This is a genomic window from Amycolatopsis sp. CA-126428 (assembly GCF_002904335.1).
In the GTDB taxonomy this organism is placed as follows: Bacteria; Actinomycetota; Actinomycetes; order Mycobacteriales; family Pseudonocardiaceae; genus Amycolatopsis.
The window spans coordinates 57,672-139,227 of sequence record NZ_PPHF01000149.1 but is presented as its reverse complement, the minus strand read 5'-3'; the positions used below and the strand labels follow the sequence as shown (position 1 = coordinate 139,227).

The window sequence follows — 81,556 nt, the reverse complement described above, 5'->3', positions numbered from 1 at the left end:
CGGTGCCGACCGCCCCCATCGCGACGGACGCCCAGTCGCCGCTTTCGATGGCCGACTTCAGGTCGTTCGCCGACTCCAGCAGCGAGATGCCCGAATACGCCTTCGTGGAATCCTTCGTCTCCGCCACCAGCGGGTTCGCCACGGCACCACCCTCTTTTCACCGAGTGTTGGCCCAAAATTAGCAGCGCCGGATCGGGCTCCGGTGGTACTCGCACCCCGCTGCCCGAAAATCCGCGATCGCTGTCCGGGGCGGGCAACGGTCTCCGACGTGGAGGTGATCACCACCGGGGCGGGCGGACGAGTGGGCGGTTCTGACCTCTCTTCCCCGCGGAGACCGCTCTTAAAGTCACTCGCGACCCGAAGATCCCCCGACCGGAAGAGGCGCCATGGACGGGCTGATGCAGCCACGGCCGCTCACCCTCGCCCACATCCTGGAGCGTGCCGAGCGGCTCTACGCGCACAAGGAAGTCGTCACGGCCGGCGGCGAGCGGCTGACGTACGCCGAGGTGGCCGGCGAGACCCGGCGCCTCGCCACCGCGCTCGACGCCCTCGGCGTCCCGGCCGGCGCCCGGGTCGCGACCTTCGCGAGCAACCACCGCCGGCACCTCGAGCTCTACCTGGCCGTGCCGGTGACCAAGCGGGTGCTGCACCCGGTCAACATCCGGCTGCCCGCGGAGCACCTCGAGTACATCGTCGAGCACGCCGAGGACGACGTGGTGTTCGTCGATCGGGCGCTGCTGCCGCGGATCTGGCCGAGCGCCGCACGCCTGCCGCGGGTGCGGTACTGGGTGGTGCTGCCGGACGACAGCGACGAGCCGATCCCGGCGGACCCCCGCGTCCGGCACTACGACGACCTGGTCTCCGCGGCGGCGCCGTTCACCGGCTCGTTCGAGGACACCTTCACGCTCGCGGACGAAAACCTCGCGTCCGGGCTGTGCTACACCTCGGGGACGACCGGACCGCCCAAGGGCGTGCTCTACAGCCACCGCTCGACGGTCCTGCACGGCCTCGGGACACTCGCCGCGGGCCTCGTCGGCCTGTGCGAAAGCGACGTCGTGCTGCCGATCGTGCCCATGTTCCACGCCAACGCCTGGGGCCTGCCCTACGGCGCGATGCTGACGGGCGCTTCCCTGGTGCTGCCCGGCCCGTCGGCGGACCCGGACCACCTGCTGCGGCTGATGGCGGCCGAGCGGGTCACGGTCGCCGGCGCCGTCCCCACGGTCTGGACGAGCATGGCCCCCGGGCTGCGGGACCACGACCTGAGCGCCACGCGGTTCCTGCTCGGCGGCGGCTCGGCCGTCCCGTCGGCGCTGTCGGAGACCTACCGCGCCGCGATCGGCGTGCCCATCACGCATTCCTGGGGGATGACGGAGGTCAGCCCGGTCGGGGCCATCGGCGGCACGCGCACCCAGCACCGGGACGCGTCCGCGGCGGACCAGGTGGCCGTGCGGGCCGCCCAGGGCCAGCCGCTGCCGCTGGTGAACGTGCGGATCGTCGACGTCGAGACCGGTCGCGAGCTGCCCCGCGACGGGGACGCCGTCGGCGAGCTGCAGGTCGCGGGTCCCTGGGTGGCGGGCGGCTACTACCGGGTGCCCGCCGACGGCAGCTTCACCGACGACGGGTGGCTGCGCACCGGCGACCTGGCCACCATCGACGCCGAGGGCTACCTGCGGCTGGTGGACCGGATGAAGGACCTGATCAAGTCCGGCGGCGAGTGGATCTCCTCGGTCGAGCTCGAGGGCGCCATCACGGCCCACCCCGACGTCGTCGAGGCGGCGGTGATCGCCCGGCCGGACCCGCGGTGGATGGAACGCCCGGTGGCGTACGTCGTGCTGCGCGAGGGCAGTGCACTGGGGGCCGAGGAACTGCTGGCGCACCTCACGCCGATGGTCGCGAAGTGGTGGCTGCCCGACGAATTCGTCTTCGTGCCCGCGTTGCCGAAGACGGGCACCGGCAAGATCTCGAAGACCGCCCTGCGCGACTCGGTCAGGGTCGGCTGAACCGCCTCAGGACGTGACCGCCCGCAGCTGGTGCAGCCGGAGCCCGAGCTGCAGCTCCAGGTCGTTCTCGTGGCGCCAGTCGGAGCCGAGGACCGTGCCGACCCGGTCGAGGCGCTTGAGCAGCGTGTTGACGTGCAGGTGCAGCGCGCGGGCGGTGGCCGCGACGTTCGCGCGGTGGACGTAGTAGGCGCTGAGGGTGCCGACCAGATCGGTGCCCCGCCGCCGGTCGTACTCCAGGAGCGCGCCGATCGAGCCGGTCAGGAACCGGTCGAGCTCGCCGGCCCGGTCGGGGTCGAACACCATGGCGTACAAGGCGTACTGACGCGTGGTGGCCCCGCCGTCGGTGTGCCCGAGCGCGCGCATCACGGCGCCGCAGCGCCTGGCCAGGGCGAACGCCCGGGCCCAGTCGTGGCCGGCCGCCCGTTCCCCGACGACGAGGACGGGACCGCCCAGCGTCCGCCGCAGTCTGGTGTGGACGTCCGCGACGGTCGCCTCGTCGCCGGCGCCGGGCAGGATCATCGTGGCCCGGCCGAGGTGTTCGCCGGCCAGCCCGGCGCGTTCCCGGGCGACGTCGTGCAGGTGCCGCGCGAGGTCGCCCGGCGGCACCGCGGGGGAGTCCGCGACCAGGACCAGGTCCAGCCGGTCGACGTCGATGGTGCGGGCCCGGGCGCGGGCGCGCTGGGCCGGGCCGATCCCGGGACTGCCGAGCATCAGCTCGGTCAGCAGCTCCCCGCTCAGCCGCTCGCCGGCTTCGGCCACGGCCCGCTCCTTGAGGATGAGCAGGCCGAGGATGTGCGTGGCGCGCTCGAGGGTCCGCAGGTCCGTGTCGTCGCCGGTGCCCGACGGCCTGCTCCACACGAGCGCGCCGAGGTAGCTGTCGCCGGCCTGGACGGCCGCCACGCTGCGGTCGGTCCCGTCGGTGCCGGACGACGTCGTGCAGCGGCCGGTGCGGCGGGCGGCGTCGACGGCGCCGGCCAGGTCCGTCCGGAGTGGACTGTCGGCCCGGTCGAGGAGCGTGATGCTGCCGCCCAGCTGATCGGCGAGGTGCTGCGCCACCTCGCGCGGGGTGCCGCCGTCCAGCACGACCCCGGTCAGCGCTTCGTGGATCGCCTGGGCCCGCTCGATCTTCCCGTACGCGACCCGCAGCTCCCGCAGCGCGGTCCGGCTCGCTTCGTAGAGCCGGGCGTTGTCGAGGGCGACCGCGGCGTGGTCGGCGAACGCGTTCAGCAGCGCGATCTCCTCGGCCTGGAACGACCGTTCGGAGCGGTCCGCGGCGAACAGCGCCCCCACCGCTTCCCCGCGGATGACCAGCGGCACGCCGAGCAGCGCGACCAGCTCCTCGGTGTCGACCAACCGGTCGAAGTTCGGATCGTGCTGGATGAGCGTCGAGGTGGCGTAGTCGCGCACCCAGTGCGGGCTCTTGGACGCCAGCACCTTGCCCCCGAGCCCCACCGTGGCGGGGATGGCCGCCGCGAGGAACTCCGCCGAGATCGTGCCCTCCGACGCGCGGGCCGACAGCCGGCCGTCCGCACCGACCAGCGAGAGGTAGGTGAAGTCCGTGCCGATCAGGTCGTGGGCGTGGTGGACGATCGACTGCAGCACCTCGTCTAGCTCGCCCAGGGCGGTGAGCGACTTGACGGTGGCGTACAACGACGCCAGTTCGCGCTGCCGGCGCGGTTCCGCCGCACTCGTCACGGGGCTGTCCTCCTTCGGCACCGGGTGGGCGAAAGACCCACCGCTGCGGCGGGAGGAGTGGGTGGTCCACACCTCAGGCTGCAGCGTAACGGCGCCCTACCATCACCGCCAGCACCTGCCGGACCTCAGCGACGAAGGCGGCACCCATGGCCATTCCGCTCACCCAGCCCGAAGGGCAGTCCGGCACCGGCGTGCCCGCGACCCCGCGCCGGGCCTTCCGCAAACTGCTGGCGGCCGGGCTCGTCGGCAGCTCGATCGAGTGGTACGACTTCTTCCTCTACGGCACCGCGGCCGCGCTGGTGTTCCCCAAGGTGTTCTTCCCGCACGCCTCGGCGCTGACCGGGACCTTGCTGGCCTTCAGCACGTTCTGGGCCGGGTTCGTGGCGCGGCCGATCGGCGGGGTGCTGGCCGGGCACCTCGGGGACAAGTACGGGCGCAAGCCGGTGGTCGTCGCCTGCCTGGCGGTGATGGGGGCCGCGACCTTCCTGATCGGCTGCCTGCCCACCGCGGCGAGCGTCGGCGCGCTGGCCCCGACGCTGCTGGTGATCCTGCGGTTCGTCCAGGGCCTGGCGACCGGCGGGCAGTGGGGCGGCATCGTGCTGCTGCTGACCGAATCCGCCAGCCCGAAGCGGCGCGGCTTCGCCGGGACCTTCGGGCAGACGAGCGTGCCGGTGGCGGTGATCGTGTCCAACCTGATCTTCGTCGCCACCAGCGGGCTGATGCCGGACGCCGCCTTCCTCAGCTGGGGCTGGCGCATCCCGTTCCTGCTGAGCGTCGTGATGTTCGGGGTGGTGCTCTACATCCAGGCCAAGGTGGAGGACACGCCGGAGTTCCGGCAGCTGCAGGAAGCCGTGGCGGACCAGGACGCCCCGGTGGTCCGGGCGCCGATCGCCCAGGTCCTGCGCAGCAAGTGGGGGACCATCCTGCTCGGCTGCGGGCTGCTCTCGGCCACCAACAGCCTGTTCTACGTCAGCATTTCCGGCTTGCTCAGCTACGGCACCGGCACCCTCAAGCTCCAGCGCGACTCGCTGCTCGCGGTGGTGCTGCTCAGTTCCGCGGCGATGCTCGCGACCATTCCCTGGTCCGGGTACCTCTCGGACAAGGTGGGCCGCCGCCCGCTGATCCTGATCGGCGGCCTGGGTGTCGCCCTCTGGGCGTTCCCGTACTTCGGGCTCGTCGGCACCGCGTCCCTGCCGCTGATCTTCGTCGCGGTGGCGGTGGGGTTCGTGTTCCAGTGCCTCACCTACGGCCCGATCGCGAGCTTCCTCGGCGAGCTCTTCGCCCCCAACGTCCGCTACTCGGGTGCGTCGCTGGCCTACCAGCTGTCCGCGATCATCGTCAGCGGTGGCACGCCGTTCCTGATGACCGCCCTGATCGCCGGGACCGGGAGCACGTGGCCGGTCGCCGTCTACATCACGGCGATGGGGTTGATCACCTTCGCCAGCGCGTGGTTCCTGCCCGAGACGAACCCGGCCGAGGTCCGGGCCGACCCGGACGCCGTCCCGGGCGCGCACCTCCACCAGCCGTCCGACGCGGAGGGGATCCGATGAGGGAGACGCTCCGGCTCGCCGTGACGGCGGCCTTGGTGCTGGCGGCGACCGCCCCCGCGACCGCCGCCGCGGCTCCGGCGGCCCCGGACTGCGCCGGCCTGGCCGGACTGCGGATCCCGGCGTCGGTGCTGAGCCTGCCGACGACCGGCGGGCTCGTCACCGCGGTTTCCGTCGTACCCGGGGAATCCTGCCGGGTCGACGCCGAACTCCACCCGGTCGATCCGGCCGCGCCGGACATCAAGCTGCGCGTCGCCCTGCCCCTGGCGTGGAACCACAAGGCGCTGATGTTCGGCGGCGGCGGGTACAACGGCACGATCCCCGACGTGGCGGCGAACGTGCCGTTCGGCCCCGCCGACCGGCCGACGCCGCTGGCCCGCGGCTACGCGACCTTCGCGAGCGACTCCGGCCACCAGCAGAACCCGGCGTCCCCGCCGTCGCTGGACGGGTCGTTCGGCGCGAACGACGAGGCGTTGATCAACTTCGCCGCGGGCGACGCGTTGAAGAAGACGCGGGACGCGAGCCTCTTCCTCATCCGGCGCGCGTATGCGGCGACACCCACCGAAGTCTTCTTCGCCGGCGGCTCGACCGGCGGCCGCGAGGCACTCGTCGTCGCCCAGCGCTGGCCGTCCGCCTTCGACGGCGTGATTTCCGCCTACCCGGCCTGGAACAACATGGCCGAGATCCTCGACCTGGGCTACCTGACGCAGGTCCTCTCGCGCCCGGGTGCGTTCCCCGGGCCCGCGAAGCAGACGCTGCTCTACGAGAGCGTCATCAAGGCGTGCGACGGCTTGGACGGCGTGACCGACGGAGTCGTTTCGAACCCGGGAGGCTGCCGCTTCGATCCGCGCGTGCTCCGCTGCCCGGGCGGGGCCGACACCGGCCCGGCGTGCCTGTCGGACCCGCAGATCGGGGCGGTGACCGCCATGTCTTCGCCGTTCCGGTGGCCGTACCGGATCGCCAGCGGCGAGACGGAGTACCCGGGCTTCCCGTTCCTGTCGGGGGCGGACATGCGGACGCCGTTCCTCGGCTTCGGCACCACCGCACCGGCCGACCCGATGCCGGTGACCAGCGGGTACGGGATGCAGTACTGGGATCAGTGGGTCAAGTACTTCCTGACCCGGGATCCGGCCCACCGGGCCCTGGACGTCGATCCCCGGCACCCCGGCAAGTGGCTCGGCCGGATCAGCGCGCTGTCGTCGATCGAGGACCGCAACCACGCGGACCTGCGCCCGTTCGCCCGCGCGGGCGGCAAGCTGATCCTCCTGCACGGCGCGGCGGACGAGCTGGTTTCCCCGTACTCGACGAGCGACTACTACGAGCGGGTCCGTTCGGTCGTGGGACCTCGGACGACCGACGGGTTCCTGCGGTACTACGTCGTGCCGGGCGCCAACCACGCCAACTTCGGCACACCGGCATTCGCGGCCGGCTGGGACTCGCTCACGGCCCTCGAGCGGTGGGTCGAGAACGGCCGGGCCCCGGCGGGTCAGGTGGTCACCGACTTGGCCCACCAGCGAACCCGGCCGCTGTGCGCTTATCCGGAGTGGCCCCGGTACCGCGGCGGCGATCCGAACAGTGCGGCGAGTTTCGCCTGCGCCCGTTGACCGGCGGCGCACGGTCAAGTAGCGGGGGGCCGGCCGCCTGATCGGCACGGTGGCGGCGGTCTGCGGGCCCGTCTCGTCGGCACGAGAGCCGGCGGGGCGGGCCTGCGGCCGTTGACCGGCAGCGGGCTTCAAGCTTGTCCGCGCTCCTCGAAGACGGACAAGCCCGTCCCGCCGGCGTGATCACCGGCGGGACGGGACCCCTCGGTCAGCCGATGGCGATCGTGAAGATGTGCATCGCCGCCGTGCCCATGTTCGCTCCGTCGCTGACGTCCGGGAGTGTCACGTACTGCACCGTCTTGCCCGGCTGCAGGGGGATCGGGGCGTAGTACAAGCTCACCTTCTGGTTCAGCTGCCCGCTGCTGTTGTTCAAGTACGGCAACGTGGTGAGGATGTCGCCGCCGGTGGCCGCGTTGGACCACCAGTCCGCGAAACTCACCGAGTGGGACTCGGTCGTTCCGTCCGTGTACGTCACCGTGGCCGTTCCGCTCGGGCTGCCGTAGTCGCCCGCGCCGATCAGGCCCAGCGTGTGGCCGGTGCCGGAGATCGCGATCGTCTGGCCGCCGGCCACGCCGCCCGCGACCACGTTGTCCGGGCTGCCCGGCGGCACGTCCGGCCAGGTGAACGTCAGCCCGTCGTGGGTGAACGTCGCTCCCGGCGTCAAGCTGGGCGTCGCCGCGGCCAGGGCCTGTGCGGAGAAGCTCGCGTTGCCGCCGTCGAAGTTGCCCGCGCCCGGCGTGGCGTCGTCGCTGATGCCCACGTTGTTGTACGCCGCCGGGAACGACGGGTACGGCGGGTGGGGCAGCAGCACGGTCGTCGCGTCCGTCGAGGTGCCCCGCCCGTTGACCGAGGTGAACGCGGCCTGCGCCGACAGGTCGAACTTGCCGGGTTCCGCGGAGGCCGGAACGCCGATCTCCCACGTGGTGCTGACGGTCTGCCCGGCCGGCACGGTGGCGAACGTCGACGGCGAGGTGGCCTTGACGGTCCAGCCGGCCGGCCCGCTCAGCGTCAAGACGACGTCGCGCAGCGGCCGGGCGCCGGCCGGGTTCGGCAGCGTGGTGGTGGCGGTGTACGTCGTGCCCGCCTGCACCCGCTCCGGTGCCGCGAGCGTGAACGGCTGCTCGACCACCACCGGCGTGGTGCCGGTGACGCCGTCGACCGTGACGCTGATCGTCGCGACGCCGGGCGCCACCATGGTCACCTGGCCGGTCCGGCTCACCTCGGCCACCCGCGGATCGCTGCTGCGGTACCCGATCCGGGCGCGCGAAAGGTCGACGAACGACTGGTCGTCGTGCACCGCTTCGACGATGTGGTCGGCCGGCACGTGCTGGCCGGCCTGGGCGGTGTCGTCGGCGATCCACGGGTTCTTCGCGGTCAGGTCGAGCCGCTGACCCGGCGCGAACACGACCTGACCCGGCTGCACGGTCACGTACTGGGTCTTCGGCTTGATCGCTCCGGTGACGGCCACCGTGGCGGTGCCGGCGAGGTGCGCGGAATCGGCGCCGACGCCGAACCGGTAGGGACCGGGGTACACCACTTCGCGGCGCTGGCCCTCGTTCCAGAACGACAGATCGCTGATCCGCACCGGGATGGCCAGGTGCTGCGTCCGGCCGGGGGCGAGCACGTCGGTCTTCGCGAAGCCGGCCAGGCGCTGCCGCGGCAGTTCCACGCCGGGCACGCCGAACGCCGTGGCCGCGTACAGCTGGGCGACGGTGGCACCCGGCGTGCTGCCGGTGTTGGTCACGTCCACGTGCACGGTCACCCGCCCGTTCGCGTCGACGGCCCGGGTGTCCGCGTGCACGCGGGAGTAGGCGAACTTCGCGTAGGAGAGGCCGTAGCCGAACGGGTAGGCCGGCGTGCCGGTGAAGTACTGGTAGGTCCGGCCGAGGCCCCCGGTCTGGGACGGCGTCAGCCCGTAGTTCTTGATGGCGGGCAGCTGCGAGTCGTCGGTGTACCAGGTGAAGTTGAGGTGCCCGCTGGGGTTCTGCTTGCCGAACAGCACGTCGGCCAGCGCGGTGCCCTGGCTTTCGCCGTTGTACCCGCTGAACACGATGCCCGGAATGCCGGCGGCGTGGCCGAGCGAGACGGCGCCGCCCGCCTGGACGGCCAGCGCGGTCCGGGGGTTGCCGGCCGCCTTGACCTGGTCGAGCAGCGAGTCGTAGTTGCCGGGCATGGCGATGGTGGTGCGGTCCCGGCCCTCGGTGGCCACGTTCCCGTCGGTCCCGGCGAACACGACGACCAGGTCGGCCGTCTTCATCGCGGCCAGCGTCTCCGCCGAGCAGCTCGCCGCCGTGGTCGTGCCCGTGGACGTGCCGCACGCGTCGAACGTGACCGTGGCACCGGGGTTCGCCGCCTTGACCGCGGACGTGATGCCCTGCACCGCGTTCACCTGCAGCGCGGGTTCACCGGAGTAGCCGCCGAGGGTGACCTTGCCCGCGAGATCGCCGACGACGACCACGGTGCCGAGCTTGGCCGGATCGGCGGGCAGCAGCGGCGCGGCGGTGCCCGGGACCGGGTCGTTCTTCAGCAGGACCAGCGAGTTGGCGGCGACCTTCGCGGCCAGCGCCTGGTGCTCGGCGCTCTGGATGACGTCCTTGGTGATCTTCGTGTACGCCACCCGGTCCGGCGGGTCGAACTCGCCGGTCTGCATGCGCGTGGTGAACACGTGCACCAGGGCGTTGTCGAGCACGCCTTCGGACAGCACCCCAGTCTTGATGGCCTCCTGGATGTTGGCCACGGTGGCTTCCGTGCCGGTGCAGTTGAGCTGCGTGCCCGCGCGCAACGAGTACGCCTGGCCCCCGGCGGCGCCGGAGACCTGCTGCCCCGACGTGGTGTTCGTCCACTGCGTGCCGCCGCCTGCGGTGGCCGTGGTCCAGCCCGGCGGCGCCCAGTTGTGGCTGCCCGGCGCGTAGACGTCGCCGACCGCGCCGCAGTCGGACGTGGTGTAGCCGTCGAAGCCGTAGGTGCGCTGGGCGATGGCGTTCGCCGTGTACGTGTCGGCCGGCGACGGCGTGCCGTTGATCGCGTTGTACGACGTCATCAGGCCGGAGACGTGCGCGTCCTGGATGAGGTGCCGGAACTGCGCGGTGTAGTAGTCGCGGAGGTTGGCCTCGGTCGTGTCCGAGGAGTCCGCGTGCCGGTCGTTCTCGACGTTGTTGAGCGCGTAGTGCTTGGCGGTGGCCGCGACCTTGAGGTACGGCGTCGTCGGCCGGCCGGACGCGGTCTGGCCCTGGTAGCCGTTGACGAACGCGCCGGCCATCTTCGCGACCAGGTACGGGTCTTCGCCGAACCCTTCGTCGGTGCGGCCCCACCGCGGGTCGCGGTCGAGGTTCACCGTCGGCGCCCAGTAGGTCAGCGAGCCGTAGTTGTTCTTGTCCGGGCCGATGTTGTTCTGCGCGACGCCCCACAGCGACTTGTCCAGCATGCCGCGGGCCTCGTCGGAGATCGCCGTGGTCTCCTGCTGGATCAGCGCCGGGTCCCAGGACATCGTGCTGGCCAGGTTGGTCGGGAAGCTGGTGGCGTGCACCCCGCCGGTCGCCGTGCCGTCGTCGGTGTTCGCGCCGAGCGTGTTGAGGCCGTGCTGGCCTTCGCTCCAGTACGTGTACTGCTGCACGCCGAGCCGCGGGATGGCCGGGGCGCTGTTGGTGCGCAGCTGCAGCACCTTTTCGGGCAGGGTCATGCGGGCGACGAGGTCGGCGGCCCGCTCGGCGAAGCTGTAGTGCGTGTCGCGGTAGACCGGCAGCGCGGCCGGTCGCGCCGGGGCTGCCGACGCTGCCGGGACGAGCGTGGCCGCGGTCAGGGTGGCGGCGAGCAGGGGCACGGCGGTCAGCCGTACCCGTCGCCGGCCGGGGAAGCGCAAGGACATCGGATCTCCGTCGCAGAAGCTCGATGGGCTGGGTGCTCCGGCCGAGCCAGGAGCACTGGCGCGCCGCCGGCCGAGGGAACCGCCGGTTCGCAGGCTGGTCCGTCACCATCGTTCGCAAGGGATCCGGTTCTGGCAAGCAATTCACCACCGGCCAGGTGTCACCGCTGGCCGAGGCCCGGCGGCGGCTGAAAGTTTCACCGGCCGGCCCTCCTGGACGAAGCCGTCAGGCCGGTTCGGCGTCGGCCAGCAAGGTGCGCAGGCGGGTGCCGTGGCCGGCGACCTGGCCGAGCAGGAGGTGCCCGGCCTCGTCGCCCCACAGCTTGCCGACCAGGTGGCGGTACTCCGACAGCCGCGGCAGCTTGCTGTCGAGCCGGAAGAGGATGGCTAGGGGCCGCCGCTGCCACCAGCGGCGGATCCAGTCCACCGGCTGCGTCACCAGCAGAGCGCCGTAGCTCGTCGGCAGCGCGGGGCCGGCGGCGGCTTTCACCGCCTTCTCGGTGAGGTTGAGCATCTCGGTCAGTGACACGGTTTCGCGGTCGGGTCCGCTGGCTTCGGCCAGCAGCGCCTGGTACCGGGCCAGCAGCTTCCGGCGCTCCCGGACGGTGTCGGCGTGGCTCAGCTCGGCCTTGAAGTCGCCGAAGTAGCGGCGGTAGCGGCGGAATTCGTCCCGCACGCGCAGCAGCTGCTCCGGGACGTCGTCGAGCGACGAGGCGCGCGAGAGCACCAGCGCGCTGATCGGCGGGATCGGGATGGTCGACATCGCCGCCCACTCCGCGACGAGCTCGCCGCCGTTGAGCGGCTCGTCGAGCGATTCGCTGACCTCGTCGTAGAGCCGGCGCGGCAGCGAGCGGTACGTCTTCTGCAGCGTGCCCGCCACGAACGGCACCCGGTCGAAGTCCGGGAAGTAGTCCAGGCCGTGCGCGGCGGCCGCCAGGAGGTAGCCGTTCCCGCGGTACATGCGTTCCTTGACCGAGCAGTCCCCGCAGCTGGCGTACCCGCCGAGGGCGTCGACCTGGGCGAGGAGGTTGTTCAGCCCGGTCGTGTAGTCCAGGCCGGTCACCGCGCCGGTCGCGTCGACCGCGTGCCCGGGGTCGTCGGCGTCGAGGGTGATGCGCTTCGCGAGCTCGTCCGGCAGCCGCAGCATGACCCGCCGGAGTTCGTCGGGGGACAGTTTCGGCTGGAACGTGCGGTACAGCCCTTCCTCGCCGAGGTGCCGGCCCAGGAGGGTGACGTGCTCGTCCGCCGCGCCCAGTGCTTCCAGGCGGTCGAGGAGCACCACCGCTTCGCACAGCGCGCAGAGGTCGAGGAAGAGCGGCAGGGTGAGCGCGTCCGGACGGCTCAGGACGGTGCTGGCGTTGGCGACCAGGGTCTGGGTCACCAGCGCCACGTTTTCCCCGGTTTCGGCCACGCCGCTCATCCTATGCTGGGGTGGTGACGTTCCTCCTCGAACTCGGCGCGGCGAGCGTCGAGGTGACCGAGTTCGCCGGCACCGACCTGCCGGCGGTGCGCGAGCTGGTGGAGCGGGGCGAAATCGTGCTCCTGCGCGAGGAAATCCCCGCACCGGGTTCGCTCGACCAGTGGCCGCGGGACGTCGCGGAGTCGATCGGCGAGTGCGCGGTGGTGCCGCTGTCGAGCCTGACCGGAGCGGGCGGCCCGCGCTACCCGCTCGTGGTGGGCCGGCGCGAGAGCATCCGGTTCCTCTGCTCGTACGCCGAAAGCGTGCCGGTTCCCTGCGAGGCCCAGCCGGTGGTGACGGACTACCGCGAGTTCCGGCACCTGTGGCTGGGCGGCTCCCCGGCGGTCGACCCGGACGGCTTCGCGATCGGCATCACGCTGGCCGGGCTGCACGCCCGCAACGTCCTGCACGGCGACGCGCACCGCGGGAACTGGCTGTTCGACCGCGACGGCACGGCGCTGGTGCACGACCCCCGGCCGGTGTTCCTGCACACCCGGCCGAGCGCGGAGCAGTGCGCGACGGACATCCGCCCGCTGCTGCCGGGCCTGACACCGGACGGCTGGCAGAGCTTCCGCCTCGGCTACCGGCGGGCGTGGCCCGAGGAGGGGCGCGTCATCGACCTGATCCAGCTGAGCGACCGGACCGGCTGGGCGGCCGCCTTCCGCACCGGCGAGTTCGCCCGGGCCGGCGAGCTGGCGGCCCGTCAGCTCACGACCGAGGACACGTCGATCGTCCGGGTGATGTTGCTGGCGAACCGGGCCATGGCGCTGAGCCGGACCGAACGGCACGACGAGGCACTGCAGGAGTGTCTCGCGGCCTTGAAGCTGGCGAAGCAGCGGTGCCCGCACGTAGCCGACGGTTTGGGGCTGACGCTCGCCGTCGTGCTTTCGGGCCAGGGACGTCAGGCCGAAGCGGTGGACGCACTGCGCTCGGTGAGCGGGCAGCCCGAGCAGCTGCTCGCCCGGCTGACCCGCCCGGACGCCCAGCTGCCGATCATGAACCTGTGAGCGGGCGCCGGCGCGATCACCTCGGAGACCGTGGCGCACGCTCGCGCCTAGCGGATGACGGTCCAGTAGAGGACGTCGGGAACGACCACCAGCAGGGCCACCGCGAGCCAATAGCCGGCCGCGTTGAGCTGCGGGGCCCGGAAAGCGAACAAGGCGTTCAAGCCGAACACGAGCAGGCCGCCGAACAGCACCGAGACCACACCGAACCCGATCACCAGCCCCGCGCCGTCGTCGACCACCGTGGGGTCGAGCGTGGCCCACCCGAGCTCGCCGGCGACGACTTGCGCCGCCAGCATCGCGAAGGCGACCGGGTAGGCGGCCGGGAGGGCCAGCAGGAGGTTGAGCGGAACGCCGATCAGCCAGACCTGGTGCGGGCGAAGCTCTCGACGGGGCACCCGGCCATTCTGCCGGACCACGCAGTTCTCCGTCGACCAGCTCACGGCCGGCGGTGGATCGTGATGGAGTGGCCGACCTCGTCGATCGGTGTGCTCGTGCGGAGCAGCAACCCCAGGCGGTCGTCCGCCTTGGCCGTGGCGGAATCCGACACGACGAGCAGCCCGTGGACGAGGTCCGGGGGCACGGCGAGCGGGTCCGCGGCGTCGATGCCGTAGTACGACGGCACCCCGCTGCCCTTGTAGACCAGCCACACCCGCTGACCCGGGTAGCGCTGTTCGAGCCGATCGGCCAGCCGGCCCAGGTCCTGGCCCCAGTCGACGTTCGAGTCGTGCAGCTGCCGGTGGGTTTCCGCCGGGCCGCCGAACGCCTCGTTGGCGTACGGCAGGTAATAGGGGAACGTGCGCAGCGAGCTGACCGCCGTGAACGCGACCAGGCCGGCCACGGCGACGCGCGCCCACCGCCGGCGGAGGGCGACCACCCCCGCCGCCGCGACGGCCAGGAACATCGGCACGAAGAGCGCGTACCGGACGCCGAGGTCGCGGCTGCCCGTCATGGCCGCGGCCAGCAGCACCGCCGCCGGGACGAGGACGTACGGTGCCGCCGGGCGCAGCTTCGGGACCGCCACCATCGTGCCGACGCCGGCCGCCCAGAGGGCCAGCGTGCCGAGCGGCGTCTTCACCAGCAACGCGGCCGGGAGGTAGTACCACAGCGCGCCGACGTGGCGGCTGCCGAACAGGAACGTCGTCCACACCTGGTCTTCGAAGCCGAACTGGACGCGCAGCCCGTCGAGGTACGGCCCGGGCAGCGGCAGCAGGCCCGCGAGCGAGCGCAGCCCCTCGAGCGGCGGCAGGCCCGGTGGTGGCACCCAGCGCAGCCGCGGATCGACCACCAGGTACGAACCCACACCACGCCGACCGCGATCAGCGCGACGCCGAGGGCCGCCGCGGCCCCGGCCCCGAGCCGCCGGAGTGTCCGTTGTGGACCGGACGCACAGACCGAGAGCACGACCAGGAGCAGCGCCACCGGAACCGCGGCCAGGGCGCTCATCTTCGTGGCCACGGCCGCGCCCAGGGCCAGTCCCGCGAGGGGAAGGTAGCGGACGGGACGCCGCCGGGCCCGCCACAGCAGCCAGGCCGACGTCACCAGGAAACCGGCCACCGGCACGTCGAGGGTCGCCAGTGACCCGTGCGCGACGAGGTCGGGGGAAAGCGCGTACAGCGCCAGGGCCACCAGGCCGCCGGCCGGGCCGGCCAGATCGCGGGCGAAGGCGAAGACGACCAGCCCGAACAGCAGCGTCAGCACGATCACCGGCAACCGCGCCAGCAGCATCAGCCGGCCCGGGTCGTGGCCCTGCTCGTAGAGCACGGACCGGCCGAGTCCGGTTTGGTCGCCGGCGAAACCGGCGTCGACGTGCACGTCCGCGAAGGCCAGCCCGGTGGCGATGATCAGCTTGCCCAGCGGCGGGTGCTCGGGGTTGAACCGCAGGCTGTGGTGTTCCAGGGAGAAGATCGCCGCGCCGACGTACACCGGCTCGTCGATCGTCGGGGTCTGCGCCACGGCCGTGGTGATCATCGCGGCCGCCATCCCGGCGAGCAGCCCGGCCACGGCGAACGCGGTCAGCCACCGCCGCCACCGGCCGGGAGGACGCCCGCCCGCGGCGGGCGGCCCGTCCTCCCGGGTCGCTTCCGTGATCACCTCCTGAGGGACGTCCGGCGGCGAAGACGGTTGAGCGGTTCCGGGGCGCAAGTAACTTTCACGGATCCGGCCAGGCGGCGTTCACCGATTTCGAAAGTCGGCCGAAACTTTTTGCGTGGTGCTCCGGCGGCGTGCTCTGCTGCTGGTCAAGGGGAACTTCACCGAAGGAGACCACGAATGGCGGAAAGCTCGTCGGACCTGCGCCGCAGGCGCTGGTGGCGGTCGACGACCACTCGAGTGCTGGCGGGCGTGGCGACCGTGGCCGCGACCGCAACCGTGCTGGTGACGGCGCCCGGCGCGGACGCCGCGGCCAGTACCCTGGGCGCCGCGGCCGCGCAGTCGGGCCGGTACTTCGGCACCGCGATCGCCGCCGGCCGGCTCAGCAACTCGGCCTACACCACCATCGCGGCGCGCGAGTTCAACATGGTGACGCCCGAAAACGAAATGAAGCCGGACGCGACCGAACCCAACCAGAACCAGTTCAACTTCTCGGCGGGCGACCAGGTCTACAACTGGGCGGTCAGCCACGGCTCGCGGGTCCGCGGGCACACCCTCGCCTGGCACGGGCAGCAACCCGGCTGGATGCAGAACATGGGCGGCAGCGCGCTGCGCAGCGCGATGATCAACCACATCCAGAAGGTGATGGGCCACTACCAGGGCAAGCTCGCGTACTGGGACGTCGTCAACGAGGCCTTCAACGAAGACGGCAGCCGCCGTCAGTCGAACCTGCAGGGCACCGGCAACGACTGGATCGAGGTCGCGTTCAAGACCGCCCGCGCGGCCGACCCGTCGGTCAAGCTCTGCTACAACGACTACAACATCGACAACTGGAGCTACGGCAAGACCCAGGGCGTCTACCGCATGGTCCAGGACTTCAAGTCCCGCGGTGTGCCGATCGACTGCGTGGGCCTGCAGGCCCACTTCACCGGCGGCAGCTCGGTGCCGGGCAACTTCCAGCAGACGATCTCCAGCTTCGCGGCGCTCGGCGTCGACGTGGCGCTCACCGAGGTCGACGTCACGAACTCGAACACCTCGCAGTACTCGGCGCTGACCCAGGCGTGCGTGAACGTCGCACGCTGCGTCGGCATCACCGTGTGGGGCGTGCGGGACAGCGATTCCTGGCGGTCCAGCGAAAGCCCGCTGCTGTTCGACGGCAACGGCAACAAGAAGGCCGCCTACAACTCGGTGCTGAACGTCCTCAACTCGGCCGGCCCCGGCCCGACGACGACACCGACCACCCCGACCACACCCACGACCACCCCGACGGACACCACGACCCCGACGACCACGCCCACGACACCGGGCGGGGGCAGTTGCACCGCAACGCTTTCGGCGGGACAGTCGTGGGGTGACCGGTACAACCTCAACGTCTCGGTCAGCGGCTCCTCGTCGTGGACGGTCACGATGAACGTGCCGAGCCCCGAGCGGATCAGCACCACCTGGAACATCAACGCCACCTGGCCCAGCAGCCAGGTGCTCGTCGCGACACCCAACGGCAGCGGCAACAACTGGGGTGTCACCATCATGACGAACGGAAACTGGACCTGGCCCAGCGTCAGCTGCAGCGCTTCCTGACCATCTCGGGTCCCAGGCCTCGTGAGTGGTAAGGCGGGTTCTAACCCGCCTTACCACTCACGAGGGCTTTCGCGGCCGGGTCATTCGCGGCGCAGGTGGTCGTGGGCCAGCAGGGCCAGGCGGCAGCACAGCTGGTGGCGGTCGTCTTCCAGGGACGCCCCGGTGAGCTGCTCGAGCTTGCGCAGCCGGTTGAGCACCGTGTTGCGGTGGCAGTACAGCAGTTCGCCCGCGCGGGTGGGGGAGCGGTCCGCGCGGAACCAGGCCCGCAGGGTGTCCAGGAGGACTTGGCGCTCCTCGTCTTCGAGGTCCAGGACGCGGCCCAGGGCCCGGGCCGCCAGCCGCTGGGCCAGCCGCGGACTGGCGACGACCAGCGCCTCGGGCAGCCGGTCGTCGAGCACGGCCAGCCCCGGCACGGCCGGGGATTGCGTGTGCAGCGCGATTTCCGCCAGCTGGTAGGCGATGCCGATCTCGGCCAGGCCGTCGACCTCGCCGGACAGGCCCGCGCGGTGGTGCAGGTGGGGGGCCAGCAGGCCGGCCAGCCGGTCGGCGGTGTTCCCGCCCAGCTCCACCAGCCACACCACCCGGTCCCGGTACGGTGCCACGACCACGCGCACCCCCGCGGCCGCCAGCTCGGGCACCGGCACCATTTCCTCGGCCGCCAGATCGCAGACCACCAGGACCACGACGTACCGGCCGTGCCCGGGCAGGCCGAGGTCGGCCTCGGCGTCCGCGGCCACGGCCGGGTCGACGCCCCGGCCCTCGACGAGCACCCGGACCAGCCGTTCCCGGCGCCGGTTCACCCGGGTCTGCAGCTGGATCTCGCGCGACCGGTACCCCTCGACCATCGCCGTCGAGACGCGGTCGGTCGCCTGCCACAGCACCATCACGCTGTCGACGAACTCGGCCACCTCGTCCGGTGACCGGCGGCGGGCCGCGGTCAGCAGCATCTCCCACAGCAGCTCGGTACCCAGCCGGAACAGGTGCAGCACCGCCTCCAGGGGCACGCCCTGTTCGGCGCGGCGGCGGCCGGTGGCCAGCGGGGCCGCGATCCAGTCGGCCCGCGTTTCGAACCCGTCGGTCATCAGGACCAGCGCGCTGCGGGCGTTGTCCATGAACGACTGCCGCATGTCCGCGGGCGCCACCCAGTCCCCGCGCGCGTAGAACGTCTTCTCCTCGACCGCACCCCGCTCGGTCAGCCGGTCGGCGAACGACGGCAGCTCGGTGAGGACGACGGCGGCCACCTCGCGGATGACCCTCCTGGACGCGTGCGGATGCCCCGGCATCCGCCGACCATAGCCCGGCGGGGTGGGCCGGTGCCGCGAACCGGTTGTGCACGGAGCACAGCCGGGCCGGAATCGGGGCCACCCGTCAGCCGTCGGTCAGCGGCCGTTGCCAGCCTCCTCGTCGTGGCCACCCGGCCCGGTATCCCGCCCCGAACCCACCCGTGAGGTAACTCGTGAGCCCTTCGGACGACGTCGAGCGCACCCTGGCCCAGCTGATCACGAAGGTGTCCGGCACCGACCCGGTGGCGATGGCCGCCGAACGCCCGCTGACCGGCCTGTCGCTGCGCGACGAACTGGACATCGACTCGCTGGCCATGGTCGAGCTGACCGACGAGATCGAGCTCAGCTACGGCCTGACGATTCCCGAGGAGGGCCTGCACCTGCTGCAGACCTTCGGCGACGTCGCCGACTACCTGCGCGCCGCGGCGTGAACAGCCCGCCGCACAACGACATCGAGGTCGTGGTCACCGGCGTGGGCGCGACCACGCCGCTGGGCGGCGACGTGCCCGCCACCTGGCAGGGACTGCTCGACGGCCGGGCCGGGGTGTCCACCTTGGACACCGGGTGGACGCGGGAGTACCGGTTCCCGGTGCGCATCGCCGCGCGGCTCGCCGTCGAGCCCGCCGAGGTACTGGACTACGTCGAGCTCAAGCGCATGGACCGGGCCGAACAGCTGGCCGTGGTCGCGGCCCGGCAGGCGTGCCGGGACGCGGACCTGGGCGAGGACACGGTGGATCCCGTGCGGTGCGGCGTGGTGATCGGCACCGGGATCGGCGGGGCGACGACGCTGGTCACCCAGCACGACGCCCTGCGGGAGCGGGGACTGCGGGCGGTGTCGCCGCAGCTGATCCCGATGGTCATGCCCAACGGGCCGGCCGCGCTGGTCGGCCTCGCGTTGCGGGCGCGGGCCGGGGTGCACGCCCCGATGTCGGCCTGCGCGTCCGGGGCCGAGGCGATCGCCTGGGCGTGGCGGATGATCGTGGCGGGGGAGGCCGACGTCGTGGTCGCGGGCGGCACGGACGCCTGCATCACGCCCGCCATCATGGCGGGGTTCACGCGGGCGCGGTCGATGAGCACCCGCAACGAAAGTCCCGGGACGGCGTCCCGGCCGTTCGACGCGGGCCGGGACGGCTTCGTGCTGGGGGAGGGCGCGGGCATCCTCGTGCTGGAGCGCGCGGAGTTCGCCGCGGCGCGCGGAGCGAAGGCGTACGGCAGGATCGCCGGCGTGGGCATGAGCAACGACGCCCACCACATCACCGCGCCGGACCCGGACGGTGCCGGGCAGTGCGCCGCCATCACCACCGCGCTGCGCCGCGCGGGACTCGCGGCCGGCGACATCGGCCACGTGAACGCGCACGCGACCTCGACGCCGCTGGGCGACCTGACCGAGAGCGTCACGATCCGGCGCGTCCTCGGCGACGGCCCGGTGGTCACCGCGCCGAAGGGGGCGCTGGGGCATCTGCTCGGCGGTTCCGGTGCGGTCGAAGCCATCGCGACCGTGCTGTCCGTCCGGGACGGCCTCGTCCCGCCCACGGCCAACCTGGACACGCTCGACGACCGGATCGACCTGGACGTCGTGGCCGGCGAGCCGCGCCGCGTCACGCTCACCGCGGCGATCAGCAACTCGTTCGGTTTCGGCGGGCACAACGTGACGCTGGCGTTCGCCGGTGTCTAGAAAGGACGGTGTCATGCACGTGGCGATCGGCGGTGTGGCCGCCTACCTGCCCCCGGCGCTGGTCGCCGACCGCGAGATCGAGGCCCGCATCGAGCGCGAGAGCCCCGGCTTCACGCCCCGGCCCGGGGCGATCCGGAAGCTCAGCGGGATCAGGACCCGGCACCGGGCCGCGCCGGGCGAACTGGCCTCGGACCTCGCCGTGGCCGCGGCCGCGAAACTGCTCTCCGATGCGGGGCTGGGCGCGCACGACATCGACCTGCTCGTGTTCGCGTCCGCTTCCCAGGACCTCATCGAGCCGGCCACGGCGCACGTCGTGGCCGCGAAGCTCGGCGCGTCCTGCCCGGTGTTCGACGTCAAGAACGCCTGCAACAGCTTCCTCAACGGGATGCAGGTCGCGGAGGCGCTCATCCGTTCCGGGCAGTACCGCCGCATCCTGGTGTGCACCGGCGAGACCGGCTCCCGGGTGGTCCGGTGGTCGGTAGAGGACCGCGAACAGTTCGTGGACTCCCTCGCCGGCTACACCCTGTCCGACGCCGGTGCCGCGATGCTGCTGGAAGCCTCGGCCGCACCGGGCATCTTCCACCGGGACTTCTCGGCCGATTCGTCCTGCTGGGACGTCGCCTCGATTCCGGGACACGGCGGCGCGAACTCCCGCAATCCGGTCACCGACGGCTACATGCGGGGCGACGGCCGCACCTTGATGGAGTCCGTCGTGCGCGGCATCCGGCCGCAGCTGGACGCGGCACTGGCGCGCACCGGCCTGAGCCGGGACGACTTCGCGCTCTTCTGCGTGCACCAGGTCGGCCTGCCGCACCTGCGGGTGTTCCTCGAATGCAGCGGCGTGCCGGAGGACAAGCTCGTCGTGACGATCACCGAGCACGGCAACGTCGCTTCGTGCAGCCTGCCGCTGCAGCTGAGCCTGGCGCTGGAGTCCGGCCGGTGCGGCCCGGGCGACAAGGTCGCGTTCATCGGGCTCGCCGGCGGCGTCAGCGTCGGCACGGTGTTCGCGGAGCTGACGTCATGACACGACTTTGGGTCGTCATTCCCGCGTACAACGAGGAAAAGTGGATCGAGGGGCCGCTGCGGTCGCTCGCCGCCCAGCGCCACCGCGACTTCACCGTGCTGGTGGTGGACAACGCGAGCACGGACGCGACCGCCGACGTCGTCCGCTCCTTCGCCGAGGCGCACCCCGAGATGGACGTGCGGGTGATCAGCGAACCGCAGAAGGGCACCGGGGCCGCGTGTGACACCGGGATGCGCCAGGCCATCGAAAACGGCGCCACCCACCTGGCCCGGACCGACGCGGACTGCCTCGTCGCTCCACAGTGGACCGAAGCGGTCATGCGCGGCTTCGCGTCCGGGCTGGAGCTGATCGGGGGCCGGTTCAAGGCGCGCACCGACGACTTCGCCGTGCCGAGGACCGAGCGGGCCGTGCTGGCGTTCCTGGTCGGGTTCGGCGGGTACGCCGCGCGGTTCCGCCGCGCCAACCGGGGGCCGGAGTACCTCGGGCCGTACCTGTTGTGCGCGGGCGGGAACACGGCCATCACGGCGAGCCTGTACGAGCGGTGCGGCGGCTATCCGCGCTCCTGCATCGAAGAGGACCACGAGGACCGCACGCTGGTGAACCGCGTCCGGTGCGTCACCCGGGCCTACGGGCGGCGCCGGGACATGGTCGTCTACTGGTCGCAGCGGCGGACCAAGGCGTGGGGCATCCGCAACACCTTCGCCTGGTACACCAGCCACGGCTACCGCGGCGAGACGGTGGACGTCCGATGAGGGCGGCCGCGCAGGAGCTGCGGCTGCAGCTGGCGGCGCACCCGCTCGCGTACCCCGTCGTCCGCGTCCTCGGCCGGCTCGGCCCGGCGGTGCGGGTGCCGGGGCTCGGGGTCGTCGTGAACGAGGCGGCGGTGGCCCGGGAGGTGCTGACCGACACCGAGACCTTCCGCAGCGGCGGCGGCACCGAGGCGGACCTGTGGACCCCGGTCTTCGGCCCGTCGATGCTGGTCAACATGGACGGCCCGGAGCACCGGGCGATGCGGCGCAAGCTCGCCGAGTTCTTCACGCCCGCCTACGTCCGGCAGCTGGTCGACACGGCGTGCACGGAACCGCTGGCCCGCACGGCCGAGGCCCTGCGCGCCGGCCGCCCGGTGGACGTCGTGCGGACGACGAAGGTCGTCGCCGGGGCGGTGACCAGCGCGCTGGTCGGGTTCACCGTGACCGGGTCGACGGCGGAGCGGGAGGCGGCGTACCTGCGGATGACCGGCCAGGCCACCGCGATCATCGGCCTGGTCAAGCTGGGCAAGCTGAGCCTGAGCGACCGGCAGGTCGCCCGGGCCCGGGCGATCGTCGCGGACATCGGCGCCGCCACCTCGCTCGCCTGGGAAAAGGGCGACGAAACCACCGCGGTCGGGCGGATGCGCAGCTTCGGGCTCACCGAAGACGAGGCCCGGGGGCTCGCGTCGGCGTTCCTGATCGCGGGCACCGAGACGATCACCAGCCTGCTGCCCCGGATGGTCGCGGTGCTCCACGACCACGGTGCGCTGGCCGCCGTCGCCGCCGCGTACCGCGATGGTGACACCGGGCCGATGGAGGCCGCGATCCACGAAACGGCCCGCCTGATCACCCCGGCGCCGATCATCCTGCGCAACGCCGTCCGGTCCGGGCGGATCGGCGGGGTCGCCGTGCGCGCCGGGGACCGGGTCGTCTTGTCGACCCTCAACTGCGCCCGGGCGCACGGCCGGTTCGACCTCGCCCGCGCGCACCCGCCGGAGCTGCGGCGGCTGTGGTTCGGGGCGGGGCCGCACTTCTGCCTCGGCTACCCGCTGGCCATGGCCGAGATCCACGCCATCCTCGCCACCCTGGCCCGCCCCGCGGCGCTGCGGATCACCGCCCGCCGGGCCGCGCCCGGGGTGCTCTTCCCCGCCTACCGGCGCCTGGAGGTCAGCCGCGCATGAACGATTTCGTGACCCGATTCCTGAGCACCGCCGGGGAGCGGCCCGGCGCCGTCGCCGTCATCGATCCGGACGGCCGCACGACGACCTTCGGCGAGCTGCGCCGCCTGGCGCTCGAAGTCAGCGCCGGGCTGCGGGCCGAGAGACTCGAGCCCGGTGACGGCGTGCTGTTCGCCGTCCGGAACTCGGCCCGGGCGATCGGCCTGTTCCTGGGGGCGCTGCAGGCCGGCGCGGTGCTCATCTCGGCGGACACCGCCGTCGGCCCGGAGCTGGTGTCGGCGCGGCTGCGGGCCTGCCGCCCGCGCTGGCTGATCGCGGAGTCGCTGTTCTACACGACCAGCGTGGTCGGCCCGGCCCGCACGTTCTGCCGTCGCCGCGGCTGGCCGGTGCCGGACCTGCGGCAGCCGATCGGCGATCCCGGGATCCGGCACGTCCACATCGGACGCCGGCTGCCCGGGGTGCCGCGCGCGGCCCGGTCGCTGAAGGACCTGCTCGGCCGGGAACCGGGCGCGGCTGCGGAACGGGATCCGGACGCACCCGCGCTGATCGTGTTCACCTCGGGCACCACGGAGCAGCCGAAGGGGGTCGTGCACTCGCTGCGGTCGCTCACCGCGGCGGTGACGATGCTGGGCGGGCACCTGCCGTTCGCGCCCGGGGACGTGATGCACGCCGACGGCATCATGGCCGGCCTGCCCGCGCTGCTGGGCGGCGCCCGGCTCTCCCTGCCGAAGCCGTCCGCGCCGCCCGAACGTTTCGCGCGGGACCTCGCGGAACGACGGGTTACCCACGCTTACGGAGTTCCGGTCCACTTGGCCGAGGTGTTCGGCGTCCTCCCGGAATGGCCCGGGCACGTCCGCCACCTCGTGATGGGGTCCGCGCCCGCGGCACCCGCGGTGCTGCGGCAGGCGATGGCCGCGGTCCCCGCCGGGCAGGTGCTCTCGATCTACGCGATGACCGAAGCGATCCCGCTCGCGGTCGCCCGCGCGGAGGACAAGCTGGCGCACATCGAGCGGGGCCTCCCGGGCGACCTGCTCGGCACGCCGTCGCCCGGGGTGACCACCCGGATCGCCGAGGACGGCGAACTGCTGGTGTCGGCCCCCAACGCCTGCCTCGGCTACCTCGGTGCGCCGCCGCTGACCGAGCTGGCCACCGGCGACCTGGCCCGGCTGGACGAGGACGGCCGGATCGTCATGACCGGCCGCAAGAAGGACATGCTGATCCGGGGCTCGTACAACATCTACCCCGGCCTGTACGAGCCGTCGATCGCGCTGCTGGCGGGGGTCCGGGAAGCGGCGATGGTCGGGACGCCCGACCCGGTGACCGGGGACGAGAGCGTGGTGCTGGCCGTCGTGGCCGACGGCGACGACGCCGACCCGGGCCGCCTCGTCCGGCGGCTCCGCAAGCAGCTACCGGAGCTGATCGACGCCGAAGCCGTGCCCGACCGCATCGTCGTCCTGCCGGAGCTGCCCCGCTCGGGCCGGTCCCGCAAGCTCGACCGGGGCCGCCTGCGCGAGCTGATGACCGCGAGCCGGCCGTGAGGCTCGCGGTGACCGGCGCGACCGGGTTCGTCGGCGGCGCGGTCTGCCGGGCCGCCACGGCCGAGGGCTGGCGGGTGAGCGCCTTCGGCAGGCGTGCCGAGGCGGACCCCCGGCACGTCGGCGGGGCCGCGTACCGGCCGTGGGACATCGGGGCGGCCAAGCTCGCCGACCCGCCCGAGGTCGACGCGGTGGTGCACTGCGCGGCGTCGGCGACCGACACCGGCGTGGCCCGCGAGGTGTGGCGGACCAACCTGCTCGGCACCCACCACGTGCTGGCGTCGTTCCCGGAGTGCCGGATCGTCCACGTCAGCAGCGCCAGCGTGTACGACCCGTACCGGCCGACCGTGCGGGCGAAGGAGCACGAAGCTCCGGTCGACCGGTACCTCAACGCCTACGCGGCCGCCAAGGCCGCGGCCGAGCAGCTCGTGCTGGCCATCGCCCCCGACGCGGTCGTCCTGCGGCCCCACGCCGTGTACGGCGCCGGGGACACCACCCTCCTGCCCAGGCTGCTGCAGAACGTGCGGGGTACCCGGCTGCTGGTGCCCGGCACCGGCCGGGTGCTGGTCAGCATGACCGAGGTGGGCGGCCTGGCCCGCGCCTGCCTGCTCGCCGCGACGGCCGAACCGGGGTGGCCGCGGGTGTTCAACATCGCTGACAGCGCCCCGGTGCCGATCGACTGGGCGCTGCGCGGCCTGCTGGCCTCGGCGGGCGTGCGGGTGCGGCCGGTCTACGTGCCGGCGCGCGTGCTGTCCCCGTTCGCCCGCCTGTTTCCGCGCGGGCGGCTGAACCGGTACGTCATCAGCCAGTTCGCGGTGGAACGCACGCTGGACATCACCGCGGCGATCGACCGGCTCGGCTACCGGCCGGCACCCACGGCGTTCCCGGCGCGGTGAGGCGTGGTGGGTGCGGAAGCTGGGGTCCGCCGCACCCACCACGGGACCGGGGCCGGCAGCCGGGGCCGCCGCCGGTGCGGGTACCCGCGCCGACGACAGTAGCGCGGCAACCCGACCGGAGACGGTACGCGGCTGAGGTCGCCCGCACGCTCCTGAGCTGCGGTTTCGGTCGTGCCGGCGAGGATGCCACCGGCAATTTTGCCGGTGGCGGCTCACCGCCGGAGGGCGACGGGCGCCGGACGGCGCGCGACGTCGAGGTACACCCCCTCGAAGGTGTCCACTGTGGACTCCAGGTCGTGCGCGGCGATCAGCTCCAGGCTGGCCTGGCCCATCGCCCTCCGGGCGGGCTCGTCGGCCAGGACGGCGGTGAGCCGGGCGGCCAGGTCCGCGACGTCGCCGGGACGGTGGAGCCAGCCGTTGCGCCCGGGCCGCACGAGGTGCGGCAAGGCCATCGCGTCGGCGGCCACGACCGGCTTGCCCGCGGCCATCGCCTCCATCGTCACCAGGCTCTGCAGCTCGGCGGTGCCGGGCATGCAGAACACCGCGCACCGCCGGTAGGCCCGCACCAGCTCCTCGTCCGGGACGAACCCGTGGAAGGTCACCCGCTCCGCGATGCCCAGCCGGGCGGCCAGCGCCTCCAGCCGAGGGCGTTCGCTGCCGTCGCCGACGAGCTCGACCCGCACGTCCGGGGGCAGCGCGACCGCGGCTTCCAGGAGCTCGTGGACGTTCTTCTCCGCGTCCAGCCGCCCCACGAACAACACCGCCGGCCGGCCGGCGGGCTCGGCGGCCGGCCCGGCGTAGTGCGCGCGGTCGACCCCGCAGGAGATCGCCAGCACCGGCCGGTTCAGGCCGTTGCGTTCGAGCAGCCCGGCGGCCCGGGGCGTCGGGGTGGTGCAGACGGTCGCCCGGTCGAAGACCCGGACGAGATCGCGCCACGCCAGCCGGGCCAGCGGGCGGTGGGTCCAGCGCGGCAGCGGGCCGTAGCCCAGCAGGTTCTCCGGCATGAAGTGGTTGGTGGCCACCACCGGGACACCGGCCGCGGTGGCGGCGCGGACCGCGCTGCGGCCGACGAGGAAGTGCGCCTGGGTGTGCACGACGTCGGGGTCGATGCCGGCGAGCAGCGCCGGCACGGCCCTGGCCGTCCGCCACGGCGGGCAGATCCGGAACGTCGGGTGGAACGGCGTGCGCACCGAACCCAGCCGGTGGACGGTCACCCCGGCCGTCGTCTCGGTGAACGTCTCGACGCTGGGCGACGGGCAGAGGACGTGGACGTCGTGCCCGCGCGCGGCCAGCCCGGATGCCAAGCGGTAGGCGAAGTTCGCGGCGCCGTTGACGTCCGGCGGGAAGGTGTCCGCGGTGATCGCGATGCGCAGCGGGCCATCGCGGTGCGTCCGGCGCGCGGGCGCGGCGGGTGCCGGCAACTCGCGGGCGAGCAGCACGAGCCCGGCCACCGCGACGAACCCGGGCACGGCCAGTCCGGCGAGCTGTCCCGGAGCCAGCTCCCCGTAGGCGAAGACGCCGATGAGGACCGCGCTGAGCGGGTCGGCGACGGTGGTCGCGCCGGCCACGATCGGGGCGGGTCCGCTCGCGTAGGCCTGGTGCAGCAGCCACGCCCCGGCGAGGGTCGCCACCACCGCCTCGGCGACCACGGCGACGGCCGGGCCGCCGGCGAGCGGCGCGACGGCCGCCGCCCGGATCAGCGCCGACGTGAATCCGAAGAGCACCGCCGTGCCGAGCGCGGACAGCAGGGACCGGGCCCGGCCGCGGGCGTACCGGGCCGCCGCGGCCAGTCCGGCGGCGGCGAGCAGCGCCCACTGCGCGGTTCCGAGGGCGGGGGCCGGCAGGGCGGCGTTCGTGGCGGTGGCGGCCAGCGCGACGAAACCGGCCAGCCCGGCGACGCTCATCGCCAGCGCGGCGAGGACGGTCCGGGTGGGCGGGGTGCGGGCGAGCAGGACCGTGAGCACCAGGGTGAGCACGCCGATCGGCTGCACCACGGCGAGTGGCGCCATGGTGAGCGCGAGGACGTGCAGCGCGGCGCCCAGCCCGGCGAGCCCGATCCCGGCGTACCAGCCGGGCGTGCGGAGGATCGCCCGGATCCCGGACAGCCGCAGCGTCGGGCCCGTGGCCGCGCCGCGGACGGCTCGGTGTTGCAAGTGGACGGTGCCGGCGAAGCAGCACGCGCCGGCGGCGGCGAGGCCGATGGCCAGGGTCAGCATGATTTCCTCCCGGAACGCAGGACGGCGAGGGCCGGCTCGCCGAGCAGGACGAGGTAGACGACGAGCACGAGCCGTTCGGCGAGCCCTTGGAACAGCGGGCCGTCGAAGGCGTGCGCCGGCGCGAGGAGCACCGGCAGCTGGCTCAGCAGGAAAACCGTGAGGGCGGCCCACGCCCAGTCGGTGGACCGCTGCAGCCGGGCGGCGAGGCCGTGGTGCACCGGGTGGTTCACGGCGCCGCGGGCGAGGAGCCCGGCCGCGGCCGGCAAGCTGACGAACAGCACCAGGCCCGCGTAGCGGTGGACCTCGGCGGAGAGCGTCATCGGTGCGCCGGTGGGGATGGTCGGGAAGAACGCGCACAGGGTCAGGCCGGCACCCCAGCAGCCGGCCAGTGCGACGACGGGCCGGGTCACCGGCAGCCCGGCCCTGGCCAGCCCGGCCAGCAGGAAGCCGGTGCCGGCCGCCAGCGTCAGCACGCAGACGGCGAACCCGCCGGCGCCGGCGGACAGGGCGTAGTCGCTGATCACCTGCCGCACCGGATCGACCGCGGCGGCCTGGGTGACGTGCAGGACGAGGGCGGTGACCACGGACAGGCCGAAGCACGCGATCGCGGCGGCGGCCCACGGCCCGGCGCCGCGGCCTTGCCGCGGCGCCGCGGGAGCGGGACGGATCGTTTCGACGGAGGACACGATTCGAACTTCGTGTCCGTGGATGAAAGAACCTTAAGAACCGCCGCCGAGGTGATTAAGAAACGCGCTCCGACGGCAGCCGCACGCGCAGTTCGGCCCCGCCGTCCGGGGCCGGGCCCGCCACGACACTGCCCGCGTGGGTCCCGACGATCTGCGCCACGATGGCCAGCCCGAGCCCGGACCCGGGCATCGAACGAGCCGCGGTGGCCCGGTAGAAGCGCTCGAAGACCTTCGGCCGATCCTCTTCGTCGATGCCCGGCCCTTCGTCGGTGACGGTCAGCTCGGCCTGTTCGTCCGTTGTGGACAGCCGGACCCGGACGGTGCCGCCGGGCGGGCTCCACTTCGCGGCGTTGTCGAGCAGGTTCAGCACGACGCGGGACAGCCCGCCCGCTTGACCGGTCAGGCTCGCGGGCCTGGCCGAGACGGCGAAGACGACCTGCGGCCAGCGGGCGCGGGCGCGGATGACGGCGCTGTGGACCACGTCGGCGAGGTCGAGCGGCCCGAACGGCTCGGGGTCGGTGTTCTCCGCGGCCAGCTCGACCAGCTCGGTGGTGAGGGTGGTCAGCTCTTCGGCCTGGACGCCGAGATCCCGCAGCAGCCGGGCGCGGTCGTCCGGGGCGAGGGTCCGGCCGGAGCCGAGCTGCTCCTCGGCGTAGGTGAGCAGTTCGACGTTGGTGCGCAGGCTGGTCAGCGGGGTCCGCAGCTCGTGAGCGGCGTCCTGGACGAGCTGCCGCTGGGCGGCCTTCGACGCGGCGAGCGCGGTCAGCAGGTGGTTGACCGCGGTGGCGAGCCGGGCGATCTCGTCGTGCCCGGCCACCGGGATCGAACTGTCCAGGTCGTGCGTCTCGGCCACCGTCTCGACGGCGCCGGTGAGCCGGTCGACCGGCCGCAGGCCCGCCCGCGCGACGCCCCAGCCGACCAAGCCCGCGAGGGCGGCGCCGGCGAGCCCGATCCAGGTGAGCAGGATCCGGAGGTCGTCGAGGGTCCCTTCGATGCCGATGACGCGGCTCGCCACCTGGATCGCGCCGCCGGGCCGGGGTGCGGTGCGCACGCGGTAGACCGTCTCGTCCCCTGTCTCCGCGTCGTCGAGGTCCTCGCCGGTTCCGCTCATCGCGACGCGGGCGGCGGGCGAAGTCACCGGACCCAGCCATTCGGCTCCGGGGCTGGCGGACACGGCGTGCCCGCGGGTGTCGAGGAACCGGACGACGACGGGCGGCGGCAACCCGGCCAGCCGGATCAGCCGCTCGATTTCCGTGGGCAGGTCGTCGTCGGACCAGGTGCCCGGCAGCCGGTCGGTGTTGCGCAGGGTGCGCAGCGCTTCCTCGGGGGTCGTGGCCTGCACCGCTTCGGCGCTGTCGGCGTTCAGCTGGTGGTCCAGGTTCTCGTACATCCGGCCGTGCATCAGCCACCAGCCCGCGAGGGACACCACGACGACGGCGAGCGCGACGCCGAGCGCGGAGAGGACCGCGACCGGGCGCGCAGGGTGAGTTTGCGCCGTCCCAGGCCGCGCAGCAGCCTCACAGCGGGTCCTCGCGCAGGACGTAGCCGACGCCGCGGACGGTGTGCAGCAGCCGCCCGCCGCCGCCGGCTTCGAGTTTTTTGCGCAGGTAGCCGAGGTAGACGTCGAGGCTGTTGGAACTGCTGCCGAAGTCGAACCCCCAGACGTGTTCGAACAGGACGGACCTGGTCAGCACCTGCCGCGGGTGGCGCAGGAAGAGCTCGAGGATGGCGAACTCGGTCCGCGTCAGCCGCACCGGACGGCCCGCGCGCAGGACTTCCCGCGTGGCCGGGTTGAGCGCGAGGTCGTCGAAGCGCAGGTCGGCCGGCGACTCGGGAACGGCTTCGTACCGCGCGCGCCGCAGCAGGGCCCGCACGCGGGCGAGCAGCTCCTGCAGGGAGAAGGGCTTGGCGAGGTAGTCGTCGGCGCCGGCGTCCAGGCCCGCCACCCGCGCGGTGACGTCACCGCGGGCGGTCAGCATCAGCACCGGCACGAGGTTCCCGGCGGCCCGCAGCCGCCGGCAGGTTTCCAGGCCGTCGAGCACCGGCATGGTGACGTCGAGGATGACCCCGTCAGGCTCCCGTTCGCGGATGACTTCGAGGGCGGCTTGGCCGTCCTTGGCGATCTCGACGGCATAGCCCTCGAACCGCAGGGTGCGCGACAGGGAGTCGCACACGGCGTCCTCGTCGTCGGCGATCACGATCAGCACCCTGCCGATTGTCCGAGGCGGGCGGAGCAGCGGCCAGGCGAGGTGCTAAGAAACGGCTAAGAACTCGTCGCTGTCGTGGCCCGGCGGTCCCGGTGGAGAGCGCGACCCCCAACGACGCGCCCGCCACCGGGTCGCCCCGGCATTCCCCCTCGTTCACCGTGCCCCTAGGGTTCCGGACGCCGTCCTCGTTTCGTCCTCGCGCCGGCATTCCGCCGCTCCACCTGCGCGTTCCGAAGCCGGGCCGGCCTTGACGACCAGGGGGGGTTGCGATGAGGTTCCGGATTCTCGGAACGCTGGAAGTGACGGCGTACGGGAGCCGAATCGCGCTGGCGAGCCCGCGGCAGCAGCGCGCGCTCGCCGTGCTGCTGCTCAACGCGGGCGCCGTCGTGCCGGTGGAGCGCATGATCGACGCGCTCTGGGACGACGAGCCACCGGCGACGGCCGTGAAGCAGGTGCGCAACTGCGTTTCCGCGCTGCGGGGCCGGCTCGGCGAGCTCGGCGGGGCGATCGTCACCGATGGTCCCGGGTACCGCCTGCAGATCGACGCCGACGATCTCGACTCCCTCCGCTTCCGCCGGCACGTCGCCGTGGCCCGCGGACTGGCCGGGCAGGCCAAGCTCGCCGACGCCGTCGACGAAATCCGCACCGCGCTCGCCCTCTGGCGCGGTCCCGCGCTCGACGGGCTGCGGACGGCCACGCTCGCCGGCCGGGCCGCGCTGCTCGACGAACAACGCGCCGACGCGGTCGAACTCTGTGCCGAATGGCGGCTGCGGCTCGGCGAAACGGGCGAAGTCGTCCGCGACTTGACGGAGTTCTGCGGCGAGCACCCGACGCGCGAGCTGTCCCACCTGCTCCTGATGCGCGCGCTCGCGAAGGAAGGCCGCTACGCCGAAGCATCGACGCTGTTCCACGGCCTGCGCCGGCGGCTGGCCGACGAACTCGGCGTCGACCCGAATCCCGACCTGCGGCGGCTCCACGAGCAGATCCTCGCCGAGGCCACGCCGGGCGCCGAAGATCCCGAGCCGGAACCCCCGGCGCAGCACCAGTTCGACCGGGCGGTCACCGAGCTGGCCGAAGCCGTCACGTGGCAGTGGCGCGCGGAAGCCGAGCTGCGATCGCTGCACCGGCCACAGCCGATCCGGCTGCGCTGGTCGGCGGTCGCCCGGCCCGGAAAGCCCGCGCTGCGCGGCGACCTCGACGACATCGCGGCGACGTTCACCGCGTTGCCCGCGCGGCAGCTGGTCGTGCTGGGCGATCCGGGCTCGGGCAAGTCGGTGCTCGCCCTGATGCTGACCCTGGAGCTGCTGCGCACCCGCACCCCGGACGCCCCCGTCCCGGTCCTGTTGTCGCTGGCGTCGTGGGACCCGCGGCGGGAGCACCTCGACCGGTGGCTGGCCGCCCGGCTCGCCGACAACCACCCGGCCCTGCTCAACGCCCGCGAGTACGGGCCCGACGCCCCGACCCGGCTCGTCCTCGGCGGTCACGTCGTCCCGGTCCTCGACGGCCTCGACGAGATGCCGGCCGACCTGCGCGTCGCCGCGCTGGACGCCCTGGACCAGACCATGGGCGTGGGGCGCTCGCTGGTGCTCACCTGCCGGTCCGCCGAGTACGAGCAGGCGACGCGCGAGTCCGGCACGGTGCTGGGCGCCGCCACCGTGGTGCGGCTCGAACCGGTCGTGCGGCAGGAGGCGATCACCTACCTGTCCGCGCGGCAGGGCGAAGACCGCTGGCTTCCCGTCGCCGACCGGCTGCGCCGCGATCCGGACGCCGCCCTGGCCCGGGTGCTGCGGACGCCGTTGATGGTCGACCTCGCGCGGATCGGCTACGGCCGGCCGCCGGCCGACCCCGCGGAACTGCTCGCCACCGAAGACGCCGCGGCCCTCGAAGGGCAGCTGCTCGACTCCTTCGTCCCCAACGCCTACGCGCGGGTGCCGCAGTCACCGGGGCGGAACCCGAAGACGAGTCCGTCCGGGCGCTACACCGCGGAGCAGGCCACCCGCTGGCTCGGTTTCCTGGCCCGGCACCTCGAACGCGCGCGCAGCCGCGACCTGGCCTGGTGGCAGCTGTACCGCGCGGTGCCCGCCGGCACCCGGTCGGTCCTGGTCGGCGTGCTGGTCGCGGTGTTCTTCGTGATCACCGGCTGGGTCGACGACGGACCGGTGCTGGCGGCGGTCTACGGCTTGGCGTTCGGCGGCGCCGCCGGCTTGACCCACCGCTTCGGCCGGCCGCCGGAGCCGCTGCGCACGGAGCTGCGGTTCGCCGGCGCGGCCCGGAAGTTCGCCGGCCGCTTCGCGATCGGTGCCGTGGTGGGTGTCCTGCTCGGCCTGGGCTGGTCGCTGGCGGCCGGCCTCGTGGTCTTCCTGGCGCTGGTGTTCGGCCTGGTGTTCGCGGTGCACGTGTGGCTGGCGAAACCGGTCGACGCGAGCCGCGTGTCGAGCCCGGGGACGATCCTGCGCAACGAACGGACCGGCGCGATCGCGCTGTCGGTGTCGTTCCTGGTGTCGTTGGGGCTGTTCGACGGGATGGCGTTCGCGTTCACGGCGCAGACCCGGTTCCTCCCGGTGCTGGGCGGCCGTTTCGACGTGGCGCTGGCCATCGCGGCCGGGGTGGCGGGCGCGTCGTTCGGGTTCTTCATGGGCCGCGGCGTGGCGGCGGCGTGCTACTGCGTGGCGGCCGCGCTGGCGGGCGGCCAGGTGTTCCCGGCGGCGACGAACGCGGTGACCCCGATCGTGGCCGGCGTGTGTTTCGGGGTGGGCATCGGCCTGACGGTCCTGGTGACCCGGGCCTGGGGCAACTACTTCGTCCACCACCTCTGGCTGGCGGCAACGGGCCGCTTGCCGTGGCGCCTGATGCACTTCCTCGACGACGCCCACCGGCGCGGGGTGCTCAGGCAGGCCGGGGGCGTGTACCAGTTCCGCCACGCGCGGGTGCAGGAGCGGCTGGCCGCCGTCACCGGCGACGACTAGGGCGAGCTCCGCACGGCGGGCGTCCGGCTGCGGCCACCGAAGCTCTGGGCGAGCAGGCCGCCGAGGACGCGGCCGAGCTCCCTCACCCGGTGGCGACGGCGAGGTCCTCCGGCGGCGCCCAAAGCGGCACCCCGTCCGCCCGCTCGGGCTGCAGCCAGTGCAGCCGCGCCGCGAGCTCCTCGGCCACTTCCAGGAACCCCCGGACCGTCTCCGGCCGCTCGCCCTCCCGCCAGGCCAGCGACCACGGGTACACCGGCTGCAGCTCCTGCGGCCGGGACGTCGGGATCCCGAGATCCTCGTACCGCCGGGCGTAGCTCTCGAACTCCAGCAGGTAAGCGCTGTCCGGCGCGCGGGTGAGCGCCGCGTGGCACGTGCCGAACGTGCCCGGGTTGCCCAGCCAGCGCAGGGCCAGCCCCGTGTGCTGCTCCAGCGAACTCAAGTACCGGCCGTGCACGTTGTACAGCGCCGTGCCGGGTGCGTCCGCGAAGACCTCGATCGGCCGCTCGTGCACCGACACCGCCGCGCGGCGCGGGTCGCCGGGGCGGCCGACCAGGCGGAACGGCTCCAGCCGCAGCAGCCGGTGCCGCCAGCCCGCCGGGTGGGCCGCCTTCATCGCCCCGGTGACGCGGATGATCGCCACGTCCAGGTGGTCCTCGAGCAGCGCCGTGAGCTGGCGGGCGCTGTCCATCTGGCTCTGGACGAGCCGGACGGCGGGGTGGGCGGCGAGGAACGCGTCCGCCACCAGCCGGCTCGTGTCCAGCTCGAAGATGTGGGCGATCCGCAGGTGGTGCGGGGCCGGTTCGCGCAGCATCTGGTCCGCGGTGGCCAGCAGCTGCCGGGCCAGGTGCAGGAACCGGTCGCCGCGCGGGGTCAGGGCCACGTGGCGGCTGTCGCGGACCAGCAGGGCGCCGCCGACGTCGGTTTCGAGCTTGCGGATCTGCTTGGACAGCGTCGGCTGGCTGATGAACAGCTTCGCCGCCGCCCGCCCGAAGTGCAGTTCGTCGGCGACGGTGACGAAGTACCGCACCAGCCTGAGGTCGAGGTCCATGCGGGCCTTCCGCGCGAAGGGTCGGGAGCGCCAACGATGCCACCGCGGCTATCGATCCGGGCACAACGGGTCTTGGACGCCCGGCCGCCCGTCGGGTTGGCTTCGGGGACCACCCGGGCGAACTGGAGGATCCGATGGCCGAGCCGGGCACCCCCGTCGTGTTCATCCACGGGCTGTGGCTGCACGCCACCTCGTGGACCCCTTGGATCGACCACTTCCGGGCGGCCGGGTACGCGCCCGTCGCGCCCGGCTGGCCGCACGAGCCCGAAACCGTCGAACTGGCCCGGGAAAACCCGGACGCCGTCGCGGACATCGGCATCGACGACGCCACCGGCCACTTCGCGTCGATCATCGCCGGCCTCGAACGCCCGCCGGTGATCATCGGGCACTCCTTCGGTGGCCTGATCACCGAAAAGCTGCTGGGGCAGGGGATCGGCCTCGCCGGCGTCGCCATCGACCCCGCCCAGATCAAAGGCGTCCTTCCGCTGCCGCTGGCCCAGCTGCGGGCCGGCCTGCCGGCCCTGGGCAACCCGGCGAACCTCCACCGGTCGGTGTCGCTGACCGAGAAGGAGTTCCGGTTCGGCTTCGGCAACGCGCTGACCGACGAGGAATCGTCGGCGCTGTACCGGCGCTGGACGATCCCGTCCCCGGCCCGGCCGCTGTTCCAGGCGGCGGCCGCGAACTTCGTGCTGCACTCCCAGGCCGCGGTCGACACCGGCCGCGCGGACCGCGGCCCGCTCCTGCTGATCTCCGGGACGGCGGACCACACCGTCCCCGACGTCGTCACCCGCTCGACCTTCAAGCAGTACCGGGATTCCACCGCGGTCACCGAGCTGAAGCAGTTCGAGGGCCGGGGACACTCGCTCACCATCGACAGCGGCTGGCGCGAGGTCGCCGACGCCGTGCTCGGCTGGCTGCGCGAGCAGGGGGTCTGAGCCCGTGGACCTCGGCTTGGCCGGCGCGGTCGCCGTCGTCACCGGTGCCAGCCGCGGCATCGGCCTGGCCGTCACCGAAGCCCTCGTCGCGGAAGGCGCCCACGTCGTGGCCGGCGCGCGGGTGCCGGGACCGGACCTGGACGCCCTCGTCCAGGCGGGGAAAGCGCACGCCCTCGCCGTCGACCTCGGCACCGCCGACGGCCCGGGCCGGCTCGCCGAGCTGGCCCTGGCCGAGTTCGGGCGCATCGACGTCCTGGTCAACAACGTCGGCGCCGTCGCCCCGCGGCCGAACGGCTTCCTGCTGGTCACCGACGACGAGTGGCTGCGCTCGGTGACGCTGAACCTGCTGAGCGCGGTCCGGGCGACGCGGGCGGTGCTGCCGACGATGGTGACCGCGGGCCGGGGCAGCATCGTCACGGTCGCCTCCGTCAACGCGATCCTGCCGGACCCCGGCGTCATCGACTACAGCGCGGCGAAAGCGGCGCTGGTCAACTTCACGAAGTCGGTGTCGAAGGAGTTCGGGCCGCGCGGCATCCGCGCCAACGCGATCAACCCGGGCCCGGTCGCGACGGACCTGTGGCTCGGCGCCGGCGGGGTGGCCGAAACCCTGGCCGCCACCACGGGCGCGAACCCGGACTCGGTCGCGGACGAAGCCGCGGCCCACGCCGTCACCGGCCGGTTCACCCGGCCCGCGGAAGTGGCGAACCTGGTCGCGTTCCTGGCCAGCGACCGGGTGGCGGGCAACATCACCGGCGCCACCCTCGCCATCGACGGCGGCTACGCCACGGAAACCCATTGATCGCCGCCCCGGTTCGGGCCGGCCGGCGTCCGCGGACGACGTGGCCCGTCGGCCGGTCCCCGGAAGTGCGTGTTCGGGAGTAGACACCCCGGCCACGGGGTATTTCCCTCCTGACCGTTCAGAAGGGAATCGCCATGGGAATCCTCGTCGGGCTGCTCGTGATCTGGGCCGTGCTGGTCGTGCTCGGCATCGTCGTCAAGAGCCTGTTCTGGCTGGTCATCGTGGGCGCGGTGCTGTTCGTCGCGACCGGCGTGATCGGGTTCGTCAAGCGCGAAGCGCTGGGTCGCCGGCACTGAGCAGCGCGCCGGTGGGGCCGCCGGCCGGCAGGGTCGCCGCGTGGACGACGTCGAGGGCCGCTTCCGCGGGGGAGCGGTCGGCGGCGTCGTCGCCGCGTTCGGGGTGGGTGGCGACCGAGCCGGGGTCGACGGCGTTGACCAGGATGCCGGTTTCGCGCAGTTCGGCGGCGAGGGTCGCGGTGAAGGCGTTGAGGGCGTACTTGGCCAGGGAATAGCCGGGGGACCGGACGCCCTCGCGGAGACCGGTTCCGGCGGCGATCTGCGCGGCGGCGCCGCTGGAGACGTTGACGATCCGGGCGGCGGGGGCGGCCCGCAGCAGCGGCAGGCAGGCCTGCACGAGCGCCCAGCTGCCGAGGACGTCGACGTTGTAGGCGGTGCGGGCCTCGGTGAGGTCGGCGCCGAGCAGGGACGTCGCGGTGAAGTCGGGCATGGCGGCGGCGTTGTTGACCAGGACGTCGAGCCGGCCGGCGAGGCCGCGCAGGAACTCCGCGCACGCGGCGACGTCGGCCGGGGCGGTGACGTCGAGGCGCACCGCGCCGGCGGAGTGCCCTTCGCCGGCGAGCTGCCGGGCCAGCGCGCGGGTCCGGTCGGGGTTCCGGCCGGCGAGGACGACGTGGTGGCCGCGGACGGCGAGTTCGCGGGCGACGGCGAAGCCGAGCCCCTCCGGGCGGCTCGCGCCGGTGACCAGCGCGATCGGAAGTTCGTTCATGACCCATACTGTAGGTTGACCCTACAATTACGCCCACCGGTGGGCCGCCCTATGCTCGCCGGCATGTCCGCTTCCTCGTCCGAACGGCCCCGCGCGTTGCTGCGCTGGCCCACCTACGTGATGGGCCAGCTGCACCGCAGCGGCGTCGGCCGGATCGACACGGCACTGGCCGGCCACGGGGTCGCCCTGCGCGACTACTACGTCCTGGTCTGCATCGGCGAGTCCGGTCCGCTGTCGCAGCAGCGCGTCGCGGACCGGCTCGGCCTGGACCGCAGCGACCTGGTGAAGGTGCTCGACCGGCTGGAGGCCGCGGGCTGGGTGTCGCGGAAGCGCGACACCGAGGACCGCCGCCGGCACGTCCTCACCCTCACCGAGCGCGGCCGCGTGACGGTGGGGAAGGTCGAGGAGGTTTCGAGCGCGGTGACCGGTGAGCTGCTGGCCCGGTTGAGCCCGGGGGAGCGGGAGACGTTGCACCGGTTGCTGCTCAAGGCTTTCGGGGAGCCGCCGGCCTGAGCCGGCCGGGTCCGGTCGCCGCGGCGAGGCCGGGCTGCTGCCTGAGCGGGCGGTGAGGCCGGCGCGGGATCCGGGTGATGCGGCGGCGGAAGCCGAAGCGCCGGCGGAACTGCCGTTGCCGCGCCGGAAAATCCGTGCCTGACCCCCGGGTCAGCGGCTGGTCAGTGCCTCGTCAGCGCACGCCGCGATTCTGGGCCGGACCGAGAAACCGGTGGCGGACCCGAGGGGAGTTGACGGTGCGATGACTTCGCTGGTGGCGGTGTCCACTTACGTGCCCACGACCGTGGCGATCGAATCGCTGCAGGACGAGCTGGGCCTCTCGGCCGGGCAATTGCGCCGGTTCCGGCGGATGTACGGCCTCGACGAGGTCTGCCGGTCGGACGAGTCCGAAGCGGACATGATCCTCGGTGCGGTCAGCAAGCTCGATTCCCTGCGGGGCCGGGAAGAGCGCGTCCGGTACGTCGTGCGCGCCAAGACGATGCCGGCCGCGAACCCGTACCCCGTCGACCCCATGGTCGACGTGCGGGAGGCGCTCGGGCTCACCCACGCCACCCTCTTCACCCTCACCGACCACGCCTGCGCCTCCGGGCTGCTCGCCGTCGACCTGTGCGGCACGCTGCTGGCCGCCGACGGTGATCCCGACGCGCTCGCCCTGATCCTCACCGGCGAAAAGGCGTTCACCCACTCCGCGCAGGTCATCCCCGATACCGCGATCATGGGGGAGGCCACCGCCGCGGTGCTCGTCGGGCCGGGCGAGGACCAGGACACCCTGATCGGCTACGCCACCACCACGCTGGGCGGCCCGGGTGGCGAAGTGATCCTCGACGACGACCAGGCCGCCGAGTTCCGGCAGATCTACCCCGGCACGGTCGCCGACATCGCGCTCGAAGCCGTCGCGGCCGCCGGGCTGACCGTCGACGACATCGACCTGGTCCTGCCGCACAACGTCAACAAGATCTCCTGGGTCCGCGCGAGCGCGGCGCTGGGCATCCCGCGCTCGAAGATCTTCCTGCAGAACGTCGGGACGACCGGGCACTGCTTCTGCGCCGACCCCTTTCTCAACTACCACGCCGCGAACGGCCTCGGGCTGATCGCGCCCGGCGCCTGCTACCTGATGATTTCCGTCGGCCTGGGGTCGACGTTCTCCGCCATGGTCTTCCGGAAATGAGGAGCACTGCAATGAGTGTCGAATTCGAGGTCTCGGGCGTCGGCATCGCCGAACTCGCGGAGCGTTACGGCACCCCGCTCTTCGTCTACGACGGTGACGAACTGGGCGGCCGGCTGCTGGGTCTTCGCGAGCAGCTGCACCCGCGGCTGGAGATCTTCTATTCGCTGAAGTCCAACCCGAACATCTCGGTGTGCGCGCTGCTGCACGCCCACGGTGCCCGGGCCGAAGTGTCGTCGATGGCCGAACTGATCACCGCGCGCCGGGCCGGGGTCGCCGGCGAGGACATCATCTTCCTCGGCCCCGGCAAGAGCGCCGCGGAACTGGCCGCCTGCCTGGACGAAGGCGTCTACACCGTGGTCTGCGAATCGTTCGGCGAGCTGGCGGTCCTCGACGGGCTCGCGCGCGAACGCGGGATCGAAGCGCGGGTCACCCTGCGCGTGAACCCCAGCTTCGCGGTCAAGGGCTCGGGCCTCACCATGGGCGGCAAGCCGCGCCAGTTCGGCATCGACGAAGAACAGCTGCTCGCCGCCACCGACCTCGTCGACCGGCACCCGAACCTGCGGCTGATGGGCGTGCAGGTCTACATGGGAACGCGGATCCTGGACGAGGAGCCGATCGTCGAAAACACGCGGCGGATCTTCGAGCTCGCCGAACGCGTTTCGCGGCAGCTCGGGTTCCCGCTGGACATGGTCGACGTCGGCGGCGGCCTCGGGGTCGCGTACTTCGACGGTGAGAAGGACCTCGACCGCGATCTGCTCGCCTCGATGCTCAACCCGGTGATCGACGAGTTCGCGCAGCGGCACCCGGCGACGCGGCTGGTCATGGAGCTCGGCCGGTACCTGACCGCCACCTCCGGGACCTACGTCGTCCGCGTCCGCTACACCAAGACCTCGCTGGGGCAGAACTTCGCCGTCGCCGACGGTGGCACGAACCACCACATGGCCGCCGTCGGCATCGGGTCCTACGTCAAGCGCGACTTCCCGATCCGGCTGCTCAACCGCATCGGCGAACCGGCCACCGAAACCTGGCAGGTGACCGGCCCGCTGTGCACGCCCAACGACGTGCTCGCCAAGAAGGCCGCGCTGCCGCCGGTCCGCCCGGGCGACCTGATCGGCGTCACGCGGTCGGGAGCCTACGGCCCGACGGCGTCGCCGGTGCTCTTCCTCAGCCACGGCTACCCGGCCGAAGTCATCGTCCACGGTGGACGCCACTACCTCGTCAGCGAGCGGGACGAGCCCGCGGACCTGCTGCGCCGCCAGCACCTGCACGAGTTCGCGCCGCCGGTCGCCGTGGGCGCGGAGCGCTAGGCGATGTACCGCGCGTCCACGACCACCCTGTCCGCCGCGCCATCGCCGGGCCTGCAGCCGTTTCCGCTGCGCCTGGCGCTGGCGGCCCGGCGTGAATTCGCACCCGGCGAGCGCGAAATCGACGTTCCCGAGCTGCACCGGTACTTCGCCGACCTCAGCCGCGGGCACGACATCGGCTTCCGGGCCGGCCGGGTGACGCGGGCGCGCGGCAACCCCTTCCTCGCGATGGCCCGCGAACTGCTCGCCGGGCAGCTGTCCGGCGGGCGGATCGACCTCGCGATCGTCGCGCACGCGGCGCCGGAGTTCGACCCGCGGCTGTCGGCGCCGGTGAACCTCACCGCCGTGCTCCCCGGCCACCCGCTGGTGTTTTCCGTTTCGGGGCAGGGAAGCCTGGCCCCGTTCACCGCGCTGCGCATCGCCGGTTCCTACGCTCGGCGCCACGACTACCGGCGTGTCCTGGTCCTGATCATGGACCAGGGCGTCACGCCGTACGACGTGCCGGACCGGATCGGCGACGCCGCCACGGCCCTGCTGTTCGAGACGGGCGGGCGCCGGACGGTCCGCGTCGGTTACGAACCCGAAGTGGCGCCGGACGCCCTGCCGGAGTTCGAGCCGGCGGAAACGGTCGTCATCGGCAGCGGGCTCGCCCGGGCGGCGGGTGCTTGGCCGGGCGCGATCGTCGCGCCGCCCGAGTTCCCGTGCACCGGGCTCTGGGCGCCGCTCGCCGCCGCCCCGGCCGCCGGTCCGGTGCTGCTGGCCGACTACGACCCGCGCCGCGGTGCGCTGGGGATCTGCGTGGTGGCCGGGTCCGACTGACGCGGCCCCTATGATGAGGGTCGTCGTGGTCGGGCTCGAAGCGGGGGACGGACAAAGTGCGCGTGGTCATCGGGGAAGACCAGTTCCTGCTCAGGGACGGTCTGGTGCGGCTGCTCGAGGCGCACGAATTCGAGGTCAGCGCGGCGGTGGACAACGGGCCGGACCTGCTGGAAGCGATGCTGCGCGAGCGGCCGGACATCGCGATCGTCGACATCCGGCTGCCGCCGTCGTTCACCGACGAAGGCCTGCGCGCCGCGATCGAAGCGCGCCGCCGGATCTCGGGCTTCCCGGTGCTCGTCCTTTCGCAGTACGTGGAACGGCTGTACGCCGACGAACTCCTCGCGGACGGCGAGGGCTCGGTCGGCTACCTGCTCAAGGACCGGGTGTTCCACGGCGACCAGTTCGTGGACGCCGTCCGCCAGGTCGCTCTCGGAGGCACGGTGATGGACCCGGACGTCGTGACCCGGCTGCTGACGCACAACACCCGCGACGACCGCCTGGAGCGGCTGACCGCCCGGGAGCGCGAAGTCCTCAAGCTGATGGCCGAAGGGCGGTCCAACAGCAACATCGCGGGCGAGCTGGTCATCTCCGAGAAGGCCGTTTCCAAGCACATCAACAACATCCTCGCCAAGCTGAACCTGCCGCAGTCCGAGGACGCCAACCGGCGGGTGCTGGCGGTGCTGGCCTACCTGAAGCACTGACGGCTTCAGGGCTCCAAGCCGCACGGGATTTCGATCGTCACCATGGTCGGGCCGCCGAGCGGGCTGAGGATCGTGATGAAGCCGTCGAGCGGGGCGAGCCGCTTCTCGATGCCGCGCAGTCCCGTGCCGCCTTCGGTGTTCGCGCCGCCGCCGCCGTTGTCGCTGACGTTGATCACCAGCCGGCCGAACTCGTAGTGGACGTGGATCGCGCCGCTCTGCGCCCCGGAGTGCTTCATCGCGTTGTTCAGCAGTTCGGACACCGAGAAGTACGCGGCGGTCTCGACCGCCAGCGACGGCCGGCCGGGCAGGTCGATCGTCGTCTCGATGCGCAGCGGGTTTTCGATGGCCAGGGTGCGGATCGCGTCCGCGATGCCGCGGTCCACCAGCACCGGCGGCTGGATGCCCCGGACGAGGTCGCGCAGCTGCTGCAACGCCTTGGCCGAGCTGTTCTTCGCCTCGTCCATCAAGGACCGGGCCGCTTCGGGGTGGGAGTCGAGCACGCGCATCGCGGCGTCGAGCGTCATCCCCATCGCGACGAGGTGGGTCTGCGCGCCGTCGTGCAGGTCGCGCTCGATGCGGCGCAGCTCGGTCGCCTGGGACCCCACGGCGTCGTCGCGGCTTTCCGCCAGGTGCTGCACGCGGTTCGTCAGCCGGGTCACCTCGGTGGGTGCCAGCAGCGTGGCCGCGAGCCGCGCGTGCAGCTTCAGCAGGTGCGGTGCGCTCCACAGCGCGAGCGGGAAGTGCGCCAGGCCGAGGATGGCGGCGAACCAGGCCGTCGTCGGGTCGTCCACCGGGAGCACCACGTACCAGCTGCCGAGCCAGTCGGCCGCGTCGGTGCCGACCAGGAACGGCATCGCGAGCCCGCGGAGGCCGTGCACGATCAGGAGGAGCGGGGTGAGCGTCAGCAGGATGCCGAGGGAGCTGTCCACCACCAGCCACAGCGCGTCGCGCCAGTTCGCGCGGTCGCCGAGCAGGTGGTGGCAGCGGCGCAGCGCCGTGCTCCCGGCCGGCTCCGGCAGGTAGGGCGAGGCGATCCGCACGCCGGACCACGCGTCGGCCGCCGCGCGCACGCGGTCGGTCAGGGCGCGCATCAGCAGCACGGCCGGAGGCAGCATGAACAGTCCCACGCCCACGCCGATCAGCGAGCCGGCGGTGACCACGACGACGAACATCACGAGTTCGGTCACCGCGACCACGGCGAGCGCGCCGCCGCGCAGGGTGGCGAGCCCGCCGTCGCGCAGCAGCGACCGCGTCATCGTGGCGACCGGGCTTCCGCTAGTCATGGCGCCCATTATGCGCAGGCCGAGCCGCTTTCCGCGGTAGTGCTAACCCCCGCAAACTTCCGCTCCCTAGCACCCTCGGAAACCGGCCCGCACCTTCGTAACGTGGTCGCGGTAACGAACGAACGAACGCGAAGCCGCGCAGGGGAGCCGCAGATGTACCACCAAGACGACACGGTCGAAGTCGTGCGGCTGCTGTCCGTACGCAAGGCGTACGGCAAGAACGGGGCGCAGGTACTGGCCCTCGACAACGTGACGGCGGGCTTCGCCGCCGGCACGTTCACCGCGGTGATGGGACCGTCGGGTTCGGGCAAGAGCACGCTGCTGCACTGCGCGGCCGGCCTGGACAAGCCGACGTCCGGCTCGGTCGTGCTGGGCGGCACGGACCTCAGCGTGATGCGCGAGGTCGAGCTGACCCGGTTGCGGCGCGACCGGATCGGGTTCGTGTTCCAGGCGTTCAACCTGCTGCCCGCGCTCGACGTCGAGCAGAACGTGACGCTGCCCCTGCGGCTGGCGGGTCGGCGCGCCGACCCGGCTCTCGTGCGCCGCGTCATCGAACAGGTCGGGCTCGGCCAGCGGCGCCACCACCGGCCCGCGGAACTCTCCGGCGGCCAGCAGCAGCGGGTGGCGATCGCCCGCGCCCTCGTCACCCACCCCGAGGTCATCTTCGCCGACGAGCCGACCGGCGCGCTGGACACGCGGTCGGCCCAGGAGGTGCTTTCCCTGCTGCGGGAGGCGAAGAGCGTGTCCCGGCAGACCATCGTGATGGTCACCCACGACCCGGTGGCCGCCTCCTACGCCGACCGCGTGCTGTTCCTCGCCGACGGCCGCGTCGTCGACGAGCTGCGGCAGCCGAACCCCGAAGAGGTGGCGCGGCGGATGACCAACCTCGTCGCCCGCACCGAGCAGCGGCCGCAGGAAGGCCCCTGGCTGAGCGAGCTGACGCGCTGATGCTGACCCTCGTCGTACGCACCCTGCGCTACCGCACCGGTGGCTTCATCGCCACCCTCGTCTCGGTGTTCGTCGGCACCGCCGTGATGCTCGCCTGCGGCGGGCTCATGGAGACCGGCATCCGGACCGTGATCCCGCCGCAGCGCCTGGCCGCCGCGCCGATCGTCGTCGCCGGCAACCAGCACTACGACCTGCCCACGGTCGGTCACGGTGAGGACGCCGACCACGAGACCGCCACGCTGTCCGAGCGCGTCCGGCTCGGCGCGGGCCTCGCGAGCACGATCAGCGGCGTGCCCGGCGTAGCGCACGTGGTCCCCGACGTCTCCTTCCACGCCGAGGTGCTCGGCGGCCAGGGCGGTCCGTCGGTCCCCGGCACCCAGGCCGGCCACAGCTGGGTTTCCGCGGAGCTGGCGCCCTACCGGCTGACCGAGGGGGCGGCCCCGGCCCGCGAGGGCGAAGTCGTGCTCGATTCCGCCACCGCCGCCCGGATCGGGGCGCACGCCGGTGCCAAGACCGACATCGCCGTCCGCGGGGGCGTGCACTCCTACCAGGTCACCGGCATCGCCGACGCCGGCCGGCGGATGGCCGCCGACGCGGTGTTCTTCTCGCCCGCCGAGGCCGCCGGGCTGCAGTCCGCGGCCGGGCAGGTCGACGCGTTCGGCGTCCAGCTCGCGCCCGGTGCCGACGTCGCCGCCGTCAACGCGCAGATCGCCACCGCGGTGCGGGACCAGCGCGCGGTGACGCTGACCGGCGACGCCCGCGGGTCCGCGGAGTTCGCCAAGGCCGCCGGTGACGGCGAGCTGCTGATCATCCTCGCGGCCGTGTTCGGCGGCCTCGCGGCGCAGGTCGCCATGTTCGTCGTCGCGAGCACCCTCACGCTCTCGGTGCAGCAGCGCCGCCGTGAGGTGGCCATGCTGCGGGCGATCGGCGCGACCCCGCGTCAGCTCAGCCGGATGATCACCGGCGAAGCGATGATCATCGGGGCGCTGGGGACCGCGCTGGCCATCTTCCCGGGCGTGCTGCTCGGCAACTGGCTCTTCGGCCGGCTGACCGGGTTCGGCGTGATCCAGCCGGTCCTCAAGTTCGAGCAGGGTTTCTACCCGGTCGTCGCCGCGGCGATCGTGGGCCTGAGCTCGGCGTGGGGTGCCGCGTTCGTCGCCGCCCGGTACGCGGGCCGCACGCGACCCGTCGAAGCGATGCGGGAAACGGCGATCCCCACGCGCTGGCTGACCCCGACGCGGCTGTGGCTCGGGGTGTCGAGCCTGATCGGCGCGGTGGCGCTGGCCTACCTGACGATCACCGTCGTCGACGGCCCGCTCGCGGCGAGCACGGCCGGCCCGGCCGTCACGCTGGTGGCGACCGCCGTCGCGCTGTTCGCCCCGGGGCTCACCAAGCTGCTGGTCGGGGTGCTGCGCCGGCCGATCCGCGCGTTCGGTGGCCTGCCCGGCTACCTCGCCTCGCTGAACGCGCGGGCCCGCTGGATGCCGATGGCGGGGGCGGTCACGCCCATCATGCTCGCCACCGGCCTGGCGATCTTCATGCTGTACTTCCAGACCACGGAGGTCGCGGTCGCGGAGAAGCAGTACTCCGACTCGCTGCTCGCCGACGCCGTCGTGACGTCCGCGACCGGCGACCTGCCGCCGGATCTGGTCGCCAAGGTGCAGCAGGCGCCCGGGGTGGCCGGGGCCACGGCGTTCGTGACGAGCAAGGGGTACAACGAAAAGCCGTCGGACGCGACGCAGGACGAGGACGGCGTGGACCTCACCGGCGTCACCGCGGCCGGCGTGGCGAAGGCGTGGGGGAGCATCGTCGCGAGCGGGCAGCTCGACGCCCTGCGCGGCAACACGATCGCCCTGCCCGCCGATCTCGCGCAACGGCTGGGGGTCGGCGTGGGGGCCAAGGTCGCCATGCGGCTGGGCGACGGCTCCCAGGTCACCCTGGACGTCGTCGCGACGCTGCGGACCACCGCGGCCTCGGCGTCGGCGCTGATGCCGGCCGACACGCTGGCGCCGCACACGGCCGCGGGTGCGGCCGACCGGATCCTCGTCATGGCGCAGCCCGGGACGGCGGAAGGCGATCTGCTCACGTCGCTGCGCGGCCGGGTCGGGGACGTGGACGGCGTGCAGGTGGCCGGCCGGGAGGCGCTGACCAAGGCCTTCCTGGCGGAGGTGCAGGCCAACGCCTGGGTCAACTACCTGATCGTCGGGCTGCTGCTCGTGTACGCCGCGATTTCCATGGTGAACACGCTGGTGATGGCCACGGCGGACCGGCGGCGGGAGTTCGGGCTGCAGCGGCTCATCGGGTCGACGCGGGGGCAGGTGATGCGCATGATGGCCGTGGAAGCGGGCGTCGTGGCCGCCATCGGTGTCTTCCTCGGCACGCTGGTCGCGGCGTCGATGCTGGTGCCCTTCAGCGCGGCCGTTTCGGACAGCCTCTTCCCGTCCGGTCCTTTGTGGATATATCTTCTGATACTCGGGCTGGCCGTCGTGCTGACGGTGGTGGCCACCTGTGCGCCGACGTGGTTCACGTTGCGCACGAGGCCGTCGCCTTCGACGCTCGCCCCTGAATAGGTGACCTCGGGCCGGCCGGAGCCCCCAGCGCGGCGCTGACGAACTCTCCCCCAGATTGGTCAGCGCGCGGTCAGCCCGAGGTCACCGCCCCGGCATAACGTCGCGGGCGTGGACACAGAAGAGAAGGCCGCCGAGCGCTGGGACGCCATCGTGGTCGGCTCCGGGATCGGCGGCCTCGTGTGCGCCGGCTACCTGGTGGCGAGCGGGATGCGCGTGCTCGTGCTCGAACAGCACGACGTCGCGGGCGGCAACAGCCACGTGTTCCGCCGGCGGCGCGCCTACCAGTTCGACGTGGGGGTGCACTACCTCGGTGATTGCGGGCCGGACGGCCTGCTGCCGAGGGTCCTCTCGGGCCTCGGCCTCGGCGACCGGGTGCGCTTCCACCCCATGGACCCCGACGGGTTCGACCGGATCGTCCTGCCGAGCGTCACCGTGGACGTGCCGACCGGGTGGGACCGCTACGCCGACCGGCTGCGGGCCGCGCTGCCCGCGGAGGCCGACGGCATCACCCGCTACATCGAGGTGTGCGCGGCGGTCGCGCAGGCCTGCCGCCAGTCCGCCTTCGCGGCGGGCCCGGCGGCGAAGGTGCCGGCCGTGATGGTGCGCTGGAGCCGCCGGACGCTGGCGCAGTTGTTCGACCACTGCGGGCTTTCGGCCCGGGCGCGCACGATCCTGGCCGCCCAGTCCGGGAACTACGGGTCCGCGCCGGCCGGCACGCTCGTCGTCGCGCACACGATGATGCTCGACGACTACCTGCGCGGTGCCTACTACCCGGAGGGTGGCGGGCAGGTGATCGCCGCGTCCTTCGTCGAGCTGCTGGAGTCGCACGGCGGCACGCTGCTCACCCGCACGCGCGTCGACCGGATCCTGATCGAGGGCGGCAAGGCGGCCGGCGTCCGGCTGACCGACGGCACGGTCCACCGCGCGCCGGTGGTCGTGTCCAATGCGGACTACCGCCGGACCGTGCTGGAACTGTGCGACGGCCGGGAAAACCTGCCCGGCCCTGTGGTCGCCCGCGCGGAGACGGCGACGATGCGCCTGCCGCTGGCCGTCTGCTACGTCGCGCTCGACCGGGAACTGCCGTTGCCCAGCGCGAACATCTGGTACTGGCCCAACGAAGACGTCGACGCGGCCTACGCCGAGGTGGAGGCGGGCCGGCTCGACGAGCTGCCGTTCGCGTTCCTGTCCTTCGCTTCCCTCAAGGACCCGGTGCCCGGCTCGGCGTGCCCGCCGGGGCACATGAACTTCCAGATCATGACGGCCTGCCCGCCGGGCTACGCGCACTGGGGCCTCACGGACGGGCCGGCACGCGGGGCCCGCTACCGGCGCGAACCCGGCTACCTGGGCGCGAAGGACCGGCTGACCGAGCAGATGCTGGACCTGGCCGAGGCCGCGATCGGGCCGTTCCGCGAGCACCTCGTGCACGTCGAAACGTCGACGCCGCTGACCCAGGAGCGCTACACGCTTTCGACCGGGGGCAGCGCGTACGGCCTGCACACCTGGGGCCGGGTCGGGCAACGGCCCGATATCGATTCGGGGGTCGACGGTCTCTACCTCACGGGTCAGAGCATCTTGCACGGTGGCGGAATCGTGGGGGTCGCGACCGGGGGCGCGCTGTGCGCGTCGACGATCCTCGGCCGGCCGGTCCTCGCGGACGGCGCCGCCGGGGTGCTGGGGAATCCCGAACTGCTCCCGGAACGCGAGCCCGGCTGGGACCCGCTGCGCACCTCCCGGGGCCTGCGGCGGCGGGCGGCGCGCGGCCTCGCCCCGCTCGACCGGGTCGTGGCGGGCTGAGCGCGCGACACACGCGAAACCGGAGAAAAAAAGAACTCGAGGCCCGGTTCCGGGCCCGTGGGGTAATTGCTGCTGTCTTCATGAAGGGAATGGTGAGCGAAGTGACGGAAACCGTGGCTGAACCGACGGAGGTCCTGGACGACCGCGTGGTCGCGGGCATCTGCGCCGCACTGGAGTCCGTGCTGGAGGCGGAGGTCACCGACCTCGGCCCGGAGACCCGGCTCGCGGACGCCGGGCTCGACTCCACCGGCGTGCTGGAACTGCTGATGCAGCTGGAAGAGGCGCTGGGCATCGAATTCGACGCCGAGAACCTGGAAATGAGCCACTTCGAGTCGGTCGGGTCGCTGGCCCGGTTCGTCTCGGCAGAAATGGCCGCCTGAGCGATGACCACGATCTCGCCGCCGATCACGGCGACCTGGCTGCGGTGCCACGACACCGCCCGTGCGGAAGGGATGGCCCCGGCGCTGGCGGCGCTGCACGCGGTGCTGCCGGCCGGGGCGCCGGTCTTCGGTGCCGGCGGTGCCGCGGTCCTGCCGGCCGGGCCGGTGGCCGGCGACGTGCTCGTGGTCCGGACGGCGCAGCTGCCGGGCGGCCCGGTCGTCCTCGTGCGGACGCACCGGCCCGCCGGCCACCTCGACCCGGTCCTGGCGACCGGGGCGGTGTGGCTGCGGCTGGGCCTGTCCGGTGCCCTGCTCGACGCCGGGCTCGCTTATCTGGGCGGGCGGCGCAGCGGCGACACCACCCTGCTGCGCCGCCAGATGGTCCAGGGCGCCGTGGCCGAGGCGCTGACCGGGCAGCTCGAAGTGCGCGCGTTCCTGACCGCGCACGACGCCGGCCCGGCGCCGGACGCACTGGCCTACCTGCACCGGCGGCTCACCGACACCGACCGCGTCCTGCTGCGCCTGCTCGGCGCGGCCGGGTTCGTCCGCGGCGGTGCGGGCGAGGTCGCCGACGTCTCCGAGCTGCTCGCGGGGGCCTACACCCCGGAGGCGGTGGCGTGAGCGCGACCGTGCTGGACGACCGGCTCGTGACGCTGCGGGACGCGGCCCGGGAGTGGGGCGCGGAGTTCCGCGTCGCCGGGGCCGGCCTCGACACCGACCCCGACGGCGTCGGCGCGCACCTCGACCTGGCCGGCGTCCGCTGCCTCGCCACCATGCTCGTCCCCGGGGAGTTCGGGGGCGCGGGCCTGTCCCTCGGCGCGCACCGCTTCCACGGCATGACGGCGATCGAGCGGACGGTGGTGCTCGAAGAACTCGCCCGCGGCGACGCCGGCCTGATGCTGGCCAGCCCCGGCGCGTCGATGTCCGGCGTGCTCGTCGACGTGCTGGCCGACCGGGAGCAGAAGGAGTGGTTCTACGGCCGGCTCCTCGAACGTCCCACGTGGACGTTCTTCGCGCTGACCGAGCCGGATCGCGGCTCCGACGCCACCGCGCTGGAGACGGCGCTGAAGACGTCGCGGGACGGCGGTCCGCACCGGCTCGACGGCCGCAAGAAGTACGTCGGCAACGCCGCCCGCGCCGCGCTCGGGGTCGTGTTCGCCCGCACCGGGCCCGGCCCGCTGGGCGTCACCGCGGTCCTGGTGGACACGGCGGACCCGGGGTTCCACGCCGAGCCGATCGAGTCGCTGGGGCTGCGCGCCGCGCGGATCTGCGAGCTGACGCTGGAAGACGTCGCCGTGCCCGCCGAGCGGGTGCTCGGCCGCGACCGCTCGCCCGCCCGGCGGGGCATGTGGGCGTGCGTGCAGACCTTCAACCGGCTGCGGCCGGGCGTGGCCGCGATCGCGGTCGGCATCGCCGCGGCCGCCCACGACTACGTGCTGGCCGGACGCGGCCCGCTCGACCACGCCGGCCGCGACCGGCTCGACCGGCTGGGCCGCCGCATCGAGGGTGTGCGCCACCTCGTGCAGCTGTCCGCGATCGAGGTCGACGCCGACGGCTCCCGCGGCCACCTCGCCTCGGCGGCCAAGGCCGAAGCGTGCCGGCTGGCCGAGGAGGCCACGCTCGAAGCGTGCGGCTTCTTCGGGCCGCGAGCCCGCTGGGAGCACCCGGCGCTGGACAAGCTGGTCCGGGACGCGCGCGGCGTCGAATTCATGGAGGGCGCCGGCAACATCCAGAAGCTCACCGTCTTCCAGGGCCTGGTCGCCGGCAAGGTCGGCCGGGGCGACCCCTTTCCCGCGCACGCCGGGAAATCGTCCAGCGGAGGTTCGTCGTGCAGGTGATCACGAGGCCGGAGGAGTTCGACGTCACGGACCTGTACGTCGACCTCCACCACATCGTGGACCGGCGGGTCCTGATGAAGTGCGAAGGCTTCAACTTCGCGCGCTCGAGCAAGCTCAAGCCGGCGCTGGAAATGGTGACGCTGGCCGAGCGCGCGGGCGTGCTGCGCCCCGGCTCGACCATCGTCGAAACGTCGTCGGGCAACCTCGGCGTGGCGCTGAGCCTGGTCGCGGCCAGCCGCGGGTACCGGTTCGTCTGCGTCACCGACCCGCGCAGCACGCTGCTCACGCGGCAGCTGATGCAGAACCTCGGCACCGAGGTGCTGGTCGCCCCGGACCCGGCCGCGGGCCTGCGGCTCGTCCGCCGGCTGTGCGCGGAGAACGACGGCTACACCTGGCTGGACCAGTACGTCAACGCGGGCAACTGGATGGCCCACTTCCGCTCGACCGGCCCGGACATCCTGCGCACGGTGCCGGATCTGGACGTGCTCTTCGTCGGCGTCGGCTCGGCCGGCACCCTCACCGGGTGCGCCCGCTACCTGCGCCAGGTCCGGCCGCAGGTGCGGATCGTCGCCGTCGAGTGCGTCGGCCCCGGGCCGCGGGCCGCCCGGCGCAGCACGGCCCTGCGCACCAGCGTGCGGTTCCCGGTCATCGACATGTCCCTCGTGGACGATCTGGTGCGGGTCGACGAAGCGGCGGCGATCCGCGAGTGCCGCCGGCTCGCGCAGCGCGGCTTCCTGCTCGGGGGCGGCTCCGGCATGGTGCTGGCCGGCGCGCTCGGCTGGCTGGCGGACAACGACGCGGGCGGCGCCGAGCCCACGGCGGTGGTGATCTCGCCCGACCTCGGCGACCGCTACCTGGACACGATCTACCAGGACCAGTGGGTCAAGGACAACTACGGCCCCGAAGCGCTGCTCGACGGTGCCGAACACGATTCCCGTTACGCCAAAACACTCTTCGAGGTGCCCTGATGACCGCGGTCGACGCATTCCTGCCCCTGTCCACCGCACAGACCGACGTCTGGTACGACGAACAGCTGTCCGGCGGCGGCCTCGCCTACGCGATGGCGGACTACCTGGACATCACCGGCCCGCTGGACGTCGGGGTGTTCCAGGCGGCCTTGCGGGCGCTGGCCGACGAAGCCGAGTGCTTCCGGGCCCGGTTCGTCGAGGTCGAGGGCGAACCGCGGCAGCTCATCGAGCCGCTGACCGAGCTGCCGATCCGGTACCCGGACGTGACCGGGGAAGCCGACCCGGAGAGAGCCGCGCTCGAGTGGATGCACGAAGACATGCGGCACCCGTTCTCGCTGGAGGACTTCCCGCTCTTCCGCGGCGCCCTGATCAAGGTCGGCGCGCAGCGGCACTTCTGGTATCTCACCACCCACCACCTCATCGGCGACGGCTTCAGCGCGGCGATCTGCCACCGCCGGCTGGGCGAGCTCTACAACGCGCTGCTGGCCGGGGAGGACCCCGGGCCCACCGCGCTGCCGCCGTTCCGGCTGCTGCTCGACGCCGACCTCGCCTACCAGGACTCCCCGCACCGGTTGCGGGACAAGGCGTTCTGGGGACGCCACTTCGACACCACGCCCGACCTGGTCAGCCTGTCCGGCAAGGAACCGGCGCCGGCGCGCGGCTTCCTGCGGCGCACCATGGTGCTGCCCCCGGAGACGGCGAAGGCCGTGCGCGAGGCGGCCGCGAGCGCGAAGGTGACGCTGCCGACGTTCTTCATCGCCGCGATGGCGGCTTACACGCAACGGCTTTCGGGCATCAAGGACCTGCTGCTGACCGTCCCGGTCGCGGCGCGCGCGGGCGTGCGCTCGCGGGCGACCCCGGGCATGGTCGCCAACTACCTGCCGCTGCGGATGGTCGTCGAGCCGCAGATGACGATCGCCGCCCTGCTGGGCCAGGCCTCGAGCGAGCTGGCCGCGACCCTCAAGCACCAGCGCTACCACGTCAACCAGATCCGCCGGGACATCGGCGTGCGCAGCGACGAGCGCCGCCCGTTCGGCGGCCCGTTCGTCAACGTGCTCCCGCCCGAGCCCGGCCTGCGCCTCGGCGACTGCCACACGCGCGTGATGAACCTGTCGACCGGCATCACCAACGACCTTTCGCTGACCGTGCTCGACGTCACCGAAGACATCATCGAAATCCACCTGAACGGCAACCCCGACCTCTACGACGCCGAGGGCGTCGCCGCCCACCTGGAGCGGCTGGCCGGGTTCGTCGGCCGGCTCGCCGAGGCCGGCTCGTCGGCGGTGCTGGGCGGGGTCGACGTCGTGTCGGCGGACGAACTGGGGGAGCTGCTGGCGTCCGGCATCGGTGCGACCGGGCCGGTCGGTGCCGATGTCGTGGCGCGGGTGTGCGAGTTCGCGCTGGCCTCACCGGACGCGCCCGCGGTGGCCGACGGCGGGGAGTGGGTCTCCTACGGCTCGCTGGCGGGCCGGGCGAGTGCGCTGTCCCGCCGGCTGGAGTCCGGAGGGCTGGTGGGCGTGCTGGCCGACCCCGGTGTCGGGTTCGTCTCGGCCGTGCTGGGCGTGCTCTGGTCGGGTTCGGCGTTCGTGCCGCTCGACGCGGGGATGCCGGTGGCCCGGCTGGCCGGGCTGCTGGTGGATTCGGGTGCCTCGCGCGTGGTCGTCGGCCCCGGGTACGAGGAGCTGGCGGCGGAGGTGGTGGCCGCGGCCGGCGGTGGTGCCGGGATCGTGGCCCTGGACGGTGCCGAAGACGGCCCGGATGCGCTGGCGCCGGTGTTCGGCGCGGGCGAAGACGCCGGGGCGGAGCTGGCGTACGTGATCTTCACGTCGGGTTCGACGGGGCGCCCGAAGGGTGCGATGGTGCACCGCCGGGGCATGGTGAACCACCTGCTGGCGAAGGTCGAGGACCTCGACCTGGAGCCCGCGGACGTGGTCGTGCAGAACGCGCCGGTGACGTTCGACGTTTCGGTGTGGCAGATGCTGGCCCCGCTGCTGGTCGGCGGCCGGGTCCGGGTGGTGTCCCGGGCGATCGCGGCGGATCCGGACGCGTTGTTCGGGTTGATCCGGGCCGAGGGCGTTTCGGTGCTGGAGGTCGTGCCGTCACTGCTGCGCGCGGCGCTCGACTCCTGGGACCTGGCCGGGCGGTCCGCCGATGTTTCCGGGCTGCGATCGCTCGTGGTGACCGGTGAGGCGCTGCCGCCGGACCTGTGCGTGCGGTGGTTCGCGCGGTTCCCGGACGTGCCGCTGGTCAACGCTTATGGCCCGACGGAGTGTTCGGACGACGTGACGCACGCGGTGATCCGGTCCGGCGTCGAGGTGGTGCCGATCGGCCACGCGGTGCGCAATTCCCGGCTCTACGTGCTGGGGGACGAGCTGCGCCCGGTGCCCGCGGGTGCGGTCGGCGAGCTGTTCGTCGGCGGCCTGGTCGTGGGCCGCGGTTACGTCGGTGACCCGGCGCGGACGGCGGCGGTCTTCGTCGCGGATCCGTTCAGTGGCCCGGGGACGCGGATGTACCGCACCGGCGACCGCGTCCGGCTGCGGGAAGACGGCCAGCTCGAGTTCGTGGAGCGGCGCGACTTCCAGGTCAAGATCCGGGGCCACCGCATCGAGCTCGGCGAGATCGAAAGCGTCCTGCGGGCCGTGCCCGGTGTCCTGGACGCCGTCGTGCGGGTGCTCACCGACGCCGACGGCGGCAAGCGCCTCGCGGGCTACCTCATCGGCATCGACGGCGAAGGCCCGATCGACGCCGGTGCCGTGCGCAGCACCGCCCAGCAGCTGCTCCCGGACTACATGGTGCCCTCGGCGCTGGTCGTGCTCGACGAGCTGCCGCTGACCGAACACGGCAAGGTCGACCGCGAAGCGCTGCCCGCCCCGGACTTCCGGGCCGAGGTCGTCGGGCGCCGCCCGCGCAACACCGTCGAGACCGTCGTCTGCGACATCCTCGCCGAGGTCCTGTCCGTGCCGCGGGTGTACATCGACGACAACTTCTTCGCCCTCGGCGGCGACAGCATCAGCGCGATCCAGGTGGCCGGCCGGGCCCGCACGGCGGGCATCGAACTGACCCCGCGCGACATCCTCGAGCGCCGGACGCCGGCGGCGATCGCCGAGCAGGTCGGCCTCCGCGAGCCGAGCGCGGACGTCGAGGCGATCGCGGTGGCCGAAGGGCCGCTGGTCGAGCTGACCGAAGACGAGCTGCGGGAGCTGGCGCCGGAAGGCGGCCGCATCGAGGACGTCTTGCCGCTGTCTGCGCTGCAGCAGGGCCTGCTGTTCCACTCCGAATTCGACCCGGACGGCGTCGACGTTTACACCGTTCAGGCCACCGCGGACCTCGCCGGCCCGCTCGACGTCGACGCGCTGCGCGACGCGTGTGCCGCGCTGCTGCGCCGGTACGCCACCCTGCGCGCCTACTTCCGGCACCGCCGCGGCGGCGACGCCGTGCAGCTGATCGCCGCCGAGGTCGGCCTGCCCTGGACCGAGCTGGACCTTTCCACGCTGCCCGAGCCCGAACGGGGGGAGCGGCTGGGCCGGCTGGCGGTCGAGGACCGGGAACGCCGGTTCGACCTCGCGCACCCGCCGCTGGTCCGGTTCACCCTGATCAAGATCGCGGCCGGCCGCTACCGGTTCCTCTGGACCGCCCACCACATCGCCACCGACGGCTGGTCGGTGCCGATCCTGATCCGCGAACTGGCCACGCTGTACACCGAAGGCCCCGCGGCCGCGCTGCCCGAAGTGGCCCCGTTCCGGAACTACCTCGCCTGGCTCGGCCGTCAGGACGAGCGGGAAGCCCGGCAGGCGTGGCGCGAGGTCCTCGACGGCCTCACCGAGCCGACGAAGGTGGCGCCGGAGCTCGCCGGGCACCTGAAGGCGGTCCCGGAGTCGGCCGAAGTGGTGCTGTCCCGGGACGAGACCGCCGAGCTGGTGGCGTGGGCCCGGCGGCACGAGCTCACCCTCAACACCGTCGTGCAGGCCTGCTGGGCGATCCTGGTCGGCCGGCTCACCGGACGCCGGGACGTCGTGTTCGGGTCGGTCACCTCCGGGCGCCCGGCGGAGCTGCCGGGCGTGGAGACCATGGTCGGCATGTTCATCAACACGGTGCCGGTCCGCGCCGACCTCGACCCGGCGGGCACGCTGGAGGAGCTCCTGGTGTTCCTGCGCGACCAGCAGGCCCGGATGTCGGCCTACCAGCACGTCGGGCTGGCCGAGGTGCAGAACGACGTGCCCGGCCTGGCCGGCACCGGCGAACTGTTCGACACCGCCATCGTCTTCGAGAACGTGCCCGCCGACGGCGAACAGACCGACGTGGTCCTGGGCGACGACGTGCGCGTGCTCGACGCCGTCACCGAGGACTCCCGCCACTACCCGCTGAGCCTGGTCGTGAACCCGGGCGGCGAACTGGCCTTCCGCTTCGACTACGCGCCCGAGGCGTTCGACGCCGAGCGTGTCGGCCGGATCACCGGCATGTTCCGGCACCTGCTCGACACCGCCATCGCCGATCCTTCGGTGGCGCTCGGGTCGATCGACGTGGTGCCGGCGGCGGAACTGGAGCGGGGCGCCGGTGCCACCGGGCCGGTGGGTGCCGACGTCGTGGCGCGGGTGCGTGAATTCGCGCTGGCGACGCCGGAGGCCCCCGCGGTGGCCGACGGTGGCGCGTGGGTTTCGTACGCGTCGCTGGCCGGGCGCGCGAGTGCGCTGTCCCGCCGGCTTCCGTCCCGTGGGGTGGTCGGCGTCCTGGCCGACCCGGGGGTCGGGTTCGTGACGGCCGTGCTGGGCGTGTTGTGGTCCGGGGCGGCCTACCTGCCCCTGGACCCGACGTTGCCGGTGGCCCGGCTGGCCGGGCTGCTGGTGGATTCCGGCGCCACCGCCGTCGTGGTGGGTGCGGGCTTCGAGGACCTGGCGGCCGAGATCGCCGGCGGCGACACCGGGATCGTGGTCCTGGACGAGGCCGAAGACGAGGAGTGGGCGCCGGTTTCTGATGGCGACGCCGGTCTGGACCTGGCGTACGTGATCTTCACGTCGGGGTCGACGGGCCGTCCGAAGGGCGCGATGGTGCACCGCCGCGGGATGGTGAACCACCTGCTGGCCAAGATCGAGGACCTCGGCCTGGACTCGTCGGACGTGCTCGTGCAGAACGCTCCGGTGACGTTCGACGTCTCGGTGTGGCAGATGCTGGCGCCGCTGCTGGTCGGCGGCCGGGTCCGCGTGGTGTCGCGGGTCGTGGCGGCCGATCCGGACGCGCTGTTCGGCTTGATCCGGGCCGAGGGCGTCTCGGTGCTCGAGGTCGTGCCGTCGTTGCTGCGGGCGGCCCTGGACTCCTGGGACCTGGCCGAGCAACCGGATCTCTCGGGCCTGCGCTGGCTCGTGGTGACGGGCGAGGCGCTGCCGCCGGACCTGTGCGTGCGGTGGTTCGCGCGGTTCCCGGACGTGCCGCTGGTCAACGCGTACGGCCCGACGGAATGCTCGGACGACGTGACGCACGCGGTGATCCGGTCCGGCGTCGAGGTGGTGCCGATCGGCCGCGCGGTCCGGAATTCCCGGCTCTACGTGCTGGGGGACGAGCTGCGCCCGGTGCCGGCGGGCGCCATCGGTGAGCTGTTCGTCGGCGGCCTGGTGGTCGGCCGCGGTTACGTCGGTGACCCGGTCCGGACGGCGGCGGTGTTCGTCGCCGACCCCTTCGGCGAGCCGGGGACGCGGATGTACCGCACCGGCGACCGCGTCCGGATGCGTCCCGACGGCGAGCTGGAGTTCGTGGAGCGCCGCGACTTCCAGGTCAAGATCCGCGGCCACCGCATCGAGCTCGGCGAGATCGAAGCCTGCCTCGCCGCGCACGCGGGCGTCGGGGAAGCGGTGGTCACGGTCCACGGCACGGGCAACGACCGGCGGCTTGTCGCGTACGTCTCCGGTGCCGTCACCGAAGGCGAACTGCGTGAGCACGTGACCGCGCAGCTGCCGGCGTACATGGTCCCGGGCGCGTACCTCGTCCTCGACCGCTTCCCGCTGACCGCGCACGGCAAGATCGACCGCAAGGCGCTGCCCGCGCCGGAACAGCACACCGGCGCGGGCACCCGCGGCCCGCGCACCCCGGTCGAAGCCACGCTGTGCGAGATCTGGGCCGACGTGCTCGGCGTCGCCGAAGTCGGGATCGACGACGACTTCTTCGCCATCGGCGGGCACTCCCTGCTGGCCAACTCGGTCGTGAGCCGGGTCCGGTCCGCGCTGGCCGCCGAACTGTCCATTAGAGACCTCTTCGAAGCGCGGACCGTGAGCCGGCTCGCCGGCCGGCTCGTCTCCGCGGGCCAGGCCGGCGCCGGGTTCCGGAAGCTCGCCCGGCCGGAGAAGATCCCGCTGTCCCACGCTCAGACGCGGATGTGGTTCCTCAACCGGCTCGAAAGCGCCGGGTACAACATCCCGCTGGCCGTCCGGCTCGGCGGCGACCTCGACCCGGCGGCCCTGGCGGTCGCGCTCGGCGACGTCGTCGAGCGGCACGAGGTCCTGCGCACGGTCTTCCCCGATGTCGACGGAGTCCCGTACCAGCAGGTCCTGCCGCACGCGCCCGACTCACTGCTCGCCACCGCGACGGTCACCGAGGACGGGCTCCCCGCGGCGCTGGCGGCCGAGGCGGGCCGCGCGTTCGACCTCGCCACCGACCGCCCGCTGCGCGCCACCCTGTACCGCGTGGCGGACACCGGCGAGCACGTGCTGCTGCTCGTCCTGCACCACATCGCCGGTGACGGCTGGTCGGTCGACGTCCTGGCGCGCGACCTGGCCACCGCGTACGACGCCCGGGTCCGGGGAAGCGAGCCCGGCTGGGCCGAGCCGGCCGCGCAGTACGCCGATTACGCGGTGTGGCAGCGCGAGCTGCTCGACGACCGGCAGGCGGCGGACCGGCACTGGGAGTACTGGCGCACCGCGCTCGACGGCCTGCCCGACGAGCTGCGGCTGCCCGTGGACCTCCCGCGCCGGGCCGCCACCGCCTTCCGCGGCAGCTCGGTCGGCTTCGAGGTGCGGCCGACCGTCCACAAAGCACTGACGGCACTGGCCCGCCGGTCCGGCGCGAGCGTCTTCATGGTGGTCCAGGCGGCGGTGGCCGCGCTGCTCACCAAGCACGGCGCGGGCACGGACATCCCGCTGGGCAGCCTCGTCGCGGGCCGCTCGGACGAGGTGACGAACGACCTCGTCGGGTTCTTCGTCAACACGCTGGTCCTGCGCACCGACACCGGCCGCAACCCGACGTTCGCCGAGCTGATCGCCCGGGTGCGGGACACCGACCTGGAGGCGTACGCGCACCAGGACCTGCCGTTCGAGCTCCTGCTCGAGATGGCCCGGCCCGCGCGGTCGCTGTCGCGCCAGCCGTTGTTCCAGGTGATGCTGTCGTACTACGAGGTCCCCGATCCGCGGTTCACGCTCGGCGGCCTTTCGGTGCGGCCGGAGATCCTCCCGGCGACCGGCGCCAAGTTCAAGTTCGACCTGACCTTCCAGCTCGGCGAGCGGCCGGGCGAGGCGGGCATGGAAGGCAGCATCGAGTACTGCGCCGACCTGTTCACCCCGGAGACGGCGGGCTTGCTCGCCACCCGCTTGAACCGGTTGCTGTCGGCGGTGGCGGAGGATCCGGAGCTGCCGTTGAGCCGGATCGAGCTGGGCACGCCGGCCGAGCTGAATGTGCTTGCCCCGGCGGCCGCAGCGGACCCGGCAGAGCTGCCGGCGCTGCGGAGCAGCCGCGGACCGGCACTGATCTGGGAGGGTGGCCGGTTGAGCCACGCCCAGCTGCGCCGCCGCGTGACCGAAGCGGCCCGCAAGCTGACGGCTCGTGGAGCGGGTCCTGAGTGGACGGTGACGATCGCGGCGGCCTCGGCCGTGGATCGGGTGATTCACGTCCTGGCTGCGCTCGAAGCAGGAGCCGCGTACCGGCTGGTCGGCGGACAGGCCGGCGTGACGGTCGTCGAAGGTGCGTCCGGCAAGGCACCGGTGGCTCCCGCACACGCGGCCGCCCACCTGCCGGACGGCACCATCCTCTCCCGCCGCGCGCTGGCGGAGTCCATCGCCGCCCTGCGAGACTCCATTCCCACCGGCCGCCGGGTTGTCGTCCCGAACCTGCCCGAAGCCATTCCCGCCGTCCTCGCCGCGCTGGCCGCCGGCGGCTCCGTCCACCTGACCGAAGGCGACGCCACCGCACTCGCCCAGCTGCTCGAAGGCGAATTGCCGGCGGTCTTGTTCGCCACCCCCCACCAGGTTCGGGCGCTGGCGGCCCACCACGAACCGGCCCTCGCCGGCGTCCGGCTGATCGTCGCCGGCGCACCCCTGGCCGCGCCGCTCGTCGACCGGCTCGACCGCGCCGGTGCCGAGGTGCACACGCACTACCGCACCTTCACCGGCCAGGCCGAACCCGGCACCTTGCCCCACCCGGCCCGCGCCTACGTCCTCGACGAAACGCTCCAACCCGTCCCGCCGGGCGCCCACGGCGAACTCTGGCTCGCCGGCCCGGCCCTCGCCCGCGGCTACGCGGGAGAACCCGGCCGCACCGCCACGCGGTTCGTCGCCGACCCCTTCGAGACCGGGGAACGGATGTACCGCACCGGCGACCTGGTCCGCCGCCGGCTCGACGGCACCCTGGAACTGGTGGCCGAGCCGATCCGGGCGCGCGGGTTCGCCGTCCGGCCGGTCGAGGTCGAGGCCGCGCTGCTGCGCCACCCCGGTGTCGCCGCCGCCGAGGTCGTGGTCCGGGACGACCAGCTCGTCGCCTACGTCGTCGGCCGCGGCGAAGGCCTGCGCGAGCACCTGGCGCGGGAACTACCGGACTTCGCGGTCCCGTCGGCGATCGTCGAGCTCGCCGCCCTCCCGCTCACCGCGGCGGGCGAGCTCGACCACGCGCGGCTGCCCGCACCGGAGACGACCGCCCGCACGGACGGGAGCACGCCGGCCGAGGAGGTCCTGCGGCTCGCCTTCGCCGAGACGCTCGGCCTGCCCGAGGTCGACGCCGACGCGGACTTCTTCGCCTTGGGCGGCAACAGCCTGCTCTCGGTGCGGCTGGTCGCGCTGGCCCGCAACGCCGGGGTGCGGTTCACCGTGGCGGACGTCCTGACGCACGGAACCGTCGAACGCCTGGCCGCGCTGGCCGGCACCGGCGGTGACGGCGGTGACGTGCTCGACCCGTTCGCGCCGGTGCTGCCGATCCGGCCGGACGGCGACCGCGCGCCGCTGTTCTGCGTGCACGCGGGCCTCGGGCTGAGCCTGCCCTACCTCGGGCTCGTCCAGCACCTCGACCCCGGCCGCCCGATGTACGGGCTGCAGTCGCCGAACGTCGGCGGGGACGGCGAGCTGCCGGTCAGCGTCGAAGACGTCGCCGAGGAGTACACCGCCCGGATCCGCGCGATCCAGCCGGCCGGCCCGTACCACCTGCTCGGCTGGTCGTTCGGCGGGCTGCTGGCGCACGAGATCGCCGTGCAGCTGCAGGAGGCGGGGGAGCGCGTCGAGACCCTGTGCGTGCTCGACAGCTTCCCGGTCGAGGCCGCGGGCCAAGCCCCGCCGACCCGGCAGGAACTGCTCGTCAGCTTCCTGGAGCACCTCGGTTACGACGCCGGCGAGGGCGCCGACCTGTCCCCGGCGGACGTCATCGACGTCCTGCGCCGCGGGGGCTCGCGGCTGGCCGGGATCGGCGAGGACCGGATGACCCGGGTGCTCGACGTGATGAGCAACAACGGCGAGCTCGCCCTCCGGTACGAACCCGCCCGCTTCTCCGGCCGCCTGCTGCTGTTCCTGGCGGCCGAGGGGCTCACCGAAGCCGACCTCGCCGAGCGGCCCGGCCGCTGGGCACCGTACGTCGACGGGGCGATCGAAACGCACCGCATCGGCTGCGGGCACGAATTCATGATGCACCCGCAAGCCCAGGCCGCCATCGGCCGGATCGTCGCCGCCGCACTGGACGGCTCTTCCGAGGAGGACGAATGACTGTGATTGCCCCGGCGCCGGCGCGGCGGTTTTCCGACGCCGTGGTGGAGGTGCTGGCGCTCGCCGGGCGCCGTCTCACCCACCTGCGCAACGTTCCGGGCCGCCTGCTGGCGGTCACCCTCAACCCGCTGATCACCATGCTGGCGATCGGGTACGTGTTCAAGGACGCGGTGATCGTGCCGGGCAGCGGCAGCTACCCGGAGTTCCTGTTCCCCGCCGCGCTGATGCAGGTCGGCCTGGCCGGCATCGCGCCCACCGCGATCGCCGTGGCCACCGACCTCAACGGCGGCCTGACCGACCGGTTCCGCTCGCTGCCGATCGTCCGGCCCGCCGTGCTGATCGGGCACTCCCTGGGTGACTTCCTGGTGGGCCTGATCGCGCTGGCGATCACCGTGGCGTCCGGCCTGCTCGTCGGCGGCCGGGTGCACACCGGGTTCCTGCCGCTGATCGGCGGGCTCGCCCTGCTCGTCGTGTTCCTCTACGCGATGATCTGGGTCGGCATCCTGCTCGGCCTGTCGCTGCGCAACCCCGAGGCGATCGACGGCATCGGCGCGGTGGCCACGCTCGGCCTTTCCTTCCTCTCCAACGCCTTCATGTCGACCGATCGCCTGCCGTCGTGGCTGCGGCCGGTCGCGGAGTGGAACCCGGTCAGCTCGGTGACCACCGCGGTCCGCCGGCTGTGGGGCACGCCGGTCGACGAAACCGGGTTCCCCGCCCAGCACCCGGGGGTGGTCGTGGCGATCACCCTGGCCGTCACCCTGGTGCTGGCCGGGGGACTGAGCTTCCGCAAGTACCGCACGATCGCCTAGCGGGTCAGGTGGCGGTCAGCGTGCCGTCAGCCGGTCCGAACACCATGACAGCAAGCCACCAGGCCCGAAACAGACGGAGATGTGAAGTGACGAGTCCTTTCGACGACGAGAACGGCCGGTTCCTCGTCCTGGTCAACGCCGAGGAAGAACGCAGCATCTGGCCGGTGTTCGCCGCGGTGCCGCCGGGGTGGGAGGTCTCGCTGGGGGAGAGTTCGCGCGCGGACGCGGTCGCCCACGTCGAGGCCACCTGGACGGACCTGCGCCCGAAGAGCCTGCGGGACGCGGGCTGATGGCGAGCGAGGCGCTCGACCGCGAAGCGGCCATCGAAGTCACCGGGCTGCGCAAGGGCTTCGGCGACCACCAAGCCCTCGCCGGTATCGACCTGCGGGTGCCCGCGGGTTCGGTGCTGGGCCTGCTCGGTCCCAACGGCGCGGGCAAGACCACGACCGTCCGGGTGCTCGCGACACTGCTGCGCCCGGACGGCGGCACCGCCCGGGTCGCCGGCTTCGACGTGGCCACGCAGGCGAAGGAAGTGCAGCGGCGGATCGGTCTCGTCGGCCAGTACGCCGCGGTCGACGAGCTGCTCACCGGCCGCCAGAACCTCCAGCTGCTCGGCACGCTGCTGCACCTCGGCCGGCGCGGCGCCCGGGAACGGGCCAAGGAGCTGCTCGAGCGCTTCGACCTGACCGCCGCCGCCGACCGCGCGGTCGGCACGTACTCCGGTGGCATGCGGCGGCGGCTCGACCTGGCGACCTGCCTCATCGGCCGCCCGTCGGTGCTGTTCCTCGACGAGCCGACCACCGGCCTCGACCCGGCGAGCCGCAGCACGCTGTGGGGAATCGTGCGGGGCCTGGTCGACGAAGGCGTTACGGTCCTGCTCACCACGCAGTACCTCGAGGAGGCGGACTACCTCGCCGACCACATCGTCGTGATCGACCACGGCCGCGTGATCGCCGAGGGCACCGCCGACGAGCTGAAGCGCAAGATCGGCGCGGAGCGGCTCGAGATCGCCGTCGCCGAGGAGAAGTGGCTCCAGCCCGCGGTTTCGGCCCTGTCCGGCGTTTCGGCTTCGGCGGTGACCGTCGACGAACGCAAGCGGAGCATCGCGGTCGAACTGCCCGACACCGCCGGGGGCATCGCCGCCGCGGCGGCCGCCCTGCGCGACGCCGGCGTCGAGTACACCGACTTCGCCCTGCGCCGCCCGACGCTCGACGAGGTGTTCCTCGACCTCACGGGACGTCCTTCGGTCACTTGACCGGCCGCCACCAGCTCGTCCGTCCACCCAGGACGGCGAGCCGGGGCAGCAGCAGGAACCGGACGATCGTCGTGTCGACGACGAGGACCAGCGTGGTGGCCAGGGCGAACTCCCGGACGTCCCCACGCTCGGTCAGTCCCCAGACCAGCCACATCACCACCGTCACCAGCAGCGCGCCGCCGGATGCCGACCAGGCCCGGCGGCACGCGTGTGCCACCGTGTTGCGGCGGGACATCCCGGCCAGGGTTTCGCTCCGCAGCCGGTGCAGCAGGTAGACCTGCAGGTGGTTCGCCGGCACGAGCAGCGCCACCACCAGCACCATGGGCGCCCAGCCGGGCAGCGGATCGACGAGCAGGGCCAGCATCCCCAGCCCGGCGAGCACGGCGACGCCGTTCAGCAGGAACGTCGCCACGGCCACCACCGGACGCCGGTAGGCGACGAGCGTGGCCAGGCCGAGGACGACCAGCATCGTGGTCACCCCGCAGACGTCCAGGTCGGCGGCCAGCGGCCGGCAGCCCGCGCAGGCGGGGGAGAACACCCGCATCGACCCGTAGACCGCGGCGACGGCCAGCGTGAGCACGCCGGCCGCGATGGCCGTCGGCCGCACAAAGCGGGGCAGGAGACTGACTTTCAGAGCCGAGGGCAGCGGCGGCAACGGCCTGGACGAGGCGAGCACCCGGTCGTTCAGGGCCGGCAGCAGGCTGAGCGAAGCCACGGTCGCGACCAGCACCACCACGAGCACGGCCGTGGCCAGTGGCGCCAGCTCCGGGGCGGCGACCAGGGCCACCGCGGTCAGCGAGACGGCGAGGGCCCCGCCCGAGACGAGGGCGGCGTTGCCGGCCGTGCTCGCGACGATCCGGGCGGCCCGCGACGCGTCGTTCCCGCTCGCCACCGCTTCCCGGCTCCGGCAGAGGGCGAACAGCATGTGCTGGACCGCCACCGTGATGACGACGAGCAGGGCCGCGTTGCCGGCGAGCGGCGACATCGCGGCGGACTCGGACACCGCGTCCAGCACGGCCGCCGAAGTCGCCGTGACGATGCTGATGAACAGGGCGGACACGAGCAGCAGCAGCCGGGAGAAGGGGGCGCTCACGACGACCGCGATCGGCGCGGCGACCACCGGCCACCAGTTCGCCGCCACGTCGGGGTCGGACAGCGAGCCGTCACCCAGCCGGGCGGTGCCGGTGAGGCCGGGCAGCTCCGCCAAGGCGACGAAGACCAGCCACAGCGCGATGACGGCGCTGGGGTGCTCGGCACACCAGCAGGAGGTGCGGACGGCGAGCGAAGCCTTCACGATCGTCCCCGTTCGACCCGATGGGCAAGGCGGCGTTCGCGGTGCGATTCGTCCGCGCGTGTGTTCGAGTCTAGGGGACCGTGACCGTTCGTTCACGGGGTGTGAGACCCGGATTCGCGGTGGTGCTAGGCCGTGTGTGGTGGATCACAGCCCGGGCCCGGTCATCGGCCGGGCCCGGCGGCCCGGATCGTCGTGTCGTGCTCGAGCAGGTCTTCGCCGTAGAGGTCCGCCACCCACTGGTCGTGGTAGACCGTGTCGAGGTAGCGGTCGCCGAGATCGGGCGCGATCGCGACCGCCGTGCCGATGTCCGGGTGCTGCTGCAGCCAGCTCAGGGCGCCGCTCACGACGGTTCCGGTGGAGCCGCCGAAGCAGAACCCTTCCTGGGTGAGCGCCCGGCAGGTGCGCACGGTGTCGGCTTCTTCGACGTGGAGGACGTCGTCGACGTAGGAGGCATCGAGCATCGGCGGCCGGATCCCGGTGCCCAGGCCGGGGATCATCCGGCGGGCCGGCGGGGTGCCGAAGGTGACCGAGCCGACCGTGTCGATGGCGACCACCCGGGTGCCGGGCCGGTGCTCGCGCAGGTACCGGGCGCACCCCATGAGCGTCCCGGTGGTGCCCGCCCCGATGAAGACGACTTCCGCGTCGGGGAAGGCTCCGGCGATCTGCGGGCCGGTCGTTTCGTAGTGGGCGCGCCAGTTCCCGGCGTTTTCGTATTGGTTGAGCCAGACGAACCCGCGCTCGGCGCACAGCTGGCGCACGAGCGCGATGCGCGCGCCCAGCAGCCCGTGCTCCGGGTGCGGTTCGGTGACGATGCGCACCTCGGCCCCCATCGTCTCCATCAGCTGCCGGGCGCCGAGCGTGCACCGCGAGTCGGTGACGCAGACGAACCGGTAGCCGGAGCTGGCGGCGACGAGGCTCAGCGCCACGCCGAGGTTGCCGGAGGAGCTCTCCACGAGCGTGGAGCCGGGCCGCAGGTCGCCGCGGCGCTCGGCCGCGGCGACCATCGACCGGGCGGCCTTGATCTTGATGGACCCGGCGAAGTTGAAGCCCTCGCACTTGAGGAACAGCGGGTGGCCGGCGAACCGGCGGAGGTCGACGAACAGGTCGTCGGTGTTGAAGTCCTGCGGGGCGCTGATTATCGGCACGCGAAGCTCCCGCTCACCGCTTGCCGTACCGGTCGAGTTCGAAGAAGAACTCGGGCACGGTCCGCAGTTCGCCGGAGGCACGCAGCTGGTCGTAGACGTGCTTGCCGACGGCGAGGTCGAGCACCCCGAGCCCGAACGGCGAGAACACCAGCGGCCGGTCCTTCGGCAGGGTCGCCGTTCCGGTCATCACGTCGTGCAGCGTCCCGGACAGGAAGTCCCGGTCCCCGGTCCGCTGCTCGGCCAGGTGCACCGACGTGTTCGCCTTGAGGCAGTGCTCGACGTCGTCGACGACGTTGGTCGAGGCCAGGATCACCTCCGGCGACAGGTCGCGCAGCGAGACGTGCAGGACCAGCGGGTTGTGCTCGAACCACGCCGGGTCGTGGACGTGCGGCTCGCCGGCGACCGTCGCGAACACGACCAGGTCGCTCCCGCGGATCAGGTCTTCGGCGCTGTCGTGCACGGTGACCGACGGCTGCCCCGCCGCGCGGAGGTAGCCGCTGAACCCGTCGGCGTGCGCCGGGTTCAGGTCGAACACGCCGACGTCGTCGAAGCTCCAGCCGGCGGCGGCCAGGTACGCGTGGACGTACCGCGCGATCAGGCCGGTGCCGACGATGCCGAGGCGCGCCGGCCGGGCCCGGTCCCGGGTCAGCCAGTCGGCGGCGAGCGCGGCCGAGGCGGCGGTGCGGGTGGCGCTGATGATGGAGCTTTCCAGGCAGGCCAGCGGATAGCCGGTCTGCCGGTCGTTGAGGACGAGGATCGCCGAGGCCCGCGGCAGCCCGCTCGCGACGTTCTCCGGGAAGCTCGAGATCCACTTCAGCCCGTCGACCGCGATGTCCCCGCCGACCGACGCCGGCAGGGCGATGATCCGCGAGGACGGCCGGTCGGGGAAGCGCAGGAAGTAGGACGGCGGGTTGACCGTGTCGCCGTCGCCGTGCAGGCGGTAGGCCGACTCGATCAGGTCGATGACGAGCTTTTCCTGTCCGCCGAGGACGTCGTGGACCTGCGCCCCGGAGATCACGGCGAACTCCGGGACGGACGTGCTGGTGCTCATGCTGGCAGCCTCCTGAGGCGGTCGGGGTCGTGAGTGGTAAGGCGGGTTAGAACCCGCCTTACCACTCACGACTGGTCTTGGGCGAGGGTGGCGAGGCGCTCGGTGATCCGGTGGTCGAGCTCGTCGAGCGTCTCGGCCGAGGGCCCGATGAGCACGCCGTAGAGACGGCCGGCGAAGGCTTCGCCCGCGGCGGCGACGCCGGCCCCGGCGTTGACCGTGGCGAAGTTGTTGACGAGCAGCCCGCTGCCCGAGCCGGCGAACAGCAGCTCGCCGAGCGTCTCGCGCAGCCGGGCGAAGGGCAGGGGAGCGGCGAGGCGCACCGGGTAGTGCCGCGCCATCGCGACGGCGCCGGCGGGCACGAACCGCTCCTGCAGCGGCACCTGGTAGGTCGACATGTTGTTGCGGGCGTTGATCTCCAGCACCGGGAAGATCCCGCCGTCCGGCTCGACCAGCGCGTCGACGCCGACGACGCCGTAGTAGCCGTCCTTCGCCAGCCGGGCGCCCAGCGCGTCCGCCGCGTCCCGGATCACCTGGTGCTGGCGCTCGTCGAGGCGGGCCGGCATCCGGTGTCCCTTGTGGACGCCGTTCTCGGTGATCGCCTCCTTGACGAAGTCGAACCGCACCGAGCCGTCCCGGCCCACCGTGAACTGGTAGTTCAGGTCGGCGAGCTTGTCGACCCAGGTCTCGGTCACGAGCGCGATCCGGTCGCGGCCCGCCTTCTGCGCGGTGCGTTCGATCATCCGCTGCAGGCGCAGCAGCCGCTGCTCGTTCGTGACGACGGCGATGCCCTTCCCCGACACGCCGTAGGCCTCCTTCACCACCACCGTGCCGCCCTCGGCGAGCACCTTGGCGGCCTCCGGGACGGCCTCGGCCAGCTGGGCAGGCGTGTCGCACACCCAGCCGTGCGGCTGCCGCAGCCCGAGCTCGTCGGCCAGCTGCCTGCTGTAGACCTTGCTGTTGACGGACTTGCAGAGCGCGGCGGACGGGGTCGCCAGCGGCACGCCCGTGCGGGCCGCCAGTTCCTCCTCGACGGCCGAGGCGCCGTGCGGGAGCAGGTGCGCGCCGTCGGTCGCCAGTTCGGCGAGCGTGGCGACGAGCGCGGGATCGGCGAGCGCGTCCTGGCTGACGTTGCGCGCCGGGTCCGGGGCCGCCACGACGTGGACTTCCGGCAGCTCGAAACCGAGGTCGAGCAGGTAGCGGTGGTAGTCCGGGTCGGGTGCGTGCTTCAGCACGACGTGGTCGCCCTTGCCGCCCAGCAGCAGCGCGAACTCGTCCATGCTGTTGACCACCGCCGTGCTGCCCGCGGCGGACACCCGCGGCAGGCCGAGCTCGTCGGCGGCCCACAGTTCCTCGACCTCGAAGTTGCCGAGGAAGACCAGCGGGTGCTCGGCCGAGCCGAGCGCGGCGGTCTTCAGCCGCGCGATGAAGTTCGGGCTATCGGAGTCCATTGGCGGACCTTCCCTTCAGACGACCAGGCCGCCGTCGATCTCGAATACGCTTCCGGTGATGTAGGCCGCGCGGTCGGACGCCAGGTAGGCCACCAGGTCGGCGACCTCCTCGGCGGTGCCGAACCGGCCCAGCGGGATGGCCGCGCGCAGCTTCTCGCGGGCCTTGTCCGTCATCTGGGCGGTCATGTCGGTCTCGATCAGGCCCGGCGCGACCGCGTTGACCCGGATGCCGAACCGGCCGACCTCCTTGGCCAGCGCCTTGGCGAAGCCGATCACCCCGCTCTTGGACGCCGAGTAGTTGACCTGGGTCGGGTTGCCGTACACGCCGGACACCGAGGACAGCGTGACGACGCTGCCGCGGCGCAGCTTGAGCATGAGGAACACCGCCGGCTGGCAGACGTTGTAGACGCCGTCGAGGTTGGTCCGCAGCACGTCCGTCCAGCGGTCCTCGGTCATCGTCACGAACGCGCCGTCCCGGGTGATGCCCGCCGACGTCACCACGGCGTCCGGGACGCCGAGGTCGGCGGCCGTCTTCGCCACCCAGTCGCCGGCCGCTTCCCGGTCGGTGACGTCGACCTTCGTCGCGACCGCCCGCCGGCCGAGGTCGTGCACCTCCTTGGTGAGCACGTCGGCGGACTGTTCGTCCGAGCGGTAGCAGAACGCGATGTCGTGGCCGCTCGCGGCGAGGCTCAGCACGACCGCGCGGCCGATGCCGCGCGAGCCGCCGCTGATCAGCGCGACTTTGGGGGCGCTCATGCGACCGGCTCGCCGAGCCGCAGCAGCGTGCACGCCACCGAGCCGTCGTCGTCGCAGGTGGTGACGACCGTATGGTCGGCGCCGGCCCGCTCGGCGGATTCGGCGACGCTGAGGACGGCGGCGAGCTGGAACATCGCGCTCGCCGAAGCCGTGTCGCCGAGGAGGTCCGCGGACGGCACCCGGTCGACGGGCGCGTCGCCGAACAGCTCCCGCAGCGCCACCGTCTCGGCCGGTTCGCCGCGGGAGTCGGTGAAGCCGCTGCCGGTGGCCGCCCACACCTGCTCGGGAGCGACCCCGGCGGAGGCGAGCAGCGCGCGCACCGCGACGGTCACCGTTCCGGCGAGATCGCCGTCGAGGCAGACGCGGGATTCGAACCCCTCCAGGGTGCCCAGCACCCGGCGGCCGGGCGGCCGCAGCTCCGCGGGTTCGAGGAGGAACATGGCGCAGCCCTCGCCGATGACCACCGGGTCGGGCCCGCCGCGGCGGTGGTGCTCGACCCAGGCGCGGGCGGGGGAGTACTCCTCGGCGGCGCCGCAGAGCACCCGGGTCGCCCGGCCGGTCCGCAGCAGCCGCCGCGCGTAGTTCAGCGCGTGCGGGCCGGTGGTCCGGCCCGCGGCGATCGTCGCGTTCGGGCCCTTGAGCCCGTGCCAGATCGCCGCCTGGCCGGCCGCGCAGTTCATCACGCAGCCGGGCACCGCGGCCGGTTCGACGTGGTCGGGCTTGTCGCCGGTGAGCGAGGCGCGGGTCAGGTCCATCATGCTCTGCACGCTGCCGGTCGTGGTGCCCAGCACGAACCCGATGTCGTCGCGCTCGTCGCCCGGTTCGACACCGATGTCGGCGAGCAGGTGCTTCGCCGCGGCGACGGCGAGCCCGCTCACGCGGTTCATCGCCCGGGTGCCCTTCGTGCCGAGGAACTCGCGCGGCTCGAAGCCCGGGACGGTGGCCGCCGTGGCGGCGGGTCCCCGCGCCCAGCGTTGCGTGTCCAGTGTGGACACCGGTGAGGTCCGGGTGCGGACGCCGTCGGCGAAGGAGGCGCGGTCGTGGCCGAACGGCGAGATCGCCGTCCAGGCCGAGATGACCGGCGCGGCCGGGGTCGCGGTACTCATGCCACCACCTCGCGCGGGCCGTCGTAGCGGCCGATCAGCACGACCGAGTTGTTGCCGCCGAAGGCCCAGCCGTTGTTCTGCACGATCCGCAGGTCCGCTTCGACCGCCACGTTGGGCACGCAGTCGACGGCGCACTCGGGGTCGGTCTCGACGTGGTTGATCGTCGGCGGGATGAACCCCTCGGTGATGGCGACCGAGCAGCCGATCGCGGCCAGCGCGCTCGCCGCGCCCATCGAGTGGCCGAGCATCGACTTCATCGACACCACGCGGGGCGTGTCGTCGCCGAACAGCTCGCGGATCGCCGCGGCTTCGGTCTTGTCGTTGGCGTGGGTCCCGGTGCCGTGCGCGGAGATCAGGTCGACCTCGGCGGGCTTGACGCCGGCGTTCGCCAGCGCGAGCTCCATGCACCGGGCGATGCCGCCCTGGTGCGGGGCCACCGGGTGGTGGGCGTCGCAGGACAGGCCGTAGCCGAGCACTTCGCCGTAGATCCGGGCGCCGCGGGCGGTGGCCGACTCCAGGCTCTCCAGCATCAGGATGCCGGCGCCCTCGCCGGTCAGGATGCCCAGCCGGTTCTTGTCGAACGGGCGGCAGAAGTCCGGCGCGATGCTGCGCAGCCGGTAGAAGGAGGTGAACGTCTTGCGGCAGACGGCGTCCGCGCCACCGCACAACGCGAAGTCCGCTTCCCCGAGCCGGATCGCGTCGAACGAGTGGCCGATCGCGTAGTTGCCCGCCGAGCAGGCCGTCGCGATGCTGCCGACCTCCACATTGGACAGGCGCAGCTCGTGGGCGATCGAGGTGGCGAGCCGGCCGGCCGAGGTCCGCCGGGCCAGCCGCGGGCTCATCGCTTCCGGTCCGTCCGCGATCTCCAGGGAAACCATGCTGTCGATTTCGTGCGACTCGCCGTCGGTCGTGCCGACCGAGAGCAGGCAGCGCGCGTCGCGGAGCACGTCGAGGTCGATGCCGGAGTCCGCCACCGCGAGCCGGGCGGCCGCGGTCGAGAACCGGCTGGCCCGGCCGAGCGAGTCGATTTCGACGTTGTGGATCCAGCGTTCCGGCTCGAACCCGATGACCTCGCAGCCGTTGTTGTGCTCGAAGCCGGTCGTGTCGAAGACACTGATCGGCCGGACGTTGCTGCGCCCGGCGCGGAGCGCGGCCGTGAACTCTTCGATGCCCGTGCCGAGGCTGGAAACCACCCCGCAACCGGTGATCACCACCCGCCTGCCGGGTGTGGTGGTGGAGTGTTCGCTCATCGGATTTCCCTCACCAGCCGGCGGATTCCGCGACGACCTCGTAGGCGCTGTCCAGATCGACCATCCGCCGGAACTGCGCCTGGTCGATCGTGACGCCGAACTCCTTCTCCAGCGCCGCGAGGACGTCCATCAGCGTGAGCGAGTCGGCTTCGTGGTCCTCGATGAAGTTGCTCGTCGGGGAGAGCTCGTTGTCCTCGAGTTCGAGGTGCTCGCGGACGATCGCGCGGATTTGTTCCCTGCGCTCGGACACTGCCGCTGTCATGACGACTCCTGTACCGGTTTCGGACGAACTTCGGCCTCGCCGGGAAACTAGCCAGCGCAGATGACCGCACTCTGACCGAACGCTGACGAAGGCAGGCGTCGGTGAGCCGTCAGCCGTCGGTCATCCGCGTGCGCCACGATCATGGTTCGTGATCACGGAAGGAGAGCGGATGAGCCCGGACGGTATTCGTGAAATTCCTTCGGAAATTTCTCCGGAAACGACAACAGGGACGGCCGGTGGTCGCGCCGTCCCTGCTGCCGGTGGTGCCGTGGTGTTCAGTCGAGCATGCAGTCCTGCACCAGGATCGCCTGATACAGCTGCCGGAGCGCCCGGCCGGGTGAGAGACCGAGTTCGTTGCCGAGCCACTTGCTGGTGCGGTGGAACACCGACAGCGCCTCGCTTTGCTGGCCGGTGCGGTAGAGGGCGAGCATCAGCAGTTCACTGAGCCGTTCCCGGCCCGGGTTCTCGGTGGCCAGCTGCCGCAGTTCGTGCACGATGTCGTGGTGCTGTCCCACCGCGAGCCGGGCGGCGATCAGGTCTTCCTGGACGGCCAGCCGCCGCTCGTTCAGGTGCGTGGCCGCGGCCCGGCAGCGCACGCCCTCCTGCACGTCCATCAGCGCCGGCCCCCGCCACTGGACCAGGGCTTCCCGCAGGATGCCGGCGGCTTCCTGCGGTGCGGAGGTGACCAGCGACGTGCCGCGCCGCGCGAGTTCGAGGAACCGGTGCGAGTCGATCGACTCGGCGGACACTTCCAGCTGGTAGCCGCTGTAGGTGGTCCGGACGATCTCCTCCCCGCTCGCGTCGGTGATCGGCTTGAAAAGCCGCCGCAGTCGTGCGATATTTGCTTGCAGTGCGTTACGGGAGTTGGCGAGTGACCGCGGGCCCCAGAGCTCGTCCGCCAGCTGCTCGTAGGACACCGGGCGGCCCGGCGACAGAGCCATCATGGCCAGCAAGGTTCGCACTTTCTTTGCGCGTATCGAGTAAATTCTCCCATTCGATCTTATTTCCATGGTGCCTAGTAGTTCGATTTCCACTTCGATCGACCCCCAGATTCGGGCAGTCCGATACTCAGCGGCCGGACCACCCGAAGATGTATTTTGCGCAAGATAGTGGCAGAGGGCCGGTGGCTTAGGTACCTCCGTTCGGACCAGTGAAACGCCCAACTCGTCAGTAGTATCACCTGGTGGACAGTTCGGCTCGGGATGTATTCGGACATACCCCTGGATGGTGGTGTTAGCACCACCATTAATGGTGGTGTCAGCACTCCGGGGGTCGCTGCCGATCTTCGCTGGTAGGGTCCTCGTGAGCGGTGCCGGCAGCTCGGCTTGTTGCACGGACGACCCGAGGGCCACTACGCCGCGAAACCCCCGCTGACCGGGCGGTCGTCGGCCGGGCGGCGGTGGTCCGGACCCGTCGGGGCCCCGGGCGCGGGGGGTGCGCCGGGACGCCTGGCAGGCAGGTGGCGGAGGCGACCGCAATGGGAGCGCAAACATCATTCGGGCTTTCGGCCCGGCTAATAAAATCGGCGCCCTCGGTGGGCGGGTTTCGGGCGGCGTCCGGGTTTGTCCGGGCTTTTGCGTCAGTGAACGGTGTACACCGAGTTTCGAAACAAAGCCGGGCTCGGAAGCGTAGCTCGGACGGACCCGGCAAACGCCCCGGCGCGGGCTTCGCGAACTGTCCTCCGGAGGTGGTCCCCGGCTTCACCCGATCGGCCGCCGGGATTCGAAGGCTTCGACGGGATGGTGTCCTGTCGAGGCGAGTCTCCGGGGCTCGCGAACGTGTGCGGGGTGGGTGTCCTCGCGTCGGCGGCTTGTCGTGGGTGACGGCCAAGCCGGGCGTCGGTCACCGGGCGGCCGGGCCGGAGGGATGACGGTTCGGTCACGCTGAGTGTCCACTTCGCCAGACGGCGGCCTGCGCCGGGCCGGGTGGGTTCGGGGTGGACCGCCGGGCGGCCCCTCTCTCCGGTCCGGCCGCTCCCGGGCCGCGTCACGTCCGACCGACCACAATGGACACTGTCGTCCCGGTGTGGATCAGCCGGCCCGCTTTCGGCGGCGGCGAGTTCCGATTTCCCGTGATATCCTGATGGTGATCGGACCACTCGATTACCGACAATCCCGCCCGCCCAGCGAGATCTGCCTCGATTCGACGACCGTCTCCGGTTTCGGCCCTTCGCCCCAGCTCTGATTCCGTCCGGTGTGACGCACGAACCCGCTGTTCCACGCGAGCGTGCGCGTGGACCGATGTGAAGGGGAATGCCCATGAGTGACACAGTTCTGGCCCAGGCCGCCAACATCAACCCCGGCCTCGCCGCCATCGGATACGGATTGGGGGCGATCGGCCCGGGAATCGGTGTCGGCCTGATCTTCGCCGCCGTCATCAATGGTACCGCACGGCAGCCGGAAGCGCGCGGAAAACTGCAGACGCTGGGCTACTCGACGTTCGTGCTGAGCGAAGTGCTCGCGTTGATCGGGATCGTGGTGTATTTCATCGCGTCCAACCGGTGAATACCACCGCCCGCGCCCGGCCCCTCGGCCGGCGCGCGGGCGGTGGCCCGGTGCACGGCTCGATCAACGCGAGCCGGGCGCTGATCGGGCCGGGCCATTCGATGGCAGGGGCCGCGCTTGTCCGCCCGGCCGGGAAAGTCCGTGGGAGCAGGTGCGGCGTTGTGCGAGCATCCGGTGGTGGAGAACCTGACCGGCACGACCGAAACGGCAGTGATCGTGCCGGTCCCGGCGGCCGACGCGGTGGTGGGAACTTACCGCCAGGAGCTGGACCACTCGGCGCTGTGGGGCGTCCCGGCCCACGTCACGGTCCTCTACCCGTTCCTCCCGCCGGAGCGGATCACCGCCGCGGTCGTCGACGGCCTGGGTGAGGTGCTGACCCGGACCGGTGCGTTCGAGTGCGTGTTCTCCCGCGTCGCGTGGTTCGGGCGGGAGGTGGTCTGGCTGGCTCCCGAACCGGCCGGGCCGTTCCGCGCGCTGACCGAGCGGGTGTGGCGCCGGTTCCCCGAGTGCCCCCCGTACGGCGGCGCCCACGCCGGAGTGGTGCCGCACCTGACGATCGGGAGCACCCGCCGGGCCGGCACGGCCGCGCTGGACCGGGCGGCCGCCGAGGTCCGGGCGATGCTGCCGATCCGGGCCGGGATCGACCGGGTGCGCTTGATCGCCGGGAGCACGGCCCCGGGTTCGTGGCGTCCGGTCGCCGGGTTCGCCTTGGCAGGCTAGTGGCGCGGCACGCCACGGTGGCTGGGTGATGGGGCCACGCTCGGATGGTGCATCGGAGGTCCGCCGGGGCAGCCGGGCGGCCGTGATCCCCTGCCCGTTCGGCCGTGGTGACTTGGTGTTCGTCCTCTGTAACGTTGAGTCGTATGCGGATCCGAAGGAGCCGCTCCCCGGAGGTCGCTCTCAGCCGGGGAGGCACGCCGGTGCGGCAGCCGCCGGGGCTCATGAGGCTGCAGCAGGCGGCGGGCAACGCCGCGGTGTGCGGGCTGATCGCCCAGCGCATGCTCTACCAGAGGCCGGTCGGCTCGAAGCTCAAGAAGAGGTTGGTGATCGGGGACACCGTGGCGAAGGACCCCGCGGTGGTCAACGCCGATGAACTGGTCAAGAAGCTGATCCAGCAGATCTCGTCGAGCGACGTCGTGGACATGACCTACACCGATGGCGACGACCTCGTCAGTCAGGTCGAGGCTTACGCCGACAAGGTGTCGAAGGAGATCGTCGACGTGGCGGACGGGCCGACGTTGACGCTGTTGTGCGCGCGGTGGATCCAGCGGGGGATCGACTACAGCTCCGTGTCGGATCGGATCGCTCGACGGCAGGAGAAGTTCGAGAAGAAGCGGTTCACCGGGAAGGTCGTGGTTGCGCCGCGGGTCGGGCCGGTGAAGGTGCCCCTGACCAAGTCCAGGCTGCAGCCCGCCAGCAGGCAGGGACGGGAGGATGGGAATTTCGTGCGGAGGAAGAACACCCTCGCCGAGCTGCCGGCGGCGACGATCGGCATGCCGGCGCTCGTCCTGGCCAAGAAGCAAAAGGCCATCGGCAACCTCGTCACCGTCGGTCCCCAGGGCAAGACCGCGTCGGTGTGCCCGGCTTGCGGAGGGCCGACGGACGTCACGCAGTTCGAGACCGACCACCAGGACCCGCTCTCGGACATCCGCGACCGGTTGTGGCGCTTGGCCGACCAGATGGGCGAGGATCACCAGCTGTTCCGAGCGGTCGAGAAGCAGCTCGGAGGCAACTTCAAGCACTATTTCACGGTGAGCGGCGGCGGCAAGGGCAAGAAGGCCAAGACCGTCGAACCGACGAAGTACCTCGTCGCGGTGCTGTCCAACGACGTGGAGAACCTGTTGTGGATCTGCCGGACCTGCAACGGGGCGAGTGGCAAGTCCAACAAGTCCCTCAAGGAGTGGTTCCTCGAGAAGGAGCTGTTCGGGCCCGAGTTCGTCAAGACTTACCTGGACACGTCCGCGGCGGAAAGCGTCGTGTTCCGCGCGAAGGGCGGCCAGGGCTGGGGCGCGGCCGCGGCCGAGTGGTTCGAGACGAAGCACTTGTCGGTGTTGCGGAAGCTCCTGACGTTGCAGGATCACCAGGAACACGTGAAGAAGACCCTGATCGACGAGTCGTTGCTCGGGGTGAAGGCGGCGACCTCCAGGCGCAAGTCCGAGCAGGGGCGCGCGCTGGCCGAGAAGGAGCAGCTGGGCAGGCAGAACGACTTGACGGTCCTGGCCACCGGTGTGCTCACCACCTTCCACACCAGGCCGGCCCCGGAGAAGATCGGCGCGAACTCTCCCGCCCGCACCGCCGAAATGGTCGGCGAGACACTGGTGGGCATCGAGAAGAGCCGTCCGCAGCGCCGCGCCCAGGAGGCCCCGGAGTACAAAACGGGCTTCGCCGACGGGTACGCCGGCCATCCCAGCCAGGCCGCCACCATGACCGGTCCCGCGGCCGGCAACTACACCCTCGGCCACCTGGCCGGTGCTGCGCGGGCCACCGGCCGGCACGCGGCCGGCCGTCTGGACGGCATCATGGATGATCGCACCGTGCCGGCCGGCCAGGAGCCTCCCTACGACTCGGGCTTCGCGGAGGGGCGGGCGGCGGTCGAGTCGGCCGCGCGGAAGGGCGAAGAGGACGGCGGAAAAGGGGCCGACCTCGACCACGGTGTGCCTCTTGACGAGCCGGGCGCCGCGTACCTGATGGACGCCTACATGAAGGGCTACAACCGCGGCAAGAGCGCCCGGGTCTGAGCGGCGGCCTAGGTCGACCGCATCAGGATGAAGTCCCCGTGGCCGCCGTAGCCGAGGACGTCTTCGGCGTACTGCGTCCCGTCGAACGTGGGCAGCCACCAGCGGCCGCCGATCCGGACCAGCATCGGGTGCGGGATGTTGGTGCCGTACGGTGCGTTCAGCGTGCCGAGCTTGCGCAGGCTCAGGTCGTACACCGGGTATTCGCGGGCGTCGCCGTCGCTGGCGAACAGGTACCAGCGGCCGCCCACCCGCTGCAGGATCGTCCCTTCGGTCTGGCTGACCGACACGTCGGCGCCCAGCAGCGTCAGCCCCTGGTCGTAGTCCGCGCCGCGCGGGGCCGCCGCCAGGGCCGGGTGGAACACGAAAGCCGGTTGCTGGGCGGGACTTTCGACGAACGCGATGTGCCAGCGGCCGTCGATCTTCGTCAGCGCCGGGTCCCACGAACTGACCGTCGTGGGCAGCGGCAGCCGCTCGGTGGGCAGGACGTGCACCCCCGAAAGCACGTCGGCGCGGGTGACCGTGTGGCGCACGTGGACGCCGTTGAACGAGAAGTCGCCCCAGGAACTCATCAGCAGGACGAAGCGGTCGCCGTCGAGGACGATCTGGCCCGCGTGGTCGCCGAGCACGACGCCGTCGCGCGCGAAGAACAGGGTCGCCACCTGCTCCAGCTTCGTCGGGTCGGCCAGGTCGAGCGTCCACACGGCCCAGTGCGCCTGCTGGAAGAACCCCAGGCCGGCGTTGGTCATCGTCAGGTAGAGCTTGCCGTGGCGGATGTAGGGGCGGCCGTCGGCGTACTGCACGACGTGGGGGTCGCGGACGCCGGCCTGGCCGTAGTACCCTGCCCGCACCCGGCCCAGCCGCGCGGGCCCGCGGGTGCCGTAGGCGTAGCCCAGCCGGCCCAGCACGGCCGGGTCGCGCAGGTCGACGCGCGCGCGGACCTGGTCGCGCTCGGTCAGCAGCGGGCGCCAGCCGGTGCCCCGGTCGGCCAGCACCGTGACCGCGTTTTCGTTGACCACGACGGCGAAGCCGAACGGCGCCCGCAGGTCCGCCGGCGCGGTCTTGACCACGGTGGTGCCGCCGGCCGTGGTGATCTCGATGCCCGCCTGGCCCGCGGTGGCGTCGTAGGTGCCGAGCACCGAAATCCCGGCCCCGGCCAGCCCGGCGGCGACCGGCGCGCGGTCGTCGAGCACCTGCACGGTCACCGTTCCGTACGGCGCCTTCGGCCGGATGCCGGTCCGGACGAGCGCGCCGGGCCGCGCGGGGGAGTCGAGCTGGACGAACTTCGGCGCGATCAGGTCGAACGGCCGGAACTGCTCGGTGACGGCGAACTTCAGGTCCAGTGGGTTTGTGCCGGCGGCCTCGGCGGTGCCGCCGAAGAGGCTCGCGGTCACGCCGGTGACCCCCAGCGCGGTGAGGGCACGCAGCACGTCGCGTCGATCGAAGCCGGTCACCTTTGACCTCCGTGATGGGGAACGGGGCCCTCAGTTTGCAACGTGGCATGCAACGTGGCAACCGCCGTCGGGCCTCATTCCTCGACGAGGGACTCGAGGAGGCCGCCCGCCAGCTCCTCGGCCGGGCGCGTCCATTCGTGACGCAGGGTGCGGAACAGCGCCGCGGCGCGCGTGCCCGGCCAGTCCGGGGGCAGCAGCGCCGGCGGCAGGACCGGGTCGCGGCGGATCAGCAGGAGCCATTCCGCGCCCAGCCGGATGCGGCGGGACAGCTCGTCGCCGAGCTCGCCGGGTGCGCTGCCGCTCCAGCGGCGGAGGAACTGCTCGTAGCCGGCCGCGATCCGGGGCAGGTCCCAGGCTTCGCGGGCGATGCGCACCGGGTCGGTCCACATGAACGGCTCCGCGCGGAACACCTCGGCGTGGTCGAGGAGGTCGAGTTCGGCCAGCGCCGACGCGATGTCGGCGGCCGACGCCGAGACCCACAGCCCGCTGCGCAGCGGGCCGAACCCGAACCAGCCCAGGCGGGTGCGCAGGGCGTAGCGGTCCGCGCGCCGGGTTTCCGGCACGGAGAACGTCAGCAGCGTCCACCGGCCGTCCCAGTGCCGGTCGACGACGTCGCCGTCGAGCTTGCGCTGGCCGTCGCGCAGCACCGCGGTGCCGTGCGCGGTCAGGCCCAGGAACGCCCGCCGGCCCCGGCGGACGGTGCGGAGCAGCTCGCGGCGGCTCATCCGGCTCAGCGTCGCCCGCGTCGCGTGTTCGCCGACGCCGAGGCGGTCGAGCGCGGCGATGACCCCGCCGGTCGACACGGCGATCCCGCGGTCGAGCACGTGGTCGCCGAACAGCGTCAGCAGCAGGGCCTCGGGCCGCACGCCCGGCACGCCCTCGTCCTCCGCCCAGCCGGCCGCTTCGAGCATGCGCCACCTCCGGCGTCCAACCTACCGCGCCGGATTGTTCGCTGTTTCCGCAACGATCATCATTGATTTGTCCGGCATTTCTCGGCCATCGCCGAGTTCGATAGTTTCGGTTCTTCGAAATGGTTGATGAATTGTTGACGGTCGTCGTGGATCTGCCTAACCTCGGTCGCGAGGGGGATCGCCGACCGGAGGTCACCGATGAGTGGATTGAGAACGGCGTTCGTGACCATCGCCAGTGCCCTGCTGCTGGCCGTCACCGCCGTGGTGCCGGCCCCGGCGTCGGCCGCTTCCTTGGTGGAAGTGACCGGCTTCGGGAACAACCCGGGCGGGATGCGCATGCACGTCTACGTGCCGGACGCCCGGCCGGCCAACCCCGCGATCGTGGTCGCCATGCACGGCTGCGGCGGTTCGGGGCCGGGGTTCTACGCCGGCAGCGAATTCGCCTCGCTGGCCAGCCGCTACGGGTTCCTCGTCATCTACCCCAGCGCCCAGCAGCAGGCGGGCTTCGGAAACTGCTTCGACACGTGGTCGGACGCGGCGAAGCGCCGGGGCGGCGGCAGCGACCCGGTTTCGATCGTCTCGATGGTGACCTACGCCGAACAGCACTACGGCGGCGACCCGAACCGCGTCTTCGCCACCGGCTCGTCGTCCGGCGGCATGATGACCAACGAGATGCTCGCCCTCTACCCGGACGTGTTCAAGGCGGGCGCGGCGTTCATGGGCGTCCCCTTCAACTGTTTCGCGAACGCCGCGGACTTCCCGCCGTGGAGCAGCAAGTGCACCGGCAACGGCGGGGCGAACCGCACGCCCCAGCAGTGGGGTGACGCGGTGCGGCAGGCCTATCCCGGCTACACCGGTCCGCGCCCGCGCGTCCAGCTGTGGCACGGCACCGCCGACACGCTCGTGCCGTATGCGCTGCTGCAGGAGGAAATCGAGCAGTGGACCAACGTGTTCGGCTTGAGTCAGACGCCGACGTCCGCCGACACCCCGCAGGCCGGCTGGAACCGCCGCCGCTACGCCGACAGTGCCGGCACGGTCCGGGTGGAGGCCTACAGCGTCCAGGGTGCCGGGCACAGCCTGCCCGCGGGCGGGATGGCCGCGGTCGCCGTTGCCTTCTTCGGGCTCGGTGGCTGACTGCTCTCGCAAGCGAGCGCGCCGGCGAGGGCCACACCCCCCGCCGGCGCCGACGCGGTTCGGCTCAGCCGAGGTGTTCGCCGGCCGGGAGGTGGACGACGACGTCCAGCCCGCCGGCCGGGCGGGCGGCGATGGTGAGCTCACCCCGGTGCGCGGCGACGATCGCGTCCACGATGGACAGTCCGAGGCCGGTGCCGCGGCCGGTGTGGATCCGGGGGCCGTCGCCGCGGACGAACGGCTCGCGGAGCCGGTCGACGGCGTCCGGTGCGATCGGCACGCCGGTGTTCCCGATGCGCAGGAACGCCCGCCCGCCGGTGCTCCCGGTGGCGACCTCGACCCGGCCTCCGGCACGGTTGTGGCGAACAGCGTTGTCGACCAGGTTGCCGCACAGGCGTTCCAGCAGGACCGGGTCACCGCGGACCGGCGCGGGCCGCAGGTCGGCTCGCACCGTGAGGTCCACCCCGTCGAGGCTGTGCGCCACGACCTCGGCGAGGTCGACGCGGTACCGGACGCCGGCGCCGGCCTGGCTGTGGGCCATCGCCAGCAACCCGTCGAGGGTGCGCCGGCTCTGCTCGACGGCGGTCCGGACGTCGGCGGTCATGGCCAGCAGTTCTTCGGTACCGGGCCGGCTGTCGAGGGTGACGTCGATGGCGGTGCGCATGGTGGTCAGCGGGGTGCGCAGCTCGTGGGCGGCGTTGGCGGTGAACATGCGCTGGCTCGCCAGCACCCGGTCGCGTTCGGCGACGCCGTCGGAGATGCGGTCCAGCATCCCGTTGACGGTGCCGGCCAGGGTGGCGAGCTCGTCGAGGGGCCCGGTGACCGGCACCCGCTCGGACAGGTTCTCCGCCGAAAGCCGTTGTGCGGTGGCGGAGATCGTGCGGATGGGCCGCAGGACCCGCCCGGCCACCAGCCAGCCCACGGCCGCGGCGAGCGCCGTCACCACCGCGAGCGCGAGCGCGGCCTGGGTGACGAAATCGGTGAGGGTGACCGCCTGGATCGAGGGCGGCAACGGCGGTATCGCGTCCGGCGCCGGGCCGAGCGTGATGACCGAGATCCGGTGGCCGCCGTTGCGGCGCATCAGCAGGTAGGTGAGCGTGGTCAAGAGGGTGCCGGCGGCGAAGACCAGTGCGGCGTAAAGGATCGTGAGCCGGGCGCGCGCGTTCACGGGACGATCCG

General features: G+C 72.6%; 63 protein-coding genes (1 of these 63 running past the window's edge). 36 read left to right on the top strand and 27 right to left on the bottom strand.

Going from position 1 to position 81,556, the window contains the following annotated elements; genetic code table 11:
* The first annotated feature begins 386 nt into the window (after positions 1-386).
* The gene (locus C2L58_RS37070) at positions 387-2,000 is read left to right on the top strand and encodes a long-chain fatty acid--CoA ligase (RefSeq protein ID WP_103342308.1); all 1,614 of its coding nucleotides are present in this window, start codon (positions 387-389) and stop codon (positions 1,998-2,000) included.
* Positions 2,001-2,006: 6 nt separating this feature from the next.
* Here C2L58_RS37070 and C2L58_RS37065 read toward each other — a convergent pair whose 3' ends face one another.
* On the bottom strand, positions 2,007-3,695 hold the full coding sequence (locus C2L58_RS37065) for a helix-turn-helix domain-containing protein (RefSeq protein ID WP_103342307.1): 1,689 nt from the start codon (positions 3,693-3,695) through the stop codon (positions 2,007-2,009).
* Positions 3,696-3,841: 146 nt separating this feature from the next.
* On the opposite strand from C2L58_RS37065, the gene C2L58_RS37060 reads away from it, so the two are divergent.
* Positions 3,842-5,245: an MFS transporter gene (locus C2L58_RS37060; RefSeq protein ID WP_103342306.1), complete on the top strand. Its 1,404-nt coding sequence runs from the start codon at positions 3,842-3,844 to the stop codon at positions 5,243-5,245.
* Entirely contained in the window at positions 5,242-6,846 is a 1,605-nt protein-coding gene (locus tag C2L58_RS37055; protein WP_103342305.1) for a tannase/feruloyl esterase family alpha/beta hydrolase, read from the top strand. Before C2L58_RS37060 ends, C2L58_RS37055 begins: the two co-directional genes overlap by 4 nt.
* A 205-nt stretch (positions 6,847-7,051) precedes the next feature.
* On the opposite strand, the gene C2L58_RS37050 is transcribed toward C2L58_RS37055, so the two are convergent.
* Positions 7,052-10,708: a glycoside hydrolase family 3 C-terminal domain-containing protein gene (locus tag C2L58_RS37050; protein ID WP_103342304.1), complete on the bottom strand. Its 3,657-nt coding sequence runs from the start codon at positions 10,706-10,708 to the stop codon at positions 7,052-7,054.
* Positions 10,709-10,931: 223 nt separating this feature from the next.
* Complete coding sequence (locus tag C2L58_RS37045) at positions 10,932-12,116, bottom strand: hypothetical protein (RefSeq protein WP_146073745.1); 1,185 nt, start codon at positions 12,114-12,116, stop codon at positions 10,932-10,934.
* A gap of 23 nt (positions 12,117-12,139) precedes the next feature.
* Here C2L58_RS37045 and C2L58_RS37040 point away from each other — a divergent pair, with 23 nt between their 5' ends.
* Positions 12,140-13,171, top strand: a complete 1,032-nt coding sequence (locus C2L58_RS37040; RefSeq protein WP_146073744.1) for a tetratricopeptide repeat protein — start codon at positions 12,140-12,142, stop codon at positions 13,169-13,171.
* A gap of 47 nt (positions 13,172-13,218) precedes the next feature.
* Here C2L58_RS37040 and C2L58_RS37035 read toward each other — a convergent pair whose 3' ends face one another.
* The 3 genes from C2L58_RS37035 to C2L58_RS51005 are packed head-to-tail and all read right to left on the bottom strand — an operon-like array spanning position 13,219 to position 15,262.
* Entirely contained in the window at positions 13,219-13,566 is a 348-nt protein-coding gene (locus C2L58_RS37035) for a hypothetical protein (protein WP_103342314.1), read from the bottom strand.
* 41 nt (positions 13,567-13,607) lie between these two features.
* Entirely contained in the window at positions 13,608-14,318 is a 711-nt protein-coding gene (locus C2L58_RS51010) for a hypothetical protein (RefSeq protein WP_233226156.1), read from the bottom strand.
* On the bottom strand, positions 14,243-15,262 hold the full coding sequence (locus C2L58_RS51005) for an ArnT family glycosyltransferase (protein WP_233226155.1): 1,020 nt from the start codon (positions 15,260-15,262) through the stop codon (positions 14,243-14,245). The genes C2L58_RS51010 and C2L58_RS51005 overlap by 76 nt, the downstream gene beginning before the upstream one ends.
* A 177-nt stretch (positions 15,263-15,439) precedes the next feature.
* Here C2L58_RS51005 and C2L58_RS37025 point away from each other — a divergent pair, with 177 nt between their 5' ends.
* Positions 15,440-16,837 (top strand): endo-1,4-beta-xylanase, encoded by a 1,398-nt coding sequence (locus tag C2L58_RS37025; RefSeq protein ID WP_103342301.1) that lies wholly within the window; start codon positions 15,440-15,442, stop codon positions 16,835-16,837.
* A gap of 80 nt (positions 16,838-16,917) precedes the next feature.
* On the opposite strand, the gene C2L58_RS37020 is transcribed toward C2L58_RS37025, so the two are convergent.
* Complete coding sequence (locus C2L58_RS37020; protein WP_233226154.1) at positions 16,918-18,120, bottom strand: PucR family transcriptional regulator; 1,203 nt, start codon at positions 18,118-18,120, stop codon at positions 16,918-16,920.
* 173 nt (positions 18,121-18,293) lie between these two features.
* Here C2L58_RS37020 and C2L58_RS37015 point away from each other — a divergent pair, with 173 nt between their 5' ends.
* The 7 genes from C2L58_RS37015 to C2L58_RS36985 are packed head-to-tail and all read left to right on the top strand — an operon-like array spanning position 18,294 to position 25,177.
* The gene (locus tag C2L58_RS37015; RefSeq protein ID WP_103342299.1) at positions 18,294-18,551 is read left to right on the top strand and encodes a phosphopantetheine-binding protein; all 258 of its coding nucleotides are present in this window, start codon (positions 18,294-18,296) and stop codon (positions 18,549-18,551) included.
* The gene (locus tag C2L58_RS37010; RefSeq protein WP_103342298.1) at positions 18,548-19,795 is read left to right on the top strand and encodes a beta-ketoacyl-[acyl-carrier-protein] synthase family protein; all 1,248 of its coding nucleotides are present in this window, start codon (positions 18,548-18,550) and stop codon (positions 19,793-19,795) included. The genes C2L58_RS37015 and C2L58_RS37010 overlap by 4 nt, the downstream gene beginning before the upstream one ends.
* A 13-nt stretch (positions 19,796-19,808) precedes the next feature.
* The gene (locus C2L58_RS37005; protein ID WP_103342297.1) at positions 19,809-20,819 is read left to right on the top strand and encodes a 3-oxoacyl-ACP synthase III family protein; all 1,011 of its coding nucleotides are present in this window, start codon (positions 19,809-19,811) and stop codon (positions 20,817-20,819) included.
* Positions 20,816-21,571, top strand: a complete 756-nt coding sequence (locus tag C2L58_RS37000; RefSeq protein WP_103342296.1) for a glycosyltransferase family 2 protein — start codon at positions 20,816-20,818, stop codon at positions 21,569-21,571. The genes C2L58_RS37005 and C2L58_RS37000 overlap by 4 nt, the downstream gene beginning before the upstream one ends.
* Entirely contained in the window at positions 21,568-22,749 is a 1,182-nt protein-coding gene (locus C2L58_RS36995; RefSeq protein ID WP_103342295.1) for a cytochrome P450, read from the top strand. Before C2L58_RS37000 ends, C2L58_RS36995 begins: the two co-directional genes overlap by 4 nt.
* Positions 22,746-24,284 (top strand): class I adenylate-forming enzyme family protein, encoded by a 1,539-nt coding sequence (locus C2L58_RS36990; protein WP_103342294.1) that lies wholly within the window; start codon positions 22,746-22,748, stop codon positions 24,282-24,284. Before C2L58_RS36995 ends, C2L58_RS36990 begins: the two co-directional genes overlap by 4 nt.
* On the top strand, positions 24,281-25,177 hold the full coding sequence (locus tag C2L58_RS36985) for an NAD-dependent epimerase/dehydratase family protein (RefSeq protein ID WP_103342293.1): 897 nt from the start codon (positions 24,281-24,283) through the stop codon (positions 25,175-25,177). The genes C2L58_RS36990 and C2L58_RS36985 overlap by 4 nt, the downstream gene beginning before the upstream one ends.
* A gap of 212 nt (positions 25,178-25,389) precedes the next feature.
* Here the strand turns inward: C2L58_RS36985 and C2L58_RS36980 are convergent, their stop codons facing one another.
* From C2L58_RS36980 to C2L58_RS36965, 4 genes are all read right to left on the bottom strand, one after another.
* The gene (locus tag C2L58_RS36980; protein ID WP_103342292.1) at positions 25,390-27,393 is read right to left on the bottom strand and encodes a glycosyltransferase; all 2,004 of its coding nucleotides are present in this window, start codon (positions 27,391-27,393) and stop codon (positions 25,390-25,392) included.
* Positions 27,387-28,079, bottom strand: a complete 693-nt coding sequence (locus tag C2L58_RS36975) for a DUF998 domain-containing protein (protein WP_158264224.1) — start codon at positions 28,077-28,079, stop codon at positions 27,387-27,389. The genes C2L58_RS36980 and C2L58_RS36975 overlap by 7 nt, the downstream gene beginning before the upstream one ends.
* A 55-nt stretch (positions 28,080-28,134) precedes the next feature.
* On the bottom strand, positions 28,135-29,505 hold the full coding sequence (locus C2L58_RS36970) for a HAMP domain-containing sensor histidine kinase (RefSeq protein ID WP_199191633.1): 1,371 nt from the start codon (positions 29,503-29,505) through the stop codon (positions 28,135-28,137).
* 91 nt (positions 29,506-29,596) lie between these two features.
* The gene (locus C2L58_RS36965; RefSeq protein WP_103342289.1) at positions 29,597-30,286 is read right to left on the bottom strand and encodes a response regulator transcription factor; all 690 of its coding nucleotides are present in this window, start codon (positions 30,284-30,286) and stop codon (positions 29,597-29,599) included.
* A gap of 269 nt (positions 30,287-30,555) precedes the next feature.
* Here C2L58_RS36965 and C2L58_RS36960 point away from each other — a divergent pair, with 269 nt between their 5' ends.
* On the top strand, positions 30,556-33,252 hold the full coding sequence (locus C2L58_RS36960; protein WP_103342288.1) for a BTAD domain-containing putative transcriptional regulator: 2,697 nt from the start codon (positions 30,556-30,558) through the stop codon (positions 33,250-33,252).
* Positions 33,253-33,334: 82 nt separating this feature from the next.
* Here the strand turns inward: C2L58_RS36960 and C2L58_RS36955 are convergent, their stop codons facing one another.
* Positions 33,335-34,300 carry a LysR family transcriptional regulator gene (locus C2L58_RS36955; RefSeq protein ID WP_103342287.1) on the bottom strand — a complete coding sequence of 322 codons (966 nt, stop codon included), beginning with the start codon at positions 34,298-34,300 and terminating at the stop codon, positions 33,335-33,337.
* 134 nt (positions 34,301-34,434) lie between these two features.
* On the opposite strand from C2L58_RS36955, the gene C2L58_RS36950 reads away from it, so the two are divergent.
* From C2L58_RS36950 to C2L58_RS36940, 3 genes are all read left to right on the top strand, one after another.
* Positions 34,435-35,235, top strand: a complete 801-nt coding sequence (locus C2L58_RS36950; protein ID WP_103342286.1) for an alpha/beta hydrolase — start codon at positions 34,435-34,437, stop codon at positions 35,233-35,235.
* A 4-nt stretch (positions 35,236-35,239) separates the two neighbouring features.
* Positions 35,240-36,034, top strand: a complete 795-nt coding sequence (locus C2L58_RS36945; protein WP_103342285.1) for an SDR family NAD(P)-dependent oxidoreductase — start codon at positions 35,240-35,242, stop codon at positions 36,032-36,034.
* A gap of 134 nt (positions 36,035-36,168) precedes the next feature.
* Complete coding sequence (locus tag C2L58_RS36940; RefSeq protein ID WP_103342284.1) at positions 36,169-36,330, top strand: hypothetical protein; 162 nt, start codon at positions 36,169-36,171, stop codon at positions 36,328-36,330.
* On the opposite strand, the gene C2L58_RS36935 is transcribed toward C2L58_RS36940, so the two are convergent.
* On the bottom strand, positions 36,299-37,039 hold the full coding sequence (locus tag C2L58_RS36935; protein ID WP_103342283.1) for an SDR family NAD(P)-dependent oxidoreductase: 741 nt from the start codon (positions 37,037-37,039) through the stop codon (positions 36,299-36,301). The genes C2L58_RS36940 and C2L58_RS36935 overlap by 32 nt on opposite strands.
* A gap of 63 nt (positions 37,040-37,102) precedes the next feature.
* Here C2L58_RS36935 and C2L58_RS36930 point away from each other — a divergent pair, with 63 nt between their 5' ends.
* From C2L58_RS36930 to C2L58_RS36910, 5 genes are all read left to right on the top strand, one after another.
* On the top strand, positions 37,103-37,552 hold the full coding sequence (locus C2L58_RS36930; protein ID WP_233226153.1) for a MarR family winged helix-turn-helix transcriptional regulator: 450 nt from the start codon (positions 37,103-37,105) through the stop codon (positions 37,550-37,552).
* A 241-nt stretch (positions 37,553-37,793) separates the two neighbouring features.
* On the top strand, positions 37,794-38,720 hold the full coding sequence (locus C2L58_RS36925) for a 3-oxoacyl-[acyl-carrier-protein] synthase III C-terminal domain-containing protein (RefSeq protein ID WP_103342281.1): 927 nt from the start codon (positions 37,794-37,796) through the stop codon (positions 38,718-38,720).
* Between the two features lie 11 nt (positions 38,721-38,731).
* Positions 38,732-40,027, top strand: a complete 1,296-nt coding sequence (locus tag C2L58_RS36920; protein ID WP_103342280.1) for a type III PLP-dependent enzyme — start codon at positions 38,732-38,734, stop codon at positions 40,025-40,027.
* Positions 40,028-40,030: 3 nt separating this feature from the next.
* Positions 40,031-40,843, top strand: coding sequence for a hypothetical protein (locus C2L58_RS36915; RefSeq protein ID WP_103342279.1), 813 nt, complete (start codon positions 40,031-40,033; stop codon positions 40,841-40,843).
* 56 nt (positions 40,844-40,899) lie between these two features.
* Complete coding sequence (locus C2L58_RS36910) at positions 40,900-41,544, top strand: LuxR C-terminal-related transcriptional regulator (RefSeq protein ID WP_013225874.1); 645 nt, start codon at positions 40,900-40,902, stop codon at positions 41,542-41,544.
* Between the two features lie 5 nt (positions 41,545-41,549).
* Here C2L58_RS36910 and C2L58_RS36905 read toward each other — a convergent pair whose 3' ends face one another.
* On the bottom strand, positions 41,550-42,827 hold the full coding sequence (locus C2L58_RS36905; RefSeq protein ID WP_233226152.1) for a sensor histidine kinase: 1,278 nt from the start codon (positions 42,825-42,827) through the stop codon (positions 41,550-41,552).
* Between the two features lie 153 nt (positions 42,828-42,980).
* On the opposite strand from C2L58_RS36905, the gene C2L58_RS36900 reads away from it, so the two are divergent.
* The 11 genes from C2L58_RS36900 to C2L58_RS36850 all read left to right on the top strand — a co-directional run bounded on the left by C2L58_RS36900 (position 42,981) and on the right by C2L58_RS36850 (position 63,330).
* Complete coding sequence (locus C2L58_RS36900; RefSeq protein ID WP_103342277.1) at positions 42,981-43,775, top strand: ABC transporter ATP-binding protein; 795 nt, start codon at positions 42,981-42,983, stop codon at positions 43,773-43,775.
* Positions 43,775-46,345 carry an FtsX-like permease family protein gene (locus C2L58_RS36895; RefSeq protein ID WP_103342276.1) on the top strand — a complete coding sequence of 857 codons (2,571 nt, stop codon included), beginning with the start codon at positions 43,775-43,777 and terminating at the stop codon, positions 46,343-46,345. Before C2L58_RS36900 ends, C2L58_RS36895 begins: the two co-directional genes overlap by 1 nt.
* Before the next feature lie 108 nt (positions 46,346-46,453).
* The gene (locus C2L58_RS36890; protein ID WP_103342275.1) at positions 46,454-48,139 is read left to right on the top strand and encodes a phytoene desaturase family protein; all 1,686 of its coding nucleotides are present in this window, start codon (positions 46,454-46,456) and stop codon (positions 48,137-48,139) included.
* A gap of 113 nt (positions 48,140-48,252) precedes the next feature.
* Positions 48,253-48,519: an acyl carrier protein gene (locus C2L58_RS36885; RefSeq protein WP_034285364.1), complete on the top strand. Its 267-nt coding sequence runs from the start codon at positions 48,253-48,255 to the stop codon at positions 48,517-48,519.
* A 3-nt stretch (positions 48,520-48,522) separates the two neighbouring features.
* Positions 48,523-49,140: a hypothetical protein gene (locus tag C2L58_RS36880; protein WP_103342274.1), complete on the top strand. Its 618-nt coding sequence runs from the start codon at positions 48,523-48,525 to the stop codon at positions 49,138-49,140.
* Positions 49,137-50,357 carry an acyl-CoA dehydrogenase family protein gene (locus tag C2L58_RS36875; RefSeq protein WP_103342273.1) on the top strand — a complete coding sequence of 407 codons (1,221 nt, stop codon included), beginning with the start codon at positions 49,137-49,139 and terminating at the stop codon, positions 50,355-50,357. The genes C2L58_RS36880 and C2L58_RS36875 overlap by 4 nt, the downstream gene beginning before the upstream one ends.
* Complete coding sequence (locus C2L58_RS36870; protein WP_103342272.1) at positions 50,348-51,325, top strand: pyridoxal-phosphate dependent enzyme; 978 nt, start codon at positions 50,348-50,350, stop codon at positions 51,323-51,325. Before C2L58_RS36875 ends, C2L58_RS36870 begins: the two co-directional genes overlap by 10 nt.
* Positions 51,325-61,266 (top strand): non-ribosomal peptide synthetase, encoded by a 9,942-nt coding sequence (locus C2L58_RS36865; protein ID WP_103342271.1) that lies wholly within the window; start codon positions 51,325-51,327, stop codon positions 61,264-61,266. Before C2L58_RS36870 ends, C2L58_RS36865 begins: the two co-directional genes overlap by 1 nt.
* Positions 61,263-62,075: an ABC transporter permease gene (locus tag C2L58_RS36860; RefSeq protein ID WP_233226151.1), complete on the top strand. Its 813-nt coding sequence runs from the start codon at positions 61,263-61,265 to the stop codon at positions 62,073-62,075. Before C2L58_RS36865 ends, C2L58_RS36860 begins: the two co-directional genes overlap by 4 nt.
* 86 nt (positions 62,076-62,161) lie before the next feature.
* Positions 62,162-62,365, top strand: coding sequence for an MbtH family protein (locus tag C2L58_RS36855; RefSeq protein ID WP_013225885.1), 204 nt, complete (start codon positions 62,162-62,164; stop codon positions 62,363-62,365).
* Positions 62,365-63,330: an ATP-binding cassette domain-containing protein gene (locus C2L58_RS36850; RefSeq protein WP_103342269.1), complete on the top strand. Its 966-nt coding sequence runs from the start codon at positions 62,365-62,367 to the stop codon at positions 63,328-63,330. The genes C2L58_RS36855 and C2L58_RS36850 overlap by 1 nt, the downstream gene beginning before the upstream one ends.
* On the opposite strand, the gene C2L58_RS36845 is transcribed toward C2L58_RS36850, so the two are convergent.
* The 9 genes from C2L58_RS36845 to C2L58_RS36805 form a co-directional block, all read right to left on the bottom strand.
* A complete protein-coding gene (locus C2L58_RS36845) occupies positions 63,323-64,624 on the bottom strand; it encodes an MMPL family transporter (protein ID WP_103342268.1) in 1,302 nt (433 codons plus the stop codon). The two genes, C2L58_RS36850 and C2L58_RS36845, sit on opposite strands and share 8 nt — an antisense overlap.
* Positions 64,625-64,785: 161 nt before the next feature.
* The gene (gene sbnA, locus C2L58_RS36840; RefSeq protein ID WP_103342267.1) at positions 64,786-65,769 is read right to left on the bottom strand and encodes a 2,3-diaminopropionate biosynthesis protein SbnA; all 984 of its coding nucleotides are present in this window, start codon (positions 65,767-65,769) and stop codon (positions 64,786-64,788) included.
* Positions 65,770-65,782: 13 nt separating this feature from the next.
* Complete coding sequence (sbnB, locus tag C2L58_RS36835; RefSeq protein WP_103342266.1) at positions 65,783-66,820, bottom strand: 2,3-diaminopropionate biosynthesis protein SbnB; 1,038 nt, start codon at positions 66,818-66,820, stop codon at positions 65,783-65,785.
* Positions 66,821-66,885: 65 nt separating this feature from the next.
* Positions 66,886-68,268: an ATP-grasp domain-containing protein gene (locus C2L58_RS36830; protein WP_103342265.1), complete on the bottom strand. Its 1,383-nt coding sequence runs from the start codon at positions 68,266-68,268 to the stop codon at positions 66,886-66,888.
* Positions 68,269-68,283: 15 nt separating this feature from the next.
* Positions 68,284-69,024 (bottom strand): 3-oxoacyl-[acyl-carrier-protein] reductase, encoded by a 741-nt coding sequence (gene fabG / locus C2L58_RS36825; protein ID WP_103342264.1) that lies wholly within the window; start codon positions 69,022-69,024, stop codon positions 68,284-68,286.
* The gene (locus C2L58_RS36820) at positions 69,021-70,130 is read right to left on the bottom strand and encodes a beta-ketoacyl synthase N-terminal-like domain-containing protein (protein WP_103342263.1); all 1,110 of its coding nucleotides are present in this window, start codon (positions 70,128-70,130) and stop codon (positions 69,021-69,023) included. The genes fabG and C2L58_RS36820 overlap by 4 nt, the downstream gene beginning before the upstream one ends.
* A complete protein-coding gene (locus C2L58_RS36815; protein ID WP_199191632.1) occupies positions 70,127-71,380 on the bottom strand; it encodes a beta-ketoacyl-[acyl-carrier-protein] synthase family protein in 1,254 nt (417 codons plus the stop codon). Before C2L58_RS36815 ends, C2L58_RS36820 begins: the two co-directional genes overlap by 4 nt.
* 10 nt (positions 71,381-71,390) lie before the next feature.
* The gene (locus tag C2L58_RS36810; protein ID WP_233226150.1) at positions 71,391-71,642 is read right to left on the bottom strand and encodes an acyl carrier protein; all 252 of its coding nucleotides are present in this window, start codon (positions 71,640-71,642) and stop codon (positions 71,391-71,393) included.
* A 275-nt stretch (positions 71,643-71,917) separates the two neighbouring features.
* Positions 71,918-72,652, bottom strand: coding sequence for an AfsR/SARP family transcriptional regulator (locus C2L58_RS36805; protein WP_255410622.1), 735 nt, complete (start codon positions 72,650-72,652; stop codon positions 71,918-71,920).
* A 1,248-nt stretch (positions 72,653-73,900) separates the two neighbouring features.
* On the opposite strand from C2L58_RS36805, the gene C2L58_RS36800 reads away from it, so the two are divergent.
* The 3 genes from C2L58_RS36800 (at position 73,901) to C2L58_RS36790 (ending at position 76,884) form a co-directional block, all read left to right on the top strand.
* The gene (locus C2L58_RS36800) at positions 73,901-74,146 is read left to right on the top strand and encodes an ATP F0F1 synthase subunit C (RefSeq protein ID WP_103342261.1); all 246 of its coding nucleotides are present in this window, start codon (positions 73,901-73,903) and stop codon (positions 74,144-74,146) included.
* 177 nt (positions 74,147-74,323) lie between these two features.
* Positions 74,324-74,866 (top strand): 2'-5' RNA ligase family protein, encoded by a 543-nt coding sequence (locus C2L58_RS36795; RefSeq protein WP_233226148.1) that lies wholly within the window; start codon positions 74,324-74,326, stop codon positions 74,864-74,866.
* Between the two features lie 200 nt (positions 74,867-75,066).
* Positions 75,067-76,884, top strand: coding sequence for a hypothetical protein (locus C2L58_RS36790; protein ID WP_146073743.1), 1,818 nt, complete (start codon positions 75,067-75,069; stop codon positions 76,882-76,884).
* 8 nt (positions 76,885-76,892) lie between these two features.
* On the opposite strand, the gene C2L58_RS36785 is transcribed toward C2L58_RS36790, so the two are convergent.
* Both C2L58_RS36785 and C2L58_RS36780 read right to left on the bottom strand, forming a co-directional pair.
* Complete coding sequence (locus C2L58_RS36785; protein WP_103342258.1) at positions 76,893-78,335, bottom strand: hypothetical protein; 1,443 nt, start codon at positions 78,333-78,335, stop codon at positions 76,893-76,895.
* Positions 78,336-78,409: 74 nt separating this feature from the next.
* The gene (locus tag C2L58_RS36780) at positions 78,410-79,246 is read right to left on the bottom strand and encodes a PaaX family transcriptional regulator (RefSeq protein WP_103342257.1); all 837 of its coding nucleotides are present in this window, start codon (positions 79,244-79,246) and stop codon (positions 78,410-78,412) included.
* Positions 79,247-79,444: 198 nt separating this feature from the next.
* Here C2L58_RS36780 and C2L58_RS36775 point away from each other — a divergent pair, with 198 nt between their 5' ends.
* Complete coding sequence (locus tag C2L58_RS36775) at positions 79,445-80,380, top strand: extracellular catalytic domain type 1 short-chain-length polyhydroxyalkanoate depolymerase (protein ID WP_199191631.1); 936 nt, start codon at positions 79,445-79,447, stop codon at positions 80,378-80,380.
* A 64-nt stretch (positions 80,381-80,444) separates the two neighbouring features.
* Here C2L58_RS36775 and C2L58_RS36770 read toward each other — a convergent pair whose 3' ends face one another.
* Entirely contained in the window at positions 80,445-81,545 is a 1,101-nt protein-coding gene (locus C2L58_RS36770; protein WP_103342255.1) for a sensor histidine kinase, read from the bottom strand.
* A protein-coding gene (locus tag C2L58_RS36765; protein WP_103342254.1) for a response regulator transcription factor crosses the window boundary here: on the bottom strand, positions 81,542-81,556 show its final stretch. 642 nt of this gene lie beyond the right edge of the window; only the last 15 of its 657 coding nucleotides appear in the window; its start codon lies beyond the right edge, outside the window; it ends in the stop codon at positions 81,542-81,544. The genes C2L58_RS36770 and C2L58_RS36765 overlap by 4 nt, the downstream gene beginning before the upstream one ends.

Bases quoted from the DNA above. Each gene is read 5' to 3' on its own strand.
- C2L58_RS37070 (WP_103342308.1), top strand. From the start codon at position 387: ATGGACGGGCTGATGCAGCCACGGCCGCTCACCCTCGCCCACATCCTG.
- C2L58_RS37060 (WP_103342306.1), top strand. From the start codon at position 3,842: ATGGCCATTCCGCTCACCCAGCCCGAAGGGCAGTCCGGCACCGGCGTG.
- C2L58_RS37055 (WP_103342305.1), top strand. From the start codon at position 5,242: ATGAGGGAGACGCTCCGGCTCGCCGTGACGGCGGCCTTGGTGCTGGCG.
- C2L58_RS37050 (WP_103342304.1), bottom strand. From the start codon at position 10,708: ATGTCCTTGCGCTTCCCCGGCCGGCGACGGGTACGGCTGACCGCCGTG.
- C2L58_RS37025 (WP_103342301.1), top strand. From the start codon at position 15,440: ATGGCGGAAAGCTCGTCGGACCTGCGCCGCAGGCGCTGGTGGCGGTCG.
- C2L58_RS37020 (WP_233226154.1), bottom strand. From the start codon at position 18,120: ATGCCGGGGCATCCGCACGCGTCCAGGAGGGTCATCCGCGAGGTGGCC.
- C2L58_RS37005 (WP_103342297.1), top strand. From the start codon at position 19,809: ATGCACGTGGCGATCGGCGGTGTGGCCGCCTACCTGCCCCCGGCGCTG.
- C2L58_RS37000 (WP_103342296.1), top strand. From the start codon at position 20,816: ATGACACGACTTTGGGTCGTCATTCCCGCGTACAACGAGGAAAAGTGG.
- C2L58_RS36995 (WP_103342295.1), top strand. From the start codon at position 21,568: ATGAGGGCGGCCGCGCAGGAGCTGCGGCTGCAGCTGGCGGCGCACCCG.
- C2L58_RS36990 (WP_103342294.1), top strand. From the start codon at position 22,746: ATGAACGATTTCGTGACCCGATTCCTGAGCACCGCCGGGGAGCGGCCC.
- C2L58_RS36980 (WP_103342292.1), bottom strand. From the start codon at position 27,393: ATGCTGACCCTGGCCATCGGCCTCGCCGCCGCCGGCGCGTGCTGCTTC.
- C2L58_RS36960 (WP_103342288.1), top strand. From the start codon at position 30,556: ATGAGGTTCCGGATTCTCGGAACGCTGGAAGTGACGGCGTACGGGAGC.
- C2L58_RS36955 (WP_103342287.1), bottom strand. From the start codon at position 34,300: ATGGACCTCGACCTCAGGCTGGTGCGGTACTTCGTCACCGTCGCCGAC.
- C2L58_RS36950 (WP_103342286.1), top strand. From the start codon at position 34,435: ATGGCCGAGCCGGGCACCCCCGTCGTGTTCATCCACGGGCTGTGGCTG.
- C2L58_RS36940 (WP_103342284.1), top strand. From the start codon at position 36,169: ATGGGAATCCTCGTCGGGCTGCTCGTGATCTGGGCCGTGCTGGTCGTG.
- C2L58_RS36935 (WP_103342283.1), bottom strand. From the start codon at position 37,039: ATGAACGAACTTCCGATCGCGCTGGTCACCGGCGCGAGCCGCCCGGAG.
- C2L58_RS36930 (WP_233226153.1), top strand. From the start codon at position 37,103: ATGTCCGCTTCCTCGTCCGAACGGCCCCGCGCGTTGCTGCGCTGGCCC.
- C2L58_RS36925 (WP_103342281.1), top strand. From the start codon at position 37,794: ATGACTTCGCTGGTGGCGGTGTCCACTTACGTGCCCACGACCGTGGCG.
- C2L58_RS36920 (WP_103342280.1), top strand. From the start codon at position 38,732: ATGAGTGTCGAATTCGAGGTCTCGGGCGTCGGCATCGCCGAACTCGCG.
- C2L58_RS36915 (WP_103342279.1), top strand. From the start codon at position 40,031: ATGTACCGCGCGTCCACGACCACCCTGTCCGCCGCGCCATCGCCGGGC.
- C2L58_RS36905 (WP_233226152.1), bottom strand. From the start codon at position 42,827: ATGACTAGCGGAAGCCCGGTCGCCACGATGACGCGGTCGCTGCTGCGC.
- C2L58_RS36900 (WP_103342277.1), top strand. From the start codon at position 42,981: ATGTACCACCAAGACGACACGGTCGAAGTCGTGCGGCTGCTGTCCGTA.
- C2L58_RS36895 (WP_103342276.1), top strand. From the start codon at position 43,775: ATGCTGACCCTCGTCGTACGCACCCTGCGCTACCGCACCGGTGGCTTC.
- C2L58_RS36880 (WP_103342274.1), top strand. From the start codon at position 48,523: ATGACCACGATCTCGCCGCCGATCACGGCGACCTGGCTGCGGTGCCAC.
- C2L58_RS36865 (WP_103342271.1), top strand. From the start codon at position 51,325: ATGACCGCGGTCGACGCATTCCTGCCCCTGTCCACCGCACAGACCGAC.
- C2L58_RS36860 (WP_233226151.1), top strand. From the start codon at position 61,263: ATGACTGTGATTGCCCCGGCGCCGGCGCGGCGGTTTTCCGACGCCGTG.
- C2L58_RS36850 (WP_103342269.1), top strand. From the start codon at position 62,365: ATGGCGAGCGAGGCGCTCGACCGCGAAGCGGCCATCGAAGTCACCGGG.
- sbnB (WP_103342266.1), bottom strand. From the start codon at position 66,820: ATGAGCACCAGCACGTCCGTCCCGGAGTTCGCCGTGATCTCCGGGGCG.
- C2L58_RS36830 (WP_103342265.1), bottom strand. From the start codon at position 68,268: ATGGACTCCGATAGCCCGAACTTCATCGCGCGGCTGAAGACCGCCGCG.
- fabG (WP_103342264.1), bottom strand. From the start codon at position 69,024: ATGAGCGCCCCCAAAGTCGCGCTGATCAGCGGCGGCTCGCGCGGCATC.
- C2L58_RS36820 (WP_103342263.1), bottom strand. From the start codon at position 70,130: ATGAGTACCGCGACCCCGGCCGCGCCGGTCATCTCGGCCTGGACGGCG.
- C2L58_RS36815 (WP_199191632.1), bottom strand. From the start codon at position 71,380: ATGAGCGAACACTCCACCACCACACCCGGCAGGCGGGTGGTGATCACC.
- C2L58_RS36810 (WP_233226150.1), bottom strand. From the start codon at position 71,642: ATGACAGCGGCAGTGTCCGAGCGCAGGGAACAAATCCGCGCGATCGTC.
- C2L58_RS36805 (WP_255410622.1), bottom strand. From the start codon at position 72,652: ATGGAAATAAGATCGAATGGGAGAATTTACTCGATACGCGCAAAGAAA.
- C2L58_RS36800 (WP_103342261.1), top strand. From the start codon at position 73,901: ATGAGTGACACAGTTCTGGCCCAGGCCGCCAACATCAACCCCGGCCTC.
- C2L58_RS36780 (WP_103342257.1), bottom strand. From the start codon at position 79,246: ATGCTCGAAGCGGCCGGCTGGGCGGAGGACGAGGGCGTGCCGGGCGTG.
- C2L58_RS36775 (WP_199191631.1), top strand. From the start codon at position 79,445: ATGAGTGGATTGAGAACGGCGTTCGTGACCATCGCCAGTGCCCTGCTG.